At 72.7% G+C, this 115,234-nt stretch carries 95 protein-coding genes and 1 pseudogene (1 of these 96 cut by a window edge); 72 read left to right on the forward strand and 24 right to left on the reverse strand.

What is annotated here, in order from left to right; genetic code table 11:
• The 7 genes from ACLQ2R_RS24865 to ACLQ2R_RS24895 all read left to right on the forward strand — a co-directional run.
• Nucleotides 1-892, forward strand: the 3' portion of a protein-coding gene (locus tag ACLQ2R_RS24865) for an LLM class F420-dependent oxidoreductase (protein WP_425962951.1). It extends 149 nt beyond the left edge of the window; only the last 892 of its 1,041 coding nucleotides appear in the window; its start codon lies beyond the left edge, outside the window; its stop codon occupies nucleotides 890-892.
• A gap of 121 nt (nucleotides 893-1,013) precedes the next feature.
• Complete coding sequence (locus ACLQ2R_RS24870; protein ID WP_425962952.1) at nucleotides 1,014-2,126, forward strand: M24 family metallopeptidase; 1,113 nt, start codon at nucleotides 1,014-1,016, stop codon at nucleotides 2,124-2,126.
• 25 nt (nucleotides 2,127-2,151) lie between these two features.
• Entirely contained in the window at nucleotides 2,152-2,712 is a 561-nt protein-coding gene (gene efp, locus ACLQ2R_RS24875) for an elongation factor P (RefSeq protein WP_425962954.1), read from the forward strand.
• Nucleotides 2,712-3,122, forward strand: coding sequence for a transcription antitermination factor NusB (nusB, locus tag ACLQ2R_RS24880; protein ID WP_425962955.1), 411 nt, complete (start codon nucleotides 2,712-2,714; stop codon nucleotides 3,120-3,122). Before efp ends, nusB begins: the two co-directional genes overlap by 1 nt.
• A gap of 100 nt (nucleotides 3,123-3,222) precedes the next feature.
• Entirely contained in the window at nucleotides 3,223-3,981 is a 759-nt protein-coding gene (locus tag ACLQ2R_RS24885; protein ID WP_425962956.1) for a class I SAM-dependent methyltransferase, read from the forward strand.
• Nucleotides 3,982-4,036: 55 nt separating this feature from the next.
• Nucleotides 4,037-5,257: a DNA polymerase IV gene (locus ACLQ2R_RS24890; RefSeq protein ID WP_425963049.1), complete on the forward strand. Its 1,221-nt coding sequence runs from the start codon at nucleotides 4,037-4,039 to the stop codon at nucleotides 5,255-5,257.
• A gap of 147 nt (nucleotides 5,258-5,404) precedes the next feature.
• Nucleotides 5,405-5,821, forward strand: a complete 417-nt coding sequence (locus ACLQ2R_RS24895; protein ID WP_386233180.1) for a DUF3040 domain-containing protein — start codon at nucleotides 5,405-5,407, stop codon at nucleotides 5,819-5,821.
• Between the two features lie 395 nt (nucleotides 5,822-6,216).
• On the opposite strand, the gene ACLQ2R_RS24900 is transcribed toward ACLQ2R_RS24895, so the two are convergent.
• Genes ACLQ2R_RS24900 through ACLQ2R_RS24910 form a run of 3 tightly spaced genes read right to left on the reverse strand, consistent with a single transcriptional unit; the run spans nucleotide 6,217 to nucleotide 11,005 of the window.
• A complete protein-coding gene (locus ACLQ2R_RS24900) occupies nucleotides 6,217-8,766 on the reverse strand; it encodes a transglutaminaseTgpA domain-containing protein (protein ID WP_425962957.1) in 2,550 nt (849 codons plus the stop codon).
• Nucleotides 8,763-10,019 (reverse strand): DUF58 domain-containing protein, encoded by a 1,257-nt coding sequence (locus ACLQ2R_RS24905; protein ID WP_425962958.1) that lies wholly within the window; start codon nucleotides 10,017-10,019, stop codon nucleotides 8,763-8,765. Before ACLQ2R_RS24905 ends, ACLQ2R_RS24900 begins: the two co-directional genes overlap by 4 nt.
• A complete protein-coding gene (locus tag ACLQ2R_RS24910; RefSeq protein WP_425963050.1) occupies nucleotides 10,016-11,005 on the reverse strand; it encodes an AAA family ATPase in 990 nt (329 codons plus the stop codon). Before ACLQ2R_RS24910 ends, ACLQ2R_RS24905 begins: the two co-directional genes overlap by 4 nt.
• A gap of 481 nt (nucleotides 11,006-11,486) precedes the next feature.
• Between ACLQ2R_RS24910 and mraZ the strand changes: the two genes are divergently transcribed.
• The 3 genes from mraZ to ACLQ2R_RS24925 all read left to right on the forward strand — a co-directional run bounded on the left by mraZ (nucleotide 11,487) and on the right by ACLQ2R_RS24925 (nucleotide 13,732).
• Entirely contained in the window at nucleotides 11,487-11,918 is a 432-nt protein-coding gene (mraZ, locus tag ACLQ2R_RS24915) for a division/cell wall cluster transcriptional repressor MraZ (protein WP_344896758.1), read from the forward strand.
• 316 nt (nucleotides 11,919-12,234) lie between these two features.
• Entirely contained in the window at nucleotides 12,235-13,170 is a 936-nt protein-coding gene (rsmH, locus tag ACLQ2R_RS24920; protein WP_425963051.1) for a 16S rRNA (cytosine(1402)-N(4))-methyltransferase RsmH, read from the forward strand.
• On the forward strand, nucleotides 13,157-13,732 hold the full coding sequence (locus ACLQ2R_RS24925) for a hypothetical protein (RefSeq protein WP_425962959.1): 576 nt from the start codon (nucleotides 13,157-13,159) through the stop codon (nucleotides 13,730-13,732). Before rsmH ends, ACLQ2R_RS24925 begins: the two co-directional genes overlap by 14 nt.
• A gap of 322 nt (nucleotides 13,733-14,054) precedes the next feature.
• Here the strand turns inward: ACLQ2R_RS24925 and ACLQ2R_RS24930 are convergent, their stop codons facing one another.
• Nucleotides 14,055-14,384: a hypothetical protein gene (locus tag ACLQ2R_RS24930; protein WP_425962961.1), complete on the reverse strand. Its 330-nt coding sequence runs from the start codon at nucleotides 14,382-14,384 to the stop codon at nucleotides 14,055-14,057.
• Nucleotides 14,385-14,985: 601 nt separating this feature from the next.
• Between ACLQ2R_RS24930 and ACLQ2R_RS24935 the strand changes: the two genes are divergently transcribed.
• The 15 genes from ACLQ2R_RS24935 (at nucleotide 14,986) to ACLQ2R_RS25005 (ending at nucleotide 33,691) form a co-directional block, all read left to right on the forward strand.
• Entirely contained in the window at nucleotides 14,986-16,833 is a 1,848-nt protein-coding gene (locus ACLQ2R_RS24935; RefSeq protein ID WP_425962962.1) for a peptidoglycan D,D-transpeptidase FtsI family protein, read from the forward strand.
• Between the two features lie 40 nt (nucleotides 16,834-16,873).
• Nucleotides 16,874-18,418 carry a UDP-N-acetylmuramoyl-L-alanyl-D-glutamate--2,6-diaminopimelate ligase gene (locus tag ACLQ2R_RS24940; protein WP_425962963.1) on the forward strand — a complete coding sequence of 515 codons (1,545 nt, stop codon included), beginning with the start codon at nucleotides 16,874-16,876 and terminating at the stop codon, nucleotides 18,416-18,418.
• Nucleotides 18,419-18,430: 12 nt separating this feature from the next.
• Nucleotides 18,431-19,831: a UDP-N-acetylmuramoyl-tripeptide--D-alanyl-D-alanine ligase gene (locus ACLQ2R_RS24945; protein WP_425962964.1), complete on the forward strand. Its 1,401-nt coding sequence runs from the start codon at nucleotides 18,431-18,433 to the stop codon at nucleotides 19,829-19,831.
• The gene (gene mraY, locus ACLQ2R_RS24950) at nucleotides 19,828-20,886 is read left to right on the forward strand and encodes a phospho-N-acetylmuramoyl-pentapeptide-transferase (RefSeq protein WP_425962965.1); all 1,059 of its coding nucleotides are present in this window, start codon (nucleotides 19,828-19,830) and stop codon (nucleotides 20,884-20,886) included. The genes ACLQ2R_RS24945 and mraY overlap by 4 nt, the downstream gene beginning before the upstream one ends.
• Before the next feature lie 70 nt (nucleotides 20,887-20,956).
• Nucleotides 20,957-22,465, forward strand: coding sequence for a Mur ligase family protein (locus ACLQ2R_RS24955; RefSeq protein ID WP_425962966.1), 1,509 nt, complete (start codon nucleotides 20,957-20,959; stop codon nucleotides 22,463-22,465).
• Nucleotides 22,462-23,805, forward strand: a complete 1,344-nt coding sequence (ftsW, locus tag ACLQ2R_RS24960) for a putative lipid II flippase FtsW (protein ID WP_425962967.1) — start codon at nucleotides 22,462-22,464, stop codon at nucleotides 23,803-23,805. The genes ACLQ2R_RS24955 and ftsW overlap by 4 nt, the downstream gene beginning before the upstream one ends.
• 14 nt (nucleotides 23,806-23,819) lie before the next feature.
• On the forward strand, nucleotides 23,820-24,914 hold the full coding sequence (gene murG / locus ACLQ2R_RS24965) for an undecaprenyldiphospho-muramoylpentapeptide beta-N-acetylglucosaminyltransferase (RefSeq protein ID WP_425962968.1): 1,095 nt from the start codon (nucleotides 23,820-23,822) through the stop codon (nucleotides 24,912-24,914).
• Nucleotides 24,911-26,320, forward strand: coding sequence for a UDP-N-acetylmuramate--L-alanine ligase (murC, locus tag ACLQ2R_RS24970; RefSeq protein ID WP_425962969.1), 1,410 nt, complete (start codon nucleotides 24,911-24,913; stop codon nucleotides 26,318-26,320). Before murG ends, murC begins: the two co-directional genes overlap by 4 nt.
• A 52-nt stretch (nucleotides 26,321-26,372) precedes the next feature.
• Nucleotides 26,373-27,041 (forward strand): cell division protein FtsQ/DivIB, encoded by a 669-nt coding sequence (locus tag ACLQ2R_RS24975; protein WP_425962970.1) that lies wholly within the window; start codon nucleotides 26,373-26,375, stop codon nucleotides 27,039-27,041.
• 225 nt (nucleotides 27,042-27,266) lie between these two features.
• Nucleotides 27,267-28,679: a cell division protein FtsZ gene (gene ftsZ, locus ACLQ2R_RS24980; RefSeq protein ID WP_425962971.1), complete on the forward strand. Its 1,413-nt coding sequence runs from the start codon at nucleotides 27,267-27,269 to the stop codon at nucleotides 28,677-28,679.
• Nucleotides 28,680-28,812: 133 nt separating this feature from the next.
• Nucleotides 28,813-29,517, forward strand: coding sequence for a YggS family pyridoxal phosphate-dependent enzyme (locus tag ACLQ2R_RS24985; RefSeq protein ID WP_425962972.1), 705 nt, complete (start codon nucleotides 28,813-28,815; stop codon nucleotides 29,515-29,517).
• Nucleotides 29,518-29,635: 118 nt separating this feature from the next.
• Nucleotides 29,636-30,139 (forward strand): cell division protein SepF, encoded by a 504-nt coding sequence (locus tag ACLQ2R_RS24990; protein WP_344904613.1) that lies wholly within the window; start codon nucleotides 29,636-29,638, stop codon nucleotides 30,137-30,139.
• Nucleotides 30,140-30,221: 82 nt separating this feature from the next.
• The gene (locus tag ACLQ2R_RS24995) at nucleotides 30,222-30,509 is read left to right on the forward strand and encodes a YggT family protein (RefSeq protein ID WP_425962973.1); all 288 of its coding nucleotides are present in this window, start codon (nucleotides 30,222-30,224) and stop codon (nucleotides 30,507-30,509) included.
• 49 nt (nucleotides 30,510-30,558) lie between these two features.
• Nucleotides 30,559-31,416, forward strand: coding sequence for a DivIVA domain-containing protein (locus ACLQ2R_RS25000; protein ID WP_386232914.1), 858 nt, complete (start codon nucleotides 30,559-30,561; stop codon nucleotides 31,414-31,416).
• Nucleotides 31,417-31,459: 43 nt separating this feature from the next.
• Nucleotides 31,460-33,691 carry a hypothetical protein gene (locus ACLQ2R_RS25005; protein WP_425962975.1) on the forward strand — a complete coding sequence of 744 codons (2,232 nt, stop codon included), beginning with the start codon at nucleotides 31,460-31,462 and terminating at the stop codon, nucleotides 33,689-33,691.
• A gap of 51 nt (nucleotides 33,692-33,742) precedes the next feature.
• Here ACLQ2R_RS25005 and ileS read toward each other — a convergent pair whose 3' ends face one another.
• Nucleotides 33,743-36,949: an isoleucine--tRNA ligase gene (ileS, locus tag ACLQ2R_RS25010; RefSeq protein WP_425962976.1), complete on the reverse strand. Its 3,207-nt coding sequence runs from the start codon at nucleotides 36,947-36,949 to the stop codon at nucleotides 33,743-33,745.
• 502 nt (nucleotides 36,950-37,451) lie between these two features.
• Here ileS and ACLQ2R_RS25015 point away from each other — a divergent pair.
• The 3 genes from ACLQ2R_RS25015 (at nucleotide 37,452) to ACLQ2R_RS25025 (ending at nucleotide 39,608) form a co-directional block, all read left to right on the forward strand.
• On the forward strand, nucleotides 37,452-37,871 hold the full coding sequence (locus tag ACLQ2R_RS25015; protein WP_425962977.1) for a TraR/DksA family transcriptional regulator: 420 nt from the start codon (nucleotides 37,452-37,454) through the stop codon (nucleotides 37,869-37,871).
• A 95-nt stretch (nucleotides 37,872-37,966) separates the two neighbouring features.
• Nucleotides 37,967-38,686 (forward strand): signal peptidase II, encoded by a 720-nt coding sequence (locus tag ACLQ2R_RS25020; RefSeq protein ID WP_425962978.1) that lies wholly within the window; start codon nucleotides 37,967-37,969, stop codon nucleotides 38,684-38,686.
• Nucleotides 38,679-39,608: an RluA family pseudouridine synthase gene (locus tag ACLQ2R_RS25025; protein WP_386232926.1), complete on the forward strand. Its 930-nt coding sequence runs from the start codon at nucleotides 38,679-38,681 to the stop codon at nucleotides 39,606-39,608. The genes ACLQ2R_RS25020 and ACLQ2R_RS25025 overlap by 8 nt, the downstream gene beginning before the upstream one ends.
• Nucleotides 39,609-39,690: 82 nt before the next feature.
• Here the strand turns inward: ACLQ2R_RS25025 and ACLQ2R_RS25030 are convergent, their stop codons facing one another.
• From ACLQ2R_RS25030 to ACLQ2R_RS25055, 6 genes are all read right to left on the reverse strand, one after another.
• Complete coding sequence (locus ACLQ2R_RS25030) at nucleotides 39,691-41,466, reverse strand: protein kinase domain-containing protein (protein WP_425962979.1); 1,776 nt, start codon at nucleotides 41,464-41,466, stop codon at nucleotides 39,691-39,693.
• Between the two features lie 214 nt (nucleotides 41,467-41,680).
• A complete protein-coding gene (locus ACLQ2R_RS25035; protein ID WP_386232931.1) occupies nucleotides 41,681-41,992 on the reverse strand; it encodes an AzlD domain-containing protein in 312 nt (103 codons plus the stop codon).
• The gene (locus ACLQ2R_RS25040) at nucleotides 41,989-42,669 is read right to left on the reverse strand and encodes an AzlC family ABC transporter permease (protein ID WP_425962980.1); all 681 of its coding nucleotides are present in this window, start codon (nucleotides 42,667-42,669) and stop codon (nucleotides 41,989-41,991) included. Before ACLQ2R_RS25040 ends, ACLQ2R_RS25035 begins: the two co-directional genes overlap by 4 nt.
• An 11-nt stretch (nucleotides 42,670-42,680) precedes the next feature.
• Nucleotides 42,681-43,529 carry an AraC family ligand binding domain-containing protein gene (locus ACLQ2R_RS25045; protein WP_425962981.1) on the reverse strand — a complete coding sequence of 283 codons (849 nt, stop codon included), beginning with the start codon at nucleotides 43,527-43,529 and terminating at the stop codon, nucleotides 42,681-42,683.
• A complete protein-coding gene (locus tag ACLQ2R_RS25050) occupies nucleotides 43,526-45,769 on the reverse strand; it encodes a protein kinase domain-containing protein (protein ID WP_425962982.1) in 2,244 nt (747 codons plus the stop codon). Before ACLQ2R_RS25050 ends, ACLQ2R_RS25045 begins: the two co-directional genes overlap by 4 nt.
• Before the next feature lie 46 nt (nucleotides 45,770-45,815).
• Nucleotides 45,816-48,425: a protein kinase domain-containing protein gene (locus ACLQ2R_RS25055; RefSeq protein ID WP_425962983.1), complete on the reverse strand. Its 2,610-nt coding sequence runs from the start codon at nucleotides 48,423-48,425 to the stop codon at nucleotides 45,816-45,818.
• Between the two features lie 329 nt (nucleotides 48,426-48,754).
• Between ACLQ2R_RS25055 and ACLQ2R_RS25060 the strand changes: the two genes are divergently transcribed.
• The 3 genes from ACLQ2R_RS25060 to ACLQ2R_RS25070 all read left to right on the forward strand — a co-directional run bounded on the left by ACLQ2R_RS25060 (nucleotide 48,755) and on the right by ACLQ2R_RS25070 (nucleotide 55,315).
• Nucleotides 48,755-49,885, forward strand: coding sequence for a chorismate mutase (locus tag ACLQ2R_RS25060; RefSeq protein WP_425962984.1), 1,131 nt, complete (start codon nucleotides 48,755-48,757; stop codon nucleotides 49,883-49,885).
• 262 nt (nucleotides 49,886-50,147) lie between these two features.
• On the forward strand, nucleotides 50,148-53,669 hold the full coding sequence (gene dnaE, locus ACLQ2R_RS25065) for a DNA polymerase III subunit alpha (RefSeq protein ID WP_425962985.1): 3,522 nt from the start codon (nucleotides 50,148-50,150) through the stop codon (nucleotides 53,667-53,669).
• 272 nt (nucleotides 53,670-53,941) lie between these two features.
• Nucleotides 53,942-55,315 (forward strand): serine hydrolase domain-containing protein, encoded by a 1,374-nt coding sequence (locus ACLQ2R_RS25070; protein ID WP_425962986.1) that lies wholly within the window; start codon nucleotides 53,942-53,944, stop codon nucleotides 55,313-55,315.
• Nucleotides 55,316-55,408: 93 nt separating this feature from the next.
• On the opposite strand, the gene ACLQ2R_RS25075 is transcribed toward ACLQ2R_RS25070, so the two are convergent.
• Together ACLQ2R_RS25075 and murA are read right to left on the reverse strand one after the other, a co-directional pair.
• The gene (locus tag ACLQ2R_RS25075; protein ID WP_425962987.1) at nucleotides 55,409-57,829 is read right to left on the reverse strand and encodes a transglycosylase domain-containing protein; all 2,421 of its coding nucleotides are present in this window, start codon (nucleotides 57,827-57,829) and stop codon (nucleotides 55,409-55,411) included.
• A gap of 52 nt (nucleotides 57,830-57,881) precedes the next feature.
• A complete protein-coding gene (gene murA / locus ACLQ2R_RS25080; RefSeq protein WP_425962988.1) occupies nucleotides 57,882-59,198 on the reverse strand; it encodes a UDP-N-acetylglucosamine 1-carboxyvinyltransferase in 1,317 nt (438 codons plus the stop codon).
• Nucleotides 59,199-59,306: 108 nt separating this feature from the next.
• Between murA and ACLQ2R_RS25085 the strand changes: the two genes are divergently transcribed.
• Nucleotides 59,307-59,846, forward strand: a complete 540-nt coding sequence (locus tag ACLQ2R_RS25085) for a hypothetical protein (RefSeq protein WP_425962989.1) — start codon at nucleotides 59,307-59,309, stop codon at nucleotides 59,844-59,846.
• Between the two features lie 30 nt (nucleotides 59,847-59,876).
• Here ACLQ2R_RS25085 and ACLQ2R_RS25090 read toward each other — a convergent pair whose 3' ends face one another.
• Both ACLQ2R_RS25090 and ybaK read right to left on the reverse strand, forming a co-directional pair.
• Entirely contained in the window at nucleotides 59,877-61,265 is a 1,389-nt protein-coding gene (locus tag ACLQ2R_RS25090; protein ID WP_425962990.1) for an amidase, read from the reverse strand.
• Between the two features lie 276 nt (nucleotides 61,266-61,541).
• Nucleotides 61,542-62,042 carry a Cys-tRNA(Pro) deacylase gene (gene ybaK / locus ACLQ2R_RS25095; protein ID WP_425962991.1) on the reverse strand — a complete coding sequence of 167 codons (501 nt, stop codon included), beginning with the start codon at nucleotides 62,040-62,042 and terminating at the stop codon, nucleotides 61,542-61,544.
• Between the two features lie 112 nt (nucleotides 62,043-62,154).
• On the opposite strand from ybaK, the gene hisD reads away from it, so the two are divergent.
• The 9 genes from hisD to ACLQ2R_RS25140 all read left to right on the forward strand — a co-directional run bounded on the left by hisD (nucleotide 62,155) and on the right by ACLQ2R_RS25140 (nucleotide 69,100).
• Nucleotides 62,155-63,462 carry a histidinol dehydrogenase gene (gene hisD / locus ACLQ2R_RS25100; protein ID WP_425962992.1) on the forward strand — a complete coding sequence of 436 codons (1,308 nt, stop codon included), beginning with the start codon at nucleotides 62,155-62,157 and terminating at the stop codon, nucleotides 63,460-63,462.
• Nucleotides 63,463-63,494: 32 nt separating this feature from the next.
• Complete coding sequence (locus ACLQ2R_RS25105; RefSeq protein ID WP_425962993.1) at nucleotides 63,495-64,565, forward strand: histidinol-phosphate transaminase; 1,071 nt, start codon at nucleotides 63,495-63,497, stop codon at nucleotides 64,563-64,565.
• A complete protein-coding gene (gene hisB, locus ACLQ2R_RS25110) occupies nucleotides 64,562-65,182 on the forward strand; it encodes an imidazoleglycerol-phosphate dehydratase HisB (RefSeq protein WP_425962994.1) in 621 nt (206 codons plus the stop codon). Before ACLQ2R_RS25105 ends, hisB begins: the two co-directional genes overlap by 4 nt.
• A 27-nt stretch (nucleotides 65,183-65,209) precedes the next feature.
• A complete protein-coding gene (locus tag ACLQ2R_RS25115; protein WP_425962995.1) occupies nucleotides 65,210-65,365 on the forward strand; it encodes a hypothetical protein in 156 nt (51 codons plus the stop codon).
• Entirely contained in the window at nucleotides 65,359-65,994 is a 636-nt protein-coding gene (gene hisH, locus ACLQ2R_RS25120; protein ID WP_425962996.1) for an imidazole glycerol phosphate synthase subunit HisH, read from the forward strand. Before ACLQ2R_RS25115 ends, hisH begins: the two co-directional genes overlap by 7 nt.
• A gap of 120 nt (nucleotides 65,995-66,114) precedes the next feature.
• Nucleotides 66,115-66,456, forward strand: coding sequence for a hypothetical protein (locus ACLQ2R_RS25125; RefSeq protein WP_344904695.1), 342 nt, complete (start codon nucleotides 66,115-66,117; stop codon nucleotides 66,454-66,456).
• A gap of 4 nt (nucleotides 66,457-66,460) precedes the next feature.
• A complete protein-coding gene (priA, locus tag ACLQ2R_RS25130; RefSeq protein ID WP_425962997.1) occupies nucleotides 66,461-67,183 on the forward strand; it encodes a bifunctional 1-(5-phosphoribosyl)-5-((5-phosphoribosylamino)methylideneamino)imidazole-4-carboxamide isomerase/phosphoribosylanthranilate isomerase PriA in 723 nt (240 codons plus the stop codon).
• Nucleotides 67,184-67,205: 22 nt separating this feature from the next.
• A complete protein-coding gene (hisF, locus tag ACLQ2R_RS25135) occupies nucleotides 67,206-67,976 on the forward strand; it encodes an imidazole glycerol phosphate synthase subunit HisF (protein WP_425962998.1) in 771 nt (256 codons plus the stop codon).
• Between the two features lie 578 nt (nucleotides 67,977-68,554).
• Nucleotides 68,555-69,100, forward strand: coding sequence for a Uma2 family endonuclease (locus ACLQ2R_RS25140; protein WP_425962999.1), 546 nt, complete (start codon nucleotides 68,555-68,557; stop codon nucleotides 69,098-69,100).
• Nucleotides 69,101-69,203: 103 nt separating this feature from the next.
• On the opposite strand, the gene ACLQ2R_RS25145 is transcribed toward ACLQ2R_RS25140, so the two are convergent.
• On the reverse strand, nucleotides 69,204-70,166 hold the full coding sequence (locus tag ACLQ2R_RS25145) for an FG-GAP repeat domain-containing protein (RefSeq protein WP_425963000.1): 963 nt from the start codon (nucleotides 70,164-70,166) through the stop codon (nucleotides 69,204-69,206).
• 219 nt (nucleotides 70,167-70,385) lie between these two features.
• On the opposite strand from ACLQ2R_RS25145, the gene ACLQ2R_RS25150 reads away from it, so the two are divergent.
• Nucleotides 70,386-70,988 carry an LGFP repeat-containing protein gene (locus tag ACLQ2R_RS25150; protein WP_425963002.1) on the forward strand — a complete coding sequence of 201 codons (603 nt, stop codon included), beginning with the start codon at nucleotides 70,386-70,388 and terminating at the stop codon, nucleotides 70,986-70,988.
• Between the two features lie 15 nt (nucleotides 70,989-71,003).
• Here the strand turns inward: ACLQ2R_RS25150 and ACLQ2R_RS25155 are convergent, their stop codons facing one another.
• The 4 genes from ACLQ2R_RS25155 to ACLQ2R_RS25170 all read right to left on the reverse strand — a co-directional run bounded on the left by ACLQ2R_RS25155 (nucleotide 71,004) and on the right by ACLQ2R_RS25170 (nucleotide 73,561).
• Nucleotides 71,004-71,633 (reverse strand): hypothetical protein, encoded by a 630-nt coding sequence (locus tag ACLQ2R_RS25155; RefSeq protein ID WP_425963003.1) that lies wholly within the window; start codon nucleotides 71,631-71,633, stop codon nucleotides 71,004-71,006.
• A 380-nt stretch (nucleotides 71,634-72,013) separates the two neighbouring features.
• Nucleotides 72,014-72,175 (reverse strand): hypothetical protein, encoded by a 162-nt coding sequence (locus tag ACLQ2R_RS25160; RefSeq protein WP_344904412.1) that lies wholly within the window; start codon nucleotides 72,173-72,175, stop codon nucleotides 72,014-72,016.
• 406 nt (nucleotides 72,176-72,581) lie between these two features.
• A complete protein-coding gene (locus ACLQ2R_RS25165; RefSeq protein ID WP_425963005.1) occupies nucleotides 72,582-72,857 on the reverse strand; it encodes a hypothetical protein in 276 nt (91 codons plus the stop codon).
• 71 nt (nucleotides 72,858-72,928) lie between these two features.
• Nucleotides 72,929-73,561, reverse strand: coding sequence for a TIGR03085 family metal-binding protein (locus ACLQ2R_RS25170; protein WP_425963007.1), 633 nt, complete (start codon nucleotides 73,559-73,561; stop codon nucleotides 72,929-72,931).
• Nucleotides 73,562-73,817: 256 nt separating this feature from the next.
• Between ACLQ2R_RS25170 and ACLQ2R_RS25175 the strand changes: the two genes are divergently transcribed.
• From ACLQ2R_RS25175 to ACLQ2R_RS25250, 16 genes are all read left to right on the forward strand, one after another.
• Nucleotides 73,818-75,605, forward strand: a complete 1,788-nt coding sequence (locus ACLQ2R_RS25175; RefSeq protein ID WP_425963052.1) for an ABC transporter ATP-binding protein — start codon at nucleotides 73,818-73,820, stop codon at nucleotides 75,603-75,605.
• A 52-nt stretch (nucleotides 75,606-75,657) separates the two neighbouring features.
• Complete coding sequence (locus tag ACLQ2R_RS25180; RefSeq protein WP_425963008.1) at nucleotides 75,658-77,430, forward strand: ABC transporter ATP-binding protein; 1,773 nt, start codon at nucleotides 75,658-75,660, stop codon at nucleotides 77,428-77,430.
• A 192-nt stretch (nucleotides 77,431-77,622) separates the two neighbouring features.
• Nucleotides 77,623-78,579, forward strand: coding sequence for a polyphosphate kinase 2 (ppk2, locus tag ACLQ2R_RS25185; RefSeq protein WP_425963009.1), 957 nt, complete (start codon nucleotides 77,623-77,625; stop codon nucleotides 78,577-78,579).
• Between the two features lie 241 nt (nucleotides 78,580-78,820).
• Nucleotides 78,821-79,168: a phosphoribosyl-AMP cyclohydrolase gene (gene hisI, locus ACLQ2R_RS25190; protein WP_425963010.1), complete on the forward strand. Its 348-nt coding sequence runs from the start codon at nucleotides 78,821-78,823 to the stop codon at nucleotides 79,166-79,168.
• Entirely contained in the window at nucleotides 79,165-79,785 is a 621-nt protein-coding gene (locus ACLQ2R_RS25195; RefSeq protein WP_425963011.1) for a TIGR02234 family membrane protein, read from the forward strand. Before hisI ends, ACLQ2R_RS25195 begins: the two co-directional genes overlap by 4 nt.
• 139 nt (nucleotides 79,786-79,924) lie before the next feature.
• The gene (locus ACLQ2R_RS25200; RefSeq protein WP_425963013.1) at nucleotides 79,925-80,482 is read left to right on the forward strand and encodes a DUF4190 domain-containing protein; all 558 of its coding nucleotides are present in this window, start codon (nucleotides 79,925-79,927) and stop codon (nucleotides 80,480-80,482) included.
• 140 nt (nucleotides 80,483-80,622) lie between these two features.
• Nucleotides 80,623-81,156, forward strand: coding sequence for a DUF2752 domain-containing protein (locus ACLQ2R_RS25205; protein ID WP_425963014.1), 534 nt, complete (start codon nucleotides 80,623-80,625; stop codon nucleotides 81,154-81,156).
• 169 nt (nucleotides 81,157-81,325) lie between these two features.
• On the forward strand, nucleotides 81,326-82,135 hold the full coding sequence (trpC, locus tag ACLQ2R_RS25210; protein WP_425963015.1) for an indole-3-glycerol phosphate synthase TrpC: 810 nt from the start codon (nucleotides 81,326-81,328) through the stop codon (nucleotides 82,133-82,135).
• A 27-nt stretch (nucleotides 82,136-82,162) separates the two neighbouring features.
• Nucleotides 82,163-83,383, forward strand: a complete 1,221-nt coding sequence (gene trpB, locus ACLQ2R_RS25215; protein ID WP_425963053.1) for a tryptophan synthase subunit beta — start codon at nucleotides 82,163-82,165, stop codon at nucleotides 83,381-83,383.
• Between the two features lie 58 nt (nucleotides 83,384-83,441).
• Nucleotides 83,442-84,236, forward strand: a complete 795-nt coding sequence (gene trpA, locus ACLQ2R_RS25220; protein WP_425963017.1) for a tryptophan synthase subunit alpha — start codon at nucleotides 83,442-83,444, stop codon at nucleotides 84,234-84,236.
• Between the two features lie 206 nt (nucleotides 84,237-84,442).
• Nucleotides 84,443-84,973, forward strand: a complete 531-nt coding sequence (locus ACLQ2R_RS25225) for a MauE/DoxX family redox-associated membrane protein (RefSeq protein ID WP_425963019.1) — start codon at nucleotides 84,443-84,445, stop codon at nucleotides 84,971-84,973.
• Nucleotides 84,973-85,737 carry a thioredoxin domain-containing protein gene (locus ACLQ2R_RS25230; protein ID WP_425963020.1) on the forward strand — a complete coding sequence of 255 codons (765 nt, stop codon included), beginning with the start codon at nucleotides 84,973-84,975 and terminating at the stop codon, nucleotides 85,735-85,737. The genes ACLQ2R_RS25225 and ACLQ2R_RS25230 overlap by 1 nt, the downstream gene beginning before the upstream one ends.
• Nucleotides 85,738-85,763: 26 nt before the next feature.
• Nucleotides 85,764-86,960: a prolipoprotein diacylglyceryl transferase gene (gene lgt / locus ACLQ2R_RS25235; protein ID WP_425963021.1), complete on the forward strand. Its 1,197-nt coding sequence runs from the start codon at nucleotides 85,764-85,766 to the stop codon at nucleotides 86,958-86,960.
• 97 nt (nucleotides 86,961-87,057) lie between these two features.
• Complete coding sequence (locus tag ACLQ2R_RS25240) at nucleotides 87,058-87,777, forward strand: VIT1/CCC1 transporter family protein (RefSeq protein WP_425963023.1); 720 nt, start codon at nucleotides 87,058-87,060, stop codon at nucleotides 87,775-87,777.
• A complete protein-coding gene (locus tag ACLQ2R_RS25245) occupies nucleotides 87,774-88,766 on the forward strand; it encodes a hypothetical protein (protein ID WP_425963024.1) in 993 nt (330 codons plus the stop codon). Before ACLQ2R_RS25240 ends, ACLQ2R_RS25245 begins: the two co-directional genes overlap by 4 nt.
• Nucleotides 88,767-88,804: 38 nt before the next feature.
• Nucleotides 88,805-89,455 (forward strand): hypothetical protein, encoded by a 651-nt coding sequence (locus tag ACLQ2R_RS25250; protein WP_425963025.1) that lies wholly within the window; start codon nucleotides 88,805-88,807, stop codon nucleotides 89,453-89,455.
• Here the strand turns inward: ACLQ2R_RS25250 and ACLQ2R_RS25255 are convergent.
• Nucleotides 89,421-91,634, reverse strand: coding sequence for a bis-aminopropyl spermidine synthase family protein (locus ACLQ2R_RS25255; RefSeq protein WP_425963026.1), 2,214 nt, complete (start codon nucleotides 91,632-91,634; stop codon nucleotides 89,421-89,423). The two genes, ACLQ2R_RS25250 and ACLQ2R_RS25255, sit on opposite strands and share 35 nt — an antisense overlap.
• A 201-nt stretch (nucleotides 91,635-91,835) precedes the next feature.
• Here ACLQ2R_RS25255 and gltB point away from each other — a divergent pair, with 201 nt between their 5' ends.
• From gltB to ACLQ2R_RS25300, 9 genes are all read left to right on the forward strand, one after another.
• The gene (gene gltB, locus ACLQ2R_RS25260; protein ID WP_425963027.1) at nucleotides 91,836-96,341 is read left to right on the forward strand and encodes a glutamate synthase large subunit; all 4,506 of its coding nucleotides are present in this window, start codon (nucleotides 91,836-91,838) and stop codon (nucleotides 96,339-96,341) included.
• A 148-nt stretch (nucleotides 96,342-96,489) separates the two neighbouring features.
• Nucleotides 96,490-97,968 carry a glutamate synthase subunit beta gene (locus ACLQ2R_RS25265; RefSeq protein WP_425963028.1) on the forward strand — a complete coding sequence of 493 codons (1,479 nt, stop codon included), beginning with the start codon at nucleotides 96,490-96,492 and terminating at the stop codon, nucleotides 97,966-97,968.
• A gap of 276 nt (nucleotides 97,969-98,244) precedes the next feature.
• A complete protein-coding gene (locus tag ACLQ2R_RS25270) occupies nucleotides 98,245-99,969 on the forward strand; it encodes a S8 family peptidase (RefSeq protein WP_425963029.1) in 1,725 nt (574 codons plus the stop codon).
• Between the two features lie 224 nt (nucleotides 99,970-100,193).
• Nucleotides 100,194-100,613 carry a hypothetical protein gene (locus ACLQ2R_RS25275; protein ID WP_425963030.1) on the forward strand — a complete coding sequence of 140 codons (420 nt, stop codon included), beginning with the start codon at nucleotides 100,194-100,196 and terminating at the stop codon, nucleotides 100,611-100,613.
• 281 nt (nucleotides 100,614-100,894) lie between these two features.
• Nucleotides 100,895-102,325, forward strand: a complete 1,431-nt coding sequence (pyk, locus tag ACLQ2R_RS25280) for a pyruvate kinase (RefSeq protein WP_386233048.1) — start codon at nucleotides 100,895-100,897, stop codon at nucleotides 102,323-102,325.
• Between the two features lie 280 nt (nucleotides 102,326-102,605).
• On the forward strand, nucleotides 102,606-102,935 hold the full coding sequence (locus ACLQ2R_RS25285) for an acyl carrier protein (RefSeq protein ID WP_425963031.1): 330 nt from the start codon (nucleotides 102,606-102,608) through the stop codon (nucleotides 102,933-102,935).
• Nucleotides 102,936-102,964: 29 nt separating this feature from the next.
• Nucleotides 102,965-107,734, forward strand: a complete 4,770-nt coding sequence (locus ACLQ2R_RS25290; RefSeq protein ID WP_425963032.1) for an amino acid adenylation domain-containing protein — start codon at nucleotides 102,965-102,967, stop codon at nucleotides 107,732-107,734.
• Nucleotides 107,731-108,546 (forward strand): thioesterase II family protein, encoded by an 816-nt coding sequence (locus ACLQ2R_RS25295; protein ID WP_425963033.1) that lies wholly within the window; start codon nucleotides 107,731-107,733, stop codon nucleotides 108,544-108,546. The genes ACLQ2R_RS25290 and ACLQ2R_RS25295 overlap by 4 nt, the downstream gene beginning before the upstream one ends.
• A complete protein-coding gene (locus ACLQ2R_RS25300; protein ID WP_425963035.1) occupies nucleotides 108,525-109,562 on the forward strand; it encodes an LLM class F420-dependent oxidoreductase in 1,038 nt (345 codons plus the stop codon). The genes ACLQ2R_RS25295 and ACLQ2R_RS25300 overlap by 22 nt, the downstream gene beginning before the upstream one ends.
• 133 nt (nucleotides 109,563-109,695) lie before the next feature.
• Here the strand turns inward: ACLQ2R_RS25300 and ACLQ2R_RS25305 are convergent, their stop codons facing one another.
• Both ACLQ2R_RS25305 and ACLQ2R_RS25310 read right to left on the reverse strand, forming a co-directional pair.
• Entirely contained in the window at nucleotides 109,696-109,893 is a 198-nt protein-coding gene (locus tag ACLQ2R_RS25305) for a DUF397 domain-containing protein (protein ID WP_425963036.1), read from the reverse strand.
• A gap of 23 nt (nucleotides 109,894-109,916) precedes the next feature.
• On the reverse strand, nucleotides 109,917-110,774 hold the full coding sequence (locus ACLQ2R_RS25310; RefSeq protein ID WP_425963037.1) for a helix-turn-helix domain-containing protein: 858 nt from the start codon (nucleotides 110,772-110,774) through the stop codon (nucleotides 109,917-109,919).
• A gap of 128 nt (nucleotides 110,775-110,902) precedes the next feature.
• Here ACLQ2R_RS25310 and ACLQ2R_RS25315 point away from each other — a divergent pair, with 128 nt between their 5' ends.
• Together ACLQ2R_RS25315 and ACLQ2R_RS25320 are read left to right on the forward strand one after the other, a co-directional pair.
• Nucleotides 110,903-111,193, forward strand: coding sequence for a hypothetical protein (locus tag ACLQ2R_RS25315; RefSeq protein ID WP_425963038.1), 291 nt, complete (start codon nucleotides 110,903-110,905; stop codon nucleotides 111,191-111,193).
• A complete protein-coding gene (locus tag ACLQ2R_RS25320) occupies nucleotides 111,190-111,657 on the forward strand; it encodes an ATP-binding protein (protein ID WP_425963039.1) in 468 nt (155 codons plus the stop codon). The genes ACLQ2R_RS25315 and ACLQ2R_RS25320 overlap by 4 nt, the downstream gene beginning before the upstream one ends.
• 101 nt (nucleotides 111,658-111,758) lie before the next feature.
• Here the strand turns inward: ACLQ2R_RS25320 and ACLQ2R_RS25325 are convergent, their stop codons facing one another.
• Nucleotides 111,759-112,127: a VOC family protein gene (locus ACLQ2R_RS25325; protein ID WP_425963054.1), complete on the reverse strand. Its 369-nt coding sequence runs from the start codon at nucleotides 112,125-112,127 to the stop codon at nucleotides 111,759-111,761.
• 63 nt (nucleotides 112,128-112,190) lie between these two features.
• On the opposite strand from ACLQ2R_RS25325, the gene ACLQ2R_RS25330 reads away from it, so the two are divergent.
• From ACLQ2R_RS25330 to ACLQ2R_RS25340, 3 genes and pseudogenes are all read left to right on the forward strand, one after another.
• Nucleotides 112,191-112,649: a MarR family winged helix-turn-helix transcriptional regulator gene (locus tag ACLQ2R_RS25330; RefSeq protein ID WP_425963041.1), complete on the forward strand. Its 459-nt coding sequence runs from the start codon at nucleotides 112,191-112,193 to the stop codon at nucleotides 112,647-112,649.
• A gap of 52 nt (nucleotides 112,650-112,701) precedes the next feature.
• Nucleotides 112,702-112,934 (forward strand): annotated as a pseudogene (locus ACLQ2R_RS25335) (IS1634 family transposase); the annotation flags it as partial.
• 573 nt (nucleotides 112,935-113,507) lie between these two features.
• A complete protein-coding gene (locus ACLQ2R_RS25340; protein WP_425963055.1) occupies nucleotides 113,508-115,160 on the forward strand; it encodes a SpvB/TcaC N-terminal domain-containing protein in 1,653 nt (550 codons plus the stop codon).
• Nucleotides 115,161-115,234 lie beyond the last annotated feature (74 nt).

Genomic DNA, 115,234 nt, shown 5'->3' on the forward strand with positions numbered 1-115,234 from the left:
CAAGACCGAGAGGCTGCAGATCGCCTCCGGCATCCTGCCGATCTACTCCCGCACCCCGGCCCTGCTGGCCATGACCGCGGCGGGCATGGACTACGTCTCCGACGGCCGGTTCACCCTCGGCCTGGGCGCCTCGGGGCCGCAGGTCATCGAGGGCTTCCACGGCGTCCCCTACACCGCCCCGCTCGGCCGTACCCGCGAGGTCATCGAGATCTGCCGCCAGGTGTGGCGGCGCGAGCGCCTGACCTACGACGGCAGGCACTACACGGTCCCGCTACCGGCCGACCGGGGGACCGGCCTGGGCAAGCCGCTGAAGCTCATCAACCACCCGGTCAGGGACCGCATCCCCATCGTCGTCGCCGCCATCGGCCCCAAGAACGTCGAGCTGTCCGCCGAGCTCGCCGAGGGCTGGGAGCCGATCTTCTACGTCCCGGAGAAGGCCGCCGACGTGTGGGGGGCCGCGCTGGCCGCGGGCAAGGCCAGGCGCGACCCGTCGCTGGGCGAGCTGGACGTGATCGCCCAGGCGCCGCTGGCCATCGGCGACGACGTCTCGGACTGGCTGGAGCTGGGCCGCCCGATGGCCGCCCTCTACATCGGCGGGATGGGCGCCAAGGGCAGGAACTTCTACAACGACCTGGCCCGCCGGTACGGCTACGAGAAGGAGGCCGAGCAGATCCAGAACCTCTACCTCGACGGCAGGAAGGACGAGGCCGCCGCGCTCGTACCGGACGAGCTGCTGCACAGGACCGCCCTGATCGGCTCCGAGGGCCACGTCCGCGAGCGGCTGCAGGCCATGCGCGAGGCGGGCGTCACCACCGTCAACGTCAGCCCGCTGGCGCGCACCCACGAGGAGCGCGTCCGGCTGATCGAGCGCGTCAGGGAACTGGCCGCCTGATCCCCCGGGCCGGTGGCGCGCGACCCGGGCGGCGTCCGCGCCACCGGGCCGTGCGAGCACGCCGGGCAGGGCGGCGGTTGCGAAGGCGACATCGGGCATAGCGGTCAATAGCATGCCTACCATGACCGCCCTTCACGCCCGGCGCCGCGAGAACCTCGCCGCCCTGCTCCCCGCTCACGAGGCGGACGCGATCCTGGTCACCCACGCCGTGAACGTGTACTACCTGACCGGCCTGGCCAGCTCCAACGCCGCCGTCCTGGTCCGGGGCGACGCCACCGCCACCCTGGCGACCGACTCGCGCTACATCGGCGCGGCCCGGAGCGTCTGCGACGACATCGAGGTGATCGAGGAACGCGACGTCGCCGGCGCCCTGCTCGCCGCGGAGGGCGGGACCGGCGGGAGCGGCCGGACCGGTGGGAGCGGTGGGAGCGGCCGTATCGGCATCGAGGCCGAGCATCTGTCCGTCGCCGCCTACGTCCGGCTGGGCGGCGACCCGCCCCGCCTGTCGGAGGCCGTGGAGTCGGTGCGCACCGTCAAGGACGAGGACGAGATCGCCCTCCTGCGCACCGCGTGCGAGATCACCGACCGGGCCTTCGAGGCCGTGCTGCCCGCACTGCGCCCGGGGGCGACCGAGAGGGAGATCGCCAGGGCGCTGGAGCGGCACATGGCCGGCCTCGGCGCGGAGGCCCCGGCGTTCGAGGCGATCGTGGCGAGCGGGCCCAACGGCGCGATCCCGCACCACGCCCCCTCGGACCGCCCGCTGGAGCGCGGCGACCTGGTCACCATGGACTTCGGGGCCCGCTACCGCGGCTACCACGCCGACATGACCAGGACCGTGGCGATCGGCGAGCCCTCCGGCTGGCAGCGCGAGCTGTACGACCTCGTCCGGGCCGCCCAGGCCGCCGGCGTCGAGGCGCTACGCACCGGCACCGCCCCGCACGAGGTGGACGCCGCCGCCCGCGACCTGATCACCGGGGCCGGGTACGGGGAGTTCTTCACGCACGGCCTCGGCCACGGCGTCGGGCTGGAGATCCACGAGGTGCCGTTCCTGTCTCCGCGAAAGCCGGAGCGCGACCACGGGCACGCTAGACTAGAGGATCGAGTTCCGATCACCGTCGAGCCCGGGGTGTACCTGCCCGGCAGGGGCGGCGTGCGCATCGAGGACACTCTCGTGGCGCGCGACGGCGGGCCGGAACTTCTCACACGGACGACCAAAGAGCTGCTCGTCCTTTAAGAGCGGCCGTACGCAGGAGAGACTAGTGGCGACGACGAACGACCTCAAGAACGGCCTCGTGCTCAAGCTCGACAGCGGTGAGCTCTGGGCTGTCGTGGAGTTCCAGCACGTCAAGCCCGGCAAGGGCGGCGCGTTCGTCCGCACCAAGCTCAAGAACGTGATGTCGGGCAAGGTCGTCGACAAGACCTTCAACGCGGGCGTGAAGGTCGAGGTGGCCAACGTCGACAAGCGCGAGATGCAGTTCTCCTACATGGACGGCGACGACTTCGTCTTCATGGACACCGAGACCTACGACATGATGCACGTCTCGCGGGTGGCGGTCGGCGACTCGGCCAACTACCTCCTGGAGAACATGCTCGCCACCGTGGCGATCAACGAGGGCAACGTCCTCTACGTCGACCTGCCCGCGGCCGTCGAGCTGATCGTCTCCGAGACCGAGCCCGGCCTCCAGGGCGACCGCTCCACCGGCGGCACCAAGCCCGCGACGCTGGAGACCGGCGCCGAGATCAAGGTGCCGCTGTTCATCACCACCGGCGAGAAGGTCAAGGTCGACACCCGCACCGGCGATTATCTCGGCCGCGCCTGATGTCGGCACGGGGCAAGGCGCGCAGGCGCGCGCTGGACATCCTCTTCGAGGCCGAGGCGCGGAGCGAGGACCCCAGGAACGTCCTGGCCGAGCGCCTGGAGCGGGCCGAGCCGCCCGTGAACGAGTACACCACCACGATCGTCGAGGGCGTCTGCCGGCACCGGTCGCGCATCGACGAGCTGATCACCGCCTACGCCGAGGGCTGGACGCTGGACCGCATGCCCGCGGTCGACCGCAACCTGCTGCGCGGCGGCACCTACGAGCTGCTGTGGATGCCCGACGTCCCCGAGGGCGTCGTGATCAGCGAGTGGGTCAGCCTGGCGTCGGAGCTGTCGACCGACGAGTCGCCGCAGTTCGTCAACGGCCTGATGGCCCGCTTCAAGCAGCTCAAGCCCTCCTTGGTGCTCTAGCCGTGCCCCGCGGGGAGCCGTTCACCCCGGCTCCCCGCCCCGCACCGGGCGGTACGCGGCGTAGGCTGGACTCGTCACCGTAGGAGGAGGCGATCTGAAGTTGCACGCCGTAGGCATCTCACGGCAGACGGGTACCCCGGCGGTCCGCACCGCGGTCGTATGGGACGCCCTGAGCGCCGTGCTGGCCGAGCGGGCGGCCGCGACGGGCCGTGAACGACTGGACATCGTCGACGCCGGGGGAGGCACGGGCGGTTTCGCCGTCCCCCTGGCCGAGCTGGGCCACGCCGTGACGGTCGTCGACCCCAGCCCCGACTCGCTCGCCGCCCTGGAGCGCAGGGCCGCGGAGGCCGGGGTGAGCGTGCGCGCCCTGCAGGGCGACGCCGCGGACCTGGGAGAGCTGCTCCCGGCCGCCGGCGCCGACCTGGTGCTCTGCCACAGCGTGCTGGAGTACGTGGACGACCCGGCCGGCGCGGTGACGGCCATGGCCGGGCTGCTGCGTCCCGGCGGCGTGATCAGCGTGCTCGCCGCCAACCCCCTGGCCGCCGCCCTGCACCGTTCCATCGCGGGCCGTTTCGACGAGGCCCGCGAGGTGCTCGCCGATCCCGACGGGCGCTGGGGCGAGAAGGACCCCACCCCCCGGCGCTTCACCCGGGAGAGCCTGGAGCGGCTCCTGGCCGGGACCGGCTTCGTCCCCGGCGAGGTCCACGGCGTGCGGATCTTCGCCGATCTGGTGCCCAGCAGGCTGCTGGACGGCGAGCCCGGAGCCGCCCGCGCCCTGGTGGCGCTGGAGCAGGCGGCGGCGGCACACCCCGTGCTCCGCGACATCGCGACCCAGCTGCACGTCCTCGGACAGCGGTGAACGCCGCGTCGAACGCGTGTTCCCGTAGAATGACGTCGTGTCGAGAAAGCAGCAGATGCCGCGCCCGGGTCCGGACCTGGGCTCGGACGACGCGGGCTGCCCGATCCTGCACGTCGACATGGACGCCTTCTACGCCGGCGTCGAGCTGCGGACACGTCCCGAGCTTCGCGGCAGGCCCGTCATCGTCGGCCTGTCGGCGGGCCGCGGGGTGGTGCTCAGCGCCACCTACGAGGCCAGGGAGTTCGGGGTGCACTCGGCCATGCCCATGACCCGGGCCCGGCGGCTCTGCCCCCAGGCGGTGATCCTCCCGCCCAGCCGCGACACCTACGCCGAGGTCTCCCGGGAGGTCATGGAGATCTTCCGGAGTTTCACCCCCGAGGTAGAGCCCATCGCGTCCGACGAGGCGTTCCTGGACGTCTCCGGGGCCCGCAAGCGGCTGGGCCGCCCGGTGGAGATCGCCGCGATGATCCGCGAGCGGGTCGTGCGCGAGCAGGGCGTCACCTGCTCGGTCGGGGTGGCCTCCAACAAGTTCGTGGCCAAGCTCGCCTCGCGGCACGCCAAGCCCGACGGCCTGTTCGTGGTGCCCGCCGGCAAGGTGGTCGACTTCCTGCACCCGCTGCCGGTGGCGGCGCTGTGGGGCGTGGGGGAGCGCACCGAGCAGTCCCTGGCCCGGCTCGGCATCGCGACCGTCGGCGACCTGGCCGCGGTCCCGACGGACACCCTGCGGCGCGAGCTGGGGCAGGCGGCGGGCACGCACCTGGCCGAGCTCGCCTGGGGGCGCGACGAGCGCCCCGTCACCCCGCACACGCCGGACAAGAGCATCGGCGCCGAGGAGACGTTCGCCACCGACATCGGCGACCCGGCGCTGATCCGCCGGGAGCTGCTGCGGCTGTCGGAGCGGGTCGCCGCCCGGCTCCGGCGGTCCGGGGTCGTGGGCCGTACGATCAGCGTCAAACTGCGCCGGGCCGACTTCACCACCCTGTCGCGCTCCCGCAGCCTGCACGACCCCACCGACGTCGCCAAGATCGTGTACGACGTCGCCTGCGATCTCTACACCGCCTCCGGCCTGGAGGACGTCCCGCTGCGGCTGGTCGGCGTGCGGGTGGAGAACCTCGGCCCGGCCGAGGGCGCGACCCGGCAGATGGGTCTCGGCGAGCGCGAGACCGGCTGGCGGGAGGCCGAGCTGGCGATGGACCGGGCGACCCGAAGATTCGGCCGGAACGCGGTGCTCCCGGCCTCCCTTGTCCGCCCGCCGTTTGATGGAATGGAACCATGACGTCGCCTCCGGTTTGGACTACGTTGGACGTTTTCTTTCGTCTACGTCTACAGCCTCGTATTCTGGGGATAACCGACCGCGAGGTTCGGACACCCCGTGTCGTCCGTCACCGTCTACCCCGTCCTGGGGCTGTCCTTGGGAGGCGCCGTGCCGCTCTCTGAGCACGAGCAGCGCCTGCTCGACCAGATCGAGCAGGCCCTCTACGCCGAGGACCCGAAGTGGGCCAATACCGTCAGGATCAGTGATCCACGCAGCCACTACAGGCGTCGTCTGGTGAAGGCCGGTATCGGCTTCATCCTGGGCATCGTCCTGCTGATGGTCGGCGTCGTGATCAACAACGTCCTGCTCGGCATCCCGCTCGGCGTCGGCGGCTTCGTGGTGATGCTCGCGGCCTGTCTGTGGGGCCTGTCGAGCTGGAAGCGGATGAACGGGTTCGGTGAGGCCGGTCCGGCCGCTCCGACCGATCAGCCGCCCGGCAAGACGGGCGGGCGCAGGTCCGGCGCCCGTCAGAGCTTCATGGAACGCATGGAGGAACGCTGGCGCCGTCGTCACGACGAGCGCTAGACCGCCGGGACCCGCCGCCCACGGTGGCGGTCCCTCCCCGGCGACATCCCCCTTCGGCATGCGGTCAGGTTCCGCCTGCCCCCGCCCGTGACGTTCCCTTCCGCGTGCCCGGCCGGTCCCTCCTCCGCGGCGCCCTTCTCCCGCGCGCCCGGCCCGTCCCTTCTCCTGCGTGCCCGGCCGGTCCCTCCTCCGCGGCGCCCTTCTCCCGCGCGCCCGGCCCGTCCCCGCTTGGCTCGCCTCCGTGTGCCCGGCCATCTCCCGGGTGCCTGGTTCCCCGCCCCGCCCCGCCCCGCCCGTCTCCCGGCTCCGCCGGGTTCACCGCCCGTGGAAAAGCGTCCGGCCGCTCCCCCCTGAGGGGAAGCGGCCGGACACCCGTGGAGCCGGAGGGCCGGGGCTCAGACGCCCTTCCTGGCCGGCCTGCGCAGCCGGATGTTCTCCAGCAGGTCGAAGCCGTCCAGCACCCGCCCGCCCAGCGCCCGCATCCGCAGGAGCGTCGAGGGGGGCAGCAGCACCGCCCTGATCCGCCGGCCACGGCTCACCGTGGCCGCCAGGGCCCGCCGCACCCTCGGCAGGTCCTCGCGGAGCGTGCCGATCTCCCCGCCGCTGCGGGCGTAGAGCATCCGCTCCACCGCGGCGGCGATCCTCGCCAGGGCGGCGGCGGCCTCCGGGTCGAACGCGTACTGCCGGGCCAGCCGCCTGGCCAGTGAGCGAGGGCTCTCGCTCGGCTCCCGCGACATCCCGTAGTCGCACAGGGCGTCGTCGAGCTCGGCCCAGGCAGCCACCACCGCGGGCTCCCTGCGGGCCCCGCCCGTCGTGACCCTCTCCTTCACGGCCGTGCCCGCCGTGCCCGCCGTGCCCGCCGTGCCCGCCGTGCCCGCCGTGGCGCCGGCCGCCGCGTTCTCGCTCGGCAGGCCCCTTTCGGGAGCCCCGCCGCCGGGCCGGTCCCCGGGACCCGCCCCATGGTCCCCGTCCCCGGCCGAGGGGGCCGGCCGGGAGTAGAGCCTGCTGCGCCGGGCCCGCAGCTGCCAGCGGATCAGGGCGGGGATCAGCGCGACCAGCAGTGCCACGGCGATCCCGATGCCGATCTTCCCGGCGATCGGCACGCCCTCGTCCAGGGGCGTCACCACGCCGCCGAGGTCGCGGTCGAGCGTCCGGTCACGGCGGTTGGCCGAGGCCCCGCCCGACGCCTCGGGGCCGCTGGAGGTCGCCGAAGGGGCCGCGCTCGGCTCGCTGCTGGCGGCCGGAGCCGCCTGCTGCCGGGTGTAGTCCGGCACCGTGGCGCTGCCCTGCCCCGCCCCGCCCGCCGGGGTCGGCTCGAAACGGAGCCACCCGGTGCCCTCGAAGTACAGCTCGGGCCAGGCGTGCGAGTCGTGGGTGCCCACCTGCCACGCCCCGGAGGCGTTCCCGCCGCCGGTGTAGCCGATGGCCACCCGGGACGGGATGCCCAGGACGCGCGCCAGCACCGCCATGGAGGCGGCGAACTGCTCGCAGTACCCCGTCCGGTTGCGGATCAGGAAGTTGGTCAGCGCCGGCCCGTCGTGCCCCTGGGTCGACAGGTCGTAGGTGAACCCGCCGTCGTCGGTGAAGAACCTCTGGAGCTGGATCGCCTGCTCGTACGCGCCGGCGCCGCGCTCGGTCACCCGGGTGGCGAGCTGCCTGATCTCGCCGGGCAGGTTCTCCGGGAGCGCCAGGTAGCGCTCGGCGATCGCCTCGGACGGCGGCCCCGCCGCCCTGAGCCGCTCGACCGCGGTCCTGGGCTCACCGGTGACCACCCGGTACGTCAGGCCCTCGGCGGTGTCACGGGTGGAGAAGACCATGAGCGTGTCGCGGTCCGGCCGCCAGTCGCCCTCGGCCGTGACCCGGGTGGCCGGATACGGCAGCGGCAGGAAGCTCAGCCTCCTGACCTGGTCGCTCACGGTGACGTCGAGCGTGGCCGAGGTGACCTCCAGGCTCGGGCTCTGGCCGGGAGGGGGCGGCATGGGCGCCTCGGACGTGCGGTCCTCGGGACGTCCCTTGGGCTCCGACATCGTCCACTGCTCGCCGTCGAAGACGTCGAGCGAGTACATCCGCAGGTAGCGCGAGTTGCCGTCGCTGGCCCGGTAGGTCAGCACCGTGGTGTTCTCCGGCAGCGAGAGCTGGCCGCGCAGGTTGACGATGGGGTTGGGGATGCTGACCGAGTTGCCGCCGCCCCTGCCGTTGCCCACGCCGAACGAGAAGAACGGGTCGGGCTCCAGGGTGGGCAGCAGCGCCGGCAGCAGGACGGCCAGCGCGACCGCGGTGAACCCGATGCGCTTGCCGGACAGCCGCAGCGGCCCGGTGTCGGAGGCGGCCGGCCGCGCGGTCGCCGTGGCCGACATCCGGCGCACCAGCACCGCCCGGCCCCAGTGGCTGACCCGCTCCCGGCCGTCGGCCACGAGCAGCCCCAGGTATCCCGCCGCCCCGGAGATGAACGCCGGCCAGCCGATCGGCTCGGCGATCACCGCCGCCGGGACGGTGAACAGCGCCAGCAGCGGCAGCCCGGCGAGCGCGGCCCTGTGCAGCCGCGCGGCCAGCAGGTCCACGGTGATCGCGATCACGCCGACGCCGCCGCAGGTGAGCAGGACGATGCCGGTGCTGTCGGGCACGGGGGCCGCGAACCGCTGGATGTCGGCGAAGCCCGTGGTCAGCAGCTCGGCCAGCCTCAGCATCGAGTCCGTGGTCGGTACCAGTCTGCCCCACGCCTCGTCGGCGGTGAAGGCGGCCGTCAGGTAGACCCACAGCCCCAGCACCTGCACCGGCGGCACCAGCCAGCCGGGAAGCGCGTAGTACCCGGCGGCCGTGCCGATCCCGGCCACCGTCAGGATGGCCCCCAGGCTCGCCCAGAACCAGTCGCCCCCCTGGAACAGGGGGTAGAGGGCGATCGCGACCGCCCCCGTCGCCAGCCCCGAGGCGATGGGAAGTCTCATATGTCACCTCTGCTCGCTGCGAACCTGCCGCCCCGCGCGGCCTCCTGCCAGATGCTCGCGACGGAGACGCCGGCGGGCAGGCGCAGGACGCGCCAGCCCGTACCGACGAGGATCGACCGCGCGGCCTGGAACTCCTCGTTCTCGCCGAGTTCGGGCTGCTCCCATCCGGCCACGTCCAGCATCACGGCCACGCCGGTCACGTTGCCGTGCCTGGCCCGGGACAGCTCCCGGGCCTGCTCCAGGTCCAGATAGCCGAGCACGGCCACGATCAGGCCGTCGCCGCCGCCCTGGCGCAGCGCGCCGACGCCGAACTCCAGCGACCGGGCGGTGCCGGACCGCACCACGGCCAGGGTGTCCAGCAGCGACCGGCTCAGCCCGCCGTCGGTGAGGTGCTCGGCCCCCTGGTCGGTGACCAGCCGCAGGCCCAGCCCCTCGTGGGCGAGGTGCACGCCGATGGAGGCCGCGACCGAGACCGCCGTCTCGAACGACGAGCGCGGGCCCTCGCCGCGGTGGGCGTAACGCCGGGTGTCCAGCAGCAGCGCTCCCCGGCTCTGCCACTGCTGCTCCTCGCGCCGCACCATCAGCTCGCCGCGCCTGGCGGTGGAACGCCAGTGGACCCGCCTCAGGTCGTCGCCCTGGCGGTACTCGCGGGGGGCGACGTCGTCGTCCCCGGCCGCGGCCACGCTCCGGGTACGGCTGTCGCCCCCGCCGCTCCACTCGCCGGCCAGCCGCACGTGCGGCAGGGCCACCACCTGCGGCGTCACCACCAGGGTGTCGCTGATGGTGAACGACCTGGTCAGCTCGACCAGGCCGAACGGGTCGCTGATCCTGATGGCCAGCGGCCCGATGGTGAAGCGGCCGCGCAGGTCGGAGCGGACCCGGTAGTCGATCTCCCGTACGCCCCGGGCCTCCACCCGGTCGAGGACGAACCTGGGCCGGGCGCCCAGGGCGTAGGGGACGGTGTCCTCGATCATCAGCAGGCCGGTCGGCAGCCGGGTGACGTTCTCCAGGCGCAGTGTCACGGTGGCCTCGCTGCCCACCTCGGCCCGCGGCGGGTCCAGGCGCCGCGCGCAGCTCAGCCGGTAGCGGGTCCTGGCGACCACCATGGCCGCGAGCAGCGGCAGCGCCACGACCAGCACGCCGATCCTGAGCAGGTCGTGCTCGCCGAGGACGAAGGCGCACAGCAGGGCCGCGGCGCCGGACGCCAGGAAGGACCGGCCGCGGGCGGTGAGCGCCTTGAGGCCGGAGGTCACCGCGGCTGGGCCTCGGGAACCGGGACCCGGCGCACCAGGTCGGCGATCACCTGCTCGGGGGGGCGGCGCTGTCCCTGGGCCTCGACGCTGGGCAGCAACCGGTGCGCCAGCACCGGGACGCACAACTCCTGCAGGTCGTCGGGGATGACGTAGTCGCGACCGGCCAGCGCCGCGTGCGCCCGCGCGGCCCGCACCAGCTGCAGGGTCGCGCGCGGGGAGGCGCCGAGCCTCAGGTCGGGGGACTGGCGGGTGGCGGTCACCAGGTCGATCGCGTACATCTTGATCGACTGGGAGACGTAGACGGCGCGCACCGCGTCGATCAGGGCCTTGACCTGCTCGGTGGTGGCGACCGGCTCCAGCTTGTCCAGCGGGGAGGCGGCGCCGTGCACGTCGAGCATCTCCAGCTCCGCCGACGGGGCGGGGTAGCCCATCGCGATCCGGGCGGTGAAGCGGTCGCGCTGGGCCTCGGGGAGGGGGTAGGTGCCCTCCATCTCGATGGGGTTCTGCGTCGCGATCACCATGAAGGGCGAGTCCAGCAGGTAGGTCTCCCCGTCCACGGTGACCTGGTGCTCCTCCATGCACTCCAGCAGCGCGGACTGGGTCTTCGGCGAGGCCCGGTTGATCTCGTCGCCCACCACGATGTTGGCGAAGACCGGGCCGGGCTTGAACTCGAACTCCATGGTCTGCTGGTTGTAGGCGCTCACCCCCGTGATGTCGCTGGGGAGCAGGTCCGGGGTGAACTGCACGCGGCGGACGGGGCAGTCGATGGATCGCGCCAGCGCCTTGGCGAGCATCGTCTTGCCGACTCCGGGCACGTCCTCGATGAGAAGGTGGCCCTCGGCGAGCAGTACGGTCAGGGTCAGGCGAACCGCGTCGCTCTTGCCCTCGATCACCGATTCGATCGACTCACGGATCCGGTGCGCGGTGACGACGAGATCTTCGAGCTGCGGTGAGACGTCATGGGTTACTGCCACCCAGGCCTCCATGAAGGTGCGGCGGTTGCGCGCCGGGGGGTTCTGTCGCGGGATCTTTGCGATCCCCTTGCTCATTCTGCTTACCGACACTACGGCGCCGCGCGGACCGGCGGCGACTTTATCTGGTCATCAGGGATGATTCCGGGTGAATTGCCACAGTGTGTCCAATGGGCTTCGTGATCATGTGCCGATGATGTTCCGGTTCCGTGACGGGCGCGGGCAGGTCCGGGACGTCGCCGACGCTCGTGTGTTCCATGAGCATTTCATGATCTTTGCGGTATTGGACGGTCTTTACGACGCGCGCAGGGCATATGCGGGGCGGTCAACCCCCTCCACTCCACCCCACCCCATTTGAACTGCGGAAATGTCGGTGAAACCCGCCGCGAAGAGGCGTGGAATCAGTTGACGGTGGAGAGAAGTGGAGTATGGTGGTGCGCAGTGGAGGGCAGGGCTGCGATGCCTGGCGCTCCGCTGGGCACGGGAGGTGAAGCCGATGTTCCTCGGCACCCACCACCCGCGTCTCGATGACAAGGGACGGCTGTTCCTGCCGGCGAAGTACCGTGAGGAGCTGGCGGAGGGTCTGGTGATCACCAAAGGCCAGGAGCGCTGCCTCTACGTCTTTCCCGTAGAGGAGTTCCAGCGCATAACCGAGGCTCTGCGCACCGCGCCGGTGACCGCCAAGGCGGTCCGTGACTACAGCCGCGTCCTGTTCGCCAGCGCGTCCGACGAGGTCGCCGACAAGCAGGGCCGGATCACCGTCCCGCAGGCTCTGCGCGAGTACGCCAGCCTGCGCCGCGACTGCGTGGTCATCGGGGCCAACACCCGGCTGGAGATCTGGGCCGAGGATGCCTGGAGCGCCTATCTGGCCGACCAAGAGCAGGCTTTTGCCGATCTGTCGGAGGAGGTGCTGCCAGGGATTCTGTGACTCCACGGTCGACTCATCGGTGAAAACGTCGTTCGGCGAGGTCTCCACCCGCAACCACCCTGTCCGTCAGCTGATGCACCTTCCCCGGTGTCAGGTGACGGGCCGGCACGCGGGTGCGGATGGGGACCTGGCCGGACGGCCCCGAGGGTAGGGGCCGGTTTCGACAGACCGGTGAGGGCCCGCCGCACGTCCGCGGACGGGGCGGGAAAGAGGGGGTTGGCGCTTCATGCGCGCCGAGAACGACAGCCATGATCTTCAGTCACGCGGCCATGATCTGCAGAACGACCCTCGGGCGTCGTCCGGTCATGTCCCCGTCATGCTCGACCGGGTGCTGGAACTGCTGGCCCCCGCGCTGGCCCGGCCGGCGCCCGTGCTCGTCGACGCCAACCTCGGCCTCGGCGGCCACGCCGAGGCGCTGCTCGCCGCGCACCCCGCGCTCCACCTGATCGGGATCGACCGCGATCCCGTCGCGATAGAACGCTCCACCGCCCGGCTCGCCCCCTACGCCGACCGCGTCACGCTGGTGCGCGCGGTCTCCGACGAGCTGGCCGAGGTGCTGGCGGACGCGGGCCGGCCCCGCGTCGACGCCGCCCTGTTCGACCTGGGGGTCTCCTCCCCGCAGCTCGACGAGGCCGAGCGCGGGTTCGCCTACTCCTACGACGCGCCCCTGGACATGCGGATGGACGGCGACCAGGAGCTCACCGCCGCGGTCGTGGTCAACACCTACTCCGCTCCCGCCCTCATCCGGATCCTGCGGGATTACGGAGAAGAACGATTCGCCCCGCGTGTCGCGAACCTAATCCTCAAGGAAAGGGCCAGAGAGGCCATAACGTCTACCAAGCGGCTTGCGGAGATCGTCCGGACGGCGATCCCCGCCGCGACCCGCAGGACCGGGGGCAACCCCGCCAAAAGGACTTTCCAGGCGTTGCGAATCGAGGTGAACGCGGAGTTGACGGCGCTGGAACGCGCGCTCCCCGCCGCGCTCGACGCCCTGACGCTGGGCGGGCGCGTCGTCGTGCTCGCCTACCACTCCCTCGAGGACCGGCTCACCAAGCAGGTCATCACCGCGCGGACCAAGGACACCGGCCCCCCCGGGCTCCCCGTCCCCCTGCCGGCCCACCAGCCGCGGTTCGCGCTCCTGACGAGGGGTGCCGAGCTCCCGAGTGAAGAGGAGGTGGCCCGCAACCCGCGGGCGGCCTCCGCCCGGTGCCGGGCGGCAGAGAGGATCCGTGAGGCAGTTGACGAGGAGTGAGACAGAGGTCCGGCGCACCGCGCCCGGCCGCGGCACCCGTCCCGCGCGCGTCCCCCGGGCGACACCGCGCGGACGCCGGCCGATACCGGCCGCGGCCGGTCCCGTCGCCGCCCAGGCCACGCCGGTCCAGGCCGGTCAGCCGGGTCAGGCCGGCCAGCCGACGCCCGCCGCCCGTCGCTCGCGGGCGCCGAGGGCGCCCTTCGTGCTGCTCGTGGTCGGCCTGCTCTGCGGCGGCCTGGTCAGCCTGCTGCTGCTGAGCGCCGTGCTCGCCCAGGACTCCTACCGGGTCGGGCAGCTGGGCAAGGACATCAGTGAGCTGCGCGCCGTCAGGGAGAGCAAGAAGAGCGAGAACATGCGGCAGGACATGCCCGGCGTTCTCGCGCGCAACAACGAGCTCCAGGGCCAGCAGGACGACTGGAACACCGCGCGCGTCATCATCCCCGGCGGCCCGGCGGACAGGGCGGCGGACGGGAACGTCGCCGGTTCCGCCTCCGCGGACAGGGGCGCCGGTGACGGCGAGGCGACCGCCGGACGGGAACGAGTGCCGGGCACGGGCCGGTGAGTGAGACCGGCGGACGGAATCCCGTACCGGGGCGCGGCGATCCCCGCGACGGGGCGGGAGGGTCCGGCCGCCGGTCCGGCGGCACCGGCCGTCCCGGCCGTGCGCCGGGAACGCCGGGCCCGACCGGCTCCGGCGCTCCCCGGCAGGCCGGAGAGCCTGCGGGCCCGGCCTCCACGGGGCGCGATACGACGCCCGCGAGGCCCGGCAGGGCGCCCGGGCGGCCGGACAAAGGGCTGGACAAGGGGCTGGACAAAAGGCCGGACAAGGGGCCGGACAGGACGTCCGGTGCCCGGCCGGGAACCGGACGGTCCGGCAGGGCCGGTCAGGCGGCCGGGCCCGCGGTCCCGCCCCCTCCCGAGGGCCGGCCCGCGCGGCCGCCCGCCTCCGGAGGCTCGGGCAGGGGATCGGCCCCGGCCGGTTCCGCCGGGACGGGCTCGCCCGCGTCCCCGGGCGGCCCGCGCGTGCCGGGAAGAGCGGACAGATCCGGGAGGCCCGAGAGGTCCGGCAAGCCGGCCGCGCCGGGCAGGCCGCCGGCGTCGGGCCCGGCCGGAAGGGCGCCGGGTCCCGCGGGCAGGGACGCGGCGGGACCGGCCACGCCGGGAGGCTCCGGCAGGCCGGCCCCCACGAGCGGGTCCGGCAGATCGGCCCCCACGAGCGGGTCCGGCAGATCGGGCGGGCCGGTCGGACCGGGCGGGTCCGGCAGATCAGGCGGATCCGACAGAGCCGGCGGGTCCGGTAGATCAGGCGGGTCCGGTGGGCCGAGCGGATCCGGTGGGCCGGGTTCCACGGGCGGACCGGCCTCCGCCGGCAGGCCCGGCCCGTCCGGAAGGAAGGTCCCTCCCGGACGGCAGGGCCCGGCCGCCAGGCCGCCCGCCTCGGGCGCGCCGGGCAGGGCCGGACGGCCCGAGGGCCGTCCCGGAGCGCGCTCGGACCGGAGCGGCACGCCCGGGAGCGCCGACAGGCCCCAAAGGCCCCTCAGGCCCCCGGGGAGGCCGGCGGGCGCCGGGACGACCGGCAGGCCCGGCGGACAAGGCGATCCGGGAGCCACCCCCAGGCCCGGCCGATCCGGTGACCCCGGGGCGAACCCCGGGACCGGCGGGCCCCGTGACCCCGGTACGACCCGCGGGCCCGGTGGACCCGGCACGGCGCGCGGCCCCGGTGGACCAGGGGCGGCGGGGACGACCCGCAGGCCGCCCGGAGCCGATCGGCCGCGCGGGCCGTCGCGCCCCCTGCGCGCCGGCGGGCCGCCCGGCGTGGCGGGCCCCTTCTGGCGTCGCGGCGGTGGCCGTCCGTGGGAGCGCGAGCACCCGCGCCCGGCCGGGCGCGGTGGCGGCGGCAGGCCGCCCCGCCCCCCGGCGCGCCCCGTCGCGGTGCTGCGCCTGGGAAACCCCCGCCGGCGCATCGGCATCGGCCTGATGGCGATGACCTTCGTGCTCTCCATCTTCGCCGGGCGGCTGATCCAGTTGCAGGGCCTGGACTCGAAGGTCTACACGGCCGAGGCGGCCAAGCAGCGCGTCCAGGGCGAGAAGCTGCCCGCCAGGCGGGGATCGATCACCGACGTCAACGGGCACGAGCTCGCGCTGACCCTGGAGGCGCGCGAGATCTTCGTCGACCCCTCGGAGATCGCCCCCGACAGGCGCGACCAGGTGGCCACGATCCTGGCCAAGGAGCTGAACACGGCCAAGGAGCCGATCCTGGCCAAACTGGCCGAGCCGGGCAGCCGCTACGGGCAGATCGCCGCCGCCGCCGACCCGGTGGTCGCCCAGCGGATCATGGCGCGCGACCTCAAGGGCGTGGGCAGCAAGCACCGCTACCGCCGCGACTACCCGGGCGGCGACCTGGCGGGCACCCTGCTGGGCTTCGTCGGCACCGACGGCACCGGGCTGGCCGGGCTGGAGAGCACCTACGACAAGCTGCTCGCCGGGCGAGACGGCGAGCAGATCATCGAGACGGGCCGCAACGGGCAGCGCATCCCGATGACCCGCAGCACCCTGCAGGAACCCGTCGAGGGCAGGGACGTGCGGCTGACCATCCACCGCGACGTCCAGTGGGCCGCGCAGAAGGCGATCACCGACCAGGTCAAGGCCACCGGCGCCCGTACCGGCAGCGTCATCGTGATGAACGCGCGCAGCGGGCAGGTCGTCGCCATGGCCAACGCGCCCGAGCTGGACCTCGGCAACTGGATGGCCACCTCCGAGGAGAACCGGGTCAACCGGTCGGTCACCGACGTGTTCGAGCCGGGCAGCACCAACAAGGTGATCACCGCGGCGGCGGCCCTGGAGTCGGGGGCGGTGCGGCCCGAGACCCTGTTCACGGTCCCCGACCAGATCAGGTGCGCCGACCGGGTGCTCAAGGACTCCCACCCGCACCCCGTCGAGCGGCTGACCTTCTCCGGCGTCGTGGCGACCTCCAGCAATGTGGGCACCATCCTCGCCACCCAGCGGATCGGCGACGAGAAGCTGCACTCGATGCTGCAGCGCTTCGGGTTCGGCGCCAGGCCCGGCACCGGCCTGCCGGGGGAGGAGGCGGGTCTCCTGCCCGACTGGAAGGACTGGTCGGGCAGCCAGCGCTGCACGATCTCCTACGGCCAGGGCGTCTCGGTGACCGCGCTGCAGACGGCCAGCGTCTACCAGACCATCGCCAACGGCGGGCTGCGCGTCGCGCCCCAGGTGGTCGCGGGGACCACCGACGCGAGCGGCGCCTTCGTGGCGTCCCCGCCGGCGAAGCGGACCCGGGTGGTCGGCGAGCGTACGGCGCGGGAGGTCTCGGCGATGCTGGAGGCCGCGGTGAGCGAGAGCGGCACCGGCAACCTCGCCGCGATCGACGGCTACCGCGTGGCGGGCAAGACGGGCACCGCGATGCGCTACGACACCCGGTGCCGGGGCTACTGCGGCTACACCTCGACGTTCGTCGGGTTCGCCCCCGCCGACAAGCCGGAACTCGTCGTCCTGGCGGTCCTGCAGGACCCCCAGGAGGGGTACTACGGCGGTGAGATCGCCGCCCCGGTCTTCAAGAAGGTGATGACGTTCGCGTTGAAGAGCGGGAAGATCCCGCCGACCGGAACCCGGCCGTCCCCGGTGCGGATACGCGCCGGGGAGTGACGAGTGAAGGTACGCTCTCGCCGTGCGTCCCCCGTCGTCCATGCGACCCTCAGACAGTTCACCCCGCCCGCTCTCGGGGCTGGCGAGCCTCATCGGCGCGCCCTCGGGCACGTCGCGAGCGCCGCTCGCCGCGGTCCACGGGGTCACCATCGACTCCCGGCGGGTGTGCCGCGGAGACCTCTACGTCGCGCTGCCGGGGGCCACGGCCCACGGCGCCGACTTCTCCGCGCAGGCCCTCGCCGCGGGTGCCGCCGCGATCCTGACCGACGGGGCAGGCCGGGCGGCCGCCGTCGCGACCGGTCTGCCGGTGCTCGTCGTCCCCGACCCCCGCGCCCTGCTCGGTCAGGTCTCGGCCTGGGTGTACGGCGACCCCGCCGCCGACGTGGCGGTCATCGGCGTCACCGGGACCAGCGGCAAGTCCACCACGAGCTTCCTGCTGGAGGCCGGACTGCGGGCCGCCGGGCACCGGGCGGGCCTGATCGGCGGCGTGGAGATCCACGTCGGCGACCTGCACCTCCCCTCAGGTCTCACCACGCCCGAGGCCAGCGACCTGCACGGCCTGTTCGCGCTGATGCGCGAGCGGGGCGTCACCGCCGCGGCCATGGAGGTCTCCAGCCACGCGCTGGCGCTGGGCCGGGTCGACGGCGTCGTCTACGACGTGGCGCTGTTCACCAACCTGTCCCAGGACCACCTCGACTTCCACCGCGACCTCGACGACTACTTCGCGGCCAAGGCCCGGCTGTTCACCGCCGGGCTGAGCCGCGCGGGCGTGACCAACGTCGACGACGCCCACGGGCGCGCGCTGCTGGACGTCGCCACGGTCCCGATGACCACCTTCTCGGCCCTGGGGGACCCCGGGGCCGACTGGCGGGCCACGGACGTGCACCTGGGCCCCGAGGGCAGCGTCTTCCACGTCGTGGGCCCCGGTGGCGTCGAGGAGACCGTCTCGATCAACCTGCCGGGCCCGTTCAACGTGGCCAACGCCCTGGGCGCGATCGTCGCGCTGGTGGAGGCGGGGACGCCGCTGCGGGCCGCGGTGACCGGTGTCGGGACGCTCGCGGGCGTTCCCGGCCGGATGGAGCGGGTCCCCTCGGGCGAGGACTTCCAGGTCATCGTCGACTACTCGCACAAGCCGGGCGCGGTCGAGTCGGTGCTGCGCTCGCTGCGTGAGATCACCAAGGGCAGGCTCATCGTGGTGCTCGGCTGCGGTGGCGACCGCGACCGCGGTAAACGCCCAATGATGGGAGAAGCCGCCGCAAGGCTCGCAGATGTGGCTATTCTCACCAGCGACAACCCCCGCTCGGAGGATCCGCTGCGGATCCTGGCCGAGATGATGGACGGAGTTCTCGGCGTGCCCCAGGACGGGCGCGCACATGTGATCATTGAGCCGGACCGCACCGCGGCCGTCGACCTGGCCGTCGGCCGGGCGGGCTTCGGGGACGTCGTCGTCGTGGCCGGCAAGGGCAACGAGCAGGGCCAGTACGTCGGCGACCAGGTGCTCCCCTTCGACGACAGGCAGGTCGTGGCCGACGCGATCGTCAGGCGCAGGAACCGCACCGGGCGCCGAAGCACGTATGGAGAGTAGGGAAGAAGCATCATGATCCCGTTGCCGCTGGCGAGGATCGCCGAGATCACCTCGGGGGCCCTCACGGGCACGGCCGACCCACGCGCGGTGGTGCGCGGCCCGGTCGTCATCGACTCCCGCGCCGTCGAACCCGGGGCGCTGTTCGTCGCCATCAAGGGGGAACGGGCCGACGGGCACGACTTCGCCGCGCGGGCCGTCGAGGGCGGCGCGGTCGCCGTGCTGGCGTCCCGGCAGGTCGGCGAGGTCCCGGCCGTCGTCGTCGCCGACACCGTGACGGCCATGGCCTCCCTGGCCACCGCCGTCCACGCGGCGCTGCCGGACGTCACCGTCGTCGGCGTCACCGGCTCGGCGGGCAAGACCACCACCAAGGACCTGCTGGCCAGGCTCGCCGCCAGGATCGGCCCGACGGTCGCGCCGGTGGAGTCGTTCAACAACGAGATCGGCCACCCGCTGACCGTGCTCAAGGCGGGCGAGGAGACCCGGTACCTGGTGCTGGAGCTCAGCGCCAGGGACGCCGGGCACATCACCCACCTGGCCCGCATCGCCCCGCCGCGCATCGGCGTGGTCCTCAACGTCGGCACCGCGCACCTGGGCGTCTTCGGCAGCAGGGGGGCCATCGCCCGCGCCAAGGGCGAGCTGGTCGAGGCGCTGCCCGGCGACGGCGTGGCCGTGCTCAACGCCGACGACCCGCTGGTCGCCGCGATGGCCGATCGCACCGAAGCCCGGGTGACCTGGTACGGCCGGGGCGAGGGCGCGGCCGTACGGGCCGAGAACGTGACCGTCGACGAGCGGGGCCGCGCCTCCTTCCGGCTGCGCACCCCCTCCGGCGCCGCCCCGGTCACCCTGCGGCTGTACGGCGAGCACGCCGTGCAGAACGCGCTGGCCGCCGCCGCGGCCGCCTACGAGCTCGGGCTGCCGGTCGCCACCATCGCCGAGGAGCTGTCGGAGGCCGAGCCGCGCAGCCGCTGGCGGATGGAGGTCGGCGACCGCGCCGACGGCGTGACCGTCGTCAACGACGCCTACAACGCCAACCCCGACTCCATGCGCGCGGCCTTCGCGGCCCTGGACGCGCTCGCGGGCGGGCGCCGGCGCTTCGCCGTCGTCGCCGCCCTGCGCGAGCTGGGCGAGGAGAGCGACGCGCTCAACGAGGAGCTGGGCCGCCTGGCCGGCGGCGCGGGCCTGGCCGGCCTGCTGGTGGTCGGCGCGGACGCCGAGCCGATCCTGGCGGGCGCCGAGGCCGCCGTACGGGACGCCGGGACGGGCACGCGCCTCGCGCACGCGGCCGACGTGGAGCGCGCGGCCGAGGAGCTGTCCGCGCTGCTCGAGCCCGGCGACGTCGTGCTGGTCAAGGGACCGCGCGCGGCCGGGCTGGAACGGGTGGCCGCGGCGCTGCTGGGAGGTGACCGCCGATGAGGGAGATTCTCGTCGCGGCCACGGTCAGCCTGCTGCTGTCCATGCTGGGCACGCCACTGGCGATCCGGCTGTTCTCCCGGCGCGGGTACGGGCAGAGCATCCGGGAGGAGGGGCCCTCGGGCCACCACGACAAGCGGGGCACCCCCACCATGGGCGGCACGGTGATCGTGATCGCCTCGCTGGTCGGCTTCGCCTGCGCCCACCTCTACAGCTTCACCCCGCCCACGGCCTCGGCCGTGCTGGTGCTGTTCCTGATGACCGGGCTGGGCGCGGTCGGCTTCCTCGACGACTTCATCAAGATCTACAAGCAGCGCAGCCTCGGCCTGCGCAGCGGCGCCAAGGCGCTGGGCCAGCTCGTCGTGGGCGCGGTCTTCGCGGTCCTGGTGACCCGCTTCCCCAACGAGTACCTGATCACCCCGGCCGAGACGCGGCTGTCGTTCCTGAGGGACTTCGGCCCCTCCATCACCATCGTCGGGTTCACCGTCTGGGTGCTGATCATGATCGTGGGCTTCTCCAACGCGGTGAACCTCACCGACGGCCTGGACGGCCTGGCCAGCGGCGCCACCGGGGTGGTGCTGGGCTCGTACGTGCTGATCGGCAACTGGCAGCTGCGCAACAGCTGCACCACCCAGCTCGGCCCCAACTGCTACTGGGTGCGCGACCCGCTGGACGTGGCCGTGGTGGCCGCGGCCGTGCTCGGCGCGCTGGTCGGCTTCCTGTGGTGGAACGCCCCGCCCGCGAAGATCTTCATGGGCGACACCGGGTCGCTGGCCCTGGGCGGCGTGCTGGCCGGTCTGGCCATCACCACCCGGACCCAGCTCCTGCTGATCATCCTGGCCGGCCTGTGCGTGCTGATCACGCTGTCGGTGATCATCCAGGTGGGCTTCTTCAAGATGACCGGGAAACGGGTCTTCAGGATGGCGCCGTTGCAGCACCACTTCGAGTTATCCGGCTGGGCCGAGACGACCATCGTGGTCCGCTTCTGGCTGATCGCCGGCCTGTGCGCCGCCGCCGGACTGGGCCTGTTCTACGTGGAATGGATGCCCAGACTGTGAACGACGCCTTTCCGGACGCCGCCTCCGCGCACGAGGCCCCCGTGAACCACGCTCCGGTACGGGGGGTCGCGTGATCTGCGTCGCGGGCCTGGGGGTGTCGGGCGTCGCCGCCGCCCGCGTGCTGGCCGCCCGGGGCGAGCAGGTGGTCGTCCTGGAGGGCAGGGACACCGAGCGGGCCAGGGAGGCCGCCGCCGGGCTGGCCGCGTTCGGCGTCGAGGTCCGCTTCGGCGAGCCCGCCGGACCCCCGCCCGGCACCACGACGATCGTCACCACCGGCTGGCCGCCGCACCACCCGATGCTCGCCGCCGCCACGGCGGCCGGCATCGAGGTGATCGGCGAGGTCGAGCTGGCCTGGCGCGTCCGCCCCGAGGGAGCCGCCCCCTGGCTGGCGCTGACCGGCACCAACGGCAAGACCACCGCGGTGCGGATGCTCACCTCCATGCTGCTGGCCGCCGGGCACCGCGCCCTGGCCGTCGGCAACGTCGGGACGCCGGTGGTGGAGGCCGTCGCCGGCCCCGCCGAGGTGCTGGCGGTGGAGCTGTCCAGCTTCCAGCTGCACCGCTCGCCGAGCATCGTCCCGCACGCCGCCGCGGTGCTCAACGTCGCGCCCGACCACCTGGACTGGCACGGCTCCATGGAGGAGTACGCCCGCGCCAAGGGGGAGATCTTCGCCCGCGCCGGGACGGTCGTGTACAACGCCGACGACGCGTGGGCCTCCCGCCTGGCCGAGCCCTACCTGGACGACCCCGGCGCGGCCGCGAGCGGGTCCCCGGGCACCGGCGGGCCCGCAGAGCCTGTGACGGGCCCTGTGACGGGACCCGCCGACGTGCCGGGGGGCGGGCCCACGGACGTGCCGCGGCCCGCGCGGGCGCGGGTGGTGGGCTTCACCCTCGGCGTGCCGCGCCCGGGCCAGGTCGGCGTGGTCGAGGACCTGCTGGTGGACCGGGCCTTCACCGCCGACCCGGTGACCGGCGCCGAGGAGCTGGCCTCGTTCGACGACGTCCGCCCGTTCGCGCCGCACAACGTGGCCAACGCGCTCGCCGCCGCCACCCTGGCCAGGGCCTACGGGGTGCCCCCCGCCGCCGTCCGCCGGGGCCTGCTGGACTTCGTGCCCGACCCGCACCGGATCGCGTACGTGGCCAGGGTCGCCGAGGTCGACTACGTGGACGACTCCAAGGCCACCAACCCGCACGCGGCCGCCGCGTCACTGGCCGCCTACCCCTCGATCGTCTGGGTCGCCGGAGGGCAGCTCAAGGGCGCCGACGTCGAGGACCTGGTGCGCCGTGCCGCGCCCCGGCTGCGCGGCGCGGTGCTCCTGGGCGTCGACCGCGGACGAATTCGCGAGGCTCTGGCGCGACACGCCGGGAATGTTCCGGTGGTGGAGGTGGACGGGCAAGACACTGGGGTCATGGATCGCGTCGTCACCGAAGCCGCCAGGCTCGCCGCCCCCGGGGACACCGTGCTGCTGGCCCCGGCCGGAGCCTCCTGGGACATGTTCACCGGCTACCCCGCCCGGGGGGAGGCGTTCGCCCGGGCCGTGCACCGCCTCGCCGAGCCGGACGGCGGCGCGCGGGCGTGAGCACGACCGCGCACGAGGGCGCCCCCGCCCGCCCGGAGGGCACCCCAGGACGTCCGGAGAGCGCCCCCGGCCGCCCGGGGGGCGCCCCGGGGCGTCCCTACGGGTTCCGCGAGCACCTGCTCGCCCTGCGCGAGATGCTCAACCGGCCGCTGACCTCGTACTACCTGATCCTGGGGTGCAGCGGGCTGCTGCTGGTGCTGGGCCTGATGATGGTGCTGTCGGCCTCCAGCATCAAGGGGCTGCAGGAGGTGGGCGACCCCTTCTACTGGTTCTTCAAGCAGTCGATCTCGGCCGCGCTCGGCCTGCCCCTGATGTGGATCTGCGCGCAGCTGCCGCCGCGGTTCTTCCGGCTCGCCGGGTACCCGCTGATGGTGCTCTCGCTGCTCGGCCTGGTGCTGGTGCTGTTCGTCGGCACCTCCCAGCTCGGCGCCCAGCGCTGGATCGACCTGGGCCCGATCTACCTGCAGCCGTCGGAGCCGGCCAAGCTCGGGCTGATGCTGTGGGGGGCCGACCTGCTGGCCCGCAAGGCGCGGGGCGGCCTGATCGAGTGGCGCAGCCTGTTCATCCCGCTGATGCCGGGCACCGCGATCCTGGCCGTCATGGTCATGCTGGGAAGGGACCTGGGCACCACCCTGGTGCTGATGATGATCTTCCTGTCGCTGCTGTGGGTGGTGGGCGCGCCGCTGAGGCTGTTCGGCGGCATCCTGGCGGTGGCGGTGCTCGCCACCATCGTCATGATCACCACGGAGGGCTACCGCTCGGAGCGGATCAAGGGCTGGCTCGACCCGTGGGGCGACGCGCAGGACTCGGGCTTCCAGGCCGTACAGGGGCAGATCGCCATCGGCAGCGGCGGCTGGTTCGGCCTGGGCCTGGGCTCCAGCCGGCAGAAGTGGAGCTGGATCCCGCACGCCGAGAGCGACTTCATCTTCTCCATCCTCGGCGAGGAGCTCGGCCTGATGGGCACGCTCGTGGTGGTCGCGCTGTTCGGGCTGCTCGGCTACGCCGGGCTGCGGGTCGCCACCCGGGTCAAGGACCCGTTCGTCCGGCTCGCCTCCGTCGCCGCGATCGCCTGGATCGTCGGCCAGGCCATCGTCAACATCGGCGCGGTCATCGGCGTGTTCCCCATCACCGGCATCCCGCTGCCGCTGGTCTCCTACGGAGGGTCGGCCCTGCTGCCCACCCTGGCCGCCCTCGGCATGCTGCTGTCGTTCGCCAAGCAGGAACCCGGCGCCCGCGAGGCGCTCGCCGCCCATGGCCCCGGACCGGTGGCGCGGGGCCTAAGCTGGCTTGGCCTGGGTGGTCCGGCCCGCAGACTGTGGCCGGTCCGCGGACGACGATGAGCGAAAGGACCGAAATGAGGGTGGTCCTCGCCGGTGGCGGGACGGCCGGTCACATCGAACCGGCACTGGCCCTGGCCGACGCGCTGCGCAGACTCGACCCCGACATCGCCATCACCTGCCTCGGCACCGAGCGCGGCCTGGAGACCCGGCTGGTGCCGGACCGGGGATACGCGCTGGAGCTGGTCCCCGCGGTGCCGCTGCCGCGTTCGCTGACCCCCAGCCTGCTGAGCGTGCCGGGCCGCCTGGCGGGCGCGGTCGGCGCGGCCGCGTCCATCATGGAACGTTTCGGAGCCGACGTGCTGGTCGGCTTCGGCGGCTACGTGGCGACCCCCGCCTACCTCGGGGCGCGCCGCCGCGGCGTGCCGATCGTGGTGCACGAGGCCAACCCGCGTCCCGGCCTGGCCAACCGGCTGGGCGCGCGCCTCACCGAGCACGTCTTCACCGGCCACCCCGACACCCCGCTGAGCGGCGCCGAGTACGTCGGCATCCCGCTGCGCCGCCAGATCGCCGACCTGGACCGCATCTCCATGGGCGACAAGGCGCGCTCCTGGTTCGGCCTGGAGGCCGACCTGCCCACCCTGCTGGTCACCGGCGGCTCCCAGGGGGCGCGCTCGCTCAACCAGGCCGCGCTGGCCGCCGCCCCGGCGCTGCGCCGCGCCGGCGTGCAGGTGCTGCACGTCATCGGCCCCAGGAACACGCTGGAGTACGAGCCGCCGCCCGGCGACCCGCAGTACGTCGTGCTGCAGTACGTCGACCGGATGGACCTGGCCTACGCCGCCGCCGACGTGGCCCTGTGCCGCGCCGGCGCCATGACCTGCGCGGAGATGACGGCCGTGGGCCTGCCGGCCGTGTACGTCCCGCTGCCGCACGGCAACGGCGAGCAGCGGCTCAACGCCGCGCCGATCGTGCACGGCGGCGGCGGCCTGATGGTCGACGACGCCGAGCTGTCGCCGGAGTGGATCCTGAACAACGTGCTGCCCGTCCTGTCCGATCCCGAGCGGGTCGTCGCCATGTCGGAGGCGGCCTCCAGGATGGGCAGGAAGGACGCCGACACGACGCTGGCGCACCGGGTGCTGCGCGTCGCGCGAGGGGGAGTGAGCGGCCGATGAGCCTGGTCAAGCTGGTGGATCCGGTCGCGGCGGGCGATCTGGGACGGGTCCACTTCATCGGGATCGGCGGTTCCGGGATGTCCGGGATCGCGCGCATCCTGCTCAAGCGCGGCGTTCCGGTCTCCGGCAGCGACGCGCGCGGTTCCGAGATGGTGACCGAGCTGCGGGAGCTGGGGGCCAGGATCCACATCGGCCACGCCGCCTCGCACGTCAGGCAGGTCGACACCGTCGTGGTCTCCACCGCGATCCGCGACTCCAACCCCGAGCTGGGCGAGGCGCTCCGCCAGGGCCTGCGGGTCATCCCCAGGGCCGCGGCGCTCGCCTCGGTCATGGCGGGCAGGACCGGGGTGGCGCTGGCCGGCACCCACGGCAAGACCACCACCACCTCGATGCTCACCGTCGCCCTGCAGAAGTGCGGCGCCGACCCCTCGTACTGCGTGGGCGGGCAGCTCGTGACGACGGGGCTGGGCGCCGACGAGGGCTCGGGCGGGGTGTTCGTCGCCGAGGCCGACGAGAGCGACGGCTCGTTCCTGATGCTGGCCCCCGACATCGCGGTGGTGACGAACGTCGAGCCCGACCACCTGGACAACTACGGCGACCCGCGGGCGGTCCACGACAGCTTCGCCCGGTTCGTCGAGCGCGTCGCCACCACGATGGTGCTGTGCGCCGACGACCCCGGCTCGGCCGCGCTGATCCCGATCGCCCGCGCCCGCGGGCTGAAGGTGATCACGTACGGGGAGGCGGAGGACGCCGACCTGAGGGTGGGCGACATCGCGCCCGAGGGGCTGGGCCTGACCTTCACGCTGCGCGGTCACGGTGAGGTCAGGCTCGCCGTGCCCGGCCGCCACAACGCGCTCAACGCCGCCTCCGCCATCGCGGTGGCCGGGGAGCTGGGCGTCTCCTTCGGGGAGATCCGCGACGGCCTGGCGCTCTTCACCGGTGCCAAGCGCCGCTTCGAGGCCAAGGGCGAGGCCGGCGGGGTGGCGGTCTTCGACAGCTACGCCCACCACCCGACCGAGCTCGCCGCCGACCTGCGCGCGGCCAGGGACGTGGTCGCGTCCTTCTCCTCCGGCGAGGGCAGGGTCATCGCGGTCTTCCAGCCGCACCTGTACTCGCGCACCCGGTTCTTCGCCGACGAGTTCGGGGTCGCGCTCGGCCTGGCCGACGAGGCCATCGTGCTGGACGTCTACGGCGCCCGCGAGGATCCCGAGCCGGGGGTGTCGGGGGCGCTGGTGGCGGGCAAGGTGGCGCTGCCCGCCGAGCGGGTGGCCTACGCCCCCGACCGCGACGGGGTGCCCGCCCTGGTCGCGGCCCGTGCCCGGCCCGGCGACATCGTCCTGACCATGGGCGCCGGCGACGTGACCGAGCTCGGGCCCAGGATCGTGAAGGAGCTGGCCGCGCGGTGACGCGCGCCGGACGGGCTCCGTCCACCGCGCGGGTGGCGGTGACGGGCGGGTGATGGGCAGGGTGGGGAGGCCGGCGGGCCTGCTCCTGCTGACCGTGGCCGTGGTGGGCATCGCCGCCTGGCTGGTCTTCTTCTCCCCGGTGCTGGGCGTGCGGGAGATCCAGGTCGTGGGCAACGCGGGCCTGTCGGCCGAGCAGGTACGGCAGACGGCGCGGGTCGCCGGCGGCGTGCCACTGGCCACGGTCGACGTGGCCCAGGTCAGGGCCAGGATCGGCGCCATCCCGCGGGTCGAGTCGGTGAAGGTCAGCCGTACCTGGCCGGACACGCTGCGGGTGGAGATCGTCGAGCGCGAGCCGGTGGCGACGGTGCCGTCCGCGGGGCGGTCCGCGCTGATGGACCGGCACGGCGTGGTCGTCGAGGTCAGGGACGTCGCCCCGCCGGTCCTGCCCGTGCTGCGGGTGTCGCGGCCCGGCCCCCGGGACCCGGCGACGACGGCGGCGCTCGGCGTCATCGTCGCACTGCCGGGCGACCTGGCCCGCAGGGTCGCGGAGGTGCTCGCCCCCTCGGCCGAGACGGTCTCGCTCCGCCTCAAGGACGGCCGCGAGGTCGTCTGGGGCGGCGGCGACCGGCCCGCGGAGAAGGCGAAGATCCTTGTTACGCTGCTCGAACGCCGGGCCGACAGCTATGACGTCAGTTCGCCTGACGTGGTGATCGTCAAGTGATCTCATCGGAGGGCGGGCCTCCCCGGAAAAGGGTGGCCCGCGACACGCTTGGCGCGCTTGCGGCGCGGTTAGTTGACCCGCCAGGAGCGCAACTCCTACTGTCCGTATCACTCCTCAGGTTGACATAAAGCTAAATCTCAACTTGAGGGTGAGGGTTTCGAAAACGACGGCACGGGCCCCGTGCCGCATGAAATTGCACATCAACGAGCGGAAAGGCCCCTCGTCGTGGCAGCACCGCAGAACTACCTCGCGGTCATCAAGGTTGTAGGAATCGGCGGAGGCGGAGTCAACGCCGTCAACCGGATGATCGAGGAGGGACTCAAGGGCGTCGAGTTCATCGCCATCAACACCGACGCCCAGGCGCTGCTGATGAGTGACGCCGACGTCAAGCTCGACGTCGGCCGCGAGCTCACCCGCGGCCTCGGCGCGGGCGCCAACCCCGAGGTCGGCCGCAAGGCGGCCGAGGACCACCGCGAGGAGATCGAGGAGGTCCTCAAGGGCGCCGACATGGTCTTCGTCACCGCGGGTGAGGGCGGCGGCACCGGCACGGGCGGCGCGCCGGTGGTGGCCAACATCGCCCGCACGCTGGGCGCGCTGACCATCGGCGTGGTGACCCGGCCCTTCAGCTTCGAGGGCCGTCGCAGGGCGATGCAGGCCGACGCCGGCATCGAGACCCTCCGCGAGGAGGTCGACACCCTCATCGTCATCCCGAACGACCGGCTGCTGTCGATCTCCGACCGGCAGGTGAGCGTGCTGGACGCCTTCAAGGCGGCCGACCAGGTGCTGCTCTCCGGTGTCCAGGGCATCACCGACCTGATCACCACTCCGGGTCTGATCAACCTCGACTTCGCCGACGTGAAGTCCGTCATGTCCGGGGCCGGTTCGGCCCTGATGGGCATCGGCCACGCGCGCGGCGACGACCGCTCGGTCGCCGCGGCCGAGATGGCCGTCTCCAGCCCGCTGCTGGAGGCCAGCATCGACGGCGCGCACGGCGTGCTGCTCTCCATCGCCGGCGGCTCCGACCTGGGCCTGTTCGAGATCAACGAGGCGGCCCAGCTCGTCTCCACCGCCGCGGCGCCGGACGCCAACATCATCTTCGGTACGGTCATCGACGACGCCCTCGGCGACGAGGTGCGCGTCACCGTGATCGCGGCCGGGTTCGACGAGCCCGAGCCCGCGCCCAAGCCGGCCGTGCAGCCGGCCGCGCGCCCCCAGCAGGCCGCGCGTCCCGCCCCGGCTGCCGCCGCCCCGGTCCGCCCGCTGGCGCCCACGGTCAAGAACGAGCCGCGGCAGGAGTTCAGGCACGAGCCCCGTCACGAGCCCCGTCACGAGGCCAGGCCCGAGCCCAGGGTGGAGCACGCCCCGTCCCCGTCGGTGCGGCCGGTCGCCGCCCCGCACGCGGAGCAGGCCTCCCACCAGCAGTCGCACCCGCTCCAGCAGCCGTCCCCCTCCGAGGAGGGCGGCGAGCAGCACCGCGCGGAGGAGCCGCACACCCCGCCGCTGTCCATCCCGCGCCCGGCTCCCGAGCCGTCCCAGCCCACGCCGATCTCCGCGCGGGTCCCGGACCCGGCCCGGCGCAGGCCGGTGATCTTCGAGGAGCAGGAGGAGGAGCTGGACGTCCCCGACTTCCTCAAGTGAGATCGGTCACCACGGGCGACGACCGTCCGGCCGTGCCGCCGGTCGCGCCGGCGACGGCGGGAACGACGACGGTGACGGCAGGGGCGGTGGCGCCGGCGACCGTACCGGCCGGCCGGGGCCGAGCGGCGGAGATGTGACGGAGACGACACGACGTGACGAGATCGCGGCCGGCCTGGCCAGGGTCGAGGCGGAGATCGCCGAGGCCTGCCGGGCGGCCGGACGCCACCGCGAGGAGCTGACGCTCGTCGCGGTGAGCAAGACCTACCCCGCCTCCGACGTACGGCTGCTGGCCGGGCTCGGGATCACCGACGTGGGGGAGAACCGCGACCAGGAGGCCTCGGCCAAGGCGCGCGACTGCGCGGTCCTCGACCTGCGCTGGCACTTCATCGGCCAGTTGCAGACCAACAAGGCCCGCTCGGTGGTCGGCTACGCCGACGTCGTCCACTCGGTCGACCGGCCGCGCCTGGTCACCGCGCTCAGCCGGGAGGCGCTCGCGGCGGGACGCCACGTCACCTGCCTGGTGCAGGTGGCCCTGGACGGCGACCCGGCCAGGGGCGGCGCGCGGCCCGAGGAGGTCGAGGCGCTGGCGGACGCCGTGGCCGGCGCCGAAGGGCTCGCGCTCGGCGGGGTCATGGCGGTCGCGCCCCTGGGGGAGGAGCCGGGCAGGGCGTTCGCCCGGCTGCGGGAGATCGCGCGCTCCGTCCGCGACGCCCACCCCGAGGCCGGTGTCGTTTCGGCCGGAATGAGCGGGGACCTGTCCCAGGCGATCGCCAACGGCGCGACACACCTGCGTGTTGGTACGGCGTTGCTCGGTCGCAGGAAGCCCTTCGTCAGGTAATGTCCCTTCAAGTGGACCTTGGCATCCACGTATCCGGACAGCGGTCGAACGGTGGTGAGCTCAAGGCGGTCGGCCGGCCCCTCGGGCGCATCGAGGCAAGACGGAGGAAGAAGTAGCGATGGCCGGCGCGATGCGCAAGATGGCGGTCTACCTCGGTCTTGTTGAGGACGACCGCTACGAGAGATACGACAGCTACCCCGACGACGAGTACGAGGAGTTCGACGACACGCGCCGCGAGGGCGACGAGCGTCCTGGCACGGTCCACGACCTGCCGGACGACACCGACCCGGCCGTGCCCGCCGTCAGGCCCGCGACGGCCGTCCTGGAGCGCCGCACGACCGACCTGGCGCGCATCACGACCCTCCACCCGCGCACGTACAACGAGGCGCGGACCATCGGGGAGCACTTCCGGGACGGAACGCCGGTCATCATGAATCTGACCGAGATGGTTGACAGTGACGCAAAACGCCTTGTTGATTTCGCGGCAGGTCTGGTCTTCGGCCTACATGGCAGCATTGAACGTGTTACCAACAAGGTGTTCCTGTTGTCCCCAGCCAATGTCGAGGTGACCGCCGAGGACAAGGCCCGAATCGCGGAACGCGGATTCTTCAACCAGAGCTAGAGTTCCATCATGAACAGTGACCGGCCCGACGTGTCCCGACGGGGCAGGGGACGGCGGAGCGAAGTGGGGGCGGGGACGGACCGTGGAGATCGTTGGCGGGGTCTTGGTCTTTGTCCTGTCCATCTACCTCGTTCTGCTGATCGGCAGAATGATCTTGGAGACGGTGCAGGCGTTCGCGCGCCAGTGGCGCCCCACCGGCATCGTCCTGGTGCTGGCGGAGCTCGTATACACGGTGACCGACCCACCTCTCAAGTTCCTCCGCCGTTTCATTCCACCACTCCGGTTGGGTACGGTGGCCTTTGACCTAAGCTTCACCTTGCTGTTCATCTTGGTCGTGGTCTTGATCCAACTCGTGTCCGCGCGTCTTTGATCGGGTACCTTCCCCCCGGACAGACTCCAAGCGCGCCAAGGAGACCGAAATGCCGTTGACGCCCGCCGACGTGCGGAACAAGCAGTTCAGTACGACCCGCCTCAGGCCGGGTTACGACGAGGAAGAGGTGGACGCCTTCCTCGACGAGGTCGAGTCCGAGTTGGACCGTCTCATCCAGGAGAACGAGGAGCTCCGCGCCAAGCTGGCGGAGTGCCTGCGCGGCAAGGTGCCCGGCGGCATGGGGATGGCCATGGCGCCGGCCCCCATCGCCGAGCCCAAGCCCGAGATGATGATGCAGCAGCCCGAGCCGATGCGCGCGCCCGAGCCGGTGCAGCACCAGCAGCCCGTCCCGGTCAACATGGGGATGCCCCCGGCCGAGGACAACATGGACACCGCCGCGCGCGTGCTCGCGCTCGCGCAGCAGACCGCCGACCAGGCCATCGCGGACGCCCGCCGGGAGGCGGACGAGACCGTGACCCGCGCGCGCCGCGAGGCCGACGACATCCTCGGCAAGGCGCGCCGCCAGGCCGAGCAGGTCATCGGCGACGCCCGTGCCCGCGCCGAGACGCTGGAGCGCGACGCGCAGGAGCGCCACCGCCAGGCCATGGGCTCGCTGGTGCAGACCCGCGACGAGCTGGAGCGCAAGGTCGAGGAGCTGCGCAGCTTCGAGCGTGAGTACCGCAGCCGCCTGAAGCTGTACCTGGAGAACCAGCTCTCCGAGCTGAACGTGGCGGCCGAGGGCAGCGGCGGGTTCCCGATCGTGAGCGGGCCCCCGGCCATGTCCCACGCGGTGGCCCCCGGCGGTCAGCCGACCCTGCAGGGCGCGCCCAACCCGTTCGGCGGCGACCCGTCACAGCATTCGGGTGCCTTCCAGGGCGTTGACGGTCCTCACAACGACCGCCGCTAAGGTGTCGGGTCATTCCTCTTGACCCGCATCCGGGAGTCTCTCTGTGATCCTCATCAGCGCCGGTCTGGTACTCACGGCCATCATCCTGCTCATAGCGGGGTTCGTGATGGCCGAGCTGTACCTGGTCGTATGGTCGATCGCGGTCAGCATGCTGTCCGCCGTCTTCCTGGTGATCGGGGCGTTGTTGCGCCGCCACGAGTTGTTCCCCGGTGGACGCGCCGGGGCCTCCAAGCCCTCTGACCCGCAGGGACCGATGCCGGCCGGGCCGATGCCCGTACCGCACGGCATGCCGGGTCAGCCCCCCACGGCGCCGCACCTGGCGACGCAGCACCTCGCGGCGCAGCACGGAATGCGACCGCAGGCGCCCGGCGTCCCGGGCCGGCCGCACAGCGGCCCGGTGACAGGGCCGCCCGCAGGGGCCACGGGGCCGCTCACGGGACCGCGCACGGGGCCGGCCACCGCCGCGACGGCGCGGCGAGGCGCCCTGGCGGCCGACGCGATCGTCCTGGTCGTCCCGGGACGCAAGCGCTACCACGTCGCGGGATGCCGCCAGCTCGCCGGCAGGGAGCACGAGGAGCTCACCCACGAGGAGGCGCGCGAGGAGGGCTTCACGCCCTGCACCACGTGCCTGCCCGACCCGGTCGCCGGGACGCGGCCGCAGGACGGCCCCTCAGGGACGCGAGAGCCCTCCGGTACGCAGAACGCCTCCCACGAGTCCGGCCGCGCCGAGAGCCCGCGTGAGCCCGCCTCCGCGAGCCCGCACGAGCCCGCCTCCCGCGAGACCACCACACGCTTCGCCTCCCCGTACGGATCGGCCACGCCGTCCGCGGGGCGGGCTCCCACCGGGCAGGCGCCCGCCGGGTCCCCGAAGGCCGCCGAGGCGCCCTCGAAGGCCGGTGCGACCCGGGAGACGTCAGCGGCCCGTGAGACCGCGGTGTTCCCCCAGACGGGGACGCGTCCCCCGCAGGATCCCTCCTCGGTCCGGCCTTACGTCCACCCCTCGGAGCCGCAGGGGCCGCAGGAGCAGGGGCGGCAGGAGCAGGGGCCGCAGGGTCGGCAGGGGCAGGGATCGCAGGGGTCGCGGGGAACGTCCTCCTCGCCCCAGGGAAGGCAGCCGGAGGCCGCGAGGACCGCGTCCCCGGCCGTGGAGGCGCCCACTCCCGCGCTGCCGATCCGGCTGCCGAAGATCCCCGAGATCCCGCACGCCGAGTCCGAGGCGACCAGCTGGTTCACCCGCGACACGGTCACCCGGACGCCCGAGCCCGAGCCCGAGGTGCCGGCCGAGTCCAAGGGCCAGGCCGAGCCAAAGGGCCAGGCTGAGCCCGAGGGGCCGGCCGCGTCCGGGAGCCAGGAAGAGCCCAGGGCGCAGGTCGAGCCCAGGAGTCCGGCCGCGTCCGGGAGCCGGGCTGGGACCACGACGCCCACGACGCGGGTCGAGCCCGAAGGCGGAGCCGAGCCGAAGGGCCCGGCCGAGCCGAAGGGCCCGGCCGAGCCGGAGACGCGGGTCCGGTCCCCCCGGCCCTCCGAGGCCGAGCCCGTCGCTCCCGGTGGCGATGTCCCGGTGAAGTCCGGCGACGACGCCGACGGCGAGGCCACGCCCGCGAAGCGCGAGGTCTCACGTTCGGAAACGGCCGATCGGGGCTTCTCCACCGCCGAAGAGTCCACCACGCCGTCCGCGACCGAGAAGTCCGAGACCGAGAGGTCAGGGACCGAGAAGTCCGAGATCGGGACCGACGGGACGACGGCACCCGAAACCGCAGGAACAGGGACGTCCAGGACCGTGACCTCCGAGGACGGGACGGCCGGGTCCAAGGCGTCCCCGTCCAAGGTGTCCGAGGGGACCGAGTCCAAGGCGGCCCAACCCGAGGCGGCCCAGTCCAAGGTGTCCGAGGCGGTCCAGTCCGAGGCGGCCGAGCCCAAGGTGTCCGAGGCGGCCGAGACCGGGGGGTCTCGCGGTACGGCGTCCGAGGGGGCGGTGTCCGGGGGCGCGACCTCACCCGGGGGTGACGGCGGCTTCTCCGATCGGGACGATGACGACACCTCTCCCGGCGGCATCCCCGCGATCAAGGACGAGTCGCCCTCCGCCGAGCCGAACGAGACGGCGGCCGACGACGCCACCGTCAGGGTCATCGTCGGCACCCGCCGCTTCCACGCCCCGGCCTGCCCCCTGGTCAAGGGCGTGGGTGACGGTGGCGTGGAGTCCATGACGCTCACCGAGGCCGAGAAGGCCGGGCTGAGCGGCTGCCCGGTCTGCGTGACCGACAGCGGGTCCTGAGCGGCCCGTCCCCCGCCCGGTCGACCGGGCGGGGGACGGACCGGGAGCCGCTCAGGAGGTGACGCGGCGGAGCCGGAAGGTCAGGCCCAGTTCGGCGTCGCGGTGGACGGGGAGATCCTCGGGGGCGCCCGCAGTGCCCGCAGTATCCTCGCCGCCCTCGCCGTCCCCGGCTCCCTTGGCGACCTCGGTGAGCGAGACGGCCAGCACCTCGGCGGCCACGATCCGGCCCTCGGCCCGCAGGGCCTCGGCCAGGTCGGTGTCGTCGGTGGACCACCACACGTCGATCCGGTCGGAGATCGCCAGGCCGGTGGACTTGCGGGTGTCCTGGAGCAGGCGGACGACGTCGCGGATCAGGCCGGAACGGCGCAGCTCGTCGGTGATGGTCAGGTCCAGGGCGACCGTCTCCCCGGCGCCGCTCTCCACCGCCCAGCCGGACCTCGGCTGCTCGGTGACGATCACGTCCTCGGGGCCGAGCTCCACCACGCCCAGCTCGCCCGTCTCGACCGCGACCGGCGCGCCGGTACGGAGCGCGGCGGCCAGCCAGGCGGGTTCGGCGGCGGTGACGGCCGCGGCGACCAGCTTGGTCTGCGAGCCGAACCGCTTGCCCAGCGCCCGGAAGTTGGGCTTGATCGTGAAGGACACCAGGTCGGCGCCGATCCCGGACAGGTCCTCCAGGCCCTTCACGTTGAGCTCGTCGGCGATCAGCTCGCGCAGCTCCCCGGGCAGTGCGGCCCAGCCCGGCGCGCCGACCAGGGCGCGGCCGAGCGGCTGGCGGGTCTTGACCCCGCTGGAGGCGCGGGCCGAGCGGCCCAGCTCGACCAGGCGGCGGACCAGCGCCATCCGCTCCGACAGCTCCGCGTCCAGCAGCGCGTCGTTCACCTCGGGCCAGGTGGCCAGGTGGACCGAGGCCGGGGAGTCGGTGTCGCGGAGCACGTCCCAGACGTAGTCGGTGGTGAAGGGCACCACCGGCGCCATCAGCCGCGTGACGGTCTCCAGGCACTCGTACAGCGTGGCGAACGCGGCGGTGTCCCCGGCCCAGAAGCGGCGGCGGGAGCGCCGCACGTACCAGTTGGACAGGTCGTCGAGGAACTCCGCGAGGCGGCGCCCCACCCGGGCGGTGTCGAAGACGTCCATCGACGCGGTGACCTCGGCCACCGTCCGGTGCAGCTCGGCCAGGGCCCAGCGGTCGATCAGCGGGCGCTCCGCGGCCGCGGGCGCCTCGGCGAGCCGCGCCGGCGACCAGGCCTCGGCGTTGGCGTACAGGGTGAAGAAGGAGGCGGTGTTCCAGTACGTGAGCAGGACCTTGCGGACGATCTCCTCCAGGGGGCCGTGCCCGACCCTGCGGGCGGCCCAGGGGGAGCCCGAGCAGGCCATGTACCAGCGCAGCGCGTCGGCGCCGTGCCGGTCCATCAGCGGCATCGGCTGGAGCACGTTGCCCAGGTGCTTGCTCATCTTGCGGCCGTCCTCGGCCAGGATCAGGCCCAGGCAGAGCACGTTCTCGTACGAGGACCTGTCGAAGACCAGCGTGCCGACCGCCATCAGCGAGTAGAACCAGCCGCGGGTCTGGTCGGTGGCCTCGCAGATGAACTGCGCCGGGTAGGCCTTGTCCAGCATCTCCGCGTTGCGGTACGGCGCGCCCCACTGCGCGAACGGCATCGAGCCGGAGTCGTACCAGGCGTCGATCACGTCCGGCACCCGGCGCGCCTCGTTCCCGCAGGTGGGGCAGGGCAGCGTGACGTCGTCCACGTACGGGCGGTGCGGGTCGAGCGCGGAGACGTCCTGGCCGGACAACCGGCCCAGCTCCTCCAGCGAGCCGACGCAGGTGATGTGCGACTCGTCGGCGGTGCAGACCCACAACGGCAGCGGGGTGCCCCAGTAGCGCGAGCGCGACAGCGACCAGTCGACGTTGTTGCGCAGCCACTCGCCGAAGCGGCCCCACTTGATCGTCTCGGGGTACCAGGCGGTCTTCTCGTTCTCGGCGAGCATCCGGTCCTTGATCGCGGTGGTGCGGATGTACCAGGCGGGCAGGGCGTAGTAGAGCAGCGCGGTGTGGCAGCGCCAGCAGTGCGGGTAGCTGTGCTCGAAGTGGCCGCCCCGGTGGAGCAGGCCGCGCTCGCGCAGGTCGGCGGTGAGCTCCTCGTCGGCGTCCTTGAAGAACCGGCCGCCGACCTGCGGCACGGTGTCGAGGAAGCGCCCGTCGGGGCCGATCGGGTTGACCACGGGCAGCCCGTAGCGCTTGCAGGTCGTCATGTCGTCGGCGCCGAAGGCCGGGGCCTGGTGGACCAGGCCGGTGCCGTCCTCGGTGGTGACGTAGTAGCCGAGCACCACGTAGTGGGCGCCGGGGATGTCGACCAGGTCGAAGGGGCGCGTGTAGGTGGTGTGCTCCAGCTCGGCGCCGGTGAAGGAGGCCAGCACCTCGGCGCCCTCGCCCAGCGCGGCGGCCAGCAGCGGCTCGGCCACCACCAGGACCTCGTCGGAGCCGGCCGGGCGGGCCGCCACGTAGGTCACGTCGGGGTGCACGGCCACCGCGGTGTTGGAGACCAGCGTCCAGGGCGTGGTGGTCCAGATCAGCAGCGAGGCGCCCAGCTCGGCCAGCGGGCCGGAGGTGGCGGGCATGCGGACGTACACCGAGGGGCTGGTGACGGTCTCGTAGCCGCCCGGCTGACCCAGCTCGTGGTCGGACAGGCCGGTGCCGCAGCGGGGGCAGTACGGGGTGATCCGGAAGTCGCGGAAGAGCAGGTCCTTGTCGAAGATGACCTTGAGCGACCACCAGACGGACTCGACGTAGTCCGGGTCCATCGTGCGGTAGGCCTGGGACAGGTCGATCCAGTAGCCCATCCGCTCGGTCATCTGCTCGAAGGCGTCCACGTGCTTGAGCACCGACTCGCGGCAGCGGTCGTTGAACGCGGCGATGCCGTACTCCTCGATCGCCTTCTTGCCCGACAGGCCGAGCGTCTTCTCGACGGCGACCTCGACGGGCAGGCCGTGGCAGTCCCAGCCGGCCTTGCGGGGAACGCTGTAGCCCCGCATCGACTTGTAGCGGGGGAAGACGTCCTTGAAGACGCGCGCCTCGACGTGGTGGACGCCGGGCATGCCGTTGGCGGTGGGCGGGCCCTCGTAGAAGACCCAGGTGGGGGCGCCCGCGTTCTGCTCGACCGAGCGCTCGAAGATCTTGCCGTCCTGCCAGCGGCCGAGCACCTCGTGCTCGATCGCGGGAAGATCGACCTGCGCGGGAAGGGAGCGGAAATAGGCGGACATGATGGACGGGACCTCCACGCTGGAACGGCTGTGGCGTGGAGGGACGAGGCCGTCGGGCCCCGCGGTACCACCCTCCTTGACCCCTCCGCGCCGCGGAAAGGCCCTCTTCCTTGGGTCTGCTGCCGGTTCTACCGGGCCGCCCGGGACCCCTGTCGGGTCACCGCGGCCGTTCTTCCGGCGGCTCCGGGGTGATCTTCCCACCGCGCCTCGCCCCGGGCTCACACCGTCCCCGGGTCGCTCGTGCGAGGGGATGCGGAGGTGGCTGTCCCCATCAACGCCCTGCAGCTTCACACGATAACGCACCCGCCGGGCACGGGCTTCCCGGTATCGGGGCACGGGCTTTCCCGTATCGGGGGCCGCCGGGCGGAATCAGGGGGAAGCGACCGGATGTTACTGGAGTGGTAAACATCACGGCGGGTCGTTTGCCGTTCTGTTATGGGAGACCTAAGCTGCCCGCACCGTTTACCACATCGGATACGGTCCATCGAACAAGGAGGCCGCCATGGCCGCGACCGTGCGTGCAGACAACAGCGCGGTGGCGTCGTCGAAGGACGGCACCGTCGTCACCTGGTCGGCCGGGGAGCTCGCGGAGGTCCGCGGGCAGCTCGCCGAGGAGGTGCGCGAGCTCACCGAGGAGATCGCCAGGTCCGAGAGCGAGATCGCGTCGAGTGACGTCACGGATGGGGCGGGTGACGACCAGGCGGACGCCGGGGCCCGCACGTATGAACGCGAGCGTGAAATCGCCCTTACCCTGAACTCGCGCGATCTGGTCGCGCAGAACGAGCGAGCGATCGCCCGGATCGACGCGGGGACCTACGGAGTGTGCGAATCGTGCCATCAGCCGATCGGAAAGGAGCGCCTGCAGGCGTTTCCGAGGGCGACGCTCTGCGTGGCCTGCAAGCAGCGGGAGGAGCGCCGCTGACCGGCGACCCCGGAGAGGGCCGCGACACCCGCGACGCCGGTGACACCGCGGGCGGGACGGTTCCGGCCGCCCCGCCCGCGAGGCGGCGGGCCGCGGTGCTCGCGACGATCGTCCCGATCGTCTACCTCCTGGACCTCGCCACCAAGACGCTGGTCCTGAGGACCCTGGAGGGCAGGGAGCCCCTCGTGGTCGTCCCTGGCCTGCTCCAGTTCCGGGTGATCTTCAATTCGGGGGCCGCCTTCGGTCTCGGCACCGGGATGACGATCGTCTTCACCTGCGTGGCCGCGGCCGTCGTGGTGGCGATCCTGCGCACCGCGCGCAACCTGCGCAGCCTGCCCTGGGCGATCACGCTGAGCCTGCTGCTCGGCGGGGCGCTCGGCAACCTCACCGACCGGCTCTTCCGCTTCCCCTCGGGGTTCGGCCCCGGGCGGCCCTCGCCGCTCCAGGGGCACGTGGTCGACTTCGTGGAGACCTTCCCCGGGCACTTCCCGGTCTGGAACGTGGCCGACTCGGCGATCGTCTGCGGCGGGATCCTGGCGGTCCTGCTCGCCTGGCGGGGCTACCAGATCGACGGCACCCGCGACACCGGGACCGGCCGGCAGGCACCGGCCGCGCGGCCCGGCGAGGAGGCACCGGCTCAGGGAACCGGCGAGGAGCCGCCGGCCCCACGGACCGGCGAGGAGCCGCCCGCCTCACGAGACGCGGAGAGGACGCCGCCGGCCAGGACCGGCCAGGAGCCGGCCGCCTCACGGCCCGATGACGAGCCGCCGGCCGCACGGACGGGGCGAGACGCGAAGGAGGGCGACGATGTCTGACCGGCGAAGCCTCCCGGTGCCCGACGGGCTGGAGGGGGAGCGGCTCGACGCCGCCCTGTCGCGCCTGTTCGGCCTCTCCCGCACCCGCGCGGTCGAGCTGATCGTCGCCGGTGAGGTGCTGGTGGACGGCTCGACCGCCTCGAAGTCCGACCGGCTGCACGGGGGGGCGTGGCTGGAGGTGACCCTCCCGCCGCCGCCCAGCGCGCCGATGCCGGTGGCCGAGCCGGTTCCCGGCATGCACATCGTGTACGAGGACGACGACATCGTCGTGGTCAACAAGCCCATCGGCGTGGCCGCCCACCCGACCACCGGCTGGACCGGCCCGACCGTGATCGGCGGCCTGCTCGGAACCGGCCACCGGGTGGCCACCAGCGGCGCGGCCGAACGCCAGGGCATCGTGCACCGGCTGGACGCCAACACCACCGGCGCGATGGTCGTCGCCAAGAGCGAGCACGCCTACTCCCACCTGAAGCGGGCCTTCAAGGAGCGTACGGTCGACAAGCGCTACCACGCGCTGGTGCAGGGCCACCCCGACCCGCACCGGGGCACCGTGGACGCGCCGATCGACCGCCACCCGGTCGGGGACGGCCGCTGGGCGGTCGTGGCCGGAGGCAAGGACTCGGTCACCCACTACGACACGATCGAGGCGTTCCGGGCGGCGTCCCTGCTGGACATCAAGCTGGAGACGGGACGGACCCACCAGATCCGGGTCCACATGTCGGCCCTGCGCCACCCGTGCGTCGGCGACATGCTGTACGGGGCCGACCCGACCCTGGCCGCGCGCCTGGGCGTGAGCCGGCAGTGGCTGCACGCGGTCTCCCTGGCCTTCGAGCACCCCGCCACCGGCGAGTGGGTCTCCTTCACCACCGCCTACCCCGACGACCTGGCGCGCGCACTGGAGGCCGTCGGCGCGGATTCGTAGGCCGCGCCGTCCGGGTCGCCTGCGTCGCCGCGGGCCCGGCCGGACCCCGGACCGGCCGGGATCCGATCCGGTCCGTGGGTCGTTAGACCTTCACCTTTCCGGCCTTGCCCGGCTTCCTCGTCTTCGCGACCCCGGCAGGCTTCGCGCCTCCGGCCGGCTTCGCGACGCCGGGGGCCTTCGCCACCGCGACGGGCCCGGCCGCCGCCTTCCCGGCCTTTCCGGCCTTCCCGGGGCCACCGGGCCCGGCCGCGGCCCTCCCGGCCTTCCCAGGGCCACCGGGGGCGAGGGCCCCGATGCCCGAGGCGGGGTCCACCTGGTCGGGGGAGTCGCCCTGCTGATCGTCGCCGGGGGCGTCGTCCTGGCCGGAGCCGCCCCCGCCCCCGCCCCCGCCGCCGTCACCGCCGTCACCGCCGGAACCGTCGTCCCCGCCGCCCTGGTCCTGCCCCTGGTCCGGCTCGTCGGCGGGGTCCTCGGGGCCCTGCTGGTCGTCCTGGGTCGGTTCCGCCGAGGGCTTCGACGACGGCTCGCCCGTCGGGGTCCGGGGGGACGGCTCGTCCCGGGGGGTGCCCCGGGACGGGCGGGAGGTGTCCTCGCCCCCCGAGGGGTCCTCCCCGGACGGCACCTTGGCCTGCTCGGCCTCGCCCGTCGGCTTCTTCTTGGAGGGCGGCACACTCGCCGAGGTCGTCGGCTCCTTCGAGGGCGTCTCCGCCGAGTTGGTGGCGACCCACACCAGCCCCCCGGAGGTCAGCGCGACGGCCGCGGCCACCGCGGCCGCCCCGAGGAGGACCGGACGCCGCCGGCGGGGAGCGGAGGCCACCGGGGGGGTGGGCCCGGAGGGATCCACCGGGGGCGGCACGGCACCCGCGGTGCCCCAGGGACCCGGGGCACCCGGGGCTCCCGCGACGGTCACCGTCGGTGGTCCGCCCGGCGCGGTGGCGGCCGCCGCGGAGGCGGCGAGGGCGGGCCCGGCGAGCGGTCCGGCGAACGGCTCGGCGGGCGGCTCGACGGGCAGCTCGATGGGCATCGTCGGCTGCGGGGCGGTCCCGTTGACCAGGGCGGTCAGGTGGGCCTGCACCTCTCGTGCGGTCATGCGCTCGGCCGGGTCCTTGCGGAGCAGGCCGAGGATCACCGGGGTGAGCGGGCCGGCGAGCCGCAGCGGCTCGGGCTCCTGGTGCATGACGGCGCTGAGCGTCGCCATCGGGTGGGCGCGCTCGAAGGGGGAGCGTCCCTCGACCGCCACGTGCAGCGTCACGCCGAGCGACCACAGGTCGGAGGCGAAGTCGGCAGGCCCGCCCGCGGCCCGTTCGGGCGCGATGAACGCTGGCGTGCCGATGAGCGAGCCCGTCCTGGTGATCGAGGAGTCGCCCTCCAGCACCGCGATGCCGAAGTCGGTGAGCACGGCCCGGCCGTCCCTGGCCAGCAGTACGTTGTCCGGTTTCACGTCCCGGTGCAGGACGCCCGCGTGGTGGGCGGCGACCAGCGCGCTGAGCACCTCCAGGCCGATCCGCGCCACCCGCATCGGCGGCAGCGGCCCGTCCTCCCTGACGACCGCCCCGAGGGTGCGGGAGTCGACGAGCTGCATGACGATCCAGGGGCGGCCGTCCTCCTCGATCACGTCGTAGACGGTCGCCACCCCCGGGTGCCCGACCCGGCCGGCGGCCCTGGCCTCCCTGAGCGTGCGCACGGTGAAGACCTCGCGCTCGGGGCCGGTGAGATCGGGGGAGGGGATGACCTCCTTGACCGCCACGTCACGGCCGAGGACCTCGTCCCGGGCACGCCAGACCGTTCCCATGCCCCCTCGGCCGATGCGTTCGAGCAGGCGGTAGCGGCCTCCGATGATGCCCTGAGAGTCGGTCATGCGCTGCCGAGTACCCAGGATTTACGTCGGCATTCAGGAAAGTTTACGCAGACCGGAGCACATGCCCCCTTCGCGCGCGTACGTGCCCGCGTGTCCGGTGCCGTGCCCGCGCGCGGGGGCGCCACGGTGCCCTCCCGCCCCGGCGCGGGCGCCGTCTTCCGCGTACGGTTCCGGCGCGGCACCGGCGGCGGTCCCGGCCCGGGGCGGGACGGTCTCAGCCCAGGAGATGGCGGAGCGCGGCGGTCACGGCGGCGGCCACCGCGAGCACGACCAGGAACGGGGCGCGCAGCAGCAGCGCCACCACGGCCGCGCCCATCCCCCCGGTCCGGGGCCAGTCGACGTGCAGCGCCTGCCCGTCGGCGAAGGTCTGCACGGCGATCAGCGCCGCCAGCAGGGCCACCGGGACGAGGGTCGCGAAGCGCTGCACCCCCGGGTGGTCGAGGATCCGGCGCGGCGCGGAGAGGCCGGCGAACTTGAACGCGTAGCAGGCCACGCAGGTGGCGGCGATCGCCCACCAGACGCTCATCGGGGGCTCCTCAGCAGCAGCGCGAGCACGACCACGGCGGCGAGCAGCACGGGCACGCCGGGCGGGGTGAAGGGGGTCGTGGCCAGCGCGACCGCGGCCCCGCCCGCCGCGACGAGGCGCAGGCCGGCGGCGCCGGGGTCCTTGCCGGTGAGCCGTGGCCACAGGATGGCCAGGAACGTGGCGGGGCCGACCACGTCCAGGCCCAGGACGGCGGGATCCGACAGCGCGGAGGTGCCCAGCGCTCCGGCCAGGGTGGTGGCGTTCCAGATCAGGTAGAGGGTGACGAAGGTGACCACGAACCCCGTCCTGGCCGACTCCTCGTCCGGCTGGGCCAGGGCGACCGCCGTCGTCTCGTCGATCACGCCGACGGCCGTCGCCGGCCTGCGCCAGCCCCGCAGGTCGAGCGTCCCGGCCATGCGCAGGCCGTACAGGCCGTTGCGGGCTCCCAGCAGGATCGCGCCCGCCGTGCCCGCGACGAGGTTACCGCCGCCGGCGACGACCCCGACCAGGGCGAACTGCGAGGCGCCGGTGAAGGCGAACAGGCTCAGGGCGCACGCCTGCGCGACGCTCAGCCCCGCGGTGGTCGCCGCGGCGCCGAAGGCCACCCCGGACAGTCCGACGGCGATCCCTACGCCCAGTCCGTCCCGTATCGCGGAGGAACGAGTGGTTGCTTCCATGGGAAGCGAGCCTATGTCCGGTTCCCGGGTCTGCTCTTGTACGTTCCTGCGCGCTGGTACGCCGCCGGGGGGACGCCCACGATCCGCTTGAAGTGCCTGCTCAGGTGGGACTGGTCGGTGAACCCCACGTCCCCGGCCACCCGGGCGGGGGGTACGCCGGTCTGGAGCAGCCGCCGGGCCCGCATGATCCGCAGCGTGTTCAGGTAGGCGTGCGGGGGCAGCCCGGTGGCCGCCTTGAAGGCCCGGATCAGGGCGAAGGGGCTCGTGCCCACCGCCCGTGCCAGGTCCTCCACGGTGGGCGGGTCGACGAGCCGTTCCCGCAGGATCTCCTGGGCCCGCCGGACCGTCGGCCGGCCGGCGGCCGGGAGCGGAGCCTCCGGGGGGCGGCGGGCGGCGTTGCGGCGCAGCAGGGTGGCGAAGGCGGTGCGGGTCAGCGTGGAGGCGGCCAGGTCGTCACCCCGCTCGGCCGCGTCGTGCGCGGCCCGCAGCAGCGCGACGGTGGGCGGGTGGTGGGTGACGACCTCGGGGAAGCAGGGGGTGCCGCGCCCGGCCATCAGCTCGGTGGCGATCCCGGACAGGAACGCCACCGACGGGTACAGCACCCGGTAGGACCAGCCGCCGGGCACGCCCGGGTAGCCGTCGTGCGCCTCCTCGGGGTCGAGCGTGCTCAGGCTGCCCGCGCCCGCCCGGTGGACGGCGCCCCGGTAGGCGAACTCCTCCACCCCCGACAGCACCAGCGCGATCGCGTAGCCCTCGTGCGCGTGCGGGGTGAAGCGGTGGGTGACGTACCTGGCCTTGAGCAGCTCCACCCCGGGCAGGGCGGCGGGGCGCCACAGACGCGCCCTCTCCAGGTCGCTCACGGCCGGAACGTCCTGGCGAACGCGTCGAAGGAGGATCGTTTCCACTCCGGCTCCGGGCTCTCCCAGTAGATCGCGTACGGCTTGTCGGCGGCGGTGCGGAAGCCCCGGTCCAGGACGTGCGTGCGGACCCCGTCCTTGAGGTAGGTGAACTCCCAGTCGGCGGCCGGCACCCCCCGGTAGGTCAGCCCGGTGATCCCGATCCGCCGGTAGCCCGGCCAGACGCCGTCGGCCGTCCCGGCCTCCTCCACCTTCTCCCAGTGCCTGACCGGGTCCTTCTCGGGGTCGTCGGTCGACTCGATCCACAGGAAGGCGTCCGAGCCGGGGGCGCGGAACTCCACCCGGTCGCGTCCGGGGAACCGCTTGACCTGCCAGGTCGCGGGGACGGCGACGGAGAAGCCCATCGGGTCCCGGTGCAGCCGCCAGCCCGCCGGGAGGGTACGGCCCGGGCGCGGGGTCGCCGTCCCCGCGGAGGGGGACGCGGTGGCCGTGACCGAGGGCCCGCCGGTGCCCGGGTCCGGGGCGGCGGCCCGTTCCCGCAGGATCAGCCATCCGCCGACCCCGAGGAGCACGGCGAGGGCGATCCCTCCGGCCAGCAGTACCGGCCACCGGGGCTCGGCCCGCCGTCCGCCGGGGGCCTGTCCGGTGTCCGTGGGATGCCCGTGCACCGGCCACGCTCCGGGAGAGGAGGGCGTGGTGCCGTACCCCTGCTCGGGACGGGCGTAGGGGGACGCGTCCGGACCGGAGTGGGAGAACGCGTCCTGACGGGTGTACGCGGGATGGTCCTGACGGGTGTGAGGAGAATCCTGGCGGCTGTGGAACGGGTCCTGGCGGCCGTGAGAAGGGTCCTGGCGGCTGTGGGACGGGAGGTCCGCCCGCGCGGGCGCGCCGGGACGGAGGCCGTACGCCGGGCCGGGCCGGGCCGCCTGGTCCGGGGACCACGGGTCCGCGGGCCGGGAGGCGAGAGGCCAGGCGTCCCCGGACCACGGGGCGGGACGGTCCGCGAGCCCGCCGGGATCGTGAGGAGCGCCCTGGTCGAAGACCGGCGCCGGGGGGACGTGACCGGAGGGCGCGTGCCCGGGGGACACGTGACCCTGGGGGATGTGTCCCGGGGACGCGTGACGGTGAGGTCCCTGCCCTGGAGGGAGGGAACCCGGGGGCACGGGACCTGAGGACACAGGACCCGAGGGGGCGTGGCCGGGGAAGGCGCGGTCCGGGGGGCGGTGACCGGGGAAGGCGTGGTCCTGGGGCTGGTGGCCGGGGAAGGGGGCTCCGGTGGCGGCGTGTCCCGACGGGGAGGGACCGGACGAGAAGCCGCCGAGGGGCACACGGCCGAGGCCGGAGGCGCCTGACGGGGAGGCGCCGGGGGCCGCACGGCCGAGGCCGGAGGGGCCGGACGGGGAGGCGCTGGAGGGGGAGGGGCCGGACGGGGAGACGCCGGTGGCGGCGCGGCCCAGCAGGGCCTCCGCCTGGCCGGGGTTCATCCGGGCGGCCGGATCCCTGGCCAGCAGGCCGAGGATCGTCGTCTCCAGCGGGCCGGAACGCGTCATCGGGGTCGGCTCGCCGTGCAGGACGGCCATCATGGTCGCGGCGGCCGTGGGCCGCTCGAACGGCGGCCTTCCCTCCAGCGCCGCGTACAGCGTCGCCCCGAGCGACCAGAGGTCCGACTCGGGGGTCGCGGGCAGTCCGTGCAGCCGCTCGGGAGGCAGGAACGCGGGGGTGCCGACCATCGCGCCCGTACGGGTGATGCTCTTCTCCTGCGTCATCGAGGCGATGCCGAAGTCGGTCAGCACCACCCGGCCGTCGTCGGCGAGCAGCACGTTCTCGGGCTTGACGTCCCGGTGCAGCACGCCCGCGGCGTGCGCGGCCCGGAGCGCGCCCAGCACGTGCAGTCCCACCGCGGCGACCCGCTCGGGCGGCAGCGGCCCGTCGACGCGGACGATCTCGCCCAGCGACCGGGAGCGGACGAGCTGCATGACGATCCAGGGACGCCCCTCCTCCTCGACCACGTCGTGCACGATGACCACGGAGGGGTGGTCCAGGCGCCCGGCGGTACGGGCCTCGCGGATGGTGCGCCGGTTCAGGTCGGCGCGGGCGCTCTCGTCCACCCCGCCGTAGCGGACCTCCTTGACGGCCACGGTCCGGTCGAGGAGCTCGTCGTGGGCACGCCAGACGATGCCCATGCCGCCCTCGCCGATGTGTTCGAGCAGCCGGTAGCGGCCCGCCACCTTTTTCTCCGCCATACTCCCCCCTCCCAAGCTCACGGATCGCAGCCGGTAGGGACGCCGCTCACTTCTTCGAGGAGAAGGTCGCGGCGAACCCCTCGAAGAGGGGCATGTTCTTCTTCCAGTTCTTGTCCAGCGTATGCCAGTAGATCGCGTACCCGCGGCCGCCCTTGGTGACGAACCCGCGGTTGATCACCCTGGCCTTGCCCGAGCCGGTGTTCCAGGTGAACTCCCAGTCGGAGGCCTTCTTCATGTACGAGACGTTCTCGATCCGGATCCGCTTGTAGCCGGAGAACTGGCCGCGGACGGTCGGTTCGTAGTCCAGCCAGTCCTGCTTGGGGTCGGGGCCCGCCTTGTCGACGTAGTCGATCATCACGAAGCTCGTCCGGTCCGGCCCGCGGAACCACACCCGGGTGTCGGACCGCCTGTCCTGACCCCATCCCTTGGGCAGGCCGAGCGAGAAGCCGTTGGAGTCCTTGTGCATCCGCCAGCCGGCGGGCAGGGCGGACTTCTTCTCCGTCTTGGTGGGGGACGGGCTCGGCGAGGACGAGGACGAAGGTGACGACGACGAGGGCGACGACGACGGCGGCGGCGAGGAGGCCGACGGGGCCGGCGCCTCGGGCGACGCCTTCGCGGGGTCGTTCACCGCGCCACCGCTCGGACCGTCCGACGCTCCGGACGCGCCGGGGCCGGCCTGCGGGGTCCCCTCGTTCTTGCGGCTGTTCATGCCGAGCCAGCCGGCGACCACCCCGACGACCAGCAGCACCGGCAGCAGCACCAGCAGGCCCCGCTTCACCGGGGAGGTGCCCTGCCTTCCGGGGGCCATCGTGTCCTCGCCGGAGTGGTACCCGGCGTAGGGGGCGGCCTGCCCCGCGCCGGGCAGGGGGGCCCGGGAGGGGCCGGCCGGAGCCGGGGCGCTCTCGCGCGCCGATCGGGCGACCGGGGGGAAGGGGTTCGGGCGCGGGGCCGGGACCGCTCTCGGGCGCGCACCCGCGTCCGGCGGGGCGCTCGCGGCCTTCTCACGTGGCGCGGCGTCCCCGGAGACGGCGCCGGGCGTGGCGGCGGGGTAGGGCGAGGAGGCCGGACCGCGGGCGGCCGGCTTCCCGGCGGAGCCCCCGCGCGGGGCCGGGACGTCCTCGGCCGGAGCCGAGTCCACCGAGTTCCCCGCGTCTGCCGGGCCCGCGGCCGCCGCCGCGGAGGCGGCGCCCGCCGTCTTCCTCCCCGGGGCGGGGGACGCGTCGTCCCGCGCCGGCGAGGAAGGGGTTCCACGCCCGGGAACGGGCCCGGACACGACCCCTCCCGAGGAGGCGGGAACGGCCCCGCCGGGCGCGCGTCCCGGTGCGGGGACGGATCGGGCCGGGGCGCCCTTCGCGCCGGGAGCCGCCTCGGCCCTCGACGCCGCCCCGCCCCCGGCGACACCGTCCCCGGCGTCCCCGGCGCTCACGTCCTTCGCCGCCCTGTCCCGCGCGGCTGCGTTCCCGGCGTTCCCGGCGTTCCCAGCGTTTCCGGTGTCCCCGGCGGGCCTGGCCTCCGGCACTGCCCCGGGGGTCACCGCACCCGCGGCGCCGGGCGTCCCGGGTCGCGCCGCCCGGTCGTCCTGGCGCCGCCCGCCCCTGTCCTTCGCCGGTACGGGAACCGGCCACTCCTCGCGGCGCGTGGGAGTGGGAGGCGCGCCCGCCGCACCGGCGGGGGGCGCGGCGCCCAGCTTCGCGCCCGTCTCCGGGACACCCCCGGCGCGGAAGCGGACGCCCGGGTCGGTGTCGGCCGAGGGGTCGGTGCCGTCCGCGCCGTCCGCGCCGTCCGTGCGGCCCGCGGCCGGCATGACGGCGGTCCTGGCGGGCTGCTCGCCCGCGCCCTCGGACACCGCGCGCAGCAACCGCGCCGCCTCCTTGTAGGGCATGCGCAACGCGGGGTCCTTGCGGAGCAGCCCCTCCAGCACCGGTGCCAGCGGCCCGGCGTTCACCGGGGCCTCGGGCTCGTCGTTCAGGATGGCGTGCATGGTCGGCAGCGCCCCGCCCCGGTCGTGCGGGGGCTTGCCCTCGACGGCGGCGTACAGGGTCGCGCCGAGCGACCACAGGTCCGACTCGCGCTGCGCGCTGCCGCCCTTGATGCGTTCCGGCGGGATGAAGGCGGGGGTGCCCGCGATGCCGGTCATGGTCAGCGCGGTCTCGGCCTCCAGGGTGGCGATGCCGAAGTCGGTCAGCACCACCCTGCCGTCGTCGGCGAGCAGCACGTTCTCGGGCTTGACGTCCCGGTGCAGGACCCCCTGGGCGTGGGCGGCGCGCAGCGCCTCCAGCAGCGCCAGGCCGATCTCCGCGACCCGTCGCGGCGGCAGCGGCCCGTCCTGGCGCAGCACCTTGCCGAGGGAGCGCGACTCCACCAGCTGCATGACGATCCAGGGACGCCCGTCCTCCTCGACGACGTCGTGGACGACCACCACGTTGGGGTGCGTCAGCCGCCCGGCGGCACGCGCCTCGCGCTTGGTGCGCCGGTTGAAGTCCTCCTGGCTGTCCTCGCCGAGCGTGTCGGCGTAACGGACCTCCTTGATCGCGACCTCGCGGTCCAGGAGCTCGTCATGGGCCCGCCACACGATGCCCATGCCACCCCGGCCGATGGCTTCGAGCAGGTGGTAGCGAGAGGCGATACGGCGCCCCTCGGGCTGTGCTTCGGCCATCAACCGGCTTACCTCCTTCGGAACCCCCGAATACTCTCATAGCCCGGAAAAGTGATCGACCCACCCGCCGCGGAGAAGTCCGTATCCTGAGACGTGCTGTCCGTTCCTTGGCGCGTGCCGGAGAGATGGCCTAAGATTGTGCATGTGACCTGTTGTTTCGCGTTTGTCGAGCCGGCTCCGGAGAGCCGGTCGTGACGGTGTGACCTGACGACCGGCCGGAGCCGGCCCCGAGGCGGAGACGTGACGTCTCTGCCTTTTCTGTTTCCGGCGTCGCTTACGAACGGCCGCCGGCTCGCGGGACGCGGGCCGGCCGAGCATGGGAGAGCCTCATGTCGTCGACCGTACACAGGAAACGCCTGCCGGTGCGGCTGGGCGCGCTCACCGTGGGGGCCGGACCGGCCGTCGTGATCGGCGGTCCCGGCGCGGACGCCCGCTGGATCAGCCTCCTCGGCCGCCCGGCGGGGCTCTCCGCCGAGGAGGCGGTGGCCGGGGCCCGCGCCCGGTGGCCGGGACCGGTCCTGGTGGAGCCGTCCTGCGCGGCGGACCTGCCGGTGATCGCCGGATGCGCCGACGGCGTGGTGACCGGTGCGGCCTGGATGCGGGACGCGTCCCTGCTGCGGGCCGTCGCCCGGCTCGGCCTGCCGGTGCTCCTGCGGCGGGCGCCCTCGGCGGCGTTGCGGGAGTGGCTGGCGGCCGCCGCGGACTGCGCGGCGGAGGGCGACGACCGGGTGCTGCTCTGCGAGAGCGGCGACGGGACCGCCAGGGGCGGCCTCGTCCTCGACCTCGCCCTGATGCGCGCCGCCCGCGAGCTGTCGGGCCGTCCGGTCCTGGCCGATCTCGGCGCCCACCTGGGGGGCGACGCCGGGGCCGGTCCCGGGCCCGACCCCGGGACCGGTCCCGAGGGCGGTCCCGGGGCCGCTTCCGGGGCGGGCGAGGGCACTCCCGCCACGACCGCTCACGGGGACGGAACCGGTCGTGAAAGCGGAACCGGTCGTGAAAGCGGAAGCGGCCACGGGGACGGAACCGATGGAACCGGTCACGAGGACGGCCCCGCGCTGGCCGCCGCGGCGGTCGCGGCGGGCGCCGACGGCCTGCTCCTGCCCCCCGGCTCCGCCGAGCGGGACGCGCTGGCCGTACGGGAGGCCGCGAGGCTCGTCGGCGCGGTCACCCGCCGTGAGGCCCCGTCCTCGATCCCCGCCGCCCGGGAGGCCATCGACCGCGTGGACGCGGCCCTGGCCGTCCTCCTGGAGCGCCGCGCCGAGCTCGCCGTGACCATCCAGCGCCTCAAGCCGGTCGGCGGCTTCGCCGGTCGCGACGCCGACCGCGAGCGCCGCCTGGTCGCCGAGATGGCCCGCAGGGCCCCGGTCCTGGGGGAGGCCCGGCTGGCCGCCATCATGAACGCGGTCATCGAGGCGGGCCTGCACCTCGCCGAGGAACGCCGCTCGTCACCCCGGGAGTGATCCCGGCCTCTGGGGCAGTGATCCCTGCCCCCGGGTCGGCGATCTCGGTCCCCGGGCCGGTGATCCCGTTCCCTGAGGCGGTGATCCCCGGTCTCGCCGAACCCGGGTGAATCCAGGACGAGGTGTCTCCCCCTGTCCCCGGGCCCCGGAGGGCGGCGGGACACGCCGGGGAGACCGGCGACCCGAGGCACAGGAGTCACTCCGGTCCCTGATTTGGATACTCTTTCCCCGCCGACGCTCGACCAGGGGAGGACGGGGCCGCATGTCAGACTCGTTTGTGCATCTGCACGTTCACACGGAATATTCCATGCTGGACGGCGCCGCCCGGCTGAAGCAGATGTTCAAACAGGTCGGCGACCTGGGCATGCCCGCCATCGCGATCACCGACCACGGCAACATGCACGGGGCCTACGACTTCTACCGGCAGGCGACCGGGGCGGGGATCAAGCCGATCATCGGCATCGAGGCCTACGTCGCCCCCGCCTCGCGGCACCAGAAGAAGCCGGTCCTGTGGGGGGAGCCGCACCAGAAGCGCGACGACGTCTCGGCGGGTGGCTACTACACCCACATGACCATCTGGGCGAAGAACGCCACGGGCCTGGGCAACCTGATGAAGCTCTCCTCGCGCGCCTACACCGAGGGCTTCGTGCGCAAGTGGGCCCGGATGGACGCGGAGACCCTCGCCGAGCACTCCGAGGGGCTGATGGCCACCACGGGCTGCCCGTCGGGCGAGGTGCAGACGCGCCTGCGGCTGGGCCAGTACGACGAGGCGGTCGCCGCGGCGGCCCGGTTCCAGGAGCTGTTCGGCAGGGAGAACTACTACCTGGAGATCATGGACCACGGGCTGGAGATCGAGCGCCGGGTCCGCGACGGCCTGACCCGCATCTCCCGCGAGCTGGACATCCCGCCGATCGTCACCAACGACTCCCACTACACCTACGAGTCGGACGCCACCTCCCACGACGCGCTGCTGTGCATCCAGACCGGCAAGCAGCTCTCCGACCCCGACCGCTTCCGCTTCGACGGCAGCGGCTACTACATCAAGAACGCCGACGAGATGCGCGCCGTCGACTCCTCCGACCTGTGGGCCGAGGGCTGCCGCAACACCCTGCTGGTCGCCGAGAAGGTCGACCCGAGCGGCATGTTCGGGTTCAAGAACCTGATGCCCACCTTCCCGCTGCCCGAGGGCGAGACCGAGGAGAGCTGGTTCCGCAAGGAGATCTGGGCGGGCATGGAGCGGCGCTTCCCCGAGGGGGTCGACGAGGAGCACCGCGCCCAGATCGAGTTCGAGATGAACGTCATCCTGCAGATGGGGTTCCCCTCCTACTTCCTCGTGGTGGCCGACTTCATCATGTGGGCCAAGAACAACGGCATCCGGGTCGGCCCCGGCCGAGGCTCGGCCGCGGGCTCGCTGGCGGCGTACGCGCTGGGCATCACCGACCTCGACCCGCTGCCGCACGGCCTGATCTTCGAGCGGTTCCTCAACCCCGACCGCGTCTCCATGCCCGACGTCGACATCGACTTCGACGAGCGCCGGCGCGGCGACGTGATCCGCTACGTGACCGAGAAGTACGGCGCCGACAAGGTCGCCATGATCGCCACCTTCGGCACCATCAAGGCGAAGGCGGCCATCAAGGACGCGGCCCGCGTCCTGGGGTACCCGTACGCGCTGGGCGACAAGGTCTCCAAGGCGTTCCCGCCCGCGGTGATGGGCAAGGACATCCCGCTGTCGGGCATCTTCGACTCCGACCACCCGCGCTACAACGAGGCCGGTGAGCTGCGCAAGCTGTACGAGGAGGACGTCGACGTCAAGGCGGCGATGGACCTGGGCAGGGGCCTGGAGGGCCTGATCCGGCAGACCGGCGTGCACGCCGCCGGGGTGATCATGTCGGCGGAGGTGCTGACCGACTACATCCCGATCATGCGCCGCGACTCCGACGGTGTGATCATCACGCAGTTCGACTACCCGACCTGCGAGACGCTCGGCCTGCTGAAGATGGACTTCCTGGGCCTGCGCAACCTCACGATCATCGACGACTGCCTGAAGATGATCGAGGCCAACACCGGCGAGGCCATCGACCTGCTCAAGCTGCCGCTGGACGACCGCAAGACCTACGAGCTGCTCGGACGCGGCGACACGCTGGGCGTGTTCCAGCTGGACGGCGGCGGCATGCGGTCGCTGCTGCGGCTGATGAAGCCCGACAACTTCGAGGACATCTCCGCCGTCGGCGCGCTCTACCGGCCCGGCCCGATGGGCGCCAACTCCCACACCAACTACGCGCTCCGCAAGAACGGGCTGCAGGACATCGTCCCGATCCACCCGGAGTTCGAGGAGTCGCTGCTGGAGATCCTCGGCACCACCCACGGCCTGATCGTGTACCAGGAGCAGGTCATGGCCATCGCGCAGAAGGTCGCCGGGTTCTCCCTCGGCAAGGCCGACCTGCTGCGCCGCGCGATGGGCAAGAAGAAGAAGTCCGAGCTGGACAAGCAGTTCGAGTCGTTCGAACAGGGCATGAAGGACAACGGCTACTCCGCGGCCGCGATCAAGACGCTCTGGGACATCCTGCTGCCGTTCTCCGACTACGCCTTCAACAAGGCGCACAGCGCCGCCTACGGCCTGGTCTCCTACTGGACGGCCTACCTCAAGGCCAACTACCCGGCCGAGTACATGGCCGGGCTGCTGAGCTCGGTCAAGGACGACAAGGACAAGTCCGCCCTCTACCTCAACGAGTGCCGCCGGATGGGCATCAAGGTGCTGCCGCCGGACGTCAACGACTCCGACTTCGACTTCACCCCGCGCGAGAGCGACATCCGCTTCGGCCTGTCGGCCATCCGCAACGTCGGCGGCAACGTCGTCGACGGGATCATCTCCGCGCGCAGGGACAAGGGCCGCTTCGCCGACTTCAAGGACTTCCTGCGCAAGGTCCCCATGGTCGTCTGCAACAAGCGGGTCATCGAGTCACTGGTCAAGGCCGGGGCCTTCGACTCGTTCGGGCACGTGCGCAAGGGCCTGGTGATGATCCACGAGCAGGCCGTCGACGGCATCATCGGGATCAAGAAGAACGAGGCCCAGGGGCAGGACTCCCTGTTCGGCGCCGTCGAGGGCGCCGAGGACGAGACCTTCGACGTGCAGATCCCGGCGGGGGAGTGGGACAAGAACACCCTGCTGCAGTTCGAGCGGGAGATGCTCGGCCTGTACGTCTCCGACCACCCGCTGTTCGGCGTGGAGCACATCCTCGCCTCCGGCGCCGACTGCTCGGTCGCCTCGCTCCAGGACGAGCACCGCCCCGACGGCCAGATCGTCACCGTCGGCGGCATCCTGAGCGGCCTCCAGCGCAAGGTCACCAAGAAGGGCGACACCTGGGTGCTGACCCAGCTGGAGGACCTGGCGGGCTCCATCGAGGTGATGATCTTCCCGTCGGCGTACCAGCTCTGCGCGACGATCCTCGCCGAGGACGCCATCGTCTTCGTCAAGGGCCGCCTGGACAAGCGCGAGGACGTCGGCAAGATCATCGCGATGGAGGTGACGGCCCCGGACCTGACCCGGGAGGCCGGGGGCCCGCTGGCCGTCAGCCTCGCCCTGGCCCGGTGCACCCCGCCGGTGGTCGGCCGCCTCAAGGAGGTCCTGACCGCCCATCCCGGCACCACCGAGGTGCACCTGCAGCTCCACAACGGCCCCAGGACCACCGTCATGCGCCTCGACGACCGCCTGCGGGTCTCGCCGTCCCCGGCCCTGATGGGCGACCTGAAGCAGCTCCTCGGCCCCGCCTGCCTGGGCGCCTGACGGAGCCCGCGCACTCCCGCAGGGGTTCATCTGGTGCGACCAAGGAACGACCTGCTCTTCCGGTACGAGTAGGAAACGGCCTGTTCTTCCGGTGTGGGCGGAGAACAGTCCGCTCGTCCGGTGGGGAGGAGGAACGGGTCGTTCGTCAGAGCGGCGGAGGCGTAGGTCATCCGTTCGGAGCGGGCGAACCTCATCCGGTGAGAGGAGGACGGTTCCGGGAGGGTTTGGGATGATCATCCTGTCGCTTTTGCCGGAATCAGAGGAGATGACAGGTGACGACCCTCGCGGGACCCCCTCACCGCGGACGGACCCGCCGCGGACGGACGATCGCCGGGCTCGGGCTGAGCGCGGTGCTGCTGACCTGCGCCGCCGCACCCCCGGCGTCGGCCGGGCCCGGACCCGCGACGCCCGCCGCGCCGACCGGATCGGAACCCGCCCCGACGACGGGTCCGGCGACCGCGCCGTCCGGTGAGGCCGGGCGGGCGGTCCTCGACCGTGAGGCACTGCGGTCCACCGTCCGGGCGATCCACGAGGCCGGCATGTACGGCTCCTACTCCGCGGTGCGCGACGGCGGCGAGCGGTGGACCGGCGCGGCCGGCGTCGCCGACGTACGGACCCGGCGGCCCGTGCACCCGCAGATGCTGCACCGGGTGGGCAGCGTCACCAAGACGTTCACGGCGGTGGCGATCCTCCAGCAGGTGGGGCGCGGCCGCGTCGAGCTGGACGCGCCGGTCGCGCGGTACCTGCCCGGCCTGCTGCCCCAGGACCTGGCCGGCACGGTCACGGTGCGGATGCTGCTCAACCACACCAGCGGCATCGGCGACTACGTCGCGGGCGCCTTCCCCTCCTTCGTCCAGCTCTCCTCGCGGAGCCTCGACGAGCACCGGTTCCGCAGGATCACCCCTCGGGAGCTGGTGAGGCTCGGGCTGGCGGCGCCGCGCACGGGCGAGCCGGGGCGGAACTGGTCGTACTCCAACACCAACTACGCGATCGCCGGGCTGCTGCTGGAGAAGGTGACCGGCACCGGCGCCGAGCGGTACATCACCCGCGAGGTGATCCGCAGGGCCGGGCTGCGCGACACCTCCTTCCCGCGCACCCCGTTCGTCCCCGGCCCGCACTCCCGGGCGTACGAGGCGCTGTACGGCCACATCGACCCGCCGCGCGACTACAGCGTCTACGACATGTCGTGGGCGACCACCGCGGGCGCGGTCGTCTCCACGATGGACGACCTCAACCGGTTCTACCGGGTCCTGCTCGGCGGCGGGCTGCTGCCCCCGGCCCAGCTCGACCAGATGAGGACGACCGTGGCGGTCCCCGACGGCCAGGGTGGCGTCGCGATGCACTACGGCCTGGGGATCTACGCCCAGGACACCCCCTGCGGCCGGTTCTGGGGGCACGACGGGGCCGTGTTCGGCATGGGGACGATCTCGCTGTCCAGCCCGGACGGCCGCCGCCAGATCTCCTACGGCTTCAACCTCATGAAGTACCAGCGGCTCGACGAGAACGGCTACCCGATGCCGCACGCGATCGACGCGGCCATGATGGCGCACTTCGACCGGGCGCTCTGCGGCCCGGCCGCGACGGCCGCGCGCGGCCCCGCGTGGCCGCCGCTCCTGCCGACCCAGCAGGTCCTGGTCAAGCGCTGACCGTGGTCAAGCGCCGACCGCGGCCGATGGGTGATCCCGGCCGATCGGCGGCCGTGGCCGGTCGCCGGCCTCGGCCGGGCGCCGGGCGGTGGTTCAGCGGTTGCGGTTGCGCCACCACGCCGGGGCGCGCTCCGCGCGGCGCGGGGACGACGGCCCGCCGCGCGCGTAGGGGTCGCCGTACTCCCGGACCCCCCGATACCCCCGGTAAACCCGGTAATCCCGGTGTCCCCGGTACTCCCGCGGCGTCCGGTAGGTCCGGTGGTCACGGGAGAGGTCCGGGCCCAGGGCGCGGTAGCCGCGGTGGCCCCGCCGGGCCCGCTCGCCGCGGGCGGTGCGGCGCTCGCCGTCCCGCCCGGCCTCGCGCTCGCGTTCGGCGGCCAGGGCCTCGGCCATGCCGGGGGTGAACCCGCCGCCGAAGCGGCTCATGTCGGGGTGGCGGAACGAGGTCTCGGAGGTCCCCTCCAGCGCCTCCGACATCGACGCGACCCAGATCGGCCCCGGCAGGGAGGCGCCCTGGACCGAGCCGTAGTACTCGCCGCCGATCTCGACGTCGCGCAAAGGGTAGCGGTAGGAGCCGCGGATGTCGCCCACGCTGACCGCCGCCGCCAGGTCAGGGGTGTAGCCGGCGAACCAGGCCGAGGTGTAGCCGTTGTTGGTCCCGGTCTTGCCCGCGGCCGGGCGGCCGATGCCCTGGCCGGTCATGGTGCCCTTGGTGAACACCCCCGACAGCAGGTGGTTGACCGCGTCGGCCACCTCCCGCTCGATCGCCTGCGCGCAGCTGGGCGGGACGCGCAGCCGCTCGCCGTCCCGCTCGACGATCTCGACGATCGCCATCGGGCGGCAGTAGCGGCCCCGCGCGCCGAACGCGGCGAACGAGGCGGCCACCGTCACCGGGTCCATCTCGTTCACCCCCAGGGTGAAGGTCGGCACCTCCCGCAGCGGGGTGCCGTCGGCGCGGACGATCCCCAGCGCGCGGGCGGTCCGCACCACCGGGCACAGGCCCACCCGCTGCTCCAGCATCATGTAGAAGACGTTCACCGACTTCCACGTGCCGGTGGACAGGCTCTGCGGGCCGCCCTTGCCCTCCCCGCTCGCGTTGAGGATCTTCGCGCGCGGGTCGTTGACCCTGCGGCCCGAGCAGTCGGTGAAGCCGCTGCCGGGCACGAAGCTGCCGGGCGTCCTGAACCCCTGGTCGAACCGCCAGCCCCGGGCCAGCGCGGTCGCCAGCGTGAACACCTTGAACGTCGACCCCGCCTGGAAGCCCTGCCCGCCGCCGTGCGCGGTGTCCGCGGGCAGGTTGTAGGTCGTACGGGGGCCGTAGGAGGTACGGCCCTCGCCGGCGGCCTTGCCGGCCTTACCGGCGTTGCGGCCGTACTTCTTGCTGGCGGCCATGGCCCGGATGCGGCCGGTGCCCGGCTCGACCATGGCCTCGGCCGCGACCTCGGTGTCGCGGGCGGAGACCCGCGCGGAGACGGCGCGCTCGGCGGCGAGCTGGATCTTCGGCGCGAGCGTGGTGCGCAGCACGATGCCGCCCCTGGACAGGCGGCGCTCGCGGTCCGCGCGGGTGTGGCCGAAGACGGGGTTGGTCAGCAGTTCCCGGTGCACGTACAGGCAGAAGAAGGGGTAGGCGCTGCCGTTGCAGCCGCCGGGCTCGGGCTTCAGGCGGATGGCCAGGGGCTTTCGCATGGCCGCCTCGGCCCTGGCCGCCGGGACGTAGGACAGCTGCGCCATCCGTTCCAGGACGAGGTCGCGGCGCTCGCGCAGCCGCTCCCGCCGCCGGGCGTCCAGCGAGGGGTCGGTGGAGTACGGCGTGCGGACCGCCCCGGCCAGCGTCGCCGCCTGCGGCAGGGTCAGCCGGGAGGCCGGGACCGAGAAGAACCGCTGGGCGGCGGCCTCCACCCCGAAGGCGCCCGCGCCGAAGTAGGCGATGTTGAGGTAGCGCTCCAGGATCTCGGCCTTGGTGTAGCGGCGTTCCATGGCCAGCGCGTACCGCAGCTCGGTGATCTTGCGCTGGATGTTGGGCGCGCGGGCCTGGGCGCGCTCGGTCTCGTTCTCGGCGTTCTCGACCAGGATGTTCTTCACGAGCTGCTGGGTGAGCGAGGACCCGCCCTGGCGCACCCCGCCCGCCTGGGTGTTGGTCACCAGGGCGCGCAGGGTGCCCTTGACGTCCAGGCCGGCGTGCTCGTAGAAGCGCGCGTCCTCGATCGCCACGATCGCGTCCCGCATCACCGGGGCGATCCGCTCAAGCGGTACCACCGTGCGGTTCTGCGTGTAGAACTGGGCGAACCGCTTGCCGTTCCTGTCCAGCAGCACGGTGCGCTGGGCGAGCGGGTTCTCCCGGGGGCCCTCCGGCAGGTCGATGAGGCTCCGGCTGACCGTGTTCACCCCCACCCCGGCCGTGCCGACCAGCGGCAGCGCGGCCAGCGCGGCCAGCAGCCCGCCCAGCACGCCGCACGCCGCCAGGCCGCGCAGGCAGGTGGCGAGGTCGCGTCTCGACTCCGGGCGGGGTGTCACGCATAGTAACGTGCGACCGAATGATCACTTACAAACGGCGATCGCCCAATCCTTACTGGTTCTGCACCTTCTCTCGACGGATCTTCAGCCCGAGCGAGGCGAACTGCTCGAACGGGCGGTGGTAGCCCCGCTCGATGTGGTGCACCCCGCGCAGCGTGGAGGTCCCCTCGGCGGCGGCGGCCGCCAGCACCGCGGAGAACCCGGCGCGGATGTCGGGCAGCGTCACGTCGGCGCCGCTCAGTTTGGACACCCCGCGCACGACCGCCGAGTGCTTGGCGTTGGTGTCGTGGTAGCGGCAGGCGGGCCCGCCCAGGCACACGTCGAACACCTCGATCTCGCAGCCCATCCTCTGCAGCGCGGGCACGTAGACCAGGCGGTTCTCGAACACCGTCTCGTGCAGCACCGACATGCCCTGCGCCTGGGTGAACAGCACCATCAGGGGCGTCTGCCAGTCGGTCATGAACCCCGGGTGCGTGTCGGTCTGCACCGCCGCCGCCCGCAGCCCGCGCGGCGCCGACGCCGACAGGTAGTCGTCGGTGATGTCGACCTCGGCGCCCATCCGGGCCAGCGTGGTGATCGCGGTGACCAGCCGGTCCTGCGGGCAGCCGTGCACCCGCACCTGCCCGCCGGTGATCAGGCCGGCCGCCAGGTAGGAGAACGCCTCGATGCGGTCGCCGTTGAGCCAGGTGGAGGCGCCGTGCAGCCGCTCCACGCCCTCGATCACGATGCGCCGGTCCGGGCTCAGCTCGATGCGGGCGCCCATCCGCTGCAGGAACAGGGCGAGCTCCACGACCTCGGGCTCCATCGCCGCGCCCTTGAGCACGGTCTTGCCCTCGGCCAGCACCGCCGACATCAGGATCGTCTCGGTGGCGCCGACGCTGGGGTAGGGCAGCTCGATCCGGGTGCCGCGCAGCCGCTTGGCCTTGGCGTACACGCCGGTGTCGCTCACCTCCACCTCGGCGCCCATCGCGCGCAGCGCCTCGACGTGGAAGTCGACCGGGCGGCGGCCGATCGGGTCGCCGCCGACCAGCGGCACGAACGCCTCGCCCGCCAGGTGCAGCAGCGGGCCCAGCATGAGGATCGGGATGCGGTTCAGGCCGGTGAACGCCGACGGGACGTGCGGGTTGATCTGCGCCCCCGGGGCGACGCCGATCTCCCCGGCGGAGATCTCCACGTCGATGCCCAGGGCCCTCAGCATCTGCGCGGTGATGCCGACCTCGCCCACGTCGGGGGCGTTCTGGATGGTGCTCTCACCGGAGCCGAGCATCGCGGCGACCATGTGCTTGGAGACGCCGTTCTTGGAACCGCGTACCTCGACGTCACCGCGGAGCGGTCCGGAGGGCTCGATCAGCCATGCCTCTTCGTTCACCCCGCAAGAGTAACGGGCCTCGCGTCACGGGCTCGGGTGGCACCGGGCGGACGGATGGGTAACATCGGGCACATCTGCACAGAGGGTGAGGGAGCCATGGTGCGCGACGTGCGTGACTTCGTGATCACCGTGCTGGCGGTCGCCGTCGCCGGTGTCCTCGCCGGGCCGCTGTGGTCGCTGGCCGCGCCGCGTCCCCCGTACGTCGTGACGGGGCAGGGGCCGCTGCTCGCCGATCCCTCCACGCAGGCGCTGATCGCCGCCGACGGGTGGTTCGCGGTGATCACCGGCGCGTTCGGGCTCGTCTGCGGGGCCGTCGGCCACGCCGTGTCGCGGAGCGGACGCCCGGTGCCGGTGGTGCTGGGCCTGGCGGCCGGGGGGACGCTCGCGGCGTACCTCGCGCTGCTGGTGGGCCAGGCGGTCAACCTGGGCGCGGCGAGCGTCACCGCCTCCGGGGCGTCCGCCACGCTGGTCGCGGGCCCGCTGGAGCTGACCGCCAGGGGAGTGCTGTACGCGTGGCCGACGCTGGCCGCGGGAGTGTTCTTCGGCCTGGAGGCCGTCGCGGGCTACCGCGACTCCCCGCTGCGCCGCCCCTTCGGGGGGGACGATCCCTACGCGCCGCGGTCGTCGTACGACATCAGCGACACGTAGGGGGCCGGCGGAGCGGTGACGGCCGTGCGGTCACAGGGGCGGGCGGCGTGAGCCGTGGCCGGTGGCCCGCTCGAAGGCGTGGGCCAGCCGCAGCACCGCCATGTCGGAGAAGGGGCGCCCGACGATCTGCACCCCCACCGGCAGCCCGCCCGGGGTGAACCCGCACGGCACCGACGCGGCCGGGGCGTGCAGCACGCTGACCCAGTAGGCCGAGCGCATCCACGCCAGGTAGTCGGGGAGCTGTTCGCCGTTGATCTCCGAGACGTACGGCGCGTCCACCGGGAACGGCGGCACCTGGCTGACCGGGGCGATCAGGAAGTCGTAGGTGTCGAAGAAGTCGTCCATCCGCCGGTACAGCCCGCTGCGCAGCCGCTCCGCGCGGGCCAGGTCCGCCCCGGTCACCTCGCGGCCCCGCTCGACGTTCCAGCGCACGTTCTCCCCGAGGCCCTCCTGCGGCAGGTCGCCGTAGGACAGGGCGTAGTACCAGGCGCGGTAGATCCGGAACGCGTCCTCGGCGTCGGAGAGGTCCACGTCCACCCGCTCCACCCGCGCGCCCAGCGCGGCGAGCACGGCGGGGGCGTCCGCGGTGACCTGGGCCGTCCCCGCGTCGATCGGCAGCCCGCCCAGGTCGGGGCTCCAGGCCACCCGGATCCCGGTCAGGTCCATCTCCATCGGCGCGGCGAACACGTCGCCGCCCTCGGTGATCGACAGGGGGGACGCGGCGTCGAACCCGGCGACCGCGCTCATCAGCAGCGCCAGGTCCTCGGCGGTACGGGCCATCGGCCCCGGCACGCCGAGGGTGAACCAGGCCGCCGTGGCCGACGTCGCGGGCACCCTGCCGGGCGTGGGCCGCAGCCCGGCCACGTTGCAGAAGGAGGCCGGGTTGCGCAGCGAGCCGCCCATGTCCGAGCCGTCGGCCAGCGCCACCATGCCGGTCGCCAGCGCGGCGGCGGCCCCGCCGCTGCTGCCCCCGGCCGACCTGGACGGGTCGTAGGGGTTGCGGGTGGCGCCGAAGATCTCGTTCACCGTGTGCGAGCCGGTGCCGAACTCGGGGGTGTTGGTCTTGCCCAGCGTGATCGCCCCGGCCTCGCGCATCCGCCGCACGATCGGCGCGTCGGCGCCGGGCACGTGGTCGGCGAAGAGCGGCGAGCCGTAGGTGGTGCGGATTCCCGCGGTGTCGGTCAGGTCCTTGTGCGCGACCGGCAGCCCGTGCAGCGGCCCCCGCCACCGGCCGCGGGCCAGGTCCCGGTCGGCCTCCCGGGCCTCCTTCCTGGCGCGGTCGGCCACCAGCGTGACGATCGCGTTGACCCGCGGGTTGACCTCCTCGATCCGCCGCAGGTGCGCGTCGAGCAGCTCGGCCGCGCTGACCTGCCCGGACCGCAGGAGCCCGATCATCTCGGTGGCGGTCAGGTAGTGCATGTGTCCCCCCGATCGGATACGACCCGCCGCCGGCGGCCTGGCACGGCTCGCCGGCGACGGGCCGGACGGTCCATCGCGGACGAGTCTGGCCGATCGGCGGGGTGGGGCGCGTCGGCAACCTTCGACAGCGGGACCGGCCCGGCGCTGGGGAAACGTCACGGATCCCGCGGCGCGGGGGCCTGCTCGGGGGACACCGGTTTTGTGTGCTCGTGCTCGTGGGGTCCGTGTGTTCTCGTGGCCACGGGCCTTCGGCCGCCGCGTGTTCCCGCCCGGTTCCTACTCGGTCCTGCCGATGCAGGCGGTGGCGGCCTTGGTGAGGCGTACCAGCTCGGCGGGGGAGGTCTCGATCTGCAGGCCGCGCCGCCCGGCGGAGAAGTAGATCGTCTCGAACTCCAGCGCGGAGGCGTCGACCACGGTCGGCAGGGGCCTGCGCTGGCCCAGCGGGCTGATGCCGCCGACCACGTACCCGGTGACCCGCTCGACCTTGGCGGCGTCGGCCATGGCCGCGCGCTTGCCCCCCAGCGCCGCCGCGAACGCCTTGAGGTCGAGCCTGCCCGCCACCGGCACGACCGCCACGGCCAGCCCGCCCTCCACCTCGGCCACCAGCGTCTTGAAGATCCGCTCGTACGGCACGCCGAGCGCGTCGGCGGCCTCCTCGCCGTAGGCCTGGGCGCTCGCGTCGTGCTCGTAGAGGTGCAGGCTGAAATCGGCTCCGGCCTGGGCCAGGGCCACCGTCGCGGGCGTCCCCTGGCCGCCCTTGTTCCTGTTCTTGCTCACGTGGGGGAGCGTAGCGGCTGAACAAAATCTACATTGTAAAGACGGTGTCCTGGCGGGTGTCCGGATGATGGACGCGACGATATCCGGTGGCGCGCCTCCGTAGACTGAACGGGTGATTTCCCGTACCGACCTGCGAGGGGCCCTCCCCGAGGACCTCCGTGAGGTAATGCCCCGTGCCGACCTCGACGTCGAAGCCGCCCTGGAGAAGGTGCGGCCCATCTGCGAGGACGTACGCCATCGCGGGGTCGCCGCGCTGCGCGAGCTGACCGCCCGGTTCGAGGGCGTCGAGCTGGAGTCCACCCGCGTGCCCGCCGAGGTGATCGCCGAGGCGCTGGCGAAGCTCGACCCGAAGGTCAGGGCCGCGCTGGAGGAGTCGATCCGCCGCACCCGTCTCGTGCATCGCGACCAGGTGCGCGCCGACGTCACCACCCAGGTCGTGCCGGGCGGCACGGTCACCGAGCGCTGGGTCCCCGTCGACCGGGTGGGGCTGTACGTCCCCGGCGGCCGGGCCGTCTACCCGTCCAGCGTGATCATGAACGTGGTCCCCGCCCAGGAGGCCGGGGTGACCTCCCTGGCGGTCTCCTCGCCCGCCCAGCGCGAGTTCGGAGGGTGGCCGCACCCGTCGATCCTGGCCGCGTGCGCGCTGCTCGGCGTGGACGAGGTCTACGCGGTCGGCGGCGCCCAGGCCGTGGCGATGTTCGCCTACGGCACCGAGGAGTGCCGGCCGGTCGCCATGGTCACCGGTCCCGGCAGCATCTGGGTCGCCGCGGCCAAGCGCCTGCTCAAGGGACGGATCGGCATCGACTCCGAGGCCGGGCCGACCGAGATCGCGATCCTCGCCGACGCCACGGCCGACCCGGCGCACGTCGCCGCCGACCTGATCAGCCAGGCCGAGCACGACACGATCGCCGCCGCCGTGCTCGTCACCGACTCCGAGGAACTGGCCGAGGCCGTCGAGCGGGAGCTGCCCCGCCAGGTCGCCGCCACCAAGCACGCCGAGCGGATCACCGAGGCGCTGGCCGGGCGCCAGTCGGGCATCCTGCTGGTCGACGACATGGAGGCCGGGCTGCGCGTCGTCGACGCCTACGCCGCCGAGCACCTGGAGATCCACGCCGCCGGGGCGGCCGAGCTGGCGGCCCGGGTGCGCAACGCCGGGGCGATCTTCGTCGGAGCGTTCGCGCCGGTCTCGCTGGGCGACTACATGGCGGGCTCCAACCACGTGCTGCCCACCGGCGGCTGCGCCTGCCACTCCTCGGGACTGTCGGTGCAGACGTTCCTGAGGGGGGTGCACGTGGTCGACTACAGCCGAGAGGCCCTGGCCGGGGCCGCCGCGCACGTGTGCGTGCTGGCCGACACCGAGGATCTTCCCGCGCACGGTGCGGCGATCCGGGCCCGGTTCGACGGGGAGGTGCCGTCGTGACGACCCCTTCCCCCGGCAGGGGAGGCGCGCCCGTGAGACTGGAGGATCTGCCGATCCGGGACGACCTGCGGGGGCGCACGCCCTACGGTGCCCCGCAGATCGACGTGCCGGTCAGGCTCAACACCAACGAGAACCCCTACGGGCCGTCGGCGTCCCTGGTCGCGGACCTGGCCGAGGCCGTGCGGGGCGTCACCTCCGAGCTCAACCGCTACCCCGACCGCGACGCGCTGGAGCTGCGCCGGGAGCTGGCCGGGTACCTCGGCCACGGCCTGGACGTGGAGCGGGTCTGGGCGGCCAACGGGTCCAACGAGGTGCTGCAGCAGATCCTGCAGGCCTTCGGCGGCCACGGCCGGTCCGCGATGGGCTTCGAGCCGTCCTACTCGATGCACCCGATCATCACCACCGGCGCCTCGACCGAGTGGATCTCCGCCGCGCGCGAGGAGGACTTCGGGATCGACGTCGGCAAGGCGGTCGCCGCGATCGAGGAGCACCGGCCCGACGTGGTCTTCCTGACCTCGCCCAACAACCCCACCGGGACCGCGCTGGACCCGGCGGTGATCGCCCGGATCGTCGAGGCGGCGCCGGGCATCGTGGTGGTGGACGAGGCCTACTTCGAGTTCGCCCGCACCGGCACCCCGTCGGCGCTGACCCTGCTGCCGGACAATCCTCGACTGATCGTCACGCGGACCATGTCCAAGGCGTTCGCCATGGCCGGCACCCGGCTGGGCTACCTGGCGGCCGACCCGGCGGTCGTCGAGGCGCTGCTGCTGGTCCGGTTGCCCTACCACCTGTCCACGCTCACCCAGACGGCGGCGCTGACGGCGCTGGCCCACCGCGCCGAGCTGCTCGGCGCGGTCGACACGCTGCGGGCCGAGCGGGACGCCACCGTGGAGTGGCTGCGCGGCCGGGGGCTGACCGTCGCCGACTCGGACGCCAACTTCGTGCTGTTCGGCCTCTTCGAGGACCGGCACGCGGTGTGGCGGGGCCTGCTGGAGCGCGGGGTGCTGATCCGTGAGGTCGGGCCGCCGCAGTGGCTTAGAGTTTCGATCGGAACGACCGAGGAGATGGCGGCGTTCCGCGCCGCCCTGGAGGAGATCCTGTGAGCATCACTGCCGGCGGCACGGCCGCGCCCCGTCGCGGTCGCGTCGAGCGCGTCACCAAGGAGACCTCGGTGCTGGTCGAGGTCGACCTCGACGGCACCGGGAACGTCGAGGTGTCCACCGGTGTCGGGTTCTTCGACCACATGCTGAACCAGCTCGGCAAGCACGGCCTGTTCGACCTGACCGTGAGGACCGAGGGCGACCTGCACATCGACTCCCACCACACGATCGAGGACACCTCGCTCGCGCTGGGCGCCGCGTTCCGCGAGGCCCTGGGCGACAAGTCGGGCCTGCGGAGGTTCGGCAACGCGTCCTGCCCGCTGGACGAGTCGCTCGCCGAGGTCACGGTCGACCTGTCCGGCCGCCCGTACCTGGTGCACACCGAGCCCGAGGGCATGGCGCCGATGATCGGCGCGGAGTACGACACGACGATGACCCGGCACATCCTGGAGTCGTTCGTCGCCCAGGCCGCGATCTGCCTGCACGTGCGCGTCCCGTACGGGCGCAACGCCCACCACATCGTGGAGGCTCAGTTCAAGGCGCTGGCCAGGGCGCTGCGGGCGGCCTCGGAGCGTGACCCGCGCGCTACCGGGGTGCCCAGTACCAAGGGCGTGCTGTGACCGGTTCCCGGGTGAGGGGGCGCGGCCGTGAGTGACAACTGGTCGGCGGTCGCGATGGCCTTCGTGGCGCTCTTCCTCGTCGGCGGGATCATCTCATTCATCAAACAGGGTCTGCGGCGGGGCGCGGTGCTGCTCGCCGTCCTCGCGGTCCTGGCGACGACGACGGCGGTGCTGTGGTGGTGAAGAAGGTAACGATCCTCGACTACGGCTCGGGCAACCTCCGCTCCGCGGAGCGCGCGCTGGCCCGGGTCGGCGCGGACGTCACGGTGACGGCCGACTACGAGAAGGCGATGGAGGCCGACGGCCTCGTCGTGCCGGGGGTGGGGGCGTTCGCCGCCTGCATGGCCGGGCTGCGGGCCGTGCGGGGCGAGCGGATCGTCGCGCGGCGCCTGTCGGCGGGGCGGCCGGTGCTCGGCATCTGCGTCGGCATGCAGATCCTCTTCGAGACGGGCGTCGAGCACGGCGTCACGACCGAGGGCTGCGGGGAGTGGCCGGGCACGGTGGAACGCCTGGAGGCGCCGGTGCTGCCGCACATGGGCTGGAACACGGTCAAGGCCCCGGCGGAGACCAGGCTGTTCGCCGGGCTCGACGCTGAGACGCGCTTCTACTTCGTGCACTCCTACGGCGTGCGCTCCTGGGAGCTGCGGCCGGGGCCGGGCTTCGACGACCCGCTGATCACCTGGGCCGAGCACGGCACGCCGTTCGTCGCGGCCGTGGAGAACGGGCCGCTGGCGGCCACCCAGTTCCACCCGGAGAAGTCGGGCGACGCCGGGGCGCAGCTGCTGGTCAACTGGCTGGGAACGGTCGCGTGAGGCTTTCCGGGGGTTCTTCGGCTTTTTCCCTGGGTGTCCGATGATGCTCCTGGCGGGATCCCGGGGGGTTCTCGACGAGCCTTCCGGGAGGTGCTCGATGAGCGTTTCGGGGGATCCTGGATGAGCAAGGAGAGGGCCAGGCGGCGGGCCGAGCGGGAGGCGGAGCGGGCCCGTCAGGAGGCCCTGCGCGCCGAGCGGGAGGCCAGGCTGGCGCGCCGGCGCGAGCGCGTCGGCAGGGTGACCGCGCTGCTGCCGGGCAGGCCCGTCAAAATCGTCTCCCAGGGCGGCATCATGGCCCGCCGCCGCCGGGCGCAGAACGCCGTCGCGGCGGTACTGTTCCTGATCGTCCAGGTCATCGCCTGGTTACTCTGGTCCTCGTGGGCCGCGCGGTTCGGCACCCTGGTCCTGTCCCTGTTGTTCGTACCGCTTTTTCTCACCCTTGTTTTCGACCGGAGGACCTGAACAGATGTCGCTTGAGCTGCTCCCCGCCGTGGACGTCGCCGACGGCCAGGCGGTCCGCCTGGTCCAGGGCGAGGCGGGCACCGAGACCTCCTACGGCGACCCCCTGTCGGCGGCGCTCGCCTGGCAGGAGGCCGGCGCGCAGTGGATCCATCTGGTCGACCTGGACGCGGCCTTCGGCCGGGGCAGCAACCGTGAGCTGCTCGCCACCGTGGTGGGCGCCCTCGACGTCGACGTGGAGATGTCCGGAGGCATCCGCGACGACGCGACCCTGGAGCTCGCCCTGGCCACCGGGTGCCGCAGGGTCAACATCGGCACCGCCGCGCTGGAGAACCCCGCCTGGTGCTCGAAGATCATCGCCGAGTACGGGGACCGGATCGCGATCGGCCTCGACGTGCGGGGCACGACGCTGGCGGCCCGGGGCTGGACCCAGGAGGGCGGCGACCTGTGGGAGGTGCTGGAGCGCCTGGAGGGCGACGGCTGCCCCCGCTACGTCGTCACCGACGTCACCAAGGACGGCACGCTGCGCGGCCCCAACCTGGACCTGCTCCGCGAGGTCTGCTCCCGTACCGACAAGCCCGTGGTCGCCAGCGGCGGCGTCTCGTCCCTGGACGACCTGCGGGCCCTGGCCTCGCTGGTCCCGATCGGGGTCGAGGGGGCCATCATCGGCAAGGCGCTGTACGCGCAGGCCTTCACCCTTGAGGACGCCCTCGCGGCGGTACGTTCTTGACCTGGCTTCTGAGGAGTTTCCGATGACTGTCGCGGTGCGCGTGATCCCCTGCCTGGACGTGGACGCCGGGCGGGTGGTCAAGGGCGTCAACTTCGCGAACATCAGGGACGCCGGGGATCCGGTGGAGCTGGCCCGCCGCTACGACGCGGAGGGGGCCGACGAGCTGACGTTCCTGGACATCACCGCCTCCAGTTCCGACCGGACGACCATGTACGACGTGGTCAGCCGGACCGCCGAGCAGGTGTTCATCCCGCTGTCCGTGGGCGGGGGCATCCGGTCGGTGGAAGATGTGAACAAGCTGCTGCGGGCGGGCGCCGACAAGGTGGTGCTGAACACCGCGGCGATCGCCCGGCCCGAGCTGCTCACCGAGGCGTCGCAGCGGTACGGTGCGCAGTGCATCGTGCTGTCGGTGGACGCCCGCCGGGTCGTCGACGGCCCGCCCATGCCCTCGGGGTTCGAGGTGACCACGCACGGAGGCCGCCGGGGCGCCGGGCTCGACGCGGTCGAGTGGGCCCAGAGGGGTGAGGAACTCGGTGTGGGGGAGATCCTGCTCAACTCGATGGACGGCGACGGCACCCTCGACGGCTACGACATGGAGCTGATCCGGCTCGTCAGGGCCGCGGTGTCGCTCCCGATCATCGCCAGCGGGGGCGCCGGAGAGCTGGAACACTTCCCTCCGGCGGTGGACGCGGGGGCGGACGCGGTGCTGGCCGCCTCGGTGTTCCACTTCGGGCAGTTGAAGATCGGTGACGTCAAGGAGACCCTGCGGCTGGCGGGGCATCCTGTTCGCTGATTTTTGCCGGACGGTTCCGCTGTAGGGCGTCGTCGCGTGCGCTGTGTGGGTGGGCGCGGGGTCCCTTGAGGCCGGGCATCCGGGCATCCGGGCATCCGGGGCGGCGGGCGGGGTCGCGCTGCGGCGGGCCGGTGTTCCGGGCGGCCGTCGTGGCCGGGGTCTGTTTCCCAGGCCTCCGGCCTGCCGGGCGCGACGGTCGCGCTTTCTTATACGCCGCCCGGAACACCGGCCCGCCTCCGCGCACCGGGATCCGGCCGTACGGGGCGCGGGCCGTAGCTCCTTTCTTTCCGGCCGCCCAGGGGGCGCGCCGACGCTGAAGCCTCGGCGCGGGGCGGCCCGGGAAGGCCGCCGTAGCTGAAGCGCCCCTGCGGAAAGGAGCGCAGGGCCGGGCTTCACGCCTTGCGTCCCGTACGGAGGAAGCCGCGACCTCTCCTGGTTGTTCAGGGGGCCTACGGAAGCTGCTTCACGCGATGGCGGGGAGTGCGGAAGCCGGTCGTGCCTGTTGTCCTCTCGCGGTCATGGGCGCCGGCTCTTGTTCGCCGGCATTGTCGGACACGGGCGAGACGAGGAGGGGCAGGGTGTCGAACGAGTCGAGGACGCTCAGTGAGCTCCTCGCGCTGGCGGCGGAGCGCGACGGGTACAAGGTCGAGTGGTACGCCGGGAAGATCGTGATTCAGGCGTCCGCGTCCGCCTTTCATAATGTGATCGTCAGCGAGACGATTCGTCAGATTCCCTCCGACGCCTGGTGGGCTTTGCCCGACATGGGGGTCGGGACGCCCGGTGACCACAGAGGCCCGCAGCCCGACATCGTGATCATTCCTGCCGGAAGTCTCACCGATGACGAGAACCCGGTCCGTAAGGAGATCGTGGCGGCGGTCGTCGAGGTGGTGTCGAAGAACACCCGTTCCGAGGATTACGGCGACAAGCCGGAGGCGTACGCTTCGATGCGGATTCCCGTCTACGTGATCATCGATCGGAAGTGCGGGACCGTCAGGGTGTTCAGCGAGCCCGACGTCAACCGCTACACGCGTGAGAGTGTCAGCTCCTTCGGCAAGCCGTTCACGCTGCCGGAGCCGGTGCTGGTGACGATCGGCACGGAAGGCTATCCGCCGGCCCCCCTGTAGCGGGCAGGCTTGGCTGAGCCGGGCGGGGGCCGGCCCTCGGGGTTTCGCCGGTGGGGTGGCCGGGATCGCGTGATCCGGGTGTTCGGCGGGTCTTGGCCGGTGTTCACCAGGCGCCGGTGCCGAAGAAGGTCTCGTCGCGGGTGCCGTCCGTGACCCACCAGACCGAAAGTCCCTGGTCCCACCCCTCGACGGAGGCGGAGGAGAACCAGGCCAGCGCCAGCTCGTCCCTGCCGTCCCCGTCGAAGTCGCCCAGGGCCACGGCACCACCCTCGTTCAGCGTGCGGGGGGTGTGCGAGAGGCCGGCGGGGCCGCCCCTGAGGAGCCACGTCGCATGCTGGCCCTCGATGCCTGAGGCATGCTCGAACAGGTCGGTGGCACGGTGCCGGCCGATCCTTCCCGCGATCAGGGACCTGGGCGGTTCTCCGTCGGGTGAGGGCCGCATGTCGTGACGCCGTGCGGAGCCGGTCCGGGTGAACGGTCCGTGGAACAGCGCCAGTTCGGTCGCGAGAGTGCTCGAATCGTTCGTCGCCCCTACCGGTATCGCCAGGTCGGCGTCGCCGTCGCCGTCGAAGTCCCCCGTCCATGAGGGCGAAGGCGGTGAAGGGGTTCTCCAGGGGGTCGGTTCGGCCCTGGGGTCCACCCCCTTCGGGCCGCCCCACAGGATGTACGGTGCGTTCGGTTTCCTGAGCGCCTTCGCCGGGCGGCCGTGGGCGAGGATGTCGGCGAAGCCGTCGCCGTCCAGGTCGGCCGTGCTCGTACCGGTGGTGAACTCCACGTGGGTGGAGGCCACCATCGTCCGGGTCGCGGGATTCAGCCCGCGCCGTGAGCCGTACACGATCGCGAGATCGGGCGACCAGTGGTCGTGGGGTATGAGGAAGACCAAATCCGCGAAGCCGTCGCCGTTGATGTCGCCGGGGTCGCGGCCGCCCTTTCCCGCCGGTGGCGCCAGTGCCGCCTGCCCTTCCGAATCCGGCCGGGGGACGACGACGGAGGCGGTTCCGGCAGCAGTGCCGACGGGGTCACGTACGGCACCGGGGACGCCTCCCACCCCTGACCGGAGGTGCATGCGCACAGCAGCAGCGCCGGCACCGCGAGGACCGGGAGCGTCACGGATTTGATCGTTATCTCACTCTCCTTTGTATGTGGATATATCGGTAAATGTTATTGCTTTGTGGATCGGAATGTGTGTTCTGCAAGCCATTCTCAAGGCGTGGATGCCGGGGTGAAAGCGGCCTGTCGTACATATGGGGGGCACCAGCGAATCTCGCCCGAAAGGACCGCTTCCATGGGCCGCACCTCTCGTTCACTCCTCGGTCTCGCCGTCGCCGTCGCGGCGAGCGTCACCGTCCTCGCCGTACCGGCCGGCGCGCGGGCCGCGACCGCTCACAGCGCGTGCGACGCCTCGCTGGTGGCACCCTCGGGCAGCCTGATCGGCGGCCTGTGGCGCTCCAACGGCGGCGAGAACAGCGTCTACGGCTGCCCCACCGGCAAGGAGTTCGGCTACCCCGACAAGCGCGGCTCCTGGCAGACCTTCCGCAACGGCAAGATCGTCTGGTCCCCGAGCCTGGGTGACGGCACCCTGGTGCGCGCGTACGGGAAGGGGAACAAGGTCGTCTTCAAGTGGAGCGGCCTGGGCCGTGACTGGGACTTCTTCAACGTCCGCTGGAGCAAGGACGGGGGCAGGGCCACCCAGGTCAAGGTGGGTCGCCTGACCCCCTGGAGCGGCCAGTACATCATGACGCCGTACTGCGACGGCGACGTGTGCAGCACCACCAACGGCCACGAGGTCAACAGGTTCGCCTTCATCGTCCAGGGCTGCGACCGCGGCACGTTCGGCTCCGACTGCGGCCCCTGGAGCATCCCCACCTCCGTCCGCGTCGCCCACTGACTCCGCTACCGCGTGTCAGCCGGCGGCTTCGGCGCCGCCCTCGTCCGGCGCGCGCACGCCGCGGGACGGATCGGCGGGTGAGGCCGCGCAGGGGGCGGTGACGGTGATCGTCACCGCGCCGGGGGCGCAACCGCCCGTGCGGGTGCACACCTCGACCGGGACCGTCCAGATGCCCGGCACCCGGGAGGCGCCGCCCAGCAGGCCGTCGGCGTCGATCGTGATCCCCGCCGGAAGCAGGGCGGGGTCGGTGACCCTGAAGCCGAGTGTCTCGCCGGCGGGGACGGCCGTCGTGATCCTGCCCCGCAGCGGCCGCCCCGCCGGGGTGCCGAAATGGCCGAGGATCGGGCGGGCGAGGGGGAGCGAGGGGCGGACGGTCGTCGAGGCCGGCGAGATTGCCGGGGGTGCCGGGACCACCCGGGTCAGTGAGACGGCCTGGGGTGCCCGGGAGACCGGGGCGGGGGAGGAGGGCGCGGGGTCGGGAGCGGGGACGGGGCGGGGGATCCGCGCCGGGACGGTGAGCCGGGCGGCGGGGTTCGCGGCCGGGGACGTGGCCGACGCGGAGGCCGGTGCGAGGGCCGGTGCGCCGTAGGCCAGGACTCCGGCGACGATCACTCCGGCTCGGAGAAGACCCTGTCTGCGCCGCATGAACGACCCCCCCGTACGAGAAAACGGACCCTTCCCCACGATGCCGGAGAGATCATCAAGGGACCGTCCGGGAGTTTCCAGCGGTTGCCCATGATCGGGTCAGGGGCGCTCGTCGCACGGACGAACGAGTGTCGCGTCGTGCCTGGGGTGTCCGTACCGCTCCGTACGGTGGCGCCGTGTGGCTCCGGGCGGCGGGAGGGTGACCTGGATGCCGGATTCACCGGTCGACGAACGTCGTCGCGGCGGGCTGCGCACCGTCCCCGGGATCGGCCGGGGGGCGGCGTGGCGGTCCGGTTGGTCGGGTGAGGTCGCGCTCCCCCATGGATCGGCCGGGAGCGCGGGTGACGCGGTTCAGGGCGGGGCCGGGCCTCGCCCGGCGGTCAGTTGAGCACTCGGGTGACGAACAGAGCCAATCGATCCGCTCCGGTCACGATTCCATCGAAGACTCCGTTGACCGCACTCGCCGCTTCGGCGGGCTTGGTGAACAGATAGAAGACCACGAACGCTACCGCGAGGTAGGTGAGGACCTTCTTGACCTGCATGGGGGCCTCCTGGCAGTTCCAATCCCAGCCGTATATACCCGAATTTTATCGATCATTGGCATCTGCGGCCCGGGTGGCTCCCGGATTTTAGTGATCATACCCGGCCCACGGGGACGAGCCGTGGTCCGGTCGCGAGTCTGGCATGGGTCACACCCGCCATGGTGCGGTCGCGAGGCGATCCTGTCCAATGTTCACTGCCAGGTATACCGGTAGCGCTAGTCCGCCCGGACGGGTATGGCGAATTCGGGGACCGTTCCAGGGAGGTGGGAGCCGGGAGGGCGGCCCGCGTGGGGCGTACGGGGCGGAGGGTCGCACGCCGGCCGTCCGGGGGAGGGACGGCGGGCCGGAGCCAGGCCGCCCTCGTCCCGGAGGCCGACGGGGTGACGCGCGGGGGCGGGGGCGGGGGTCACGCGACGAAGCCGTGGAACCGCGAGATCTCCACGTCGCCGTGGTAGACCACGACCTCCGTAGGGCCGATCAGGCTCTGGTGCACCTCGGCGCGGACGGCGGTGCCGTTCGGCAGCGTGCCCCTGAGGGAGAAGTCCCCGGACGCCGTGGCGTGGTCGACCTCCCGGCCGTCGACCGTGAGGGTCCAGCGGGCCTGCACCGGGCCGGTCTTGCCGGTCACCGCCACCGTGTGACCGTCGATGTGGACGCTGTAGTCATCGCTCGTAAGGCTCATGCCCCCCGATTTCCCGGGGAAGGGGGTCCTTAACGTCATCGACCGTCATCGACCGTCTTCGCCGGGACGGGTCAGATGCCCAGGGGGGCGTCCATGAGCCGGGCGATCGCCTCGTCGTCGCCGCTGAGGTCGACCTTGGCGTGCGCCTGGCGGCCGAAGCAGAACAGCAGCAGCTCCCCGGCCCGGCCGGTCACCTCGACCTGGCCGGTGGCGTCCTTGGGGCCGCCGATGGCGACGCCCCCGCCGGCGCGGTGCAGGATCACGCGGACGGGCGAGTGGCGCAGGAACACCCGGGCGCCGGCGCGGACCTGCTTCCAGAACCGCTCCTCCAGGTCGCCGGGGAGCTCGCGCGGCTCCCACACCCGCTGGGCACGCCGTACGTCCTCGTGGTGGATGAAGTACTCCATCGTGTTGACCACCTCGTCCAGCCCGGGCAGCCGGTAGAGCCCGGCCGGGCCCGAGCGCACCAGCTCGATGAGGCCCGGGTAGCCCTTCGTGGTCTTGAGGGCCTCCTGCACCCTGGCGGCGCGTCCGGCCAGGGGCTTGAGGAGGATGCCCCCGGCGGCGTCGGGGCGGCGTTCGCGGAGCACGAGGTGGGCGGCGAGGTCGAAGGTGGTCCAGCCCTCGCAGAGGGTGGGGGCGTCCGGGCCGACCGTGACGAACAGGTCGGCGAGCGCGGCGCGCTCGGCGCGGGCGTGGTTCATCGGATACCTCCGTAGGCGGTCCGGGGCCTCGGCTCCGGGGCTCGAACCCCCGCCTGCGGCAGTAGGGAGGAGGTCGGTCGATCACTCTACCAACATCGTTGCGCGAGCAACCGGCGGCGTGCTCCCGTCATGTCGGGGGGCCGATCCGGGAATAACCGCATGATCCACTTTGATAGGGACTTAGGTAGAAACAAGCGTGAAACATTTCCTTCGAAGGGACACTCCCCGCGTGTCGAGCAAGGTGACCACCGCAATCATGCGCCGGGGGATCGGTGTCCTCGGGGTGGCCGTCCGCGCCGAGAAGTCGATCTTCACAGCGGCGGTCCTGTCCAGCGCCCTGTACGGCTTCATGACCGTCGCGGCGGCGTGGGCGCTGGGCTGGGCCACCGACCACGTCGTGCTCCCCGCCTTCAGGAACGGGGACATCACCACCGCCACCCTGGTCGCGGGCACGCTCCTCATCCTCGGCGTGTCGCTGCTCAAGGCCCTGGGCGTGGCCGGCCGGCGCTACTTCGCCGGGGTCATGCAGTACCGGATGCAGGCCCGTTCCCGCAGGGACGTCACCCGCCAGTACCTGAGGCTCCCGCTGGCCTGGCACCACCGCCACCCGACCGGGCAGCTCCTGTCCAACGCCGGCTCCGACGTCGAGGCGGCCTGGGCGCCGCTGGCGCCGCTGCCGATGGCGGTCGGCGTCGTGGTGATGCTCGTCACCGCCGCGGTCGCGATGGTGATCACCGATCCGGTCCTCGCCCTGGTGGGCTTCCTGGTCTTCCCGGCGATCGCCGTGCTCAACCTGGTCTACCAGCGCAGGCTCAACCCGCTGGCCACCCGTGCCCAGCAGCTGCGCGCCGAGGTCAGCGAGATCGCCCACGAGAGCTTCGACGGCGCCCTGGTCGTCAAGACCCTCGGCCGCGAGGACGAGGAGACCGCCCGCTTCACGGCCAAGGCCCACGAGCTGCGCGACGCCAACATCGCCGTCGGCCGGGTCCGCGGCCTGTTCGACCCGGTGCTGGAGGCGCTGCCCACCCTGGGCGTGCTCGCGGTGCTGATGATCGGCGCGATGCGGCTGGAGAGCGGCGCGATCGGCTCGGGGGTGCTCGTCCAGGTCGCCTACCTGTTCACGCTGCTGGCCTTCCCGATCCGCGCGCTGGGCTGGGTGCTCGCCGAACTGCCCCGATCGGTGGTCGGCTACGAGCGGATCCGGGCCGTGATGGACGCCAGCGGGTCCATGGAGCACGGCACGGCCGACCTTCCCGGCACCGACCCGGTCAGGCTGGAGGTGCGCGACCTGGCCTACGCCTACGGCGACGGTGACTTCCCCGTCCTGCGCGAGGTGAACCTGGAGATCGAGGCGGGGAGGACCGTCGCCCTGGTCGGTCCCACCGGCTCGGGCAAGTCCACGCTCGCCCAGACCTTCGTCCGCCTGGTCGACCCGGCCTCGGGCGCCGTCCTGGTGGACGGCACCGACCTGCGCGAGGTCGCCAGGGGAGGCGTCAGCGGCGCGGTCGCCCTGGTGCCCCAGCAGACGTTCCTGTTCGACGACACCGTACGCGGCAACGTCGCCCTCGGCCTGCCGGTCGCCGACGAGGAGGTCTGGGCGGCGCTGCGGCTGGCCCAGGCAGAGGGGTTCGTCAGCGCGCTGCCCGCCGGGCTCGACACCATGGTCGGCGAGCGCGGCACGTCCCTGTCCGGCGGCCAGCGCCAGCGGATCGCCCTGGCCCGCGCGCTGGTGCGCCGCCCCAGGCTGCTGGTCCTGGACGACTCCACCTCCAGCGTCGACCCGCAGGTCGAGGCCAGGATCCTGTACGGGCTGCGGGACGCGGCCCAGGTCTCCACGGTCGTCGTGATCGCCTACCGGATGGCCACCATCGCCCTGGCCGACGAGGTCGTCTACCTCGACCACGGCCGCATCGCCGACCGCGGCTCCCACGCGGAGCTGCTGGAGCGCTGCGAGGGCTACCGCAACCTGGTCACCGCCTACGAACGTCAGGGCGCCGAGCGCGAGGCGCTCGCCGCCGAACACGAGGAAGAGGTCAGCGCGTGAGGCAGTACGACCCGAGCCCGGCCGCCCGCGGCCCGCGGGGCGGGGGGCCCCGATGAGCGCGTTCCAGGGGATCGAGCGCTCCGGCCTGGCCACGGTCCGCCACGGGCTGTCGCTCACGCCGGAGTTCCGCAAAGGTCTGGCCGGGACGCTCGCGCTGGCCGTGGTCGCCACGGTCGGCAAGATCATCGTGCCGATCGCGGTCCAGCAGACCATCGACACCGGCCTGGCCGGTGGCACCCCCGACCTGGCCTACGTCCGCACCACGGTGCTGATCTGCGCCGCCGCCGTGGTGTTCACCGCTCTGTGCGCGTACCTGATGAACGTCCGCCTGTACCGGGCCACCGAGTCCTCGCTGGCCACGCTCAGGGTGCGCGGCTTCCGGCACGTGCACGACCTGTCGGTGCTCACCCAGAACACCGAGCGGCGCGGCGCGCTCGTCTCCCGGGTGACCGGCGACGTCGACCAGATCAGCACGTTCATGCAGTGGGGCGGGCTGATGATCATCATCGCCCTGGGGCAGCTGGTGGTCGCCACCGCGCTGATGTTCGTCTACTCCTGGCAGCTCGCCCTGGTGGTGTGGGGGTGCTTCCTGCCGCTCATGGTCGTGCTGCCGCGGTTCCAGCGGTGGCTGTCGGGCGCCTACACGCGGGTGCGCGAGCGCACCGGCGACATGCTCTCGGCCGTCAGCGAGGCCGTGGTGGGCGCCGCGGTGATCAGGGCGCACGGCTCGGAGGCCCGTACGGCCGAACGGCTCGACGTCGCGATCGACGCCAACAAGGCGGCCCAGGCCCGCACCCAGCGGATCGTCGCGACCGTCTTCCCGCTGACCGAGATCGTCGCGGCCGTCGCGCTGGCCGCGCTGGTGCTGGTCGGCGTCAGGCTCGGCCTGGCGGGCGACATCAGCGAGGGACGCCTGGTGGCCTTCCTGTTCCTGATCACGCTGTTCGTCTCGCCGATGCAGATGGCCACCGAGGTGCTCAACGAGGCGCAGAACGCCGTCGCCGGATGGCGGCGCATCCTCGGCGTGCTCGACACCCCGGCCGACGTCGCCGACCCGGGCGAGGACGGCGTCGACCTGCCGCGCGGTCCCATCTCGGTCTCCTTCGAGGACGTCGGCTTCTCCTACCCCGGCGGGCCGCCGGTGCTGCACGGCGTCTCGGCCGCCATCACGCCGCGCTCGCGGGTCGCCGTGGTCGGGGAGACCGGCTCGGGCAAGACGACCTTCGCCAAGCTGCTCACCCGCCTGATGGACCCGGTCTCGGGGAGGATCACGGTCGACGGCCACGACCTGCGCGACGTGCGGTTCTCCTCGCTGCGCCGCAGGATCGTCATGGTGCCCCAGGACGGGTTCCTGTTCGACGGCACCCTGGCGGAGAACATCGCCTTCGGGCGGCCCTCGGCGTCCGAGGCGGAGATCGAGCTGGCCCTCACCGAGCTGGGGCTCACCGACTGGATGGAGGGCCTGCCCGCCGGCCTGGCGACCGAGGTCGGCCAGCGTGGCGAGTCGCTGTCGGCGGGCGAGCGCCAGCTCGTCGCGCTGGCCCGCGCCTACCTGGCCGATCCCGACCTGCTCCTGCTGGACGAGGCCACCTCGGCGGTGGACCCGGCCACGGAGGTGAGGCTGGCCCGCGCCCTGGAGGGGGCCACCCGGGGGCGTACGGCCGTCTCCATCGCCCACCGGCTCTCCACCGCCGCGGCGGCCGACGAGGTGTTCGTCTTCGACCGCGGCCGGATCGTGCAGCGCGGCCCGCACGCCGAGCTCGTGCGCACGCCCGGCGTCTACGCCGACATGTACGCCTCCTGGATCTCGTCGGCCCGTTCCTAGGCGCCCCGGTTCCCGGGTGCTCCGGGGCCGGCCGAGGTCGCGGGAGCGGCGGGCCGGGGCCGTGGGGTGCGGCCGGTCAAGAGCGAGGGGAAAGGCCGGTCAAGGCCGTCCCGCCGGGGAGGATTAGCCTGGTCACGGTGAGGTAGAGGCAAGGACGGGCGGATCCCACGTTCCGTCCAGGGGAAGGGACCGATGACAGAGGTACAGGGCGAAGAGCCCATGGGCGGGCAGCCGTCCGTCCCGGACATCCGATCGGTTATGGAGCGCAGCGACCTGCTCGACGAGCTGGCGGACCTGCGGGTCGACGACGACGATGACGACGATCCCGTCCTGGTGCGGGTGGACGGCTCTCCGGTCGACACCTGGCGGGAGCGGTACCCCTACTCCGAGCGGATGGACCGGGCGCAGTACGACCGGCTCAAGCGCCTGCTCCAGATCGAGCTGCTCAAGCTGCAGTACTGGATCAAGGACAACGGCGGGCGGCTGGTCGTCCTCTTCGAGGGGCGCGACGCGGCCGGCAAGGGCGGCACGATCAAGCGCTTCATGGAGCACCTCAACCCGCGCGGGGCCAACGTGGTGGCGCTGGAGAAGCCGAACGAGCGCGAGAGCACCCAGTGGTACTTTCAGCGCTACATCGCCCACCTGCCGGCCGCCGGGGAGATGGTGTTCTTCGACCGCTCCTGGTACAACCGCGCCGGCGTCGAGCGGGTGATGGGGTTCTGCACCCCCGAGGAGTACCTGGAGTTCCTGGAACAGGCCCCCGCGTTCGAGCGGATGCTCACCCGTGACGGCATCCACCTGGTGAAGTTCTGGTTCTCGGTGTCGCGCTCGGAGCAGCGCACCCGGTTCGTGATCCGGCAGGTCGACCCGGTGCGGCAGTGGAAGCTCTCCCCGATGGACCTGAAGTCGCTCGACAAGTGGAACGACTACACCGAGGCCAAGGAGGACATGTTCGTCAACACCGACACGGAGGAGGCCCCGTGGACGGTGATCAAGAGCAATGACAAGAAGCGCGCCAGGATCGAGGCCATGAGGTACGTCCTGAGCATGTTCGAGTACGACAACAAGGATCACGACGTCGTCGGCACCCCCGACCCGCAGATCGTGGTCCACGCCGCCGACGTGCTCGACGACGACCGCTCGAACTGACCCCTCGGACCGAACGCCCGCATCCGCCCGTACGGGGTCCCGCTCGGGACGTGCCGTGCCCTCGTGCCCGGCCCTCGTCCCGGACGGGGACGTGCGGGCCGCCGCCTGGGACGGATATTCAGGGCGCCTGTCCGAAGCCGGACGTGCCGGGCGGCCGTACGGGGACGGACGTTCAGGGCGCCTGGCCGAGGCCGGACGTGCCGGGCGCCGACCCTCCCCGCGGGTGCGGCACAATTGCGGCATGTCCCTTGACCCCTCCATCGCCGCCCGGCTGAAGCGCACCGCCGACGGCCTGGTCCCCGCCGTGGTCCAGCAGTACGACACCGGCGAGGTGCTCATGCTCGCCTGGATGGACGACGAGGCGCTGCACCGCACGCTCACCACCGGCAGGGCCACCTACTGGTCGCGCAGCCGGGGAGCCTACTGGGTGAAGGGTGACACCTCCGGCCACGTGCAGCACGTGAGGTCCGCCGCGCTCGACTGCGACGGGGACACCCTCCTGCTGAAGGTCGACCAGGTGGGCGCGGCCTGCCACACCGGCGACCGGACCTGCTTCGACGCCGGGGAGCTCGCGGTGACCCGGGCATGACGGCCAGGCGGGAGCCGTGGATCTGGCTGGCGGCCTGCCTGGCGGGCGCCCTGCCGGTGCTGCTCGCCGCCGGACGCGACTGGTTCACCGTGACGTACGGCACCCGCGAGGTGGCCCTCTCGGCCGCCGAGCTGGCCCCCGCGCTCGGGCCCGCCGCCTGGGCGGCGCTCGCCGCGGCGGTCGCCGTGCTCGTGACGGGCGGCCTCTGGCGCGCGGTCGTCGGCGTGGTGCTGGCGCTCTGCGGGGCGGGGGTGATCGCCGCCTCCCGGTGGGGGAGCGGCGTGGACGCCGCGCTGCGCCTCGCCGCCGAGCGGGCGCCGACGGCCACGGCGACGGGCACGGTCCCGCAGGTCGTCCCGGCCCCCCTGTGGCCGGTCGTCGCCGGAGCCGGGGGAGCGCTCCTGCTGATCGCGGGCGTGACGGCGGTCGTGCGGGGCGGCCGCTGGCCGGGCATGTCCGGCCGCTACGACCGTCCCGGAGCCGATCCGGGCACGGACCGTCCCGCCCCGGCGTCCTCGGCCTCCTCGGCACGGGGCGTCCCGACCGAGCGGGCGCTCTGGGACGCCATCGACGAGGGGACCGACCCGACGGCCGGTGAGGACCCCCGGGAGACCTGACCCGGCGAACCCGGCACGAGACCTTCCAGAGCCGGCCCGGCCCGAGGCCCTCCGGGGCCGGTCAGAGTGGGCGTAACCCGGCGTTCCGCAAGCATTTTAGCTAGGCTTCCGCCCGTACCCCGGAAAATCAGGAGTCATCATGAGCTACGGCAATCAGTCCGGTGGTTATGGACAGCCTCCGGAAAACGGTGGCCACGGCTTCCCGGACGCCAAGGGTTCCTCCGGCGGGTACGGCCCCTCGTCCGGTGGTTACGGTCCTTCGTCGGGTGGTTACGGTCCCCCGCCCGGCCAGGGCCCCACGGGTGGCTACGGTTCGCCGGGCGGTTACGGTCCCGGGGGCGGCTACGACCCCTCCGGGGGCTACGGGGCCCCGCAGGACGGGTACGGGCCGGGCGGTCACGACCCCTACGGCGGCTACGGATACGGCCCGCCGCCGTCCCGGCCCAACAACGGCATGGCCATCGCCGCGCTGATCATGGGCATCGCCGGCCTGTTCTGCGGCGTCACCTCGATCGTGGGCGCCGTGCTCGGGCACATCTCCCTGGGACAGATCAGCCGGACCGGCGAGGACGGGCGGGGCATGGCGATCGCCGGGCTGGTGCTGTCCTACTTCGGGATCCTGTGCTGGCTGGGCCTCGTCGTCCTCTGGCTGGTGCTGGTCGGCACGCTCGGCGGTGCCGCCCTGGTGGGAGCCTGAGGCGCGGGTCCCCTGGGGGACCTCGGCGTCGTCCGGGAACGGCCCGGGAGCGGCGGGTGTCCCGGGCCCGGGGGCCGGGGCGTCGCGCGGGTAGGCTGGCCGGCCGGGAGCCGATCACCGGTGGGAGGTGCTGACGGGTCGTGCCGAGGGGCTGGGCCGCGAGGTCGCGGGTGGCGGTGCCGGTGTCGCTGGGGGTCGCGGCGGGCGCCGCTGTGGCCTTCGTGGCGGCGGTGGACCCGAACGAGGCGGGGCACTACCCTCCCTGCCCGTTCCTCATGCTCACCGGCCTGTACTGCCCGGGCTGCGGCGGGTTGCGGGCGGTGCACGCGCTCGCGCACGGCGATCCGCTGACGGCCCTGGGGCTCAACCCGCTGGTCGTGGTCCTGATCCCGGTGGCGATCGTCCTGTGGGGCCGGTGGACGCTGGGCGCCTGGCGCGGGGCCGCGGGGACGGGCGCGGGTGCCCTCCCGGGTGCGGCCGTGGTCCCGGACGCGACCGTACGCGGGGGCACAGGCCCGGGGGCCGGCGTACGGGCGGGCACGGGTGCGGACGGGATCGCGAGGCCGAGTCCTCGCAAATACGTACAACCCGTACACGGATGGCTATTGCTGACTTTAGTGCTCGTGTTTTGGGTGGTTCGAAATCTTCCCTTTGGCGAATTCCTAGCGCCATAGTCACCTATAGGTCTCACCCCGTGGCCGGGTGACCCCGGCCGGGCCGATACCATCGGCGGGACAAGGGCAGTCGATCGGGAGGGGCCTTACTCGTGAGCGAGCGGAGCGAGCGAACCACGGATACGACGGCGTTCGCGAGCCTGGCCTCCGAGCTTCGCGGGGAGGGCAAGTGAACGTGCTCGAAGAGATCCTCGAAGGAGTCCGCGCCGACCTGGCCGAGCGTCAGGAGAGGGTGACGCTGGCCGAGCTCAAGGAGCGGGCCGCGAAGGCGCCCGCCCCCCGCGACGCGTACGCGGCGCTGGGCGGGGACCAGGTGGCGGTCATCGCCGAGGTCAAGCGCTCCAGCCCGTCCAAGGGCGCGCTGGCCGCGATCGCCGACCCCGCCGCGCTGGCCGGCGACTACGAGTCGGGCGGCGCGCACGTGATCAGCGTCCTCACCGAGCGGCGCCGCTTCGGCGGCAGCCTCGACGACCTGGCGGCCGTACGCGCCGTCGTCGACATCCCGGTGCTGCGCAAGGACTTCATCGTCACCTCCTACCAGCTCTGGGAGGCCCGCGCCTACGGCGCCGACCTGGCGCTGCTGATCGTCGCGGCGCTCGACCAGAACGCGCTGGTCTCGCTCATCGAGCGGGCCGAGTCGATCGGCCTGGTCCCGCTGGTCGAGGTGCACACCGCCGAGGAGCTCGACCGGGCGCTGGCCGCCGGAGCGAAGATCATCGGTGTCAACGCGCGTGACCTCAAGACCCTCGAGGTGGACCGCGAGGTGTTCGCCAAGCTCTCCCCCAAGATCCCCGAGGGCATCATCAAGATCGCTGAGTCGGGCGTGCGGGGCCCCCACGACCTGCTCGCCTACGCCCGCGCCGGCGCCGACGCGGTCCTGGTCGGCGAGAGCCTGGTGACCGGCAAGGACCCGCGGGCCGCCGTGGTCGACCTGGTCACCGCCGGTGCCCATCCCGCATCCCGACCCGAGGGGCAGTAAGCAGTGACGATCCAAGACGGAACCGTTATCACCACCGCGGACCTCGCGGGCAACGGCCTCCACGGTGACGACCCCGACGTGCACGGCAAGTTCGGCATCTTCGGCGGGCGCTACGTGCCCGAGGCGCTGATCCCCGCGCTGGACGAGGTCGCCGCGGAGTACGACAAGGCCAAGAACGACGTGGCCTTCCTGCGCGAGTTCGACCACCTGCTGCGCACCTACGCCGGGCGGCCCACCACGCTGACCGAGGTGCCGCGCTTCGCCGAGCAGGCGGGCGGCGCCCGGATCATCCTCAAGCGCGAGGACCTGACCCACACCGGCGCCCACAAGATCAACAACGTGCTCGGCCAGGCCCTGCTGACCAAGCGGCTGGGCAAGACGCGCGTGATCGCCGAGACCGGCGCCGGGCAGCACGGCGTCGCCACCGCGACCGCCGCGGCCCTGATGGGCCTGGAGTGCGTGATCTACATGGGCGCCGTCGACTGCGAGCGCCAGGCGCTCAACGTCGCCCGGATGAAGCTGCTCGGCGCCACCGTCGTGCCGGTCACCAACGGCAGCCAGACCCTCAAGGACGCCATCAACGAGGCGTTCCGCGACTGGGTGGCCAACGTCGACCGCACCCACTACCTGTTCGGCACGATCGCCGGGCCGCACCCGTTCCCCGAGATCGTCCGCGACTTCGCGCGGATCATCGGCGTCGAGGCCCGCCGCCAGATGCTGGAGCTCACCGGCGCCCTTCCCGACGCGGTCGCCGCGGCGGTCGGCGGCGGCTCCAACGCCATCGGCATCTTCCACGCCTTCATCGGCGACCGCGACGTCCGGCTGCACGGCTACGAGGCGGGCGGGCGCGGCCTGGAGAGCGGCGAGCACGCCCTGACCCTCACCGAGGGCTCCGTCGGCGTGCTGCACGGCTCGCGCACGTACGTGCTCCAGGACGACGAGGGCCAGACGGTCGAGTCGCACTCGATCTCGGCCGGGCTCGACTACCCGGGCGTCGGCCCCGAGCACGCCTGGCTCAAGGACACCGGCCGCGCCACCTACCACGGCATCACCGACGCCGAGGCGATGGACGCGTTCTCGCTGATGGCCCGCACCGAGGGCATCATCCCCGCGATCGAGTCCTCGCACGCGCTCGCCGGGGCCCTCAAGCTCGGCCGCGAGATGGGCCCGGACGCCACCATCCTGGTCAACCTCTCCGGCCGGGGTGACAAGGACATGGGCACCGCCATGAAGTACTTCAACCTCTGACGACCCACCTCTTCCCCTCCGCCACGGCCGGGGAGGACGACCCGCAACGGAAGCAACGATGACGACTCTCCAGACGGTGTTCGCCAAGGCCAAGGCGGACGACCGCGCCGCCCTCATCGGGTACCTCCCCGCCGGGTTCCCCAGCAAGGAGGGCGGCGTCACCGTCGCCGCCGCCATGGTGGAGGCGGGCTGCGACGTGATCGAGATCGGGCTGCCCTACTCCGACCCGCTCATGGACGGCCCGACGATCCAGGACGCCGTCCACCGGGCGCTGACCAACGGCACCCGCATCGCCGACGTGCTGCGCACGGTCGAGGGAGTCGCCAGGACCGGCGCCGCCACCCTGGTCATGACGTACTGGAACCCGATCGACCGCTACGGCGCCGAGCGCTTCGCCCGTGACCTGGCGAACGCGGGCGGGGTGGGCACCATCACGCCCGACCTGACGCCCGAGGAGGCCGGGCCCTGGCGCGAGGCCAGCGCCGCCGCCGGGATCGACACGGTCTTCCTGGTCGCGCCCAGCTCCACCGAGGCCCGCATCCAGGCCGTCGCCGACAGCTGCACCGGCTTCGTCTACGCGGCCTCCCTGATGGGCGTCACCGGCGCCCGCGACTCGGTCGGCGAGGCCGCCCAGGGCCTGGTCGAGCGCACCCGCCCGCACACCTCGCTGCCGGTCTGCGTCGGCCTGGGCGTCGGCACCGGCCGCCAGGCCGCCGAGGTCGCCGCCTACGCCGACGGCGTCATCGTGGGCTCGGCGTTCATCCGCCGCGTGCTGGACGCCCCCGACGAGGCCTCCGGCCTGGCCGCGGTCCGCGAGCTGGGCGCCGAGCTGGCCGCGGGTGTCCGAGGCTGACGGCTTTCCGGGCGTGACGGCACCTCTTTCCTGAGAAGTGCCGTCACGCTCCGTGTCCGTACGGCAGGCTTATCCAACGCTTATCCGGTCCGTGATGAGGTTTTCCTCGGAGCCGTGCGTCCGCCGGAGCCGTTGGAGCCCGGTCTCTGGAAGAGGAGAATGGTGGTCGTGACCGCAAACAGCCCGCGCCCAATAGGTCGCGTATCGTGATTTCGGCGCTACGCTGGGTGACGACCGTCTCGCGGCTGGTGCTGGCGGGCGTGCTGATCGTCGCGGGTTGGGGCAAGATCGGCACTCCGGCGCTCTCGGTCCAGGCGGTCGAGGCATACGAGCTGCTCCCTGAATCGCTCGCCACGGTGGTCGGGTACGGCCTGCCGATCCTGGAGATCGTCGTGGGGGTGTTGCTGGTTGTCGGGCTGCTCACCCGGACGGCGGCTGTCGTCTCGGCGCTGCTGATGCTGGCGTTCGTCATCGGCATCGCCTCGGCGTGGGCACGCGGGCTGCGCATCGACTGCGGCTGCTTCGGCGGCGGCGGTCGGCTGGCGGCCGGCGTGGAGCCCGACTACCTCGTCGACATCCTTCGCGACTTCGGTCTCTTCGTGCTCGGCGTGTTCGTCGCCTGGTTCCCGCCGGGTCGCTTCGCGCTGGACTCCGTGCTGGGGCTCACCCCCGGCCAGGAGCCGTACGACGACTTCGACGGCGACGACGAGGAGCCCCACGAGAAGGAGACGGACTGATGGGCAAGGCCGCGCGGGAGCAGTCGGCGCGTGATCGCATCAAGGCGCAGCGCGACGAGCAGAAGCAGAAGGACCGTCGCAAGCGGGCGGTGACGGGCGCCACGGTGGCGGTCATCGCGCTCGCCGCGATCGGCGCCGGATGGTGGTTCGCCGCCCAGAGCAGCAGGTCCGAGCAGGTCGGCGCCGCGCTCGCGCCGATCACCGTGGCCGCCGACGGCTCGGTGGTCATGGCCAGGCCGGGCGTGGAGAAGCCGGTCCTGGACGTCTACGAGGACTTTCAGTGCCCGGCGTGCAAGGCGCTGGAGGAGACCAGCGGCCCCACGATCAAGAACCTGGCGGCCGAGGGCAAGCTCAAGGTGGTCTACCACCCGATCACGATCTTCCCGGAGCAGGCGAGCAAGGGCATCACGCGGGGCAACTCGCTGCGCGCCGCCGCCGCCTCCCGCTGCGTCCCCGGAGGTCCCTCCTGGATCGCCCTGCACGACAAGCTCTTCGAGGAGCAGCCCTCGGAGACCGCCGAGGGCTTCGCGATCCCCGACCTGATCGCCTGGGGCAAGGAGGCCGGTGTGACCGACCCGGGCTTCGAGGCCTGCGTGACCAGCCAGGAGAAGGCGGCCGCGCACGCCGAGTACAGCACCAAGATCATGGATGGCCAGAAGCTCACCGGCACCCCGACGCTGAAGCTCGACGGCACCGAGGTCGACATCGACGTGGCCTTCAAACCCGCCGACCTACGCCAGGCCGTTCTTGATGCGGCCAAGTAGCGCGCGACACGGTAACGTCACCTGACATGCCCCTCGCCTCGATTCCCAGCCCCTCCCAGGGCGTCTGGTACCTCTTCGGCCTGGTCCCGATCCGGGCCTACGCGCTGTGCATCGTGCTCGGCGTCGTCGTCGCCGTCATCATCGGTGAACGCCGCTGGCGGGCCCGTGGCGGCGAGCCGGGAACGATCGTGGACCTCGCCGTCTGGGCCGTGCCGTTCGGCCTGGTCGGTGGACGCCTGTACCACGTGATCACCGACTGGCAGCTCTACTTCGGGTCGGACGCGCCCAACGAGCCGTACGAGGCGCTGTTCATCTGGAACGGCGGCCTGGGCATCTGGGGCGCGGTCGCGCTGGGCGGGGTGGGCGTCTGGATCGCCTGCCGGCGGTCGGGCATCTCGCTCACCGCGGTGGCCGACACCATCGCCCCCGGAATCGTGATCGCCCAGGGGATCGGCCGCTGGGGCAACTACTTCAACCAGGAGCTGTTCGGCAGCCCCACCGACCTGCCGTGGGGCCTGCAGATCGACCCCGACCGGCCGGGCACGGTGCCGGGCGAGGACACCTACCACCCGGCGTTCCTGTACGAGTCGATCTGGGACCTGGGCCTGGGCCTGATCCTGATCTGGGCGGGCAGCCGGTTCGCGCTCCGCCACGGCCGCCTGTTCGCGCTCTACGTCGCCGGCTACACCGTGGGCCGCTTCTGGATCGAGGGGCTGCGGGTCGACACCGCCCACCACATCTTCGGCCTGCGGCTCAACCAGTGGACGTCGATCATCGTGTTCGTCGGAGCGATGATCTACTTCTGGTACGCCAGGAACAAAAACGACGACGAGCCGGTGCTCCCCGCGCGCGTCGGCCCGGACGTCCCGGGCACGCAGGTGAGCGGCGTTCTGGCCGCGTCCGCCGATCCCGCTCACCCGGCCGACCTGGCCGACCCCGGCGAGATCGCCACGACCACCGCGACCGTCGAGCGCGACGGGAACGACGGGGACGACGGGGACGACGGGGACAGGGGCGGGGACGGCGCCGGCGACGGGACCGTCAGGGGTGACGGGATCGACGACGGTGTCCGTGACGAGGATGCCGACGGCCCCGGCGGGACGGTGCGCGGCGACGCCGTACCGGCCGTGGCCGGGGGCGACCCGCGCGAGGCGGGCACGACCGAGGCCCGTGAGCCGGGCACGGCGGCGCCCGCTGCCGAAGGCGGGAAAGAACGACGTTGACGTCACGTTCGTCCAGGTCCCGGGTCACCGGATCGCCCGGCACGGGGGACTCCCCGCGCCGGGACCGGTGCGGGCACCCCGCGCGGTGGGGGACGGGATGAACGAGGAGGACTCCCGGCAGGGCGCCGAGATGCACCACCGGCACCGTGACGTCAACGGCGGCTGGCTGCGGCCCTCGGTGTTCGGCGCGATGGACGGCCTGGTCTCGAACTTCGCCCTGATCGCCGGGGTCGCCGGTGGCGGCGCCGAGACCCGGGTCATCGTGCTGGCGGGCGTCGCGGGCCTGGCGGCCGGCGCGTTCTCCATGGCCGGGGGCGAGTACGTGTCCGTGGCCAGCCAGCGCGAGCTGGCCCTGGCCGAGATCGCCGTCGAGCGGCGCGAGCTCGAACGCCACCCCGAGGCCGAGCAGGAGGAGCTGGCCAAGCTCTACCGGGACCGGGGCGTCGACCCGGCCGTGGCCGCCGAGGTGGCGCGGCAGATCTCGATGGATCCGGAGACGGCGCTGGAGGTGCACTCCGAGGCCGAACTCGGGGTGACCGCCCGCGACCTTCCCTCGCCCAGGATCGCGGCGGTCTCCTCGTTCCTGTCGTTCGGCCTGGGCGCGCTCCTGCCCCTCCTGCCGTACCTGCTGGGCGTCACCGGCCTGCTGACCTCGGCGGTGGTCTCCTGCCTGGCGCTGTTCGGCGCCGGCGCTCTCGTCTCCCGCGTCACCGCGCGGAGCTGGTGGTACAGCGGGCTGCGCCAGCTCCTGGTCGGCGCGGTCGCCGCGGCCCTGACCTTCGCCCTGGGCACCCTGCTGGGAGGGACCGGACTGTGACCACCCCCTCCGGAAGGGGCCGGACCGGCAGAAACCCCGCCGGGAGGGGCCGCACCGCGGCCACCACCGGAAGGGGCCGGACCGAGGCCATCTCCGACGACGGCCCCGGCCCCCCCGGCCCCCCCGGCCCCCCCGGCCCCCCCGGCCCCCCCGCCTCCTCCGCCGCCCCGTCGCGCAAGCGCCGCCGCAGCGCGGCTCCCACACCTTCCTGGAGCATTCCCCGGCTGGAGGAGTGGGGCCTGACCGCCACCCAGCAGCGGCTGCTGATGATCCTCGGCTCGGTGGCGGGCGTGCTGGTCGCGGCCGTCGCCCTCACCATGGGGATCTCCGCGATCGGCAACGACTTCGTGCCCGAGCGGGCCACCACCTCCGTCGTCGGCACCGAGTCGCGGCCCGAGGTCTACCGGGGCTGGCCCTCCTCGGCGGTGTTCGGGCCCATCGCGCAGAGCAAGGCCGACCCTCGGCCCCTGACGGTCAAGGAGCTCTTCGCCACCCGGACCCTCAAGGAGGGCAGGGTCACGCTGCGGCTGGCGGACGCCCGCCTGGACACCGGCTGCGCGTCCGTGGTCTGGGGCCGCGACCTCGTCGACCTGCTCGCCCGGGGCGGCTGCACCCAGGCGGTCAGGGGCCTGTACGCCAGCGCCGACGGCCGCTACGTCGCGCAGTACACCCTGTTCAACCTCCGCGACACCGCCTCGGCCGACGCGCTGGTGAACGCCCTGACCAGCCTGCACCGGGGCGGCTGGGTCCAGCCGCTCCAGTCGCCCAAGGCGGTCTTCCCCGCCGACGGCCACACCGAGTCCAGCGGTCACGCCATGGGCCACTACGCGGGACTGGTCTGGTTCGGCCGGACCGACGGCGCCGAGCCGGGCCCGAGGGACGACTTCATCTCCCTGGCCCTGACGGTCCGGGGCGCGGAGAAGGCGATCTTCCGCCGGATCGTCGCCGTGGCGCCTGCCCCGGCTCCGGCCCCGGCGCCGTCCAGGTAGCCCCCCGTGTCCCGCCGGTCGCGGTAGGCTCTGTCGTCATGCGCACGTGGATCGCCGCCGCCGTACCGGTCGTGATCGCCGGGGCCGGGGCGTTCCTGTGGCTGGGCGGCGGGCCCGCACCGCGTGCCGCCCTCGTGCGGGCCGAGCCCGGCACCGCCCACTACGCGCCCATCGCCACCCGCGCCCTCGACCCCCGGCCGCTGACCGTCGCCGAGCTGTTCGCCCGCCCGACGGTGTCGGCGGGCACCACCCGGCTCGCGCTCAAGGGCACCGAGGAGCTCGCCGACTGCGCCGAGGCGGCCTGGGGGAGCGCGCTGGACGCGCTCGGCGGATGCACCCAGGCGCTGCGAGCCCGGTACGAGACCGAGGACGGCGGGGTCTGGGGCCAGTTCCTGATCTTCAACCTCGCCGACGCGACCGCCGCGGACCGCTTGGTGGCGGCCCTGAAGGGGAACGGTTTCGTCCTCCCGGCCCCCGGCACGCCCACCGGCTCCGACGACCCGCGGGGCTGGGCCCAGGTCCGGGCCCTGGGCCACTTCGTCACCGTGAGCTGGGTCGCCCCGTCGGACACGCCGGGCGCGCCGGGCACGTCGGCCCCTCCGGCTCCGGGGGACCGGCCGGATCTGACCTACCCGCAGGTGGCGCTGGACGGCCTCAGCCTGGTGATCCAGCGGCGGCTGGTGAGCTGAGGGAGTCGCGCACCGCGGCCGGGAGCTCCAGCAGCCGGTGGGCGGGCAGTTCCAGCACGGTGACGTCGGCCGCCCAGGGGGCGACGGCGGCGACGACGGCCCTGGCCTGCTTCTTGGTCAGGTCGCCCCGTACGCCGATCAGGGCCTCGCGCCAGGTGTTGGCGAGCTTGCCGTGCGCGTTGTCCAGGATCCGGCGCAGGATCCATCCCGCGTCCCCGCGATTCCCGGCGTCTGCGGTGTCTGCGGTGTCTGCGGTGTCTGCGGTGTCTGCGGGATTTCCGACGTCCCCGGCGTCCCCGGCGTTCCTGGCATTCCCGACGTCTCCGGCATTTCTGACGGTCCCGGCTTCTGCGGCGTCCCCGGTGCTTCCGGACTTCCCGGTTTCCCGGGCCGGGAGGGGCGCCCGCACGGCGCGCAGGCCGGTGCCCTCGGCGGTGAGGTGGTAGACGGGCGAGAGCAGGTCGGCGGGCAGGTCCCGGGGGGCCGAGGCCAGCGTGACGCGTACCTCCCGGGCGCGGGTGGCCAGCAGCAACCGGGGCAGCGCGGCCTCCAGCCCGGCCGGTACGGAGATCGCCACCCTGGTCGGGTCGCTCGCGTACGGCTTCGCCAGCCAGGTCGTCAGGCGCGCCCTGGGGAGCCTGGGCAGCACGTCCCGGGGCCAGTCGCCCACCAGCACCTCCGGCGTGAACCCGTCGTCCGAGGTGCCCACGGAGTCCCGCGCGGGGGAGCCCGTCGTACCCGAGCCCGCCGTACCCGAGCCCGTCGTACCCGAGCCCGTCGTACCCGAGCCCGCCGTACCCGGGCCCGTCGTACTTGAGCCCGCCGTCGAGGGGGAGGGGCCGGTCGACTCCACGGACTGCGGGCCGCGGGTGTAGATCGCGGTGACGGCGGCCTCGACACGGGCCGCCGCGGCGGGCCAGGTCTTCGTGGTGGGGCGCAGGACGTACAGGTCGGCGGCCGAGCCGATCGCCTCGGCGCCGAGATAGCGGTTGAAGTCGGGGTAGATCGCCTCGCTGACGAGGTTCAGCCCGGACAGGGCCTGCTGCACCTTCAGGGCGAGCGCGGGGGTACGCTCGCTCGCCCCGTACGCCAGCAGGATCCGGCCCCGCTCGCGGTCGCGCAGCCCCTCGGCGGCGCGGGCGACGAACAGCGAGACCCCCTCGGGGGTGTAGGGCGGGTCGGTGATCGCCAGGTCGGCCCAGGCGTGCGCCGATGCGGGCAGGCCGAGCCGCAGGTCGGCCCAGCGGGTCCGTACGGCCAGGTCGAGCCGGTCGGCCTGGTCGGCGATGTAGGCGAGGATCCGCTCGTCGATGTCGGCCACGGTCACCTCGACGCCGGGGTGCAGCAAAGCGGTGGCCAGAGAGGTCAGGTCGTGGTCGCCCACGCAGAGCAGCCGGGCGCCGTCCAGCCAGAACCGGGTGTCCAGCAGCAGCGCCCGGCGGACCACGGTCTCTCCGGTGGCGGCGACGTGGTCCAGCGTGTGGCGGCCCCTCGGCGCCTTGGCGATCAGCTCGTCCATCAGCGCGACCAGGTCACCGTGGCCGGGCAGGAGGTGGGCCACCGGGTCGGCCGGGGTGACGGCGGCGGGCCGCGTCCTCACCGTCCCCTGTGTCCCTGATGTCCCTGATGTCCCCGTTGTCCTCGGTGGGCTGGCCGGGACGGCCGGTCCCGAGCACGGGGCCGGGGCGGCAGGGAGCCGGAAGCGGGCGCCGGATCTCTCCAGCCGCCCGTCCACCTCGCGCAGCAGCTCCTCGATGGTCCGGCGGGAGGTCGCGGTCTCCCTGACCAGGTCGGCGAGCGTCCACCAGCGGCCGTCCGCCAGCGCCACGAGGGCGTTCCGCAGCCGCCTGCCGTCGATCCCGGCCCGTGCGACGAGCGCCATGGCCTCCTCGCCCGGCCCGGCCGAGGCGTCGGCGGCGAGAGCGGAGGCGAGGACGGGCACGGGAGCGGTGCCGGACGCGGTGCCGGACGCGGTGCCGGATACGGGGTCGGGCGCAGAACCCGGGCCGGCCGCGGACACGGAGCCGGGCAGGGGCGCGGAGCCGGGTGCGGACACGGAGTCGGACGCGGAGTCGGGTGCGGAGTCCGGGGCGTTCTCCGACACGCCTGAGGAGCCCTCGGTGGCGGCGGTTGTCAGATCGGCGGAGTCGCCCGACGGCACGGGGTCGCTCGGTTCCATCGGACCACCTTAGAGCCCCGACCTGGAATGTCGTGCCGCCAGAGTGCGTTGGACATAACCGGGGCGAAGCACCATTAATTCGCACGAGCAAGACCGGGTAGGCAGCTATCCGGCAGGGTACGGTAACCTCTACCCACCACGCAGCAGGGCCAACGTCGTCCCTTGCTTGTTCCAAAGAAGCAAGACGACGGGAGGGATTCAATGCCTGCTGCCCACCTCGGTTTTCCCGAGCCTCAGGGCCTGTACCACCCTTCGCACGAGCACGACGCCTGTGGCGTCGCCATGGTGGCGGACGTGGTCGGCCGCCGCAGCCACGACATCGTCGCCAAGGCCCTCACCGCGCTGTGCAATCTCGACCACCGGGGAGCCCAGGGCAGCGAGCCCGACACCGGGGACGGGGCCGGAATCCTCACGCAGATCCCGGACACCTTCTTCCGCGTCGTGGCGGACTTCCCGCTGCCCGAGGCGGGCGCCTACGCCGTCGGCACGGCCTTCCTGCCCGCCGACGCCCAGGCCCGCGAGACCGCCGTACGGCTGATCGAGGAGATCGCCGGGCAGGAGGGCCTGACGGTCCTCGGCTGGCGCGACGTGCCGATCACGCCCGACCTGCCGGGCCCGAGCGCCCGCGCGGTGATGCCCTTCTTCGGCCAGCTGTTCGTGACCTCCCCGAACGGCGAGACCGGCCTGGAGTTGGACCGGCTGGTCTTCTGCCTGCGCAAGCGGGCCGAGCACGAGGCGGGCGTCTACTTCCCCTCGCTGAGCTGCCGGACCATCGTCTACAAGGGCATGCTCACCCCGCTGCAGGTGGAGCGGTTCTTCCCCGACCTGAGCGACGAGCGGTACGAGTCCGCGATCTCGCTGGTCCACTCGCGTTTCTCCACCAACACCTTCCCCTCCTGGCCGCTGGCCCACCCGTACCGCTACGTCGCGCACAACGGCGAGATCAACACGGTCAAGGGCAACCGCAACTGGATGCGCGCCCGCGAGGCCATGCTGCGGACCGCGAACCTGCCGGGCGACCTGGCGCGGCTCTTCCCGATCTGCGACCCGGCCGGCTCCGACACCGCCTCCTTCGACGAGACGCTGGAGCTGCTGCACCTGGCCGGGCGGCGGCTGCCGCACGCGGTGCTGATGATGATCCCGGAGGCGTGGGAGAACCACACCGAGATGGACCCCGCGCGGCGGGCGTTCTACGAGTTCCACTCCACGATGATGGAGGCCTGGGACGGACCGGCCTCGATCACCTTCTCCGACGGCACCCTGGTCGGCGCGGTCCTCGACCGCAACGGCCTGCGCCCGGGACGGTTCTGGGTGACCTCCGACGGCCTGGTCGTGCTGGCCTCCGAGGCCGGCGTGCTCGACATCGCGCCCGAGGACGTGGTCCGCAAGGGCCGCCTGCAGCCCGGCAGGATGTTCCTGATCGACACCGCCCTCGGCAAGATCATCGAGGATGGCGAGATCAAGGACGAGCTCGCGGCCGAGCTGCCGTACGCCGACTGGCTGCACGCCGGGCTGGTCCGCTTCGAGGAGCTCCCGGCCCGCACACGCGAGGTCCCCTCGCACGAGGCGCTGATCAAGCGGCAGCAGACCTTCGGCTACACCGAGGAGGAGCTGCGGATCATCCTGTCGCCGATGGCGAGGGCGGGCGCCGAGCCGATCGGCTCGATGGGCACCGACACCCCCGTCGCGGTGCTCAGCGAGAAGCCCCGGCTGCTGTTCGACTACTTCAGCCAGCTGTTCGCGCAGGTCACCAACCCGCCGCTGGACGCCATCCGCGAGGAGCTCGTCACCTCCCTGGCCAGCACCATCGGCCCCGAGGGCAACCTGCTCGACCCGGGCCCGGCCTCGTGCCGCCAGCTCGTGCTGCCCTACCCGGTGCTCGACAACGACGAGCTCGCGAAGATCATCCACATCAACGACGAAGGCGCGCTGCCGGGCTTCCACCCGCGCGTGATCTCGGGCCTGTACCCGGTCGCGGGCGGCGGCGAGGCGCTGCTGCACCGCCTGGAGGAGATCCGCGGCGAGGTCTCGGCGGCGATCGAGGGCGGGGCTCGGATCATCGTGCTCTCCGACCGCGGTTCCTCCGACGCGCTCGCGCCGATCCCGTCGCTGCTGCTCACCGGCGCCGTGCACCACCACCTGATCACCGAGAAGACCCGCACCCGGGTCGGCCTGGTCGTCGAGACCGGCGAGGCGCGCGAGGCGCACCACATGGCGCTGCTCATCGGCTACGGCGCGGGCGCGGTCAACCCGTACCTGGCCCTGGAGACCGTCGAGGACATGGTCGACGCGGGCGCGCTCCAGGTCGACCGGCACAGGGCCGTGCGCAACATGATCAAGGCGTACGGCAAGGGCGTGCTGAAGGTCATGTCCAAGATGGGCGTGTCCACGGTCGCCTCCTACACCGGCGCGCAGATCTTCGAGGCGCTCGGCCTGAGCCAGGAGGTCGTCGACGCCTGCTTCACCGGGACCACCTCCCGCCTGGGCGGCGTCGGCTTCGACGTCCTGGCCGAGGAGACGGCGCTGCGTCACCGCCGTGCCTACCCGCGGGCGGAGAACGCCCACCGCCGCCTGGAGGTCGGCGGCGAGTACCAGTGGCGCCGCGAGGGCGAGCCGCACCTGTTCAACCCCGAGACCGTCTTCAAGCTGCAGCACGCCACCCGCTCGCGCCGTTACGAGATCTTCAAGGAGTACACCGGCCTGGTGGACTCCCAGGCCGAGAGGCTGATGACGCTGCGCGGCCTGTTCCGGCTGAAGGAGGGCGTCCGCGAGCCGGTCCCGATCGACGAGGTCGAGCCGGTCGGCGAGATCGTCAAGCGCTTCTCCACCGGCGCCATGTCGTACGGCTCCATCTCGATGGAGGCGCACGAGACGCTCGCCATCGCGATGAACCGGCTGGGCGGCAAGTCAAACACCGGTGAGGGCGGCGAGGACCCCGAGCGGCTCTACGACCCCTCCCGGCGTTCCGCCATCAAGCAGGTGGCCTCCGGCCGCTTCGGCGTGACCTCCGAGTACCTGGTCAACGCCGACGACGTGCAGATCAAGATGGCTCAGGGCGCCAAGCCCGGCGAGGGCGGCCAGCTTCCCGGCCACAAGGTCTACCCGTGGATCGCCAAGACCCGGCACTCCACCCCGGGCGTCGGCCTCATCTCGCCGCCGCCGCACCACGACATCTACTCCATCGAGGACCTCGCCCAGCTCATCCACGACCTGAAGAACGCCAACCCCGCCGCCCGCGTGCACGTCAAGCTGGTGGCCGAGGTCGGGGTCGGCACGGTCGCGGCGGGCGTGTCCAAGGCGCACGCCGACGTGGTGCTCATCTCCGGCCACGACGGCGGCACCGGCGCCTCCCCGCTGACCTCGCTCAAGCACGCGGGCTCCCCCTGGGAGCTCGGCCTGGCCGAGACCCAGCAGACGCTGCTGCTCAACGGGCTGCGCGACCGGATCACGGTGCAGGTCGACGGCCAGCTCAAGACCGGCCGCGACGTGGTCATCGCCGCCCTGCTGGGTGCCGAGGAGTTCGGCTTCGCCACCGCCCCGCTGGTCGTCTCCGGCTGCGTGATGATGCGCGTCTGCCACCTGGACACCTGCCCGGTCGGCGTCGCCACCCAGAACCCCGAGCTGCGCAGGCGCTTCACCGGCAAGCCCGAGTTCGTGGTGAACTTCTTCGAGTTCATCGCCGAGGAGATCCGCGAGTACCTGGCCGCGCTGGGCTTCCGCAGCATCGAGGAGGCCGTCGGCCACGCCGAGCTGCTCGACACCGCCCCGGCGGAGAACCACTGGAAGGCCTCCGGGCTGGACCTGGCGCCGATCCTGCACATGCCCGAGCTGCCCGAGGGCGCCTCGCTGCGCCGTACGGTGGCCCAGGACCACGGGCTGGAGCGGGCGCTGGACAACACGCTGATCCAGCTCGCCGAGGGCGCGCTCAAGACCGGCAGCAGGGTCACGCTCGACCTGCCCATCCGCAACGTCAACCGCACGGTCGGCACCATGCTCGGCCACGAGGTGACCAAGCGCCACGGCGGCGCCGGCCTGCCCGACGACACCATCGACGTCCGCTTCACCGGCTCGGCGGGCAACTCCTTCGGCGCCTTCCTGCCCCGGGGGATCACGCTGCGGCTGACCGGCGACACCAACGACTACGTCGGCAAGGGCCTGTCGGGCGGCCGGATCTCGGTCCAGCCGCACGACGCGGCCCCGCTGGAGGGCCACATCATCGCCGGCAACGTCGGCCTGTACGGGGCGACCTCCGGCGAGGCGTTCATCCGCGGCGTCGCCGGGGAGCGGTTCTGCGTCCGCAACTCCGGCGCCACCGCGGTCGTCGAGGGCGTCGGCGACCACGGCTGCGAGTACATGACCGGCGGCAAGGTCGTCGTCCTGGGCTCCACCGGCCGCAACTTCGCGGCCGGGATGTCGGGCGGCGTCGCCTACCTGCTCGACCTCGACGTCGACCGGGTCAACCGGGAGATGGTCGAGGTCGAGGAGCTCGACGCGGCCGACTCCGAGGCGCTGCGCGAGATCGTCGAGGCGCACCTGACCGAGACCGGTTCCACCGTGGCCAAGACGCTCCTGGCCGACTGGGACCCGTCCCGCTTCCGCAAGATCATGCCGACGGACTACAAGCGGGTCCTGCGGGCCGCCGAGTCCGCCCGGCTGGAGGGCCGCGACATCGACGAGGCCGTCATGACCGCCGCGGTGCAGGCATGAGGCCGCGCCGGGGGCCGAACGGGCCCCTCGCGTCCGGGCCGGTGAACGGGACGGCCGCGCGCGGCCGTTCCCGCCGGACCCACGCCGTTCACCGCTTCCACACCGTCCACATCGTCCAGGCCGAAAAGGGATAGGGGAGGTACGACCGATGGCTGACCCCAAGGGTTTTCTGACGCACGGACGCGAGCTGCCGGCGCGCCGCCCGGTGGACGTGCGCATCCGCGACTGGCGGGAGGTCTACCAGGACTTCCCCAAGCCCGAGCTGACCAAGCAGGCCTCGCGCTGCATGGACTGCGGCATCCCGTTCTGCCACAACGGCTGCCCGCTGGGCAACCTCATCCCCGAGTGGAACGACCTGGTCTACCGGGACGACTGGCAGGAGGCCATCGAGCGCCTGCACGCCACCAACAACTTCCCGGAGTTCACCGGGCGGCTGTGCCCCGCACCGTGCGAGGCGGCGTGCGTGCTCGGCATCAACTCCGACCCGGTCGCGATCAAGAGGGTCGAGGTCGAGATCATCGACCGCGCCTTCGACGAGGGCTGGGTCACCCCGCAGATCCCCGCGTCCAGGACCGGTAAGCGCGTCGCGGTCGTCGGCTCGGGCCCCGCGGGCCTGGCCGCCGCCCAGCAGCTCACCCGCGCCGGTCACGACGTGGTGGTCTTCGAGCGCGCCGACCGGATCGGGGGCCTGCTGCGCTACGGCATCCCCGAGTTCAAGATGGAGAAGCGCCACATCGACCGGCGTCTCGCCCAGATGCGGGCCGAGGGCACCGAGTTCCGTACCGGCGTCAACGTCGGCGTGGACATCACGGCGGCGCGGCTGCGCGAGGAGTTCGACGCGATCGTCCTGGCCGGTGGCGCGACCCAGTGGCGGGACCTGAAGGTCACCGGGCGCGAGCTCAAGGGCGTCCACCAGGCGATGGAGTACCTGCCGCCGTCCAACAAGGTCCAGGAGGGCGACTTCCAGGACTCGCCGATCAGCGCGACGGGCAAGCACGTCGTGGTCATCGGCGGCGGTGACACCGGCGCCGACTGCATCGGCACCGCGATCCGCCAGGGGGCCGCGTCGGTCACCCAGCTGGAGATCATGCCCCGCCCGCCGGAGGCGCGGCCCGGCAGCCAGCCGTGGCCCACGTTCCCCATCCTGTTCAAGATGGAGAGCGCCCACGAGGAGCTGGCCGAGAGCGGCGGCGACCGGGTGTACGCGGTCTCCACCACCGAGTTCGTCGGCGACGCCGACGGCAACGTCCGGGCGCTGCGCCTGGTCGAGGTGGAGGGGCCGGCGACCGGGTTCAGGCCGGTGCCCGGCTCCGAGCGGGAGATCCCGGCCGAGCTGGTCACGCTCTCGATGGGCTTCGTCGGCCCGGAGCGGAACGGTCTGCTGGACGCGCTCGCCGAGGCCGCTCAGGGTGAGTTCTTCGACGGCCGGGGCAACGTCGCCAGGGACCGGGGCTACATGTCCTCGGTCGACGGCGTCTTCGTCGCCGGTGACATCGGCCGCGGCCAGTCCCTGATCGTCTGGGCGATCGCCGAGGGACGCTCGGCGGCCTCGGCCGCAGACGCCTACCTCACCGGCCGCACGGCCCTGCCGGTGGCGATCCCGCCGACCGCGCGGCCCCTGGTCTGAGACGCGGCCGGCGGCGGCACGGGTGCCGCCGCCGGCACACGGTGAGCGGTACGTGATGCGCAGGGCCGGCCCCCATCCCTCCGGGGGGCCGGCCCGTCGCGCACCCGCGGGGGCCAGAATGGAACCCCGGGTCCGGAGCGCGGGAGCGGGGCCGTGCGGGGCGGGAGGCCCGCGTCGTCACCTCGACGGGAATGCGCAAAGTATGGATACGAATTGCTTTGTCGTACATATGCCTGAAAGATAAATATTCTTGATCGGGCCAGGTGCGGAGGACGGATGAATCGCGGTATCAGAGGTCTGATCGGGGCGGCGACCACGCTGACCCTGGCGGCGACCCTCACGGCGGGGGCGCTGGGCGGCGGGACCACGGCCGCCGCGGACCAGAGCCGCGAGTACCTGGTCTTCTACGCCGACGGCGCCCGCGACCGGGCGGCCCGGGTGATCGGCGCGAACGGCGGCACCGTCCTGTCGGGCGACACCAGGCTCGGCTACCTCGTCGCCGACGGCCCGGGCGCGCGCTTCGTGGAGGGGCTCGCGGGCAGCGACGCCGTCGAGGGCGTCTCCTCCGACCGCAGGATCGGCACCGCCACCGCGTACTCCTCCGGTACGGCTCCAGGCTCGGGCTCCGGAGCCGCCACCTCCGGGGGTGCCGCGCCCGTGGCCTTCCCGTCCGCCGACGCCCTCGGACAGGCGGGCACGCCCGCCGGGGCGGTCGCCACCGCGCCGGAGCCGCTGGCCGACCGGCAGTGGGACATGAGGCTGATCGGCGCCACCCCGCGGGGCTCCTACGCCACCGCGCCGGGCAGGAAGGAGGTGCTGGTGGGCGTCATCGACACCGGCATCGACGGCCGCCACCCCGACATCGCGCCGAACTTCAACCGCGCCCTGAGCCGCAACTTCGTCACCGACCGGCCCAAGGACCCCAACGGCAAGATCCTGGACGGGCCGTGCGAGGTCGCCTCCTGCAAAGACCCGGCCGACCGGGACGACGACGGCCACGGCACCCACGTGGCCAGCACCATCGCCTCGCCCGTCAACGGCGTGGGCATCGCCGGCGTCGCCCCCAAGGTCTCCCTGGTGAACCTGCGCGCGGGCCAGGACTCCGGGCTGTTCTTCCTCAAGCCCAGCATCGAGGCGCTCACCTACGCCGCCGACAACGGCATCGACGTGGTCAACATGAGCTTCTACGTCGACCCGTGGCTGTTCAACTGCAAGGCCAACCCCGGCGACTCCAAGGCCGAGCAGCTGGAGCAGCGCGGCATCGTCACCGGCATGCAGCGCGCCCTCGACTACGCCCGCAAGCGCGGCGTCACCCTGATCAGCGCCATCGGCAACGGCTCCACCGACCTCGGCAGGCCCGACAAGGACACCTCCAGCCCGGACTACCCCAAGGACGCCGAGCGCACCCGCAAGGTCGACAACTCCTGCCTCAACGTCCCGGCCGAGTCCAAGGGCGTCATCTCGGTCTCCTCGGTCGGCCCGACCACGCGCAAGGCCTACTACTCCGACTACGGCCTGGAGCAGACCGACCTGTCGGCCCCCGGCGGCGACGAGTTCGACGGCGGCAGGACCTACGACCACACCAAGGGCATCCTGGCCGCGGCACCGAAGGACGCCCTCCAGGCCAAGGGGCAGATCGGCGCCGACGGCACGCCCAAGGACGACTCGGTCGTCCGGGAGTGCGTGAACGGCACCTGCGCCTACTACCAGTACCTCGTCGGCACCTCCATGGCCGCCCCGCACGCCACCGGCGTCGCCGCCATCCTGATCAGCCGCTTCGGCAAGAAGGCCAAGGACGGCGTCACCATGGCCCCCGGGGACGTCCAGCGCCTGCTGTACGCCACCGCCACGGAGAAGGCGTGCCCCTCGCAGGGCGCGTACACGTACAAGATCGACGTGCTGGAGGACCAGACGCACCGGTGCGAGGGCTCCAAGGCGCGCAACGGCTTCTACGGCCGCGGCATCGTCAACGCCGCGGCGGCGGCCACCACCACCCGCTGACCCCTGCTGGCGTGCGCGGTCCCCGCGCACGCCAGGGCCGGGTCCGGGCCACGCGGGAGAGTGCCGGGCCGGGTCACGGTCCTCGCGTACGCCGGGGCCGGGGCTCGTCCCTGTTCCGGCAGGGGGAGGCGGGGGCCGGTTCAAGAGACGATCAACAGGCGGATGCCCCCGGGCGTGACGGGGAAGGAGAAGGGTTCCGGCTCCGTCTCGTCACTGGGGGACCCATGAGACTCCTGTCGCGCCCGCACCAGCTTCCGGTCAGGATCGCCGTCGGCGCCTACATCCTGAACTCCGGGCTGGGCAAACGTTCCGCCGGGCCGGAGGCCGCCGAGGGGCTGCACGGCATGGCGGCGGGCACCTACCCCTTCCTCAAGGACATCGAGCCGGTGCGGTTCGTACGGCTGCTGTCCACCGCGGAGATCGCCCTCGGCGCCGCGCTGCTGGTCCCGGTGGTGCCGTCGCTTCTGGCCGGTGCCGCGCTGACCGCCTTCGCCGGGGGACTGGTCGGCCTGTACCTCAGGACGCCGGGCATGCGCGAGGAGGGGAGCCTGCGGCCCTCCCAGCAGGGCATCGGGATCGCCAAGGACGTCTGGCTGCTGGGCATCGGCGCCGGGCTCGTCATGGAGGAACTCGCCCGCGACTGAGGAGTCCGGGGACGGGGGCCGGCATCGAGGTGCTGGAATCGAGGTGCCCGGAAGAAGGCATCCGGCGTTCGGGTGCCCGGCACGAGACGCCCGGCACGAGGCGTCCGAAATCGAGCCTCCGGGGCCAGAACGCCCAGGTCGAGGCGGGCGGGGCCGGAAGGGGCCGGGGTGGTCGATTCGCAACCTGGCGTTCACGGAAGGTAGCGTTATGTCACCGGGTTTTTCATCGGCGCTTTGACCAACGTCACGACCAAGTGGTCTGTACCAATTAGGGTGGGACCGTGACTCGTCGCGCGAAAATCGTCTGCACTCTCGGCCCCGCCACCTCCTCTCCCGAACGCCTACGCGAACTGATCGTGGCAGGGATGGACGTGGCCCGTTTCAACCTCAGCCATGGCACCCACGAGCTGCACAAGGAGGTCTACGACCGCCTGCGGGAGGCCGCCGCCGAGCTCGGGCGTGGTGTCGGTCTGCTGGCCGACCTGCAGGGCCCCAAGATCCGGGTCGGCAAGTTCGAGGAGGGCCCGGTCCGTCTCGGCTTCGGTGACGTCTTCACGATCACCACCGAGGAGGTCCCCGGCGACCGCGAGCAGGTCTCCACCTCCTACCTGGGCCTTCCCAAGGACGTCAGCCCCGGGGACAACATCCTGGTCGACGACGGCCGTGTCCGTCTCGAGGTGACCCGGGTCGACGGCCAGCGCGTCACCACCCGCGTGGTCATCGGCGGCATGATCTCCGACAACAAGGGCCTCAACCTCCCGGGCGTCAACGTCAGCGCCCCGGTCCTGACCGACAAGGACGAGACCGACCTGCGCTGGGCCCTGCGCGCAGGCTTCGACCTGGTCGCGCTCTCCTTCGTCCGGCGCCCCTCGGACGCCGACGTGGTGCGCAACATCATGGAGCAGGAGGGCATCCGCCTCCCGCTGCTCGCCAAGATCGAGAAGCCGCAGGCCGTGGAGCGGCTCCCCGAGATCATCGAGGCCTTCGACGGCATCATGGTCGCCCGCGGCGACCTCGGCGTCGAGCTGCCGCTGGAGGAGGTGCCCACCGTGCAGAGACGCGCCATCGAGCTCTGCCGCGAGAAGGCCCGCCCGGTCATCGTGGCCACCCAGATGCTCGAATCGATGATCACCGCCCCGCGTCCCACCCGCGCCGAGGCCTCCGACGTCGCCTACGCCGTCATGGACGGCGCCGACGCGGTCATGCTCTCCGGGGAGACCTCGGTCGGCAACTATCCCATCGAGGTCGTCGAGACGATGAGCCGCATCGCCACGACCGCGGAGAAGAGCTCGCTGCAGGCCACCCACAGCCTCGACCGGCTGCCGGAGACCACCGGTGGCGCCATCGCCCGCGCCGCGGCCGAGGTCGGCGCCATCGTCGGCGCCAAGGCGCTGGTGGCGTTCACCATGTCGGGGGAGACGGCCCGCCGCCTGGCCCGCTACCGTTCGCCGATCCCGCTGCTGGCCTTCACCTCCGCCCGCCACGTCCGCAACCAGCTCGCGCTGACCTGGGGCGTGGAGACCTTCGAGGTGCCGTTCGTGCACCACACCGACGACATGGTCCGCCAGGTGGAGGCCTCGCTGCTGGCCAACTCCCGCCTGGAGAAGGGCGACAAGGTCGTCATCGTCGCAGGCTCGCCTCCCGGCACCGCCGGTTCCACGAACGCCCTGCGTGTGCACACCATCGGGGCGGCGGTCTCCAACCCCGCCTGACCCGTTCCCGGGCACTCACGGCCACCGCTCCGGCGGTGGCCGTCGGCGTTTCGGGGCGTTCCCGCCGGGTTCTCGGACACTCGTTCTGGTCACGGATTCAAAAAGGCGAAAAATATACCCTTGTCCTGTCCGAATAGGTGTCAGAGGATCGGTCCATGGCGTGCCCGGATCCGGGCCGCCTCACGAACTGAACGAGAGGCACCGGATGATGCAGGGCAGTCGGCCGGGAGGAGCGGAGCCGCTACGCGGAGAGGGATCGGGCGGAGCGCCGGGCTTCCCGGTGCAGCGCGTCTCGGCCGCCGACAGGGTCGCGGAGATGATCGAGGCGCGCCTGGGGCGGCCCGTCGACCCCGACGAGAACTTCTTCGAGGCCGGGCTGAACTCCATGGCGCTGGTCGAGCTGCACGCCGACCTCACCGGTGAGCTCGGCCTGGACTTCCCGATCACGTCGATGTTCACCCGGCCCAACGTGCGGGCCCTGAGCCGCCTCGTCGAGGAGTCGCGGGAACCGGTGAGGAGCGAGCCCGTCGCCACCCGGGTGCGTGCCGTCGGCGGGAGCCGCCGGGACGTGCGTTCGCGCATCCGCCGCGACGGCGGGTCGCCTCGGTGACGAACACTTCGCCGATCGCCGTGATCGGCATGGGCCCACACTCATCGCTCCCCACCGGCCCCACCGGCCCCACCGGCCCCGCCGAGGCCGTGGAGGCCGCGCTGGAGGACTCCGGCCACGACCCCGCCCGGCTCCCGGGCGTGTTCGCGGTCCACGGCACCGCCGGGGCCGCCTGCCTGGCCCTGGCCTCGGGAGACTGCGACCTCGCGGTGGCCCCGGCCGGGCCGGACCTGCGCGCGGTCGCCGGACCCGAGACCCGGGTCGTGCTCCGGCGGCTGGGCGACGCCCTGCTCGACGGTGATCTCGTACGCGCCGTGATCGACGTCGCCGACGGCCCCCCGACGGCCTCCGGCCCCGCCCGCAGCGGGTCCGGATCGCCGGGCCGGGGTCCGGCCGCGAACGTCCCGGGCACCGGCCGTGCGGGCACGCCCGCCGGATCGTCGGCGTCCCCGGGCTCGCCGACGGTGCGGGACGGCTTCCCGCCGATCCACCTGCCCGCCGGCGACCGGCCGCGCGTCGTCGTCTGGTCGGGCCGCACGGCCGAGGAGGCCGAGACCGTACGGGCGAGGCTGGCGGAGTTCTTCGCCGCCCTCCCGGCCGACCGGTTCGCCGACGCCGTGGCCGTCCTGCAGCGGGGCCGCACCGCGCACCCGGTACGGGGAGCGGTCGTGGCCGCGACCCCGGCCGAGGCCGCCGAGGCCCTGTCCGCGGCCGTTCTCCCCGGGGAGGACCCGGCCGGGCCCGCAGGGCGGGACGGAGCGGAGTTCCCCGGGACCACCCGGTCGATCCCTGTCGGCCGGGCCGGATCGGGGGGCGGTGCGGAGGGTGTCGCCTTCGTGTTCCCCTCCGGTGGCGCCGGACGGCTGGGCGCCTCCCTCTACGGGACGGAGCGGCTGTTCAGCGAGGCCGTGGACGTCTGCCTGGAACGCTTCGAGCGGCACGGCGTCGACCTTCACGACGCCTGGCTCGCCGGGGAGCGCGACGACGACGCGGTGACGTTCGCGGTCACCCACGCGCTGGCCGCGACCCTGACCGGCTGGGGCGTCACCCCCCTCGCCTGCTCGGGGGAGGGCGTCGGCGCGCTCACCGCCGCGGTCCTGTCCGGGGCCGTGGACCTCGACGAGGCGATCGCCCGCCTGTCCACCTCCGAGACGGCACCCACGGCCTCCGAGACGGCACCCACGGCCTCCACGACGGACTCCACGGCCTCCGCGACGGACTCCACGGCCTCCGCGACGGACTCCACGGCCTCCGTGAAGGACTCCACCTCCACGGACTCCACGGCGACGGAGCCCACCGCCTCCTCCGTGACCGCCTCCACGGCGTCCGGGGAGCAGCCCTTCGCCCATGTCGCGGATCCGTCGCCGTCCCTGCTGGTCGGCACGGCCGGGGAGCGGACCGGACGGGCCGCCGGCGGGACGACCCTGGACTGCGGTGACGACCGGCGCGGCCTGCTCGCGGCCGTCGCCCGGCTGTGGACCCTCGGCCACCCGGTGGACTGGGTCGCGCTCGACCCCGACCACCCCCTGCAGCGCCTGCCCGTCCCCGGCGTGCACGGCACCGCCGCGCCGGCCCGGACCCGGGACCCCGTCCGGGACCCGGTCCGGGAGCCCGTACCGGATCAGGCTCCCGTCGTCTCCGGGCCCGTCCCGGCGCGCCGGGAGACCGGTGGCGCGGGAACGGCCGGGGAGGCCGGGCTTCCGGTGCGGTCACCGGAGGGCCTGCCCGAGCCCGAGGAGCCCCTGCGCGGGCCCGAGGCGGTCCCGTACTCGTTCTGGGTGCTGGAGCAGCTCGCCGGGTCCAGCGGGGTGTCCAACCTGGCGGTGGCGTTCAGGACCCGCGAGCCGCTGCGCAGGCTCCCGCTGCAGATCGCGGTGAACCGGCTGCTCAAGCGGCACCCGGCGCTGCGCCTGCGGTTCCCCGAGGTGGACGGCGCGCCCGTGCGGCACCTCACCGCGCCCAAGGACGCGCAGATCAAGCTGGTGAACGGCGAGACCACCGAGGAGACGCTGGTCGCCGACCTCCAGGCGTTCCTCGACGTGCCCTTCGACCTGGACCGCGACCTGCTGCTGCGCGCGGGACACTTCACGCTGCCCGACGGCGGCGGGAGCGTGGTCTGCCTGGTCGCGCACCACATCATCGTGGACGCCACCTCGATGCAGTTCCTCGTGGAGGAGCTGGGCGGCTTCTACGACGCGCAGACGAGCCAGGAGCCGCTCCCGGCCGCGCTCACCGGCACCGCGCCCATGCTGGAGCCGGGACGGGCCTCGCGCGCCTCGCTGGACTACTGGCTGGAGCGGCTCCGCGACGTCGACCCCGGCGCGATGGTGCTGCCCGGCAGCAGGCCCTCGCCCGCCCGGCCGACCTTCGCCGGGCACACCTGCTCGTGGGAGGTGGACGCCGACACCCGCCGGGCGCTCGACACGCTCCGGACGGGCCTGCGCACCACCGACAACATCGTGCTGGCGGCGGCGTTCATGCTCACCCTGCGCGCCCACGGCGCCGGTCCCGACCTGGTGGCGGCCATGCCGGTCACCACCAGGACCTCCGCGATGCGCGGGCACGTCGGCTACGGCGTCAGCACGCTGCCGATCCGGGTGCTCGCCGACCCCGACGAGGGCTTCGCCGCCCTGGTCCGGCGGGTCGAGGACGCCTTCTTCGAGGCCGTCGAGCACGCCGACGCCTCGGTGGAGGCGGTACTGGTCGAGCGCGGGCACGACACCGGCGACTGGCGGGTTCCGCTGTTCCGGCACATGTTCAACTACCGGCCCTGGACCGACGAGCAGGTCAGCATCCGGGGCTCGGTCCCGGAGTACGTCGAGGACCTGTTCGACCGCAGCCGCCTGGACCTGCAGTGCATCGCGGTGCAGGAGCCCGGCAGGCTCACGATCCGGGTCTGGCACAGCACCGAGGTCCACGACGAGGCCGAGATCGCCGCGTTCGTCTCCCGGATGACCGCGCTGCTGCGGCGGGCCGCCGAGGACGGCGGACGGCCGCAGCGGACGCTGGAGGCGTTCTCCGCGTCCGACCGGGCCCTGCTCGACCGGCTCAACGACACCGCGCGGACCTGGGAGGGCCCGGCCACGCTGCCGGAGAGGATCGCCGCCCGCACCGGGACGGCCGTCCTCGACGGCGACCGGGAGGTCGGCTACGACGAGCTGCTCGCCTGGGCGGCGACGGTAAGGGACACGCTGGTCTCGCACGGCGTCGGGCCCGGTGACATCGTGGCGCTCGGCCTGCCGCGCTCGGCGGGGACGGTCGCCGCGGTGCTCGGCGTCTGGGCCGCCGGGGCCGCCTACCTGCCGCTGGACCCGCGCCAGCCCGAGCTGCGCCTGGCCTACCAGGTGGAGGACTGCCGCGCCCGGCTGGTGATCTCCGACGCCGACGCCCCGTGGGCGGGGGAGATCCCGGTGATCGCCATGCCGGCGTCCCCCGGGGCCGCCGGGGGTCCGCGGCTGGACCCGGCCGGGGCCGCCGCGGCGATCACCGGCGACTCGATCGCCTACGTGATCTACACCTCGGGCTCCACCGGACGGCCCAAGGGGGTCGCCGTCACCCACGGCAACCTGGCCAACCTCGTGCTGGACTTCGCCGGCCGGCTCGGGGCCGGGACGTCGGACGCGGTGCTGTGGTCCACCACCACCTCGTTCGACATCTCCGCGCTGGAACTGATGCTCCCGCTCGTCGCCGGAGGCACCCTGGTCGTCGCCTCCGACGACGACCAGCTCCAGCCGCGCAGGTTCCTGGAGCTCATCGCGGCCCGGGACGTGCGCGTGGTGCAGGCCACCCCGACGGCGTGGCGGCTCATCGCCCCCGAGGCGGGCGGCGAGCTGGAGGGCCGGATCGTGCTGTGCGGCGGGGAGCCCATGCCCGCCGCGCTCGCCGCCGACCTGCTGGGCCTGGGTTGCCGGCTGTTCAACGTCTACGGCCCCACCGAGACGACCATCTGGTCCACCGCCGCGGAGATCACGACCCCGCCGTCCGACCCGGTGCCGATCGGGGTGCCGCTCGCCAACACCCGGATCTTCGTACGGGACGCCGACGGCCGCGAGGCCCCTCCGGGGGTGCCGGGCGAGCTGTGCCTGGCGGGCGACGGGGTGAGCGCCGGGTACGTCAACCGGCCGGAGCTCACCGCGGAACGGTTCGGCGAGCACCCCCGCCACGGGCGCTTCTACCGCACCGGCGACATGGCACGGCTCAGGCACGACGGCACGCTGGAGCTGCTGGGACGCGACGACCGCCAGATCAAGCTGCGCGGGCACCGCATCGAGCTGGGCGAGATCGAGGCGGTGCTGCACCACCACGACGCCGTCAAGGTCGCGGCCGTCATCGTGCACGACGAGCGGCTGGTGGCGTTCGTGCAGCCCACGTACCTGCCCGACGGGGAGTCGGGCGCGGCCCTGCGCCAGGAGCTGTGGCGCTACGCCGGGACGCGGCTGCCGGACTACGCGGTGCCCTCGGGGATCGTGCTGGCTCCGGAGCTCCCCATGACCGCCAACGGCAAGATCGACCATCGGGCGCTGACCGTGCCCGAGGACGACGCGCCGGCCGCCCCGCAGGCACCGGCGAGCTCGGAACTCGCCGAGGGCGTGCTGCGGCTCTGGCGGGAGGCGTTGCGCCGCCCGAACCTGGGCGAGCACGACAACTTCTTCCTCAACGGGGGGCACTCGGTGCTCGCGGTGCGGCTGATCGCCCCCCTGGAGGACCTGGCCGGTCACCCGATCGGCGTGCGCGCGGTCTTCGACCATCCCACCCCGGCCGAACTGGCCGCCTACATCCAGGAAGGGGCACGTCCGTGACCTCCTCCCCGTGGTTCGTGCCGGTGGGGGAGCGGCGGGAGGGCCGGATCCGCCTGTACGCCTTCCCCAACGCGGGCAGCGGCCCGGCCTCGCTCACCGGCCTGGCCGAGCTCTTCCCCGACGAGGTCGAGGTCTGGGCGGTGAACCTGCCCGGCCGCCAGGCCAGGCTGGCCGAACCGCCCGCCGAGGACCTGGACGCGCTCGTCGACGTCCTGGCCCGCGACCTGCTGGCGACGGCGCGTGAGCCGTACGCGCTGTTCGGCTACTGCAGCGGCGCGCTCCTGGCCTACCTGGTCTGCCGCCGCCTCGCCGAACTCGCACCGCCCCCGGGGCCTGTCGCGTCACCGGGGCCGGGCACGGCACCCGAGCCGGGCCAGGCCCCGGCCGGGCCGGTGCGGCTGCTGGTGGGGTCCTTCGCCGCGCCGGACGTCACGCTCCTGCTGCGCAGGCTGCCGTCCCTGCCCTCCTGGCTGTTCTGGGACCAGCTCATCGAGCTGGGCGGCGTCCCGGCGGAGGTGGCCGAGCGCGAGGTGCTGCGGCCCATCCTGGAGCCCGCCCTGCGCGCCGACTTCGGCATGCTCGCCGGATACCGGCACCGCCCCGCGCCGCCGCTGCCCACCCCCATCACCGTCCTGTACGGCAGCCGCGACGGCTCGGTGTCGCGCGGCGGGCTGCTCGGCTGGCGCAGGCAGAGCGCGCGGCGCCTGTCGATGCGCGAGCTGGACGCGTCACACTGGCTGGCCGAAGAGGTCCCCGACCTGCTCGCCGCCGTCATCGCAGAGGAGATCGGATGCGTCTCGGTTACAGCATGAGCTACTGGGGTGGTGCCGGTCTCGGACCGGCCGACCACCTCACCCTCGTCCGCGAGGCCGAACGGCTCGGCTACGACTCGGTGTGGGCCGCCGAGACCTACGGCACCGACCCGGCCAGCCTGATGGCCTGGATCGCCGGGCAGACCGAACGGATCGGGATCGGCACCGGCGTGCTGCAGATGTCGGGCCGCAAGCCCGTGGTGGCGGCGATGACGGCCGCCACCATCGACCAGGTCTCCGGCGGCCGGGCCCGCCTGGGCGTGGGCGTGTCCGGGCCGCAGGTCGTGGAGGGCTGGCACGGCGAGCGGTTCGACCGCCCGCTGGCCCGCGCGCGCGACTACCTGTCGGTGCTGCGCCTGGCCCTGGAGGGCCGCCCGGTGAGCTACGCGGGCGAGACGATGACGCTGCCGCTCCCCGGCGGCCAGGGCAAGGAACTCTCGCTGGGCGTCTCCCCGGTCCAGAAGCACCTGCCGGTCTATCTCGGCGCCATGGGCCCGGAGACCACCGCCCTGGCCGGGGAACTGGCCGACGGCTGGCTGGCGATCCACTTCCCGCCCGAGCACCTGGCCGAGCGCATGGCGCACCTGCGCGCCGGCGCGGCGCGTGCGGGCCGCAGCCTGGACGGCTTCGACGTCGCCCCGATGATCCTCACCCTCGTCGACGAGGACGAGGAGCTGGCCTTCGACATGATGCGGCCGATGCTCGCCCTCTACCTGGGCGGCATGGGCTCGCGCCGGACCAACTTCTACAACCGGCTGGCCCGCTCCCTGGGCTTCGAGAAGGAGGCCGAGGAGATCCAGGAGGCGTTCCTGGCCGGACGCCAGGGCGAGGCCATGTCGCTGCTGCCCGACGGCCTGGTCGACGCGATGACGATGTGCGGGCCGCCCGGCAAGCTCCGCGAGCGCGTCGCCGCCTACCGCGAGGCGGGCGCCACCAGCCTGGTCGTCGGCCTGGTCACCCCGACCCTGCGGCTGCGCCTGGAACAGCTCGAACTGGTCGCCGACCTGGTGACCTGACGTTTCCCCGGATCCCGTCGGGATCGTGCGGCCTGTGGCCCGCGCGATCCCGGCGGACTGTGAAGCACGAATGCTCCGCGTTCACCGGCCGTCGGCTGTGTCCCGTCCGGCGCCCGCCTTGAGTTTCGGGCGTTTACACGTCGTTCTTCAGCCGCCTGACGAAGGCCGACCACGTGTCGCGGGTGAGGACGAGTGCGGGACCGCCGGGGTTCTTGGAGTCGCGGACGGCCACGACGCCGCCCAGGTCCGCGACCTCCACGCAGTCACCGTTGGCTCCGCTGAGCGAGCTCTTGCGCCACGTGGCGGTGGTCAGGTCTACCGGTTCGGACATCTGACGCCCCTTCGGCTGGACACTCACGCCACGGTGTTCGGCGCGTTCATCAGCATAACCGCCGTTTCGGCGGGGCTGAGGGCCGCGGCCCTGAGGTAGTCGAACACCGAGACGTACCGGCGGACGTCGGCGGCGTCCTCCAGATACAGGCCGCTGGACATGTTCTCCAGGTAGATGACGTCCAGGTCGTTCGAGGCGGGAAAGCCCACGACGGTGAACGACCCGGTCATCGCCGGATGCGCCCCGGCCCGGTAGGGGAGGATCTGGATCATCACGTTGGGGAGGCGGCCGATCTCGGCGAGGTGCTTGAACTGACCGGCGGTGATCTGGGCCGTTCCCACGTGCTGACGCACCACGCCTTCGCCGAGAACGACGGAGAACTCCAGCGGGTCGCCGTCCGTGAGCCGTTTCTGGCGCTCCATCCGAACGGAGACCCTGCGCTCGACCTCCTCCGGTGTGTCGCCTGGACGTCCCGCCGCGATGAGGGCTCGTGCGTAGTCGGCGGTCTGCAACATTCCCGGCACCAGCGTCTGCTGGTACGTCCTGAGGGACGTCGCCTCGGCTTCGAGCCCGATGAGCGTCGCGTACTCACCGGGCAGCACGTCCCCGTAGTTCTGCCACCACCCCCGCTGCCGCGCCTCCCTGGACAGGGCGAGCAGGGGCTCCCGGTCGGTTTCGGGAACCTCGTACATGTCGAGGAAGGCGCGGAGGTCTCGCGGGCGTATGCCTCGGCGGCCCGTCTCGATCCTGCTGACGGAGGCCGGCGTGAGCTCCATCCGTTCCGCGGCCTCCTGCATGGACAGGCCGCGTTCGATGCGCAGCCGTCGCAGCTCCGATGCCAGGCGACGTCTGCGCACGGTGGGACTCGTGTCAGCGGTCAAGGTCGCACCTTCCTTCCGTTCCTCCGCTTTGGAAGTTTCCAAAGGTAACCACCAGACCCCTATGACCTGCGGTACGTTCCGGAGTGTAGTCAGACAACTACGGAGGCGGTGTGAAGATGGCGACACCGGTGCGAAAGCACGATCCGCAGCAGGAGCAGTACATCCACCTCGCACGGCTGGGCTGGGACCTGAGGGTTCTGGGAATCTCCACCTCGGTGGTGGTCCCCGCCGCGGGGCCGCCGGTGCTGGAGATCATGTCCGTGTCCGGGGTGCGGCTCCGAATCCGGGTCGTTCACCGCGCGTGGGGCTGGGTCTTCATCTGGCGGCCGTGGTGGTCGGTGCTGTGGCGGCGGCGCGAATGGATCTGCGCCGAGGCGGACAACGCGGCCGACATGATCGCGTCGGCGGCGATCACGTGAGCGCGCCCGATCGGATCGGCCACGGTGCGACGGCCGGGCGCTGGGACGGGCTGCGCGTTCTCGGGCGGCGGGAGTTTCCCGGCGTCGCACGGTCGGCGGGGGCCGCGCGCACGTGGACGGTGGAGCTTCTGCGCGGTCATGTGACCGCCGAGACGCTGGAGACGGCCGAACTGCTCGTCAGCGAGGTGGTCACCAACGCGATCCTGCACAGCGACTCGGCCGGACCGGATGGGCTCATCACGGTCCGGGTGGGACTGGGTGGGGACCTGATCCACGTCGAGGTGACCGACGAAGGCTCGGCGACCAGCGTGCCCGTGATCCGGACGGCCGACGACGACAGCCTCAGCGGGCGCGGCCTGGCCTGGGTGGACCAGCTGGCCGCCGCCTGGGGTGCCGACCACGACGACGGGGCGGGCGGGACGGTCTGGTTCCGCCTCCCGTACGACGGGTCGTCGATCTTTTGAATGCCGATCTCGGGTGGGAGACGCCGGCCTTACCGTCGGCCTGGTCACTCGCATGGAACGGCTCGAACCGGCGGCTTGATCGTCCGGTGGCGTTTGGCTGATCAGGCGCGGTCGTGGAGGGTGATCTGGTAGCCGTCGGGGTCGGCGAAGGTGAACGTCTGGCCGAAGGGGCCGTCGATCGGTGCGGAGACGATGGTGTGGCCATCGGCGACGAGAGCGTCGTGAACGGCCTGGACGTCTGTGGCGTGGAGCCAGATCGCGGCACCGATGCCGGGCTGGGCGACGGATGCGAGATCGGTGCCGGGAACGACGTCGCGGAGGGCGAACGCGATCGGTTTCGTCTCGAAGACGACCGCGTGCGGAGGTCCGGACGGCGAGCGGACCAGGCCGAGGTACCGCTCGTAGAAGGCCTGTGAGGCGTCGAGGTCGCGCGCCTGGAGCGAGATGAAGTCGGGGCCGGTGGCGGGCATGGCGATGCTCCTTCTGCGCATGTCAGCTTTCTGACACAGGTCAATGTATGTCAGAATCCTGACATGAGTCAAAACGATACCGGCGTCGACCTGGAGACGTCGCTGGGTTACCTGCTGAAAGAGGCGTCGAGCGCCCTCCGTGCAGCCATGGAGGAGGTGCTGCGGCCACTCGGGATGAGCGTGACGCGCTACTCCTGCCTCGAACTGCTGGCTCAACGACCGGGCTTGTCGAACTCCGAGCTCGCCCGGGGTGCGTTTGTGACACGGCAGTCGATGAACGTGCTGCTCCAAGCCCTTGAACGAGAGGGCTACGTGACTAGACCCGCGGAGGCACCCGTCGGAAAGGCTCTTCCCGCGCGGCTGACGCCTCGCGGCCGGCGAAGCCTCGAGAAGGCGACCGCGGCGGTCCGGTCCGTCGAGGTCAGAATGCTGTTCGGCATGACGGAGACCGAGCGGTCGGATACATTCCGGATCCTGCGGAACATGGTCCGTTCCCTGCGCGGTGACGACGACGGTGTCTAGCGTGTTCCCCGGCGCACGTGTCGTCGCGTCTGTCAATGGCCAGGTGTGCGGCGCTCACGTGCTGATCTGCTGGCTCGCCCTGCTGCTCATCCGTGTCGCGGAGCATTCCTTCGGGCAAAGCTGGCGCTATATCCGCCGGGAGACCGCCCGGCTCAAGCAGGTCACCCTTGCCGGGGAGGTCGGGACGATCACTCGGACCACTCCGCTGCGACCCGGTCAAAAACCATTTAACAGGTGCTTTCCATCGCTCCGCCGCCCCGGGTGACAGCCTTCGATCCCTCTTGAGCAAGCTCCGGGCAGGCCAGGAGAGCGTAGGCACAAGCCCTTTCCCGGCCGCGTCGGCATTCCCGCAGCCCACGCATCAGATTCGGCATCATGTGTGACCACCAACTACGGAACCCGGGTATAGGTCAGCTCGATATTGCGGCGTCTCGCATAGAGGTCACTCACCAGCTCATTCAAAATCGACTTGCGCACAAGCGCCTATGGTTTCCGCTCACCACCTTCATGAAATACATTTTCGGTCCTTCACGTGACGTAAGTCACATTGGCGGACTCGTCCGGTGTCGACCGATTGGCTCGTACCTACAGATGTGATCTTGACCAGGATGAACGAGGTCTAGACGTTGCGGCAGCACGGCCGACCGTTGCCTCGCGTATCCGGTAAGCCACTTTCCAGTGGTTGACCGCTCTTGTCATCTCGGTCAATATCCACGGTGATCGTCCTCTTGTTTGCTCTTTATCTGCTCGCCGACGCGTAATGGCCCCGGGGTCGGGGTCTGCGTCAGCGTGCCTGCGGAAGGGTTCGGGATGCGGGTTCGGCGTGCGCGATTTCATCTTATTTCCCTGGTGGTCGGGATGGTGATGGCGGTTTTGATCTCCGGAGTGGGAATTCCCGACCGCTTGGTTCAAACAGCCGCAGCGGCCGTTCCCTCCTCCGACCCCGAGCCGTCGGTGGACGGGCGTGCCGTACCGAAACCCAAGGCCGACAAAGGGGCGGAGGACAGCGCACCGGTGGCGAAGCCGAAGCCTCCGTTGTGGCCCAGGGCGGGCAGCGCCGAAGTCGAGGTAAAAACCACTTTGGTGCGGGCCGGTGACCTGCCGGTCCGGATCGGTGCGGTGGACGCCGCCACCGATGTAGGTGCGGTGAAGGTGCACACGCTGCCGGCCGAGGCAGTGCGCACGTTGGGCGGGGTCGGGGTGGCGGCCTGGTTCGAGCGGGCCGATGGGACGACGGCGCCGGGAAAGGTGCGGGCGGAGTTCTCCTACGCGAGCTTTCGCGACGGGTTCGGCGGTAACTTCGCCAGCCGTCTGCAGATCCTGCGACTGCCCGCTTGTGCCATCCAGACGCCACGTCCGCCCGAGTGTGTAATCCAGTCGCAGGTGGTGAAGACCTCCAACGACCTCAAGGCCGGTGTGCTGGTCGCCGACGTTGAGGTCGGTCGAAGCACGCCAGCCAAGGTGCCCGCTGCGGCGAAGGGCGATGCGAAAGCCGCGGCCAAGGCCGCGGCCGCGGCGACGGCGGCCAGGCAGCTGGCCGAGGGCTCGGTGTTCCTGATGGCCGCCGGTCTGACCGGCCCGGACGGCAACTTCGGTGCCACCGATCTCAAACCGTCGGGCACCTGGCAGGCCGGCACCTCCGGCGGTGGCTTCAACTACGACTACCCGCTGCCCGAAGCGCCCGCACCAGCCGGCAACGGACCGGACCTGTCGCTGGGCTATGACGCCTCCTCCGTTGACGGGCAGGGGGACTGGACCAATAACCAGTCCAGCGCGGTAGGAGCGGGCTGGGAGCTGAATGCCGGATTCATCGAGCGCCGTTTTCGCCGCTGCGTCGTGGACAACTTCTACAACGAAGAGGCCAGCCTGATCTGGACGGCCACCGAGACCGGTAGTTTCGGCAAGGCGTTGTGCTGGGAGTCGCCGGACGCCAACGACAACGATGCCTCCACCAACGACATGACGCAGTCGGAGCTGGTGCTCAACTTGGGTGGCCGCTCGGCGCAGATCGTCAAGGACCGCGTCTCGGGCGCATGGAAGACGGTGCCGGACTTCGGTTGGAAGATCGAGCAGCTGACCGGCGGCGCCGACAGCCAGGCGTATTGGAAGATCACTTCCACCGACGGTTTGGTATCCCGGTTCGGTTTCCGCAAGGACGCCCAGTGGCAGGTGCCCTATGTCGGCAACGACTCCGGCGAGCCGTGCTACGACCGCTACCTGGCTGATGCGATTCCGCCGACCTGTACCGGGGTGTGGCGCTGGAACCTGGACCAGGAGATCGACGCCGATGAGAACGTCATCGACTACACCTACGAGCGCGAGACCAACTGGTTTTGCCTGCCCAGCTGTTTCCACGAAAGTTACCGGGTGCTCCCCTACGACCGCGGCGGGTTCCTGACCAAGGCCGAGTGGGGGCACAACACCCAGGTGGCCGGCAGCGTACCGACCGCCCGCACCACACTGAGCACCGCCGACCGGGGCACCACCGACGTGCCGACCGACCTCAGATGAACCGCGCCGGGATTGCTGGAGGCTTCATCGGTTGGAAAGGATGAAGCTCATGTCAGGTCGATCTGGTTCGTCGC

It is taken from the genome of Streptosporangium sp. DT93 (assembly GCF_049844535.1).
GTDB lineage: Bacteria > Actinomycetota > Actinomycetes > Streptosporangiales > Streptosporangiaceae > Streptosporangium.

Coding starts and splice junctions, on each gene's coding strand:
- ACLQ2R_RS24870 (WP_425962952.1), top strand. CDS start 1,014: ATGACCGCCCTTCACGCCCGGCGCCGCGAGAACCTCGCCGCCCTGCTC.
- nusB (WP_425962955.1), top strand. CDS start 2,712: ATGTCGGCACGGGGCAAGGCGCGCAGGCGCGCGCTGGACATCCTCTTC.
- ACLQ2R_RS24890 (WP_425963049.1), top strand. CDS start 4,037: ATGCCGCGCCCGGGTCCGGACCTGGGCTCGGACGACGCGGGCTGCCCG.
- ACLQ2R_RS24900 (WP_425962957.1), bottom strand. CDS start 8,766: ATGAGACTTCCCATCGCCTCGGGGCTGGCGACGGGGGCGGTCGCGATC.
- ACLQ2R_RS24910 (WP_425963050.1), bottom strand. CDS start 11,005: ATGGAGGCCTGGGTGGCAGTAACCCATGACGTCTCACCGCAGCTCGAA.
- mraZ (WP_344896758.1), top strand. CDS start 11,487: ATGTTCCTCGGCACCCACCACCCGCGTCTCGATGACAAGGGACGGCTG.
- rsmH (WP_425963051.1), top strand. CDS start 12,235: ATGCTCGACCGGGTGCTGGAACTGCTGGCCCCCGCGCTGGCCCGGCCG.
- ACLQ2R_RS24940 (WP_425962963.1), top strand. CDS start 16,874: ATGCGACCCTCAGACAGTTCACCCCGCCCGCTCTCGGGGCTGGCGAGC.
- ACLQ2R_RS24945 (WP_425962964.1), top strand. CDS start 18,431: ATGATCCCGTTGCCGCTGGCGAGGATCGCCGAGATCACCTCGGGGGCC.
- mraY (WP_425962965.1), top strand. CDS start 19,828: ATGAGGGAGATTCTCGTCGCGGCCACGGTCAGCCTGCTGCTGTCCATG.
- murG (WP_425962968.1), top strand. CDS start 23,820: ATGAGGGTGGTCCTCGCCGGTGGCGGGACGGCCGGTCACATCGAACCG.
- murC (WP_425962969.1), top strand. CDS start 24,911: ATGAGCCTGGTCAAGCTGGTGGATCCGGTCGCGGCGGGCGATCTGGGA.
- ACLQ2R_RS24975 (WP_425962970.1), top strand. CDS start 26,373: ATGGGCAGGGTGGGGAGGCCGGCGGGCCTGCTCCTGCTGACCGTGGCC.
- ACLQ2R_RS24990 (WP_344904613.1), top strand. CDS start 29,636: ATGGCCGGCGCGATGCGCAAGATGGCGGTCTACCTCGGTCTTGTTGAG.
- ACLQ2R_RS25000 (WP_386232914.1), top strand. CDS start 30,559: ATGCCGTTGACGCCCGCCGACGTGCGGAACAAGCAGTTCAGTACGACC.
- ileS (WP_425962976.1), bottom strand. CDS start 36,949: ATGTCCGCCTATTTCCGCTCCCTTCCCGCGCAGGTCGATCTTCCCGCG.
- ACLQ2R_RS25015 (WP_425962977.1), top strand. CDS start 37,452: ATGGCCGCGACCGTGCGTGCAGACAACAGCGCGGTGGCGTCGTCGAAG.
- ACLQ2R_RS25025 (WP_386232926.1), top strand. CDS start 38,679: ATGTCTGACCGGCGAAGCCTCCCGGTGCCCGACGGGCTGGAGGGGGAG.
- ACLQ2R_RS25030 (WP_425962979.1), bottom strand. CDS start 41,466: ATGACCGACTCTCAGGGCATCATCGGAGGCCGCTACCGCCTGCTCGAA.
- ACLQ2R_RS25035 (WP_386232931.1), bottom strand. CDS start 41,992: ATGAGCGTCTGGTGGGCGATCGCCGCCACCTGCGTGGCCTGCTACGCG.
- ACLQ2R_RS25040 (WP_425962980.1), bottom strand. CDS start 42,669: ATGGAAGCAACCACTCGTTCCTCCGCGATACGGGACGGACTGGGCGTA.
- ACLQ2R_RS25050 (WP_425962982.1), bottom strand. CDS start 45,769: ATGGCGGAGAAAAAGGTGGCGGGCCGCTACCGGCTGCTCGAACACATC.
- ACLQ2R_RS25055 (WP_425962983.1), bottom strand. CDS start 48,425: ATGGCCGAAGCACAGCCCGAGGGGCGCCGTATCGCCTCTCGCTACCAC.
- ACLQ2R_RS25060 (WP_425962984.1), top strand. CDS start 48,755: ATGTCGTCGACCGTACACAGGAAACGCCTGCCGGTGCGGCTGGGCGCG.
- dnaE (WP_425962985.1), top strand. CDS start 50,148: ATGTCAGACTCGTTTGTGCATCTGCACGTTCACACGGAATATTCCATG.
- ACLQ2R_RS25090 (WP_425962990.1), bottom strand. CDS start 61,265: ATGCACTACCTGACCGCCACCGAGATGATCGGGCTCCTGCGGTCCGGG.
- ACLQ2R_RS25125 (WP_344904695.1), top strand. CDS start 66,115: ATGAGCAAGGAGAGGGCCAGGCGGCGGGCCGAGCGGGAGGCGGAGCGG.
- priA (WP_425962997.1), top strand. CDS start 66,461: ATGTCGCTTGAGCTGCTCCCCGCCGTGGACGTCGCCGACGGCCAGGCG.
- hisF (WP_425962998.1), top strand. CDS start 67,206: ATGACTGTCGCGGTGCGCGTGATCCCCTGCCTGGACGTGGACGCCGGG.
- ACLQ2R_RS25145 (WP_425963000.1), bottom strand. CDS start 70,166: ATGCACCTCCGGTCAGGGGTGGGAGGCGTCCCCGGTGCCGTACGTGAC.
- ACLQ2R_RS25150 (WP_425963002.1), top strand. CDS start 70,386: ATGGGCCGCACCTCTCGTTCACTCCTCGGTCTCGCCGTCGCCGTCGCG.
- ACLQ2R_RS25155 (WP_425963003.1), bottom strand. CDS start 71,633: ATGCGGCGCAGACAGGGTCTTCTCCGAGCCGGAGTGATCGTCGCCGGA.
- ACLQ2R_RS25160 (WP_344904412.1), bottom strand. CDS start 72,175: ATGCAGGTCAAGAAGGTCCTCACCTACCTCGCGGTAGCGTTCGTGGTC.
- ACLQ2R_RS25165 (WP_425963005.1), bottom strand. CDS start 72,857: ATGAGCCTTACGAGCGATGACTACAGCGTCCACATCGACGGTCACACG.
- ACLQ2R_RS25170 (WP_425963007.1), bottom strand. CDS start 73,561: ATGAACCACGCCCGCGCCGAGCGCGCCGCGCTCGCCGACCTGTTCGTC.
- ACLQ2R_RS25175 (WP_425963052.1), top strand. CDS start 73,818: ATGCGCCGGGGGATCGGTGTCCTCGGGGTGGCCGTCCGCGCCGAGAAG.
- ACLQ2R_RS25180 (WP_425963008.1), top strand. CDS start 75,658: ATGAGCGCGTTCCAGGGGATCGAGCGCTCCGGCCTGGCCACGGTCCGC.
- ppk2 (WP_425963009.1), top strand. CDS start 77,623: ATGACAGAGGTACAGGGCGAAGAGCCCATGGGCGGGCAGCCGTCCGTC.
- hisI (WP_425963010.1), top strand. CDS start 78,821: ATGTCCCTTGACCCCTCCATCGCCGCCCGGCTGAAGCGCACCGCCGAC.
- ACLQ2R_RS25195 (WP_425963011.1), top strand. CDS start 79,165: ATGACGGCCAGGCGGGAGCCGTGGATCTGGCTGGCGGCCTGCCTGGCG.
- ACLQ2R_RS25200 (WP_425963013.1), top strand. CDS start 79,925: ATGAGCTACGGCAATCAGTCCGGTGGTTATGGACAGCCTCCGGAAAAC.
- trpA (WP_425963017.1), top strand. CDS start 83,442: ATGACGACTCTCCAGACGGTGTTCGCCAAGGCCAAGGCGGACGACCGC.
- ACLQ2R_RS25230 (WP_425963020.1), top strand. CDS start 84,973: ATGGGCAAGGCCGCGCGGGAGCAGTCGGCGCGTGATCGCATCAAGGCG.
- lgt (WP_425963021.1), top strand. CDS start 85,764: ATGCCCCTCGCCTCGATTCCCAGCCCCTCCCAGGGCGTCTGGTACCTC.
- ACLQ2R_RS25240 (WP_425963023.1), top strand. CDS start 87,058: ATGAACGAGGAGGACTCCCGGCAGGGCGCCGAGATGCACCACCGGCAC.
- ACLQ2R_RS25250 (WP_425963025.1), top strand. CDS start 88,805: ATGCGCACGTGGATCGCCGCCGCCGTACCGGTCGTGATCGCCGGGGCC.
- ACLQ2R_RS25255 (WP_425963026.1), bottom strand. CDS start 91,634: ATGGAACCGAGCGACCCCGTGCCGTCGGGCGACTCCGCCGATCTGACA.
- gltB (WP_425963027.1), top strand. CDS start 91,836: ATGCCTGCTGCCCACCTCGGTTTTCCCGAGCCTCAGGGCCTGTACCAC.
- ACLQ2R_RS25265 (WP_425963028.1), top strand. CDS start 96,490: ATGGCTGACCCCAAGGGTTTTCTGACGCACGGACGCGAGCTGCCGGCG.
- ACLQ2R_RS25270 (WP_425963029.1), top strand. CDS start 98,245: ATGAATCGCGGTATCAGAGGTCTGATCGGGGCGGCGACCACGCTGACC.
- ACLQ2R_RS25275 (WP_425963030.1), top strand. CDS start 100,194: ATGAGACTCCTGTCGCGCCCGCACCAGCTTCCGGTCAGGATCGCCGTC.
- ACLQ2R_RS25290 (WP_425963032.1), top strand. CDS start 102,965: ATGGGCCCACACTCATCGCTCCCCACCGGCCCCACCGGCCCCACCGGC.
- ACLQ2R_RS25300 (WP_425963035.1), top strand. CDS start 108,525: ATGCGTCTCGGTTACAGCATGAGCTACTGGGGTGGTGCCGGTCTCGGA.
- ACLQ2R_RS25305 (WP_425963036.1), bottom strand. CDS start 109,893: ATGTCCGAACCGGTAGACCTGACCACCGCCACGTGGCGCAAGAGCTCG.
- ACLQ2R_RS25325 (WP_425963054.1), bottom strand. CDS start 112,127: ATGCCCGCCACCGGCCCCGACTTCATCTCGCTCCAGGCGCGCGACCTC.
- ACLQ2R_RS25330 (WP_425963041.1), top strand. CDS start 112,191: ATGAGTCAAAACGATACCGGCGTCGACCTGGAGACGTCGCTGGGTTAC.
- ACLQ2R_RS25340 (WP_425963055.1), top strand. CDS start 113,508: ATGGTGATGGCGGTTTTGATCTCCGGAGTGGGAATTCCCGACCGCTTG.